Raw genomic sequence first — 115,343 nt, 5'->3', positions numbered from 1 at the left:
TCAATCTGGCCGTTCCCATCGCGCTTGCCACCATCGCGCAGATGCTGATCATGTCGGTCAACGATCTTGATCTCTCGATGGGAACATTCGTCAGCTTCTGCGCCTGCGTGACGGCGACGTTTCTGCAAACCTCACCGCTGATCGGCATCCTGATTTTCGCAGCGGCAATTGCTGTTTATGCAGCCATGGGCGCGATCATCCATATCCGTGCACTGCCTTCCATCGTCGTCACGCTTGGTATGAGCTTCGTCTGGGGCGGGCTTGCGGTTCTGCTGTTGCCATCGCCGGGCGGCGAAGCGCCTGCGTGGATACGCACGATCATGACGGCAAAGCCGCCCTTCGTCCCGATGGCCATCGTCGCCAGTATCGTGATCGCCGCTATCGCGCATTACATCGTCATGCGCTCATCCTTCGGTGTACTGATGCGTGGCGTCGGCGGTAACTTCCGGTCCGTCGAGCGTTCCGGCTGGTCGGTCATCGGCATCCGCGCCGCGACCTTTGCGCTGGCTGGTTTCTTCGCCGTACTGGCAGGCATCGCACTCGTTGGCTTGACGACTTCCGCCGATGCCAACATCGCATTGCGTTACACGCTGCTGTCGATTGCCGGTGTCATCTTGGGCGGTGGCGAATTCGTCGGCGGTCGCGTGTCTCCCATCGGTGCCGTCATCGGTGCGTTGACGCTGACACTGGCGGGCTCGTTCCTGTCCTTCATGCGCATTTCGCCGGATTGGCAGATCGGTGCGCAAGGCGCCATTCTCATCGTCGTGCTCGGCCTTCGCCTGCTGCTGAACCGCCTCGAAAAGCGGGAGAAAAACCAATGAGTGCCTTGCAGAGATTTTCGAAGAAGCCATGGATTTGGTCTTTCGCCGCCACCCTTGTGGTGTGGGTTATCACGGTGCTGTTCACCGGCGGTTCCAGCTCCTTTGGCCTGTCGCATGCAGCGCTGACCTTCGCCGCCTTCTCCGTTATCGTCGGCATTGGCCAGATGTTTGTCATCACTCTTGGACCCGGCAATATTGATCTATGCGTACCGGCCACCATGACGCTGTCAGGCACGATTGCGCTGAAGTTCATGGATGTCTCGGATCATCTCATCCTGCCCGGACTGCTGGTTGCCATCGGCATTGGCGTGGCGGTCGGCATTGGCAATTATGCACTCATCAAGCTCCTGCGCATTCCACCGATCATTGCCACCCTGTCGATGAGCTTCATCGTGCAATCCACGGCCATCTGGACCAATCGCGGCCTGCGCATCAAGCCGCCGCAGATGTTGGCTGATTTCGCCATCTCCAGCACCTTCGGCATCCCAAACGTCGCCCTTGTCGCCATCCTTCTGTCCGCCATCGCCTGGGTTCTTCTCGACCGCAGCTTCTACGGACGCTGGATATCCGCCATCGGCCAGAGCACCTTTGCCGCCAGAATGACGGGTATTCCTGTCGATGGTACGCGCTTCGTGACTTATGTGCTTTGCGCCGTCCTTGCTGCAATCGCAGGCTATCTGCTGGCCAGCTTTTCCGGCGGTGCTGCACTCAACATGGGCGCGGAGTACCTGCTGATGTCGATTGCCGTCGTGGTCATCGGTGGCACGGCTGTTGCGGGTGGGGATTCCAACGTTCCCGGCATATGGGGCGCGTCGCTGTTTATGTTCCTCGTCGTGTCCATGCTCAACACCTACGGTTTTGGTGCAGGTATACGCCTCATCCTAACCGGCCTCATCATCATCTCCGTCATTCTTCTGGCGAGCGGCCCTAAGAAGCTTCGCTGAACACGAACCTCAATTTTCGGATCAAGCCTATGCCGACAGACACACCTTCCGTCTATGAAATTCGCGACGAACGCTTCCGCCAGTTGATTGTCGGCAATGCCGAGCTTGAGGAGCTGTATTCCGGCTGCCGATGGGCAGAGGGGCCGGTCTGGTTTTCCGATCTGAACTGCCTGTTGTGGAGCGACATACCGAACCAGCGAATGCTTCGCTGGGTACCGGATGGTGGCGTCTCCGTCTTCCGCCAGCCTTCGAATTTCACCAATGGGAACACCCGCGACCGTCAAGGCAGACTGATTTGCTGCGAGCACGGCACACGTCGCGTCACCCGCACTGAGGTGGATGGCTCCATCACCGTGCTGGCGGACAGCTATCGCGGCAAGAGACTGAATTCTCCCAACGATGTCATCGTTCGCTCCGATGACAGTGTGTGGTTCACCGACCCGACCTATGGAATTCTGTCCGACTATGAAGGCTATAAGTCAGAGCCCGAGCAGCAAACCCGCAATGTCTATCGTCTCGATCCCGCGACGGGTGACATCGACATTATGGTGGATGATTTCGGTCAACCCAACGGACTGGCCTTCTCGCCGGACGAAACCAAGCTTTACGTTGCCGACAGCTCATCCAGTCACGACATAACTCGCCCACGCCATATCCGCGTCTTCGACGTCGTAGAAGACAAGCGTCTGACCGGCGGGCAGGAATTCTGCGCGCTGGACAACGGCCTGCCCGATGGCTTCCGTCTGGATGTCGCCGGAAATCTCTGGACGAGCGCCGGAGACGGCGTGCACTGCTTTTCACCCGATGGCGCGTTGCTGGGCAAGATAAAGATACCCCAGACAGTGGCGAACCTCACCTTCGGTGGACCGCGCAGAAACAGGCTGTTCATTACTGCCAGCAAATCGCTGTACTCGATCTATGTGGCGACGACAGGCGCGCAATATCCCTAATGCGAGAAGCGGCGTGGAGATCACCGCGCCATGGCGATGAGCCCACCATTCGACGGTTGGGGAATGATATCCATGGGAACATCGTAGATACGCTGAAGCTCGCTTGTGTTCATGATATCCGCAGGTTTTCCATGCGCGACCAGTTGGCCAGTGTGAAGTGCGATAATCTCATCGCAAAAACGAGCGGCCATATTAATATCGTGCAGCACCATGATGATGCTGATGCCTTTCTTGCGGCACAAATCGGCAGTCAGGGTCAAGACATCTAATTGATGGCGCACATCAAGTGCAGAAATCGGCTCGTCCAGCAGCAGGCAGCTCGCGTCCTGCGCCACCAGCATGGCCAGCCACACCCGCTGCCGCTCACCACCTGACAGGCTATCGACCATGCGATCCGCAAATTTGGCCGTTCCGGTCAGTTCCATCGCTTCTTCGACCTTGTGGCGGTCATCGTCACCAAAACGTCCGAGCGCGCCGTGCCATGGGTAACGGCCAAGTGCCACCAACTCCCGAACAAGCATGCCGGATGCCGCGGGGGTACGTTGTGGCATGTAGGCCAGCCTTCGCGCAAAGTCCCGGTTTCCCCAATCATTCAGCGCTTTACCCTCAAAGGCAATCTGGCCGCTGGTCGGCGCCTGCTGACGACCGATCAGTTTGAGAAGCGTCGACTTTCCTGAACCGTTGTGGCCGATCAGCGCAATCGAATGACCGGTACCAAGCTCCAGCGTTAGGGGATGAAGCAGAACGCGGCCATCGACAGCAAAGCTGACATTGGAAAGAGACAGAAGAGGACTGCCAACATCCGTTGACGTTTGTCGAGCGTTCAAGAGCATCTGGATTTCCGCATGTCCGCGTTGAAGAGAAGTTCTGGTTGTTTGGCCAATTTATGAAGAGCGGTCAACATGGCAAGGAACCGACATCGGTCATCCGAGCCTCGGCAAACAAACATCGCAGCCCGCTGCTTGAACCGCAATATAAAACTTGATAGTTATCCGAAACTTTAATTCTGACAGGGTTCAGATGAATGGCGTTTCAGCCGAGAATGCACAATCAGATCGAGGGATTTTCTGTTCTCGGCGGCCTTCGTCGTCGGTATTGGAACGGAATTACCGCCGATCTCTGGGATGTGGAGTGCGCAAATTACGCGGGCGGTCACTATGTCGCGCGCGACCCGCGTTTGTTCATCGTGCTGGAACATCAAGGCAGTGGCAGACCGACAGTCAAACGTGCGGCGGGCGATATCGGCATGCGGCAGGACAGCGAGCTCAGCCCCATCTCCTATATTCCCGCCGATGTGGACTTGTGGGTGGATATCAGGGACGTTCAATATGTCCGTCATCTCGACATCCATTTCGATGTAGACGCCATCAACAGACGTTTGGGTAGCGACGACCTTGATCCGCGAGCTCTGAGGGAGCCTAGATTATCTTTTGGTGATAGCCGGATCGTCGCGCTTTCCCAATTGATCGCCGCCGAAATCGCCAGCCCGCAGCCGCTGCATGATCTTTATGGAGACGGGCTGGCCCTTTCGCTTTTGATCGATGTATTGAAACTCTACAGGCCGGAGCCGCGCAAACGGGGTGCACTTGCGCCCTGGCAGCTCAAGCGCGCTAGAGACTTTATCGAAGAGCACTGCCTGCGAAACATACGGCTTGAGGAACTGGCAACCATCACCGGCCTCTCGCAATCGCATTTCAGCCATTCCTTCAAGGCCGCCACCGGCATGGCCCCGCACGAATGGCAAATGAGTGCACGGCTTGACCGCGCAAAGCAGTTGCTGAAATCGGGGCGCTACATGCTGACGACCGTTGCCGCAGAGACAGGCTTCGCGGACCATGCCCATTTCAGCCGCACATTCCGCAAATATGTCGGCGTCACCCCCTCCCAATGGAAAAAGTCACACATTGAATAAAATGTGTGAGCAGACAGCCGATCGCGTCAATTTTGCCCAAGATCATTCAAGTCTCGCAACCGCACGCAAGCGGATCAATTAAAATTGAGTTAACCACTCACCTTATCGGGCATTGGCGTGAGTGGGGCGTAACATGAAGAGATCGATCAGATTTTCCGTAATCAGAGCAGGTTTGTTGGCGGGTGCAGCGGCCGTCAGCCTGAATTCAGCTTGGGCGCAGGAACAGGCCATAAATCAAGGTGGCCGCACCGTACTCGACACCATTGTCGTTGACGGCAACGGCGAACAGGGCGGCACGGGTCCCGTGCGCGGCTATGCTGCGAAGGAAACCACAACCGGCTCCAAAACCGCCACTCCGGTGAAAGAAATCCCGCAGTCGGTTTCGGTGGTTGGACGTGAGGAACTGGACGACCGTGGGGTGGTCACGAAGGTGGATGAGGCCCTTGCCTATACACCTGGCGTAACGACGCAACCTTTTGGCTCGGATCCCGATACCGATTGGTTCTACATCCGAGGCTTCGAAGCCAGCCAGACGGGCCTTAGCCTCGACAACCTTCCATTCACGAGCACTGCTTACGGTAACTTCCAGCTCGATGCCTTCATGCTGGAAAGAGTTGAAGTTCTAAAAGGCCCGGCATCGGTGCTGGTTGGTGGAGCCAACGCCGGAGGGATCGTTAATCTGGTTCGTAAGCGCCCGACCGATAAGCCATATTTCTATACGGAAACAGGCGTAAATAGCGATGGCAACGGCTTCCTGGGCTTTGACATTTCAGACAAGATTTCAGAAGACGGCGTAGTAAGCTACCGCCTTACCGGCAAGGTCGCAGGTGGCGATAACTATGTCGATTACACCGACGATCTGCGTGGTTTCATCATGCCGCAGCTCACAATCGCGCCCAACGATACGACGAGTCTTAATATATATGCGTATATCAGCGGCCTAGACCAGACCCATACAACGAACGGACTTTTGCCCTATGAAGGCACGGTTACTGCCAATCCTTTTTTTGGCAAGATCGGTCGAGACACGTATCTGGGTGAAAAAGACTATGATATCGGCAGGGCCAATCAGACGTTGGTCGGGTATGACTTCGAACACGAATTTGAAGACGGCTTGAAATTTACGCAGACTGCGAGATACGCGAATTTATACAAGCGGGAACGGTATATCTACCCACTCGATGGCAATCAAACCGATCAATTTGTCGGGCGATATGCCGAGGATATTACCTCGAAGGCCAACAGCTTCAACATCGACAACCGTCTCGAAAAAGAACTCGATTTCGGTGGCGCGACACACAAGGTCATGGGAGGTGTAGACTATCGTTACTACCGACTGGATACGGATAAGTATGCCGGTTTGCCAACCTCCATTGACCCCGCCAATCCGACCTATGGTCTACCGGATCCGGTACTCTCGGCAGGCTCCAACCAAATCGTGATGATCAACCAGATCGGCGTTTATGCTCAAGATCAAATCAAGTTCGGCGACGGCTGGCTTTTGACACTGAACGGCAGATACGACCATTTGGAAAGCAAAGCCGACGATCTACGCAATGTCCTGCCAGATTACTCATTTACGGATAACGCGTGGAGCGGCCGTGCAGGCATCGCTTATGAATTCAAAAACGGCGTGACACCCTATGCCAGCATCGCGACATTCTTCAGCCCGCTTGTGGGTGCTGGTACGAACGGCCCGCTGAAACCAGAAGAAGGCGAACAGTATGAGGTCGGCGTCAAGTATGAGCCGTCCTGGTTGGATGGATTGCTAACTGCATCGGCGTTTCAGATAGACAAAGAAAATTACACTGTGAACGTTCCGGGCCAAGGAGACCTGCAACTAGGAAACGTCCGCTCCAGAGGTGTTGAGCTTGAAGGCAAATTCAACATCGACCAGAACTGGAAGGCCATTGCTTCTGCTTCCTACACGGATCTAGAATTTACAAAATATCCAGGCACACCATCCATGGTCGGTAACACGCCATACGTCGTGCCGAACGCGACTGCAGCGTTCTGGCTCGATTATACCTTAGTCGATGGCCCGCTCGAGGGCCTGGGTGGCGGTGCTGGCGTTCGTTACCGCGGCAAGTCCTGGGCGGACAACGAAAACACGTTGCGTGTACCAGACGCGACGGTATTCGATGCGGGCATTCACTACGAAAAAGACGACTGGAAGGCGTCGCTCAATGTAACAAATCTGTTCGACAAGGAGTACGTCGCAGGTTGCGGAACGCAATTCTTCTGCGGCTATGGCCAAGCGCGGACATTTACCGTCAAACTTAGCAAGGTCTGGTGAGCTGCTCTGCGTTGCAGCTTGATTAGCCATCTTGTTGAGTCATTGAGAAAGGTCCGAAAGGGCCTTTCTTGTGTTGATTGGAGGCAAACTTGAAGTCTCATCATCTGATTTGTCGCCGATCAATCCTTTTGGGTGCAGCATCGCTTGCGTTCGTCCCTACCATCAAGGCGAACTCACGCCCCAAAACCGCCACTCTGGACTGGTCACTCCTCGAAACTCTCCTCGCCCTCGGCGCAGACGTGATCGCCGCACCGGAATTGCGACAGTTTCGCGAGGTGGCGGTTGAGCCTGCTGTGCCTGAGGCAGTGGTCGATCTTGGGCTTCGCGGCCTGCCCAATCTGGAAACTCTGTCCTTTGCGAAGCCGGACATTATCTTCAACTCCAATTTTTACGCATGGGCTGATCCTCTGCTGGCTGGAATTGCGCCGACACATAACCTTGGCATCTATGTGTCGGGAGAAGACCCGTATCTGATGGCGGAGCGAGCGACACTGGAGATAGGCGGTTATCTACAAACCGCGTCGGAAGCGCAGGCCTATGTGGCCAGTACCGCGAGCAGACTGGATGAATTGAAGGTACAGCTGGCGACGGGCGATGGACGACCGGTTTTGCCGATCAACCTCGGTGACGCCAGACACTACCGCGTTTTCGGCAGCGACAGCATGTTCGGTTGCGCCCTGAAAAGGCTCGGAATCGAAAACGCATGGAAAGGCGCAACGGCCTATTCTGCCACGGCGCCGATGGGTATTGAAACGCTCGCCTCGATGCCGGATGCGTGGATCGTGATGATCCCGCCGCATCCTCTTGATGCCGTCACGGCACTTGACCGCAGTGCATTCTGGAACGCGTTGCCAGCCGTCAGAGGAAAGCGGGTGATCACGCTCGGCTCGATCAACCCTTATGGGGCGTTACCGGCGGCGCGTCGTTTCGCCGAGGAACTTTCGAAGGGACTGGCCAATGCCTGGCACGGTTAGTCCGTCTTTTCGAGGCTTCTACAGTAACCGCGCCAGCACTTCGGTCGTCACCGTTGCCGTTCTGTGCGCGGCCATGCTGGCTTTGCTCATCTGGACCCAACCGGTCGTGCCGGGGGATGCTGACACTGCGGCCAGACTTGGCGAGATCCTGCTGTGGAACAGCCTGCTTCCACGCTCGGTCATCGCTCTCATTGCAGGGGCGGCGCTGGGCCTGGCGGGGACATTGTTGCAGCAGGTGTTGCGAAACCCGATTGCCGACGCATCGACGCTGGGCATCGCCGCGGGTGCCGAACTTGCGCTTGTGGCAGGGCTTAGCCTGTCGCCGACACTTGCCGGATTTTCCCGTGAGGCCGTGGCCTTTGCAGGAGGGCTCGGGGCTGTTTCCCTCGTGCTGGCGCTATCCTGGCGGCAGGCATTCGATCCGGTGACGGTTGCGGTGTCAGGCCTGATCGTCAGCATGATCACGGCTTCGCTCACCATCACGCTTATTCTGGCACGGGGCGAATATGCCTTGTCGGTCAGCATATGGGGCGCCGGTTCTCTCAGTCAGCAGGACTGGCAGGGCGTCATATCGCTCGCACCGCGCTTTTGCCTCGGTGCGCTCGCCGCATTTTTTCTGATCCGCCCGCTGAACGTGCTGGCGCTTGATGATGCAAGCGCCAGAAGCCTGGGGCTGTCTCTGGTCTGGCTTCGCCTGGCGATCCTGCTGCTGGCCGTGTGGTTGGCAGCATCGGTCACAGCCACCGTCGGTGTCATCGGCTTCTTGGGATTGGCGGCGCCTGCGGTCGCGCGGCTGTGTGGAGCGCGGACAACGAGCCAAGTCTTCGTCGCCGCTCCCTTGACCGGTGCAGCACTGCTCTTTTTGACGGATGGCACAAGCCAACTTCTGGGTAGCGGCTTTTCCGATCTGGCACCGGCAGGCGCCGCAACCGCACTGATGGGCGGGCCCATTCTGCTGTTTCTGCTGCCACGGCTGCACGCGATTGCGCCGGTGGCGGCTATCACTGGTTCGATGGAATCCCGGCTAATACGGCCTTCGTTCTGCATCATTCTCACAGCGATCATCATCGCTGCACTCGGGTTTGCGGCCTTGACGTTTGGCCCGTCGCCCACGGGCATGCGCTTTGCGTTCGGAGAAAGCCTGTGGGAACTCCTGCCCTTCCGGTTGCCGCGCATTCTGGCTGCCGGTGGCGCTGGCGCTCTTCTGGGTGCTGCGGGTTTCATCATGCAACGTGTGACGGGCAACCCGATTGCAAGCCCGGAGGTGCTGGGAGTCTCGGCTGGCGGGGGCGCAGGCCTCGCAGCTACGCTCTACATCGTCGGCTCTCCCTCGCCCACCGTCATGCTGATCGGAATGTCGCTCGGTGCGCTCACCGTGTTTTCGATCATGATTGCGATAACCGCGAGCCGCGAACTCTCCGCCGAAAGACTGCTTCTCACCGGCATCGCCATGAGCGCGATCTCGATGGCCATCGTCACGATCGTGTTGGCGCAGGGCGATATGCGTTCCTTCATTTTGTTGATGTGGATGGCCGGATCGACAAACCGTGCAGGCAATTTCGAGGCTTTGGCTGCGCTGATTGCCATGGCCCTGTTTGCGGCCCCGCTTTTCTTCATGAGCAGATGGCTGACCATTCTGCCGCTCGGTACGGTCGTATCAAAAAGTGTCGGCCTTGGCCTGACATCATCACGGCTGGTGCTTTCCATCCTTGCGGCATTGATGACGGCAGTGGCATCGTTTCTCGTCGGCCCGCTCAGCCTCGCCGGACTGGTCGCACCTCATCTCGCCCGATTGATCGGGTTCAGCGGCGCGCGCCATCAACTCCTGGCATCGCTGATGATTGGCGCAGCCTTGCTCATCGGCGCTGACTGGCTGTCACGGGTTGTGATTTATCCGTACCAAGTGCCGGTTGGGGTGTTCACCGCTCTGATTGGCGGCCCTTACCTGCTCTGGCTGATCGCGCGTTTGGAAAAGCGAAGCTGATCAGCGTCAGCGTAAAGTTCAATCAGGAACGGATTGTCTCTCAACGGGTTAACCAAGGCATACACGGGTCTAAAGTGACCATGCTTTGATGACAAGATTGGGAGAAGACTATGGATATTCCACAAAACACTGTGATTGCGGTGGCTGATGGCGAGAAGCTGAGCCTGTTCAGAAACGAAGGCGATGCGCAGAATGTCAAGCTGAAGGCGCTTCCTGACGCTGACGTCGATAGCTCGAAAATCGCTTCCGGTGCGCGTCACTCCAGCAGCGCTGCCAATCCAAATGACAGCCAGCAGGAAGAGGACGGCTTCAGCGCAGGCATCGCCGATATGCTGAACAAGAAGGTTCTTGGCGGCAACATCAAAGGCCTGATCGTCATTGCTGCACCACGCACGCTGGGTGAGATGCGCAAGGGTTATCACAAGTCCCTGTCGGACGTCCTATTGGGCGAACTCGACAAGGATTTGACGGGCCATTCGATTCAAGACATCGAAAAAGCTCTCGCAGCAGCTTGATTCAATATATGACCGGGAGCGGCCAGCGCCGCTCCCGGTTCGCGACATTACAATGCCAGACCCGATGCGCGGTCAAAGACATGCACCCGCTCATGGCTAATGTCAGCCGCAAAGGGTGTGTTGGTGCGGACCAACTGTTCACCATCAACGACGGCGGTGACATGATGACCGGCAAGATCGAATATCACGTGCGTTTGCGCGCCAGTCGGCTCCACCTGAAGCGTATTTCCCGTTACTGAAACATCACCGCCACCGCTCATAGCGAAATGCTCAGGGCGCAAGCCGATCGTCACACTCTGCCCACGCTTCACTTTGCGATCAGGCGAAATACGGATCGCTGTACCGTCGTCCAGCCGAGCGGCGGGAACACCCTCCTCACCATCGACAATGCATTCGATGAGGTTCATGGCGGGGGAACCGATGAAGGCGGCGACGAAGAGATTGGCCGGTGTCTTGTAAAGTTCAAGCGGTGTTCCCTGCTGTTCGATGCGGCCCTGGTTGAGGACGACCACACGGTCGGCAAGCGTCATGGCTTCGATCTGGTCGTGGGTGACGTAGATCGATGTGGTGCCGACCTTCTGATGCAAGGTTTTGATCTCGCTGCGCATCTGCACACGCAGCTTGGCATCCAGATTGGACAATGGCTCATCGAACAGGAAGACGGCGGGATTACGCACAACGGCGCGGCCCATGGCCACGCGCTGGCGCTGGCCGCCAGAGAGTTGTGATGGTTTGCGTTCTAGTAAGCTGGCGAGATCGAGCATGCGGGCGGCTTCTGCAACCCGCTCCTCGATCACGGCTTTCGGCTCGCCCGCGATTTTCAGGTTGAAGCCCATGTTTTCGGCCACGGTCATATGCGGATAAAGCGCGTAGGACTGGAACACCATGGCGATGTTGCGTTCCCGCGGCGTCATCTCGTTGACGACATTGCCGCCGATCATGATGTCGCCGTCGGTAATTTCTTCCAGCCCCGCAATCATGCGCAGCAGCGTGGACTTGCCGCAGCCGGACGGGCCGACGAGCGCGATGAATTCGCCATCGGCGATATCGAGCGAAATGCCGCTGATAACACCAAGCGAGCCGTAGGACTTGCGGATATCTCTGAGTTCGACGGATGCCATATTCTGCTCCTGATCAGGACTTGACGGCGCCAGCCGTCAGACCTGCAATGATGTGTTTCTGTGCGAGGAAAAAGACGATGATGGTAGGCAGGATCGTCATGGTGATGAAGGCCAGAACCAGCTGCCATTCCGTGCCGAATTCGCCGCGATAGACCATGATACCGAGCGGCCAAGGATACTTCGATTCCGAATTGAGCATGATCAGAGGCAGGATATAGCTGTTCCAGCTTCCCACGAAGGACACGATACCCACCGTTGCGATGATGGGGCGCGAGAGCGGCATGGAAATGTACCAGAAGAATTTCAGGTAACCGCAACCATCCACGAAGGCCGCCTGAAACAGCTCATCCGGCAGGTTTCTGAAATAATTGCGAAACAGCAGGATGCTCATGCCCAGCCCGAATGCCACCTGCGGCAGCACCACGCCCCAATAGGTATCGAGAAGCCCAAGGTCGCGGATGCGGATGAACAGCGGCAGGATGGCCGTGGCAGCCGGGAACATCAGTCCTAGCAGGAAGTAATTCAGCAAGAAATTGGAGCCGAAGAATTTCACATGCGCGAAGGTAAAGGCCGCCATGGCCGAGACGACGAGCGTGAGAAAGACTGTCAAAACGGCAATGACCAGCGAATTGAAGATTTGCAGCCAATAGCGTTTGCCGAAGAGAATATCGCCGTAATTGGACCATTGCCATTCGGCAGGCAGGCCGAAGGGGTTCACGCGCAAATCGCCCAGCGTCTTGAAGCCGCCGAGCGCCGTCGTCAACAGCGGCACCAGCACGATGGCTGCGATGAGGCCGAGCGATACATAAAGATAGAGCTTCGTTTGCGTGCTCACGCGGATGGATGTGGATGTATCAGTCATGGCGCATGAAAATCCTTTTGTAACCAAAGGCGAGCGTGACGCAGATGACGAAGAGCACCACACCAACCGCACTGCCAAGACCGACCTGCATGCGCATGACGCCGTAGGTATAGAGGAAGGTCACCATGGTCTGCGTGGAGTTGGACGGACCGCCGCCAGTGAGCGGCATGATCATGTCGAAGAGTTGCAGCGACCCGATCACCGCGAAGAAGATAGAGAGACGCACGGTTGAGCCGAGCATCGGCAGCGTGACATAGCGGAACTTCTGCCAGCCGGTGGCGCCATCGATTTCGGCAGCTTCCAGCACGTTCTTGTCGACCGATTGCAGACCGGCAATGAACAGCATCATGTGGAAACCGAAATATTTCCAGACGATGACGGCCAGCACCGCATAGATCGCCACATCCCTGTCGGCCAGCACATAAGGGTTGGCAAAGCCGAAGAAGTTGGAAATCGCGGCGAACAGGCCGTAGTCGCCGTCATAAACGAAGCGCCAGATCAGGCCTGCTGCCACATCCGCCAGAACATAGGGCAGGAAGAACACGAGGCGGAAGGCGACAACGCCGGGAATCTTGTGCGCCAGCATCGTTGCCAGCCAGATGGCCAGCGGGATCTGGATGCAAATCGAAATCACGATGATCAGCGCGTTGTTGACAAGTGCCTGCGAGAAGGCAGCATTGCCGAACAGCACCTGAAAGTTCTTCAGACCGATAAAGTCGGTGGGCGTGCCATAACCGTTCCAGCGATAAAGGCTGTACCAGGCCGCTTCGCCCATCGGCAGGATGACGAAGAGGGTAAAGAGGAGAAGTGCGGGTGGCAGGAAGATCAGCAGCGTCAGGGCGCGGTCATGGGCGACCGAGCTTTGTTTGCGCTTCAGCTTCGTCAGTGGTTTGGCCAATGCAGGCGCTGCATTGATGAAAATATTCGTCATCATGTCCGCTTTCGGTTTCACGCGGGGCGAAGGACGCCGCAGTCAATCAGCGGCGTCCTGTCGTTCAGGCGGGATCAGCGAAGCTCGAAGGCATCCTGAATCTGCTGGGCGCCTTCTTCCGATGTCATCTGGCCCGAGACGATTTCGACGGAGACGTCATTGACGACGCGGCCGACGGCAGCACCCAGCGTCTGATCGAAAAAGTTCTGGTGCCATGTGGACTCCGAAAGCTGCTTCGCAGAACTGGCCAACAACGGGTTGTTCACGGCTTCGTTTGCATCAACGGCAACGGGCAGGATCATACCAGCCTTGGCCATCTTTTTTTCATTTTCCGTGTTGGTCATGAAGGTCGCGAATTCGATTGCCTCCTTGGACGCATTCTTCGTGACGGCCCAGCCGTTCAGGCCACCGAGCGTATCCGTTGCCTTGCCCGCACCGCCTTCGACAGCAGGGAATGCGAAGCGACCGATATTGTCCTGTGCAAGACCCTTGCCGTCACCGGCATTCTTGCGCTGGTTGGCTTCGGTGTTGTCGAAACCGAGGATCATCGCGGCCTTGCCATCACCAAAAACGCCAAGCGCCTGTGGCCATGTGGAGCCGAGATAGCCGGGCTGGAAAGGCTCAAGCTTGCCGAATTCCGCCAGTTGCTCGCCAGCCTTGATGATGGCCGGGTCCATGAAGCCTTCGCCCTCACCCTTGCGCGCTGCATCAAACACGGCCTGCCCGCCATTACGCATGACGAGATAGCTCCAGTAGAAATGGATCGGCCATTTTTCACCACCGCCACCGGCAATCGGCACGATGCCCGCAGCCTTTATGGTTTTGACGGCATTGCTGAGATCATCCCAAGACTTGATATCATCAGCCTCCACGCCAGCCTTGGCGAATAACTCTTTATTGTAGAAAAAGCTGACGAGGCTGACTTTGAAAGGTACGGCCCAGACCTTGCCATCGAAGGAGAAGCCATCAATGGCGGCAGGATTATAGGCATTGCGAATCTTGCCACCATCGGCATCGAAAACCTCGGACAGATCTTTCAATGCGCCGGTTTTGGACTGTTCTTCCAGCACGCCACCGCCCCAGCTATAGAAAAAGTCGGGAACGTCGTTGGATTGCAGCAGCGTCGGCAGCTTTGCCTTGAACGCCTCGTTCTCCAGGAATTGCAGCTGAACATCCACGTCAGGATGTTTTACTTCGAAATCCTTGGCAATCTCCTCCCAGACGGCCACGGCTTTCGGATCGAGCTCGACATGCATCCATTTGACGACTGTCGCGGCAGATGCCGCCGCTGTGCCGAGCATGAATGTGATGGCTGTGGTCGCGGCAAACGACATCCACTTGCCGCTCAGGCTTGCGCCTGCGTGCTTATCGGTCATGATGGTATTCCTCCCGGGGACGTTGCCTCACCAATTATTCCCCAATGCGGATTAATTCATATAAGGAACCGCTCAATGTCAAGGCATATTGCTGATATATTCAGCTTTGCGCTTGACACACCCCCATCCTGATCCGCTATTTATTCCGCAACCCGACGAAAATATTCGTTAGACCTCGGCTTGATCGCGACTGGAAATCATGAAGACCGCAGACCCGGAACTGATGCGTGCGATCAATCGCCTGAACGTCCTCGATACCGTCCGTCGCCATGGCCCGATCTCGCGCGTGGAGATCAGCGAAAGAACGCAGCTTTCCACGACAACCGTCTCCGCCATCACCGCATCGTTGCTGGATGATGGGCTGATTCTGTCACGCCATCTCGGTGACATCAGAACCGAAGGCGCACGTGGCCGTCCCCGAGTGATGCTGGAACTCAACCCGGATGCGGCGCGTGTCGTGGGTGCGAAGATCGCAGCCAGCCGTATGGTTTTCGTGGTCACGGATTTCTGCGGCAATGTGCTGTCCACGCTTGCGCTGCCCATCCGCATCGACCGCCAGCCCATCGGCGTCATCGCCGATCTGATCGAGGATGGTGTGCGGCGCTGCGTGGTGGATGCTGGGCTGTCGCTGGAAGATGTCGATATGATCTGCCTCGGTCTGCCAGGTGTTATCGAACATCGGACCGGCAAAATCCGCTCCAGCCCTGTGCTGCGGGAAGTGAATATCGATTTTGCCGATGAGATGACGGCGCGTTTCGGCACGCCAACCATCATCGAAAGCGATGCCCATGCCGTGACGCTCGGTCACCACTGGTTCGGCAAGGCGCGAGACCTGGAAGACATGGTGCTGATTTCGCTGGAGCAGACGCTGGGGCTTGGCGTGCTGCACCGGAACGATCTGTTTCGCGGTGCCGGTGGCCTGAGCCACAATCTCGGCGATCTCGTGCTGGTCGCAAGTCCGCAAGGGACGGTGCGGCTCGCCAGTCAGGCGGGCGAGAATGCCATTTTAGGATCGCGGCCTGCCGATGGGCGCTTTGCGGAGGCCATTCGCCTCGGACGGGGCATGCAGCATGCCCAGACGCTAGTGCTGGCGCAAGACAATGATCTTATTGCTGCAGCCGAGCGCGCCGGTGCGGCCATCGGGCTGACGCTGGCCAATATCGTGACGCTGTTTGCGCCGCCACGGGTCATCATCGTCGGGTCGAGCCTCGAACTCGGCGCACCCTTCATCAACAGCATCCGCGCAGCATACGAGGCCTCCGTGCCGCCGTCCCTGCAAGGCGTGGCGGAGCTGGTTTTTGACAAATCGAGCGACGAGCTGTGGGCGCAGGGTGCTGCGGCTGTTGCGCTCTACGAGCTTTACGAATCGCCGTGGAACACCACGGGTCCGGCTCTCTGAGGAGCGAACCGGTCCACATCATGACGGGAGAGAGAACATGAAGAAAGTCGGCATAGGCATCATCGGATGCGGCAATATTTCCGGTGCCTATCTGAAGGCAATGGCATCCTTTCCCATTCTCGACATTCGCGGCGTGGCCGACATGAATGCGGATATGGCCAAAGCAAAGGCCGAGGAATTCTACCTGACGGCGCGAACGGTGGATGAGCTGTTTGCAGACCCGGACATCGAGATCATCGTCAATCTGACGATCCCCAAGGCTCACGTCGAGGTGGCGTTGCGGGCGCTGGAAGCGGGAAAGCACACCTATTCCGAAAAGCCGCTCGGTATCAATTTTGCGGAAGGCAAGAAGTTGGCTGACGCCGCGAAGGCGAAGAACCTGCGGATCGGTGCGGCACCCGATACCTTCCTCGGCGGCGGTCATCAAACGGCGCGCACCCTCATCGACCAAGGCGTTCTCGGCACGCCCGTTGGCGGCACGGCCACCTTCATGTGCCCCGGCCATGAGCGCTGGCACCCCAACCCCGCCTTTTATTACGAGGTTGGCGGCGGACCGATGCTGGATATGGGGCCGTATTATATCACCGATCTCGTCAATCTGTTTGGTCCGGTGGCCAAGGTCGCAGGCTTTGCCTTTTCGCCACGGACGGAGCGACTGATTACCAGCGAACCACGCAATGGCGAAAAGATTCCGGTGCAGATTGCCACCCATGTTGCTGGCGCACTGGCGTTCAAAAACGGTGCTGTCGTGCAGGTTGGCATGAGCTTCGATGTGGCCGGCCACAAGCATGTGCCGCTGGAACTTTACGGCACTGAAGGCACGCTTATTGTCCCCGACCCCAACCATTTCGGCGGCGAAGTGCAATTGCTGAAAAAAGGTGGCCAGTTCGAGAATCAGGACCTGTCATCGCCCTATGCGGATGGCAATTACCGCTCCATCGGCGTGGCCGACATGGCCCACGCCATCCGCTCCAACCGGCAGCACCGCGCCAATGGCGACCTTGCCCTGCATGTGCTGGAGGTGATGGAAGCGTTCCAGACCGCATCCGACACCGGCACGACCATAACCATCACCACTGCCGTCGACCGTCCAGCACCGCTGGCGGAATCGCTGGTTGACGGCCAGATCGGCAAATAATTTCAAGGAGGAATGCAATGCGAGAAGCACTGATAGTCTGGGGCGGATGGAGCGGTCACGAACCGCAGGAATGCTCTGTCATCATTAAAGACCTTCTGGAGGAAGAAGGGTTCAAGGTCTATGTCGAGCACAGCACGGAAGCGTTTGCGGACCCATCCGTGCATGATCTAAGCCTCGTGGTGCCGATTGTCACCATGTCCAAGATCGAGAAAGAAGAGATCAAGAACCTTGCCGCTGCCGTCGAAAACGGTGTGGGCATTGCCGGTTATCACGGCGGCGCAGGCGACAGTTTCCGTGAATGTGTTGAATACCAGTTCATGATCGGCGGCCAATGGGTGGCCCACCCCGGCAACATCATCGATTACACGGTCAACATCACCAAGCCTGATGATCCGATCATGGAGGGGATCACCGACTTTCCCTATACGTCCGAACAGTATTATATGCACACCGATCCATCCAACGAAGTGCTGGCAACGACGACGTTTACCGGCGACCATGCGTGGTGGATCAATGGCGTGGTGATGCCAGTGGCGTGGAAGCGCAACTATGGCAAAGGCCGCGTATTCTATTCGGCACTTGGCCACGTCGCAAAAGAGTTCGAAGTGCCGCAAATGCGGGAAATCTTCCGTCGCGGCGCAAACTGGGCTGCACGGTAACAAAATCGGGACGGAAGATACCGTTCCATACTGGGAGGTATCATGACAGGTCGCAACATCGTGCTGGTTGATCCGCTGCCGCGGACCCTTGAACTCATCATGGAGCCCGATGTTCGCGCCCGACTGGAAAAGCTGGGTGAACTTGTCATTTCGGAAGATCGTCAGATGCCTGCTGAACAGGTGGATGCCCTTCTTCCCGATACCGTCCTGATCTTCGGTCAGACCGACATGCCGAAAGAGAGGCTGGATCGCGCGCCGAAGCTGAAGGCCATCATCAATGTGGAATCGAACTTCCTGCCGAATATCGACTATCAGGCTTGTGTCGAGCGCGGCATCTGGGTCATCACACCCGCCTCGGCCTTTTCATCGCCTGTCGCCGAAGCATCGCTCGGAATGGCGCTCGATCTGGCGCGCGGCATAACCGTGGCCGACCGCCAGTTCCGCGAGGGCACAGAAGAATATGGCCTTGCCGGAAACATCGATACGTTCCGCTATGCCGGTGCCCCCATCGGCATCATCGGCTTCGGTGATCTGGGGCGCGAACTGCGTGAGCTCACCCGCCCGTTCAAGAATGCGGTGCATGTTTACGATCCGTGGCTGCCGCAAGAGATCATCGAGCGTCAGGACTGCATTCCCAGCACGCTGGACGAGGTCTTTGCCAAATCGCGTGTGGTCTATGTCTTTGCGAGCGTTACCAGCGAAAACCAAGGCTTCATTGGGAAAACCCAGTTCGACGCCATGCAGCCGGGTTCAGCATTCCTGCTGATGAGCCGTGCTGCCGTGGTCGATTTCCCGGCCATGTTGGACGCCGTCAAATCCGGTCATATCCGTGCTGCAACCGACGTATTTCCCGACGAGCCGGTTGCAGCGGATGATCCCGTCCGCTCCATCCCTGGCCTGCTGCTATCGGCTCACCGCACAGGTGGCACGCGTGACGCGTTCTACAAGCTGGGCTCCATGGCGGTTGCAGATGCAGAACTGATTATGAAGGGTCTTCCTCCACAATTGTGCCGCCGCGCTGACCCCGCCACCGCCAGCAGACTGCGCTCGAAGCCCGTCAGCGTCTCCTGAACCAAATTTTACGGCACCGGTACTTCTTCCAATGTTTTCTTGGGAACTCTGGCTGATCCATCTGGTTAGACGGGTCCAGACAAACCAAACACTGGAGGAAATATCATGAAAAAGATTCTTATCGGAACGGTCTTTGCTTTGAGCTTCGCATCGCTCGCCATGGCGCAGAGCAATGGTGGCGGAGCAGCGGGTGGCAACAGCGGTGGATCGGCAGGCGGCGCTGGTGCGTCGGATGGATCCAACACCGGCGGCAGTGGCACAGGCACCGGAACGGGTGCTGGCGCAAACACGAACGGTTCCGGTTCCACCTCCGGCGGCGCGAACACGAATGGTAATACGAACAACAATTGCCCTGCAGGTGGCCAGTCTGCTCAGGGAACCACGACGAACAGTACCCCGAGCGCAAACTGCCCTGCCAACTGAGTTTCCATATTTCTAAAAAAAGCCGGGCATCGTCCCGGCTTTTTCTTTGCCTGATTTCGCTCAACCCAAGCACAATGCATAACTCACAAGTTATTGATCTCGGCATTTATTTCATTTTACATTGCCAACATGAATGCCAGAGTGGTTCAAGAGTCTGGCTGAAGCCGGGCCCGGCGCGGGAGCACGCCGATAAAGGGAGAGAGCAGGAATGAAGAAGCTATTTTCAGTCGCAGCCGCAGTAATACTGATGGCCACCGGTGCCTATGCCGACACCATCAAAGTCGGCGTCGTCGGGCCTTTTTCAGGGCCATTTGCGTTGCAGGGCAAGAATTTCAAGGCCGGCATCGAGGCCTATATGGCGACGAATGGCAGCAAGGTCGGCGACAACACTGTCGAGATCATTTATCGCGATCTGCCTGCCGCCGATCCCGCACAATCCAAGGCGCTGGCGCAGGAACTGGTCGTGAAGGAAAAGGTGCAATATCTGGCAGGCTTCTATTTCACACCAGATGCCATGGCCGTCACGCCCATTCTCAAGCAGGCGAACACTCCGCTCGTTGTCATGAACGCTGCGACCTCGGCAATCGTCACCAAAAGCCCGCTCGTGGTTCGCACGTCCTTCACGACGTGGCAGACGTCAACGCCGATGGCGCAGGTCGCGTTTGACAAGGGCGTCAAGAAAGTCATTTCCATCGTCAGTGATTATGGTCCAGGCGTTGATGCCGAAAATGCGTTCAAAGCGGGCTTTACAAAAGCAGGCGGTGAAGTCGTGGAAGCGATCCGTATGCCGCTCGCGACCAATGATTTCAGCCCGATCATGCAGCGCATCAAGGATTCCGGCGCACAGGGCGTCTTTGCCTTCTTGCCTTCAGGTCCGACGACGCTCGGCTTTGTGAAGGCCTATAACGAAAACGGTCTCAAAAATGCTGGTGTGCAGCTTTTCGCTCCCGGCGACCTGACGCAGGAGTCAGATCTTCCGGCACTTGGCGATGCAGCCTTGGGCATCCTCACCACTTTCCACTACGCCGTGTCGCATGATTCCCCTGAGAACAAGGCCTTCGTCGAAGCAGCGGACAAAGCCATCGGCAATCCGGCGGAACTGACGTTCCCTGCAGTTGGCGCCTATGATGGCATGCATGTCATCTACAAGATGATCGAGGCAACCGGCGGAAAGCAGGATGCGGAAAAGGCAGTTGACGCGGTGAAGGGACTATCGTGGGTCAGCCCGCGCGGCCCGGTCACCATCGATGCCGAAAGCCGCCATATCACGCAGAACATCTACCTGCGTGAAGTCGCCAAGAATGCGGATGGAAAATACATCAACAAGGAAATCCAGACTTTCGAGAAGCAGGGCGATCCCGGCCTCGCTGTTGCGAAATAAGTAGGCTTCTGGCCTGACCGAGCTGGTGGCATCGCCGCGTGCCACCAGCTCTTTCGGCGCAATGCGATTATAAAAACTGGAATAATCCGATGCAGACTGTCTTCAGCATTGCGGTGGACGCGCTGGCCTACGGCATGGTGCTGTTCGTGATTTCGATTGGGCTGTCGGTCACCATGGGCCTGATGCGGGTCGTCAATCTCGCCCATGGCGCCTTTGCCATGATTGGCGGTTACCTCGCATCTTATGCTGTCCGCGACCTTGGCCTCGGTTATGGCGTCGGCGTTCTGGCGGCAGTCATCGGCACCATCATCATCGCCATTCCCATCGAGCGCTTTCTTTACCGCCGCATCTATGGTGCGCCGGAACTCACGCAGGTCCTGATGACCATCGGCATCACCTTCTGCATCATCGGCATCGCCAATTACGTCATGGGCCCAACCCTCAAGACGATACCCTTGCCGCAAACGCTGCAAGGGTCTGCCGATCTTGGTTTCCGCACCATTCCTGTCCACCGTCTTTTCGCAATCGCCTGCGGGCTTGCGGTCGCGGCCCTCCTTTGGTTCACCATCGAAAGAACCAGCTTCGGCATCAAGCTGCGTGCATCGGTCGATAATGCAGCCATGGCAGCTGCCTTGGGCGTGCGCACTGAAATCATCTACGCGCTGAGCTTCGCGGTTGCGGTTGGGCTTGCCGCATTGGGTGGCGTCGTCGGTGCAGAATTATTGCCGGTCGAGCCCTATTACGCGCTTCGCTACATGGTCACGTTTCTGGTCGTCGTTTCCGTTGGCGGCGCTGGCTCCATTCCCGGCGCGCTGATCGCCTGCCTTGTTCTTGGCGGTATCGACACTGCCGGGCGCTATCTGATGCCAGAGTTCGGAGAGTTTTTCTTTTACCTCGCTGTCATCGCCATCATCTGTGTCTTCCCACGCGGTTTTGCCGGAAGGATGAAGTGAGATGACGCTAGCTACCAGTACCATCCCCACGTCTCGCCCCAATCGTTCCCTCGTTCGCGATTTGGCGGGGCTCGCAGCCATCACCGTGATGGCCGTGATCGGCTACCTCCTGTTCCCTGACAATCTAGCTTTGTTAACGCGCATCATCGGCATTGCCCTGCTCGTGTTGTCGCTTGATCTCGTGACCGGTTACTGCGGGGTGGCGACTCTTGGCCACGCGGCGCTTTTCGGCTCTGGCGCCTACGCCGCCGGTATCGTATCCGCCCATTTTGGCATTACCGATCCTCTGCTCATGCTGCTGGCTGGCATTTGCGGTGGTGCTGTCTCTGGTCTTGTCTGCGGTGTCGTCATCCTGCGCGCCCATGGCCTGCCGCAACTGGTTCTTTCGATCGCATTGATCCACCTCTTCCACGAATTCGCCAACAAGGCGTCATCCTGGACAGGCGGCAGCGACGGGCTTTCCGGTATCTCGGCAGACCCCATCTTCGGTTATTTCGAATTCGACCTCTACGGCCATACCGCCTACATTTTCGGTGTCGTGTTACTGCTCATCACCTTCATTATCTTACGCATATTGGTGCGGTCCCCTTTCGGCATGCTGTGCCGGGGCATCAAGGAAGACCCCGTTCGCATTGCCTCGATGGGCGCGTCTCCAAAGGTAACGCTGATGAAGATGTACGTGATATCAGGTGCAGTCGCGGGCGTCGGCGGCGCGCTCAACGCCATTTCAACGCAAGTGGTGGGTCTCGATAGCCTGTCGTTCACGCTATCCGCGGAAAGCCTCGTCATGCTGGTCCTCGGTGGAACGGGCTCGCTCTTCGGTGCGCTCTCGGGCACCATCATCTTCATGCTGTTCGAAGACTACGTCTCCGCCGCCAACCCCTTCCACTGGCTGACGATGGTTGGCGCCCTGCTGATTGCCGTCGTGCTCTTCGCGCCCAAAGGCTTGTATGGGACCGTGGCCAACATGCTGCGACGCCGACGGGAGGCTGTGAAATGAGTGCCGCCTTCGAAGTCATCAATCTCAAAAAATCCTTCGGCGGGCTTTCCGTCACCAGTGATATCTCCATATCCATGCAGCCCGGCGATCGCGTTGCACTCATCGGACCGAACGGTGCTGGCAAAACGACATTCGTCAATCTCGTAACCGGTAACCTCGCGCCGGATTCCGGCGATGTGCGAATTGGCGGCGAAACCGTCACACGGATCGATGCCGCGGGACGGGTCAAGCGGGGGCTGGTGCGATCCTTTCAGGTGACCCGGCTGTTTCAGGACATGACGCCTGCCGAACATGTCGCGCTTGCCATTTTGCAACGCGAAGGCAAAACGGGCCGCATGTTCGGCAATTTTCTGGCGATGCCCGACGTCATGGCAGAAGTGGAGGGGATGCTATCGAAGCTCGGCTTGATCACCTTGATGCACCGGCGCGTGAGCGAGATCGCCTATGGTCAGCAACGTCTTCTGGAAATCGCGGTTGCAATGGCTTTGAAACCGAAGGTCCTGCTGCTTGATGAACCGGCAGCGGGTGTGCCGCAAAGCGATACGGGTCGCATTGAGCAGGCACTGGCCGATCTGCCCGCTGATCTCGCCGTCTTGATGATCGAGCATGACATGGACCTCGTGTTCCGCTTCGCCAAGCGGGTGATCGTGCTTGCCGCGGGCGCTATCATATTCGATGGCCTGCCTGCCGATGTCACCAAAGATGCCCGCGTTCGTGAAGCCTATCTGGGGAGCTATGCCGATGCCAGCCGCGTCGCTTGAGGTTGACAATCTATGCGCAGGCTACGGCCCGACACGCATATTGGAGGACGTTTCCTTTCACGTTGCAGCGGGAGGCCGTCTCGCCATTCTCGGTCGCAACGGCATGGGAAAGACGACATTGCTTGCCACCCTCGCAGGCCAGACCCGACGTTATGATGGTAAGATCAACCTCGGCTCCGCAAACGTGAGCGCCATGCCAAGTGCGGCACGTGCGCACCAAGGGCTGGGTTACGTGCCACAGGCACGGTGCGTTTTTCCAACATTATCGGTCGAAGAAAACCTGTTCGTTGGCCTGAAAAGCAGACCACGGAGCGATATCGAGGAGGCCTACACGCTGTTTCCACGCCTTAAAGAAAGGAGGCGCAATCTCGGCAACCAGCTTTCTGGCGGAGAGCAGCAGATGCTGTCGACAGCGCGCAGCATCCTTGGGCGTCCGTCAGTTCTGTTGCTGGACGAACCGCTGGAAGGACTGGCACCTGTCATATGCGAAGAACTCATGGCCGCCTTTACAGACCTGGCAAAAAGCGGTGACATGACCATCCTGCTGGTTGAGCAGCGCATACAAAGCGCACTGGATTTCGCCGATCAGGTCATCGTTCTCGAGCGAGGCCGCGTCGCATGGAGCGGCACACCACAAGCGCTTTCCGCAGACCACAGCACCGTCGAACGGTTGCTCGGCGTCGGCGGATTGCATTGACAGTGCCAACATCACTCGGCGTCCGATTTTAAAGGAAATGACAATTGCACGGTGGTTCCTTCGCCCTGCCTTGAAAATATCTGCGCCTCTCCACCGCTCTGGCGAACGAACCCATAAACCATCGCCAGACCAAGTCCCGCCCCACCCTGATCGCCGCGCGTGGTGAAATAGGGCTCGAAAGCCTTGTCCACTGCCTCCGATGTCATGCCCGCTCCGTCGTCATCCACTTGCACCAGCAACAGATTGTCCGTTCGTCTGGCGCGGATGACGATCACCCCACCGTCTGGCATCGCGGCTGCGGAGTTGAGGCAAAGGTTGAGGATGGACTGTTCAAAAAGTGCGGGGTCCAGAGGGATTTTGGGCATGCCCTCCTCAAGGTCGAGCCGGACGTGGCATTTCGCCCCAACGGCGATTTCAAGAATATCCGCCATTGTTCGCAACAGGCTGGCAATATCAATCGAGCTGGGGTGGATAGGATGCTGACTGCCGACGGAGAGCATGCTGCTGGCAAGCGAGCGACCACGATCTGCTGCCTTGCGGATGCGCGCAAGGTGGCGTTTTTGACGGTGGTTGAAACCAGCTTCCCGCTCCAGCAGGCCAAGGCTACCGGTGATGATGCCGATCATATTTCCAACCTCATGACTGACCTGATGTGTCATGCGCATGATGCCATCGAGACGCTGGGCCTTGGACGCTTCAGCCTCCTGACGGTCCATCGCAGTGACATCACGCGCCAGAAGCACGATGCCTCTGTCTGGTTGGCGTGAAAGCGAAATTTCAATGACCTGCTGGTTCTCTGCGCGGTGGCGAACGACGGCACGCTCCTGCAAGGTCCCGGAATGTGTGTGGCAAGGTAACAGCTCTGGATCGATTTCAGGAATGGCATGCGCGAATTTTCGCAGCGGCGACTTTCTCGATGCGGCGGATTTTCCGATGAGATCGATCACGCGACGGTTCATCGTGATCGGGTTTCCTGCCGCGTCGAACAGTGCGATACCTTCGTTCATGTTGCGAAACGTAGACCGTATCGTCCGCGCCGCAGCTTCCGCCGTGCGACGCAAGCGTGTCACGCGCTCCACACTGTCGTTGAAAGCCTTGAATGCATCCAGAAGCCTGATGAGCTCGGTCTCGTTACCACTGTAGGAAGGCGGGCCGACATTCTTGTCGCCTGTCGCAAGGGCATTCATACCTTTCGACAGGGAGACGATGCCGCGTGACACACGCATGACGGAGTGAATGGAAAAAACAGCCAAGACGAGCACCAGCATAGAGGCTAGAGCAATGATGATCAACAGCTGATACAGTGCGTTCGATGTCGAGATCAGGTCGTCATTCAGCCCTTGCGCCACGGCATCGCTTTGGGATTCGGTGGCATGTGAAAGATCGCGCGACACATCATGGAGCTTCGATACGGAGGCGCGAATGGCAAACATCCCGAGAAGGTAGTTGGTCTGCGCTTCAAAAACGCGCTCATAGGGCAGAAGCCGCTCAGACGATACCCTAACATCCGGGGCTGACCTGTTCTGTCTTGCGTCCGTTTCGGAAACGTAGCGTCGGCGAAGTTCACCCAGTTGAAAAAGACTGTCGGACGTCGCCGCCGCCTGCACAATGCCGTTCAACTGACGCCTCAACGCCACGTCCTCGACACCTTCACCCGTGGCGATTTCGCCCAGCGCTGCCGCAGCCTTGGCTTTATGATCCTGCGCCGCATCCGCATCCCGTGCCAGTTCTCGGGTTTGGGTGTGGATAAGGTTGAGCAACTCCACAATCTGGCCGCTCGCAAAACCTCTGATAACGGGGTCCTCTCCGTCACGACCGATCATGCTCAAAAGGCCGTCAACCTGTGCGACGACGGCGCGGCTTTCGCTGGACATGCGGTAGGGGGACGCGGCGTTCATCAGAAACGGCGCACTCGATACCAGATCGGAAACCTGTCTTGAAATCAGCGATGCTTTCGCAAGGCTTGAAAAGGCTTGCAGTCCGTAAGCCGCCATCTCATTGCGCGCGCGCTGTAAGCCGTAGAGCGCCGTGGCAGACAGGCTGAACACAAGACAGCAAATGAAGACGATGGCGAATGGCAGGCGAAACGCAATCGATGAGAGAAATGAGCGACTGATCACGGCAAAAGCTCTGCCTCGTCTGTATGTAAAACATAGCCCTTCCCGCGCCGCGTCTTGATGTGCCGAGGTAAGTCGGGATTGAGCTCGATCTTTCTTCTCAGACGAAGCACCAGCACATCGACATTGCGATCAACATAGCGCTCACTCTCGGTGCCGAGCCGATCCAGAATCTGGGCCCTGCTGACAGGCTGGTTGGGTGTGCTGGCGAGGATTTCCAGCAGCGCGAACTCCGCTGTCGTCAGCGTGCGGCTGCGGTCCGTGAGACATGTCGCCTGTCGCCCATCAAGATCGATCGCCCAGTCTCCAAGTCGCAGCGATGACCGCGCATGATCCTTTTCGGTTTCCTTGTCATGCTTCAGAGCGGGAATGGTCCGACGCAGAACCGCCTTCATACGCGCCGTCAGTTCAATCGGTTCGAAGGGTTTGACGACGTAATCATCGGCGGCGGTTTCCAAGCCCAGAACACGGTCGGCAGCACTTCCGGCCGCGGTGACCATGACGATACCAATATCGGATTGCAGCCTCAGGCGTTGGGCAAATGTGCGGCCAGACGTGCCGGGCAAATTGTGGTCGACCAGCACGAGATGAACCTGTTCCCGCGCCAATATTGCCGAGGCTTCTTCCGCCGACCCAGCACATATCGGTATCCAGTCCTCTGCCTCCACGAGATCGGAGATCAGCTCCGCCATGTCCGGATCGTCTTCAACGATCAGAATTCGCGCCTTCTGATTTAGCAATGTGTTGTCCTCCTAGGGACACCATACGATTTTGCCTGTCGATGTTCAAAGACTAGCTGATGATGCACTCCGATATATATGTAATAAATGTAATATTCTTCGGCACTGCGGTGCAAAATTGGTAACCATTCTTCGATTGCGCCGACCCGCAAATCTGACATGCTGAGTTAGGAGATTGGAACGGGGAGGTTCCAAGAGGGAGGCTCTGTTGAAAGCACTGTTGGCTATAGCGACGGGAATGACGGCATGGCTTTGCGCTGTGGCTCCCGGCTTGGCTGATACCAGGCTGAACGTGCTGTGCGGCACGGACGAAGCTTGGTGCGTTCAGATGAAGCAGTCTTTCGAAGCCCACACCGGCATTGGCATTTCCATAACCCGAAAGAGCACCGGCGAAATCCTCGACCAGATCAGGTCGGAGAGGTCGGCACCATCAGTCGATGTCTGGTGGGGTGGCACCGGTGACACGCACCTTCAGGCAGCCTCGGAAGGATTGCTTGAAGTCTACGTCCCAAAACATCAGGCCGACATTCTGCCCTGGGCACAAAATTTCTTCAAAATGTCAGGACAGCACTCTTCCGGTATTTATGCCGGAGCCCTTGGCTTTGCTTACAACGCGCAGGTTCTTGCGCAAAAAGCTTTAGCCGCGCCCACCTGCTGGAAAGATCTATCCAACGATGCCTACCGGGGCCTCATTCAGGCGGGTAATCCTAATTCGTCTGGCACTGCCTTTACGATGCTCGCGACACTGGTTCAGCTTTTCGGAGAAGACGAGGCCTTCCGTTACATCGGCGCGCTGAACCGCAATGTCGTGGAATATACCAAATCCGGTTCGGCGCCGGTCAAGGCAGCAGCCAGAGGTGAAACGCTGGTTGGCATATCGTTCATGCACGATGCGGTGACCCAGAAGGAAGAAGGCTTTCCGCTTGTGATCGTCGCTCCGTGCGAGGGCACGGGCTACGAAATCGGTGCTGTCAGTATCGTCAAGGGCACCACAAAGATCGAGGCGGCGCAGAGCTTTGTGGAGTTTGCGTTGAGCCCGGAGGGCCAGGCGACGGGTGCCGCAGCAGGCCAGAACCAAGTTCCTTCGAATGCCAGGGCAGCGCTTCCACCGGCGGCCCCCGACATATCGCTGATCAAGATGGTCGATTACGACTTTGCCACCTTCGGCCAGCCGGGGGAGCGAAGTCGGCTTCTCAGGCGGTTCGATGCGGAAGTAACGGCCACGCAGTAATTGGCAGCACGACTTTCCACACAATCATTCGACAGGCGGCATGGAAGCATGCCGTGAGGGCAAACTCGTTCCTTTCATTCAAATCCATCGCAAGCAACAGGAGGACAACGCATGCGACTTTCAGCTCTTTCCATTCTACTTGTTGCCGGAACATCCCTTGGGGCGGTTTCTGCACAGGCAGCGGGTGAACTCAACCTCATCTGCTCGGCAGATGTCGTTATTTGTGAACAGATGAAGGGAGATTTTGAAAAGTCTCACGACATCAAGGTCAATATGGTGCGCCTGTCTTCCGGCGAGACCTATGCGAAAATTCGCGCCGAAGCCCGCAACCCCAAAACCGATCTATGGTGGGCTGGTACGGGCGACCCACACGTACAGGCAGCATCCGAAAACCTGACAATGGAATATAAGTCGCCCATGCTGGACCAGTTGCAGGACTGGGCCAAGAAGCAGGCGGAAAGCACGGGTTACCGCACAGTCGGTGTTTATGCTGGAGCGCTGGGCTGGGGCTATAATACGACGATCTTCAAGGACAAGGGCTACAAAGAGCCACTGTGCTGGGCCGATCTTCTCGCCCCGGAACTGAAGGGGGAAATCCAGATTGCCAACCCCAACTCATCCGGCACGGCCTACACCGCATTGGCGTCACTCGCGCAGATCATGGGCGAAGATCAGGCCATCGACTACCTCAAGAAGCTGAATGCCAATATTTCTCAATACACCAAATCAGGCTCGGCACCGGTAAAGGCAGCAGCCCGCGGCGAGACCGCGCTGGGCATCGTCTTCATGCATGACGCCGTGGCCCAGACTGCTGAAGGCTTTCCGATCAAGTCCATCGCGCCTTGCGAAGGTACGGGCTACGAAATCGGCTCCATGTCGATCATCAAGGGTGCCCGCAATCTGGAGAATGCCAAGGTCTGGTACGATTGGGCATTGAAGCCTGACGTGCAGTCCAGAATGAAGGATGCCAAGTCTTTCCAGCTGCCATCCAACAAGCAGGCCGAAGTGCCGAAGGAAGCGCCGAAGTTCGAAGACATCAAGCTGATCGACTACGACTTCAAGACCTACGGCGACCCTGTAAAGCGCAAGGCCTTGCTGGAGCGCTGGGACCGTGAAGTCGGCGCCGTCGCCAACTGATCCACAAGCGGCTGGACCGGTGGGACATCTGTACCGCCGGTCCATCTCTCCGGTGCCCGTTGCATCCTAATTCTTCTATCTTGAAACAAGCGAGGTAAGCCATGAGACGTGGCAATCGCAGGCTGGACATCGTCCTTGCACTCGGGGCAGCGGCCCTCATTCTTCTTCCCTGGTACAGAATTGAACGCGGCTTTTTCGGCTTTGGGTGGCTGTCAGATTTCCTGCCGTCTGAAACCTCGGCACCGGCTTTCTTGCAGATCGCCTCGCATGGCAAGCTCTGGCTGATCGGTGTCATCATAATATTTTTGGCGGCGTTTCTGGCAAGAACAATACAGGACCCGATGAGGCGCGGTCGGCTCATGTCCATTATCGGTGCGGTTGGGCTGCTCTTCCTGTCGCTTCAAGGCCTTGCCATCGGCTTTACCGGCTGGACCTGGACTGTCAGCGAAACGATCTTCGGACAACTTGCAAACGGCCAGCCCTCCATGGGCGCGGGTGCTGTCACAATGGCAGTCGTTTTCGTGCTGCTCTTCGCCTTCGGTCTTGCGGAACGTGGCGTCATGAAAGGCGATGCATTCATCGTGGCGTCTATATCGCTGCTGATCTTTCTCGTTGCGATCTTCGTCTTTTACCCGATTGGCAGTATGTTCACCGCCTCGGTGCAGGACTTCGACGGCTCCTTCAATCCCGATGGTTTTATTCGAAACCTGCAAGACCCCGGTATCTGGAGCCTCGGCTGTGTGTTGGGTGAAGAGCGTTGCGGCGTGGCGTGGCGCACCCTCGCCCTTGCGCTCATGACGGCGTCCGCCTCTACCCTGCTTGGCCTTGGCTTTGCACTTGTTGCAACACGCACGCGTTTTCCCTTCAAAAAGGGTCTGCGCCTCCTCACCGTTTTGCCGATCATCACCCCGCCATTCGTCATCGGCCTTGCGCTCACATTGCTATTTGGTCGCGCAGGCGTCGTAACCGAAGGACTATCGAACCTGTTTGGCATCGAGCCGGGACGCTGGCTCTACGGCTTAACCGGCATCTGGATCGCGCAGGTTCTGTCGTTCACGCCCATTTCGTTCCTTGTGCTCATCGGTGTCGTTGAAGGTGTCAGCCCGTCGATGGAAGAAGCATCGCAGACGTTGCGGGCCGATCGCTGGCGCACCTTCTGGCGCGTCTCGCTACCGCTGATGAAACCCGGCCTCGCCAATGCATTTCTGATCGGCTTCATCGAAAGCATGGCCGATTTCGGCAACCCTCTCGTCCTTGGCGGCAGTCATGGCGTGCTGTCGACTGAAATCTTCTTTGCAGTGGTCGGCTCCCAGAACGACCCGTCCCGTGCGGCAGTTCTTGCCATGGTTCTGCTTTGCTTCACTCTTTCCGCCTTTCTTGCACAACGCTTTTGGCTGTCGGGCAAGAATTTCGCGACGGTGACCGGCAAGGGTGACAGCGGCGCGCATATTGCCCTGCCCCGCGGCTTGTCCATCGGCGTACATGCCGTTGTCGTACCGTGGATGCTGTTTACAATCGTCGTCTATGGCATGATCCTGATCGGCGGCTTCGTCAAAACCTGGGGTCTCGACAACTCGCTGACGCTGGACCACTACATTCGAGCCTTCTCCGTCGGCTTCAACAATGGCAGCATTTCCTGGACGGGCGTCGCCTGGAATTCATTCTGGACGACGATGAAAATCGCGCTGATCTCGGCCCCTCTAACGGCTGCTGTCGGCCTGCTGACAGCCTACATCATCGTGCGTCAGAAATTTGCCGGCAAGAACGTCTTCGAGTTCGCGCTGATGATGAGCTTTGCCATTCCCGGCACGGTGATCGGCGTCAGCTACATCATGGCGTTCAACCTGCCGCCCATCGAGATGACAGGATCGGCCCTCATCCTGATCGCCTGCTTCGTTTTTCGCAACATGCCGGTCGGCGTGCGCGGCGGCATTGCGGCCATGAGCCAGCTCGACAAAAGTCTGGACGAGGCATCACTGACACTGCGGGCGGACAGTTTCCGCACCATTCGCAAAGTCATTCTACCGCTTTTGCGTCCGGCAATAACCGCCGCACTCGTCTACTCGTTCGTCAGAGCGATCACGTCGATCAGCGCCGTCATTTTCCTTGTCAGCGCGGAATACAACATGGCCACATCCTACATCGTCGGCCTTGTAGAAAACGGAGAATACGGTGTGGCGATCGCTTACTCGTCCATGCTCATTGTGGTGATGATCACCGTTATCACAGGCTTCCAGCTCATCGTCGGGGAACGGCGCCTGAGACGCGAAAACCGAGTCGCCGGTGTCACGACCACCCCTACCGTTCCTCTCGCTCAGGAGAAAGCCGCATGATCAAGGTAAAACCCGGCTCCGTCACCTTCAAAAACGTTCGCAAGACATTCGGCGCATTCACTGCCATCCCCGACCTCTCCCTCACCATCGAACCGGGGACACTCGTCACCTTGCTGGGGCCTTCCGGCTGCGGCAAGACAACGACCCTTCGCATGCTGGCCGGGCTTGAGCATCCAAGCTCTGGCCGCATTCTGATCGGCGATACCGACGTCACGATGCTACCAGCGAACGAGCGTGACGTGTCGATGGTCTTTCAGTCCTATGCTCTTTTTCCGCATATGACCGCCCTCGACAATGTTGCCTATGGCTTGCAATCATCAGGCCTTCGCAAAAGCGACGCCCGGGAAAAGGCAGAGGAAGGCTTGAAACTCGTCGGCCTTGCGGGCATGGGTCAACGTCTTCCGGCGGAACTTTCCGGCGGACAGCAGCAACGTGTCGCCGTTGCCCGCGCGCTGGTGCTTGAACCCCAGGTTCTTCTGCTGGACGAACCGCTGTCCAATCTCGACGCACGCCTGCGCCGCCGCGTCCGCACCGAAATCCGGGAACTGCAGCAACGGCTCGGCTTCACCGCAGTGTACGTCACGCATGATCAGGATGAAGCTCTGGCCGTCTCGGACCGCATCATCGTGATGAAGGATGGCGAGATCGCTCAATCAGGCGCGCCGCGTGAGCTTTATGAAGCCCCAGCATCGCCGTTCATCGCCGACTTCATGGGCGAAGCAAACGTCATTCCCTGCGAGGTCATCGGCGTCGAGGGCGAACAAGCCCTCATTCGCGTGGCGGGCGTTGATTATTCCGTCAAAGGGAGGGGCGCAAAGCCCGGCTCCGCGAAACTTGCCGTCAGACCCGGCTCGATCATCATCGGTTCGGCGGACGGCAATGGGCTAGCAGGACGTGTCCTGCACAGCGCCTATCTCGGCGGCCACATCGAATATGAAGTGGAGACCGATGTCGGCACGCTCTTCATCATAGACCACGCCATGGAAATGAACTTGCCTGCGGCGAGCGATGTCACGCTAGGGTTCAAAAGCCGTGGTATCGCACTGATCAACGGCTGAGACGCCGGACTTGCAATCAAAGGACATGACAATGACGACACATGAAAGCGCCATCGAACTGCGCTTTTCCCTGGCAAAGACACTCGCGGAAAAAGCTGGCGCAATGGCGCTGGATTATTTCAACCGACGCGAGACACTTGTGATAGAAACCAAGCGCGATCTTCACGATGTGGTTTCCATCGCAGACCGCAACGTCGAGACGCTTTTGCGCGAGCAGGTCGCCGAAGCGCTGCCGGAAGATGGGTTTCTGGGTGAAGAGTTCGGTTACACCGAAGGCCAATCCGGCTTTACCTGGGTCGTGGACCCCATCGATGGCACGGCACCTTTCGTCAACGGCATGCCGACATGGTGCGTGTCCATCGCAGTTATTTATAACGGCATTCCTGTCGTCGGCGTTATCAAGGTGCCGTGCGAGGACGAACTCTATGCGTCGGCAGAAGGATTTGGCGCGACCCTTAACGGCAAGCCGCTTCGGCTCGACCCCGCACGGACGATCCAGAATGCCCTGACGGGTATTGGCAGCAACAACTACGTCACGCCCGACCGGGTTGGTGCTATCATTTCCTCTCTGCTGTCCATCGGTGGAAACTTCATTCGCAACGGCTCCGGCGCGCTGATGCTGGCATACGTCGCTGCCGGGCGTCTGGTCGGCTATTACGAGCCCCATATGCGAGCCTGGGATTGCATGGCGGGGTTCTGCCTCGTGAAAGAAGCGGGTGGGCAGTACATGCCGTTTCCTTGCGACGGTGAAAACCTGATGCTTGGCAGCCCTGTCCTCGCCAGCAATTCAACCGCCTACGACGAGCTTTTCAATATTCACAAAGCTACGACAGCAAACAATCGGTCATAGTCCAGACCCGTTCCGCTTTGAAAAGACGCCACGGACCGAGCTTTCGTTCGGTCCGTGGCTGTCCTTTACTCTTCCGCCAGTTCGAAGCTGGTATTTACGGTTAATTGCGCATTAACCATGATCAAGTAGCTGTAGATGTCTGCCCGCGATGTAAGCGGGCGATCTCAGCATTGGTCACCGCATGACACACCAGCTGCTTCCGGCCATGTCCCGGCGTCTCAGCTTTTTTACAGCACTGGTTTCGCTCGCCCTCACCTCGCCGTCTCTGGCGCAATCGGTTTGGACAGGCAGCGCCAACAATATGTTCAGCGACGGGGCGAATTGGAGCCCGACGCTGCCCGGCGCTGCGGATGTGGCCGTTGTCGATACCGGGTCGCCACAGGTCGATGACACCGCGACAATCGACAAGCTGGATGTCGGCGGAGGCAATGTCACGATTACCAATACGGGCACCTTGACCGTTACCAATGGCAGCACCATCACCTCGGGAAGCATTGGCATCAACGCGGATGGCACGCTGAATTCAGATGTAAACCTCGATGGTGGGGCTCTTTTCATCGACGGGACACTCAACGGCAGGCTGACACTGAACAACGGCAATGTCGCGGTCAATGGAGCGCTGACGAGTGCCACGGTGGAGGCGGGAACGACGCTTTCCAACAATGGTGCGGTCAACGATGTCTCGGTGTCGTCGCAAGGCACCTTCACCAACAACAGCGCGGCAACGCTGGGCACACTGACCAATGCCGGAACCGCATCGAATGCCGGCACGATCGGCAATGTGACCAATACAGACGGAAGTTTCACCAACAATGTGGGTGGCACGGTCACCGGGAAAACCATCGTATCAGGCGGCACAGTTACGAACAATTTCGTGGTGACTGACGCTGACGTTGCCGCCGCCGCTGCATTCTATAACAACAACGGCGCAACTGCCGGGAACATCAGCAATTCCGGCACCGTCGTCAACGCAGGCACCGTTGCCTCGCTCCAGAACGATGCCGGGAGTTTCACGAACAATGCGGGCGGTTCGGTCACCGGGCTGACGACGGTGTCTGGTGGCACCGTGACCAACAATTTCATTGTCACCGATGCAGATGTTGCCGCTGCCGCCGCTTTCGTCAACAATGCGGGCGCGACGGCTGACAATTTAAAAAACGCTGGTACGGTCACCAACTCCGGCACCATTTCCTCGGTCGAAAACGACAGCGGGACGCTGACCAATACCACCGGTGCGTCGATTGGTTCTGTGATCAATGCAGGAAGTGGTTCCAACGCAGGAACGATCGGCTCCCTGGCCAATATGACGGGAGATTTCACCAACAATGCAGGCGGCGAAATCACGGGAAACACGACTGTGTCCGGCGGCAGGGTGACGAATAATTTCGTCGTCACAGCCGTGGATGTCGCCGCCGCTGCAGCCTTCGTCAACAATGGCGGGGCCACTGCTGGCGCTGTCAGAAACTCCGGCACCACGTCCAATGCAGGCACGATCGCCTCGCTTCAGAACGACGGTGGCCTTTTCACCAACAACGCTGGCGGAACAGTCACCGGCAATACGCGGATCACGGGCGGCACGGTGGTCAACAACGCAGCACTCGCGGATGTAGACATCGGCACAGAAGGACGCTTCACCAATAACAGTGGCGCGACCGCAGGTACTATTACCAACTCAGGTAATGCGTCCAACGACGGGACAATCGCTTCTCTCGTCAACAATGATGGCGTCTTTTCCAATACCGGCACCATTAGCGGCGCGGTCACCGTTACCGGTGGTGAACTCGCCAATCAAGGAACGGTCGTGGGCACCATCTCCATTTTCGACGGCGGTTTGTTGTCTGGTACCGGTGTCGCCGGTGGGCTCACCGTCGGCAATGGCGGCATCCTGTCGCCCGGGCCGGGCCTTCAAACGCTTGATGTCACCGGTAATGTCGTATTTGACGCTGGCGCGATCTACCGGGTCGATATCGATGAGGCGGGTCTTTCCGACCGGTTGGCAGCCACTGGCACCGTAGATCTTGGAAACAGCATTCTCGATATCCGTGCGGCCAGCACGAGCTATGGCCTGACGACCGACTACACAATCGTCACCGCAGGGGCCGTAAATGGTCAGTTCGGGAACGTCGTGAGCGATTTCGCCTTTCTGTCTCCGACGTTGACCTATGATCCGACGATCGTCTACCTGCATCTTGACCGGAATGCGGTGCGCTTTCAGGACGTTGCCCAGACCGTCAACGATCGGGTCACTGCGGCAGCGGTCGAAAATCTTGGATCGAACAGCACGCTCTATCGGGCCGTTCTGCCACTCGATGTCAGCACTGCCGCGAGCGCGTTCTCCCAGCTCAATGGTGAAGTTCACGCCTCACTGAAGAGCAACCTCCTCTGGGAAACCAAACTGACCCGCGAGGCGATCATCGACCAAATGAACGCCGCGCCGGGACGGGTCTCCGAACAAGCGGATGAGGCATCATTCTGGACGACGGGTGTGCTGGCACAAGACAACTTTGCAGGCGATGGCACCGCGCGGGGCACCCGCAGCAGCAGCGCCGGAACGCTGATTGGCGGGGATGCACCCGTGTCTGACACCTGGCGTGTCGGCGGCGTTATGGGATACAGCCACCTTTCGATGCAGCCGGACGCAAGTGCTGAATCCTACCATCTCGGCCTCTACGCGGCGGGTGATATTGGTCCACTGGACCTTATCGGCGGCACGATCGTCACGAAAAACAATATCTCGACACGGCGCAACATCGCTTTTGGCGCATTCACCGACAGACTGTCTGCCAACTACGCGGGCACGACGGCGCAGATATTCGGCGATATCGCTTGGACGTTCGAGATCGACGACCTCAGCATCCAGCCTTTCGCAAACCTCGCCTACATCAACCTCGACACCGCAGGCTTCACGGAAGATGGCGGGGCAGCGGCGCTGACCGTATCGGGTAATTCAAGCGACGTCTCCATCTCCACGCTTGGCATGCGCTGGACTGCCAATATTCGCGGTGGCGATCTGCCCGTTGTCGCATCGGGAATGCTGGGCTGGCGTCACGCCGCCGGTGATCTGGCGCCGATCTCCATTTCCAGCTTCGGTGGCAACGATCCGTTCATTCTGGAAGGCGTGACCATGCCAAGAGATGCCATGGTGATCAAAGCCGGTGTCACCGCGGAGCTCTCAAAGGCCGCCCGTTTCAGCCTGACGTATGCGGGCGAGTTTGGCAGCGGCTTCAGCTCGAACGCCGCCTATGCCAATCTTTCCGTGAATTTCTAAGGACAGTTCGAATTGTAAAATATTCGCACGTGTTCAGGAACTAATCCAAACGGCCTGCGTTAATGCGCGGATGAAATTGCCGATAGGATTTGGCCAGCATATATGACAGCACCAATCCTTCGCCCTCATGCACTCCCTCACGGTATTTGCAGCGTGTATATCCCACACGCGCCATGATTGCCGCTGTGCGTCTTCATCCTCTGAAATAATCTACCATTAAGAAACAACAGCATCGACCTGATGATTTTATTCGCAGGTCGTTCGCATCAGGTCCTCATCGGAAAGCAACATGGTTTCAGACAATGCAACTGTACCGGACGCTCAAAAACTAGATCCTACACTGACCGAAAAGGAAGTGGAGGAGGCCCGTCGCGCCTTTCTTCTCAGGCGCTTCTGGCAAAGCGCGCGCGGCTACTGGGGTGCCGGTGGTGACCGCTTTGCATGGATCGTCTGCATCGGCCTACTGGTTCTGATCGGTATCAACGTCGCGTTCCAGTACGGCATCAACGTCTGGAACCGCGGGCTGTTCGATGCCATCGAGCAGCGCCATGCATCCGATGTCTATTACCTCGCATCGCTCTTTCCACCATTGGTGGCGGGCAGTGTTGGTCTTGTCACCGTACAGGTCTATGTCCGAATGCTCATCCAGCGACGCTGGCGCTCGTGGTTGACCAAATCGCTGATCGGACGTTGGTTGGCGAACGGACGTTACTATCAGCTGAACCTGATCGACGGAGATCATAAAAATCCAGAAGCGCGCATCTCGGAAGACATGCGCATTGCCACGGAATCGCCCGTCGATTTTACCGCCGGTGTGATCTCTGCCTTCGTTTCGGCATCGACGTTTATCGTCGTGCTCTGGACAATCGGTGGCGCACTGACCCTGCCGATTGGTGACTCCGTCATCACCATTCCGGGCTTTCTCGTCATTGCCGCCGTCATCTATGCGGTGATCACTTCCAGCTCGATTGCAGTGATCGGGCGCAATTTCGTGCGTGTCTCCGAAGACAAAAACCAAGTCGAGGCGGAGTTTCGCTATACGCTGACCCGCGTGCGCGAGAACGGTGAAAGCATCGCGCTTCTGGGCGGCGAGGAAGAAGAGCGCAACGACCTCGACAAAACCTTCGCCAACGTGCGCCAGCAATGGCGGCTTCTGGCCAACCAGCATATGCGCACGACGCTGGTATCCCACAGCTCGATGCTGATCGCTCCGGTCGTTCCGGTCCTGCTGTGCGCCCCGAAGTTTCTGGCCGGCAGCATGTCTCTGGGCGAAGTGATGCAGGCGGCATCGGCCTTCACCATTGTTCAAGGTGCTTTTGGCTGGCTGGTGGATAATTATCCGCGACTTGCGGACTGGAACGCCTGCGCAAGACGCGTGGCTTCGCTAATGACATCACTGGATGATCTGGAACGCGCCGAGCAAAGCGACGACATAGGGCGGATTAAGCGTGGCGATACGCAAGGGACGACGATGCTCAGCCTCAGCGACCTATCCGTTTCGCTTGGTGATGGCACCGCGGTGGTCAAGGAAACGCAGGTCGAGATAGAGCCTGGCGAAAGGGTGCTGGTTGCCGGCGAGTCCGGTTCGGGCAAGAGCACACTGGTGCGCGCCATCTCCGGTCTGTGGCCGTGGGGTGAAGGCAGCGTCAACTTCCATCCCGACCACCGCCTGTTCATGCTGCCGCAACGCCCCTACATTCCGTCAGGCACATTGCAACGTGCCGTCGCCTATCCGCGTCCGGCGGATAGTTGGTCGGTCGAAGACATCAAGACCGCACTCGAAAAGGTTGGTCTGGGTCAGCTTAGCGAAAAGATTGAAGACGATGCGCCTTGGGACCACACCCTGTCGGGTGGCGAAAAGCAGCGTCTGGCCTTTGCGAGACTGTTATTGCATGACCCCAATATCATCGTCCTTGATGAAGCGACATCGGCGCTCGATGAGAAGACGCAGGATCAGATGATGCAGATGCTGATCGATGAGTTGCCCGACGCTACGATCGTCAGCGTTGCGCACCGTGTGGAGCTGGAAGTCTTCCACACACGCAAGATCACGTTGGAAAGACGCGAAGGCGGTGCGAAACTTGTGAGCGACGTTGGTCTGAAGCAGCATACACCGAAGCGCAAGAAGCTGCTGCGGCTGATCAAGAAACCACGCGCCAGGCCAACGTAAGGCGTGGGTTTCTACTGAAATGCAAAAGGGGTTCGCGGCATGGCCACGAACCCCTTTTCTTATTCTACCCGCCTCGAATGTCGAAAGCGGATTTGCGTATCAGAACTGGCGTCTAAAGCCTGCTGTCACAGCATGGCTGCTGAAATCCGTGCTGGAGCTTGTTCCATCTACTGCGGTGAAGTTGAAGTTATCAGCAGCAGTGTAACGGTAGCCAATGTCGAAGGTTGTGTTGCTGAACAGCGCGCTGTCTCTGAAGAACGAGATCGTATCGAGCTTGATGCCGACGCCCGCGTCGAGGTGGTATGCAAACTTGGTATCGTCGTCATCCATGGCAATGCCAGTAACGCCCTGACGGTGGAGTTCAAGGTTCATCGCGCCAACCCCACCACCGAGGTAAGGCGTGAAAGCCGTTGCCGTTTCGATATCGAGATAGCCGTTAACGTAGCCCTGGATTGCACGGGCTTCACCGAAGGATGCGTTTCCGGCGTTCACGCCATTGACAGTGTGTTCGTTCACGTCCGCTGTGCCGTAACCGACTTCCAGTTCCAGACGTGGCGACACAAAACCGTAGGAGCCGAAGCTGTAACCGGCGCGCAGCGCGCTGTAGAAACCGACGTCGTAATCTGTGCTGACGCCACCCGCAGTCGTGCCGAAGCCAGTGTCGTCCAGAAACGTAAGGCTGCTGAGCGTACCGAGATAAAAACCACCTGGATTGGATACGACCACTGGCTCAACTGGAGCAACGACATCGGCAGCATGAGCAGAAGATGCGAGCAGCCCCAAAAGGCCAGCAAGCTTAAGAGCGCGATTCATAAGAAAACCTTTCAAGATCAGCCCCCGCCGATGATTCTGATTTGGCCAGATTCAGGGCTTGCGGTCGAGAGATTTGGCGAGATCAGACCATGCCACGCATCAGGATATGTCCAAGCCGTTGCTGATAAGCAACTGAATGATAGGCGCTACATAAAGGAATACCACAGGCGCTCATGAGAGTTTTCTTAATTTCGTCAGGAACGCAATCGACTCCGAGGCCGTTTGATGAAGGATATCAAACTGAAGGAGGAAACGCAGAATGAGCATTTTCAGTAAAATCAAAGACGCAATTTTCGGTGGACCCGCGCAAGCCTCTCCCGCATCACCCAGTGCGGCAGAGCCGACACCTGCCCCATCGTCCGTACCTGAACCAGCGGCAACAACCGCCCCACCGGTCGGCGGCACTGGTCAAGCCGTGCCAAAAACCGCTGGCGCATCGGCACCTTCCACAAGTTCGGGGTCGCAGCAGGTAGACGTGGCAGCCCAACTGGATGCCGCCGTCAAGCGCAGCGGCCACAAGCTGGACTGGAAACACTCCATCGTCGATTTGATGAAGGCACTGGGAATGGATGCGAGCCTTGCAGAGCGCAAGGAACTTGCCGAGGAACTCGGCTATACGAAAGAACTCAACGGTTCTGCTGAAATGAACACTTGGCTGCATAAGGCTTTGTTGAAAAAGCTGTCAGAGAACGGTGGCAAGGTTCCAAGTGACTTGCTGGACTAAAGCCATCCGCTTCATGAAAAGGCGGCGATGTTGCCGCCTTTTTTTCGCGTTAGGCCCAGCGACGCATTGGCCCCATGTCGCTTGCCGGTGCGCACTCTGTAGCGCTTGCTCCCTTGGCCTGGTACAGGGCTTCATCTGCGCGCTTTAGCGCCTCGTCACACGTCACTTCGCCATGCCGCACGTCGCTGAGGCCGAAAGAAGCACCGATCATCACGCGCTTTTCCCTGACAAGATATGGATGCGACAACATTTCGGAAAGTTGTGTGCAACGTACGTCCGCATCAGTGGCTGACACGTCAGGCATAAACACGGCGAACTCATCTCCTCCGAGACGAAAAACGACATCATTTGGCCGACAGCCGGATTTCAGCCGCTCAGCCACTTGCTTCAGCAACTCGTCGCCGGTGGCATGACCGTGCCGATCATTGACGGCTTTGAAACCATCGAGGTCGAGGCAAGCCACCATCAAGTTGCCAGCCGTTGAAAGTCTGGCAAACTCCGTGGCGATCAAAGATCGGTTTGCCAGGCCCGTCAGGAAGTCGTGAGTTGCGGCATGCCGCATCAGCTTTTCGGCCTCCACCAACGTACCAATAGCTCGACGGGACGTGCGGGTAGCGAAGATACCGCCAGCGATGAAAATAATCGTCAGCGCGGAGGCCAATGGCAGGAATTGGCGCAGGAGATCATGGGCGGGCGTCAGCGGCTTCCAAGACAAGACCTGAGCTTGCCTATCGGGCCCAACGGCGATCTCGGCGCTGGCGCGGTCATCCGAAACCGTAGTCGCTGGTCCGACGGCTGCATCATCGAGCATGAAGCGATCGCCGAGAAAGGTCTGTAGGCTGCCAGCTATCGGGATAGCAGAAATCAGCACCGGCCCACGGGCGTTGCGCAGGGTTGCCATCTTGAAATCGGATTGGAACAGGCTGGCCGTCAAGAGAACGGCGTCGTTGCCGATAACCTCGATCTTGCTGAAGACGATAGGTTCGGGGATGCCGGGCTTTCGTCCGCCCGCTTCACTTACACGCACCTTATCGACCAGTGAGAGTGCGTCTTGCGCAATGACGTCAGCACCCTGTGCGAAGAACGGGCGATCTTGAACTTCATCGGCAGTTTTCGAATAGATCAATTTGTCATCGCTATCGAGAATGGCCACGAAACGGGTTCGGGAGGTTCCGATCAGCGAACTACCGATGTTTCGATCGGCCCATTCGAAGTCGAAAGCGTTGTCGAGTTTGGCAATCGATTCGTCCCAGATCGTCCATGCCGTCAGCGCGAACTCGATGTCGGTGATCCAGATTGATATGTTGCGTTTGACCAGAACTTCCTGCCGCTGCCGGTTCTCCGCATCCAGACGAGACACCCCGAAATAGGGGATGGCGGCAAGCGCGATCAACAATACCGCTACCAGCACCACGGCTGGCACCACCAGTCTGAACTGCGAAAAGCGCGTGCTCATATTTACGTCCCGATTGCTCCAAGACTTCGATATGAGCGAGAGACTATTTAAGGCTGGTTAGCGGTCATGGATTTCGGCGCAAGAGGTTAATGCTTCCCTTCCGTTACGGAAGGCAAACCCGCGCTGAGTCGCAGCGCGGGTCGTTGCCGATTTCTTTATTGCGCGTTTCTGGCTGCGCTCGGCATCTTCGCCAGATCGGCCACGATGGCGGCGGATTCGGTTTTCAGCACGTCTTTCGCATTTTTGCGCGCATTTTCGATGGCGATATTGGCGCTGATGCTGCGTTCATTCGCTTGCAGGCCGTCGTCATTTTCAGGAACGAAGCCGCTTCCATCTTCCGCACGCGCCTTCAGCCGTGCTTCCGTCGCCACCATTTCACTTCGGCGTTCGGCTTCGTTAAGAGAAATGGTTTTCTTCGCGCGCAAGGCTTTCAAATCTGCGACATCTTCAACGAAACGCTTGAAGTCGCGATCGTCCTTCACGCGCGCGTCATGCTCACTCTGTAACTGCGGCACGACCTTCGCCATGTCGCCCATCAACGCGTATTTGGCGGGCTTGATCTGGGTCCATGGCAAAGCATTGTCGTAGCTGGACTCGCCCAGCAGTTTCGGGTCGAGAATTCCAGGCAGGCTGATATCCGGCGTCACACCGCGCAACTGGGTGGTGCCGCCATCGACGCGGAAGAACTGCGCGATCGTCAGTTTCAATTGGCCAAGCTCAGGCTTGTTGTTGCGCGCAACTCGATCGAGATCGACCACCGTCTGCACAGTACCCTTGCCGAAGCTGGGTTCGCCAACGATGACACCCCGGTCATAATCCTGAATGGCAGCGGCGAAGATTTCAGAAGCCGATGCGGAGCCGCGATTGATGAGGACGCCGAGCGGACCTGTCCAGGCAGGCGCACTCATCTCGTCACTCTCGACCTTGACCTTGCCTTCGGCATCCTTCTGCTGGACGACAGGACCTTTGCCGATGAATAGGCCGGTGAGATCAATCGCTTCCGCAAGCGACCCACCACCATTGTCACGAAGGTCGATCAAAACGCCCGCGACCTTATCCTGTTTCAGTTCCGCAAGCAGCTTGGCGACGTCGCGGCTTGCGCTTCGGTAATCCTTGTCGCCTTTGCGCCGTCCTTCGAAATCTTCGTAGAAGGTGGGCAAAGTGATAACGCCGATGTTGACGGTGGCATCGCCGTTTTTGACAGGAACGATTGTCTTTTGTGCCGCCTGCTTTTCCAAACTGACCTTGTCTCGCACAAGACTGATGACGCGGTGGCCACCGCTGCTACCTGAATCGGCGGGCAGAATATCGAGGCGTACCACGGAACCCACAGCACCGCGGATCATCTGAACGACCTCATCCAACCGCGTGCCGACCACTTCCTTGATGGCTCCATCCTCGCCCTGACCAACACCGATGATGCGGTCTCCTACGGCAAGCTTGGTTGACAGTTGCGCCGGGCCTCCGGGCACCAGTTCGCGGATCGTCGTATAGCCGTCGCGCTCCTGAAGAACTGCGCCGATCCCGACCAGCGACAGCTTCATTGATATGTCGAACTCTGCGGAGGCCTTCGCGCTGAAATAATCCGTATGCGGATCGACCGCCGTCGTATAGGCGGCCATGAAGGTTTGGAAAACGTCGTCACTCTTGTAGGGATAGACGCGGTCCATGATGTTCTTGTAGCGTTTATCCAGCGTTTCGCGAATGGCCGCATCCGCTTGACCGGCAAGCTTCAGGCGAAGCCAGTCGCTTTTGACGCGTTTGCGCCAGAGTTCATCACTCTGCTTTTCAGATTGCGCCCAGGGCGCGTCATCGCGGGAGATCGGGTAGTCTTCGCGAACCGTGAAGTCGAAGTCCTGCTTGAGTTCGCTTCGCGCGAACGTCATACGGTCAACGACGCGGCGCGTATAGCTGTTGAAGATCGAAAACGGGATTTCAAGGTCTTCGTTCAGGATCGCATCATCGATCTTGGTGCTATCGGCCATGAAGCGATCGATATCGCTCTGCATGAACAGCATACGGTCAGGATCGAGGGACTTGATGAACTTGGTCATGATGTGGCCAGACAAAACATCGTCCAGCGGCACCGTCTTATAGGCGTAGCGGCCCAGGAACTGCGCGCTCAAATTGGCGGCTTGCGCCTGAATTTGCGACGGCTCAAGTGTCGGCGGCGATGCCGGTTGCTGCGCATAGGCAGAAGACGCAATCGACAGAACCAACCCAAAGAGACCGTGCTTTATGCGCATGCGATATCATTCCTCATCATTGTGCAGATCAGTCTTACTGCACCGCGGCGGCAATTACGATAAGAACATCGTCGGCAAAACGTTCTTTTCAGGCAATTGCTCGTGAACGACAGCGCTAAATATCCACTCGCTAAAATGGTGGATATTCTTCACCTCCTCATCTAGAAACATGGCGGCCCTACGGCCATCCTGCGCTCCTCAGGCGAAAAGTGCCTGAAACAAGGTTTAATCGACAAGGGCTCAGGACGACTGGTTGACCAAAAAATCGACCACACATTGAAATGAGGGAAATATCATGAAATCCAACGTCTTTTCCAATCGCCGCGCGATGTTCTTGGGCGCAATCGCCGCCGTCGTCATTTTTGCTGTCATTCAGGCGTTCTACAGTCTGCGTGGCCCGCAATATGCCGAAAGCCGCGACGGTGCAGTGATGGTTCGTCCGATTGTGAAGGATGACGGCGTGAAAAATACGACGATGGCGGTCGTGATCGGTTTGATCGGCGGTCTCTATGTTGCCCGCATCGTCAACAGACGCTCCACGAAAGCGTGATATGAGGATGGCGAGCCCGCGCCGTCTTTAGCGCGGGCATGCCACGGAATGATCAAGCTTCGCCAACGCTCCAAAGAACCGACCAGGGGTCAAAACTGGAACCGTCTATCTTACCGACCGTATAGAGCTCTTCTCCTTCACGCGCCCAGTTTTCGAGATTAACTAGATCAGGCGAAAGGTTTGCCAGCAATTGCAGTCGCGCGCCTCCAGCAAGCTGCCACACGACATTGACGGCTTTTCCCTGCGCTTGAAAACTGCCCGATTTCAAGAATATATCTCGCAAAAGTGGGACGATACGCTGATGACGCAGCGCGATAAGGTCTTTGTAAAATCCCATCATACCTACGCCGTCCTCCTCTTCAGCCACCGACCAGTCGATTTTTGCTGAAAGAAAGGTTTCATAGGCCGTAGGGTCTGCCACGTCGTCGCCTTCGAAACCGGGCAGCCGAGACAACTCCTCCCGCCGCCCTACGCGGATTTTTTCGTTCAGGTCTTCATCGAACTCACAGAAAAAGGGGAATGGCTCCTTAGCCCCCCACTCCTCGCCCATGAACATCATCGGTATCTGCGGTGCCAGCAGATAAATCGCAGCGATGGCTTTGATGGGTTCCAGCGGAATATGTGACGACATGCGATCGCCGATGGCGCGGTTACCGATCTGGTCGTGGTTTTGAATGAAGGAGATGAATGCCGTGGGCGGCAGATCCTGGCTTGGCTTGCCACGTTCCCCACCGCGATAGGGCATATGCTCTCCCTGAAACACGAAACCTTCGGCAAGACCCCGACCCAGATTGTCGTCGTTACCGATGTACTCTTCGTAATAACCGAACGTCTCGTCTGTCGCGGCGATATGAAGGACGTGGTGGACATCGTCGTTCCACTGCGCGGTAAACAGTGTGGGGTGTCCATCATCATCACGCCCCAGAACGTCACTGTCGTTGTCTTCGTTTTCTACGATCAGATGAACGTGCCTGCCATCCGCCGCCTGTCTGACCCGGCGTGCAAGCTCCTGCAGAACATGCTCGTCGCTATCGTCCTTGATTTCGTGGATGGCATCGAGCCGCAGACCATCGAGCCGGAACTCGGTGACCCAGTAGAGAGCGTTTTGAATGATGAATTCACGCACATGCTTTGAGCCGTCATCATCATAATTGATTCCGTCGCCCCAGGGCGAAGCGTGGTGCGCCGAAAAAAGCGGTGCAAAGACAGGCATGTAGTTCCCGTCGGGCCCGAAGTGATTGTAGACCACATCGAGGAACAAACAGATACCTCTGGCATGTGCCTCATCGACGAATTTCATCAAATCTTCCGGGCGGCCATAGCTGCTTTCGGGCGCATAGGGCATAACGCCATCATAGCCCCATCCGTAGCTGCCGGGGAAATCGGAGATCGGCATAAGCTGTATCGCGGTGATGCCCAGTCGCTGCAAATGATTGAGCTTGTCGATTGCTGCCAGAAAGCCCCCCTCGGCGGTGAACGCTCCGGCGTGGAGTTCGTAGATGACCATCTCTTCCCAAGGGCGTCCGTTCCAGCCTTCGGTTTTCCAGTCATAGGCGTGGAGATCCACCACTTCGCTCGGGCCATGCACGTCTTCGGGCTGAAAACGGGATGCCGGGTCTGGGACTTCAAGTCCATCAGGCAGTTGAAACCGGTAACGGGTGCCTGCGCCAGCGCCTGAAACCTCGCAATGAAACCAGCCCTCGCCTGCGTCCAGCATATCGTGCTGCTCGCCGCTCTCCAGTTTCAACACCATGGATTTTTGCAAAGGAGCCCAGATACGAAACAGGGTGGACCCTGCCAAAAGCCGGGGACCGAAATCAAACATGTGAGACAATGAAAATACCTTCTGATGACAATATGTTGGTGTAGAACACCTCAGTAACCTCATCGCAGCATGATGGTTTCACACATTTTTTCTGAGTAAGCGGCTCGTACGGTAACGAACGGCCCTGCGGCCCTGCCAGTGCGTATTGAACATTCCCGTACCAAGCGCCATCTCATGGGACAGCATAGAGATAACAGAGGGCTGTTCATGGGTTTATTCGACGCGCTTTTGGGGCATGGATCAACAGTCGATCCGGCAGACCTCCGTAAACGCCTTGATGGCGTATTGATCGACGGAGAAGAGCCGCAACTGGCTTTCAAAGTCATCAGGGACTTTTTCGTGTTCACGCAACACCGCGTCATCCTCGTTGATATTCAAGGCATGACAGGCAGCAAAGTCGATTACACATCGATCCCCTACCGTGCGATCACCCGCTTTTCCGTAGAAACGGCAGGCACGTTCGATCTGGATTCGGAGCTGAAAATATGGGTGTCGGGGTCAAGCACGCCCATCGGCAAAACCCTCAAGAAAGGGACGGATGTGCGCGGCATTCAGCGCGCCTTGGCAACCGGCGTCTTGCGGTAGACTACCGCGAGGCCGGTGCCGGCGTGCGCTTGGCCTGCCTGTAAGTTCGCGGTGGGTTTGCTGCGGAGATGGATTTGTAGATTTCCGCAGTTCTCAAGCCGATGGTCCGCCAGTCGTATTTCGACATTATTCTGGCCCCTTGCTGAAGGGATGGTCGAGCTGACGTCTCGCCCTCCATCTCTGCTTGCAAACGCTCCGAGAGTGCCTCGATATTGCCGAGCGGGAAGTAGGACGACTTGTCCAACGACAGGCCGAGATTTGCCTCGATATCGCTCGCCAGCACAGGCAGTCCGTGTGCCATCGCCTCCAGAAGCGCAATCGGCATGCCTTCATGGCTGGATGGAAGCACAAACAGGCCTGCATTCGAAAAAAGACTGGCAAGTTTGCGGCCGGACTGCACACCGGTCAGCACCACACCCGGCATCGCTTTCGCGCGCGCCTGAACCGAGGTGGCATACTCGCTATCCGCGTCTCCGCCGCCAACAAGAACCAGTTTCGTGTCCCCAAGACTGGTCTTGGCGAAGGCTTCGATGAGGTCAAGCTGGCGCTTTTCCGCAACAAGGCGGGCCACCAGCAGAATATAGCGTCCCTTCTTCAGGCCAAATTCGGACAGAACGCTGTCCTCAAGATTTGTCGTATCGACCTTTACACCATTTGGAATGAAGTGGACCGGCGCCTTGAAATCCTTCTGCATCCGATCCGCAATGTGCTTGGCAATTGCGATGCGCGCATGGGAAAACCGCATCCCGGCCCATTCGCCGAGCTGCAATATCCGCTTTTCCAAAGAATTCCATTTTTCCCGATCATAGTCGTAACCGTGATGCGTAAAGACGACCCGCAAGCCCAGTATGCGCGCCAACGGCGCAACCAGCGAAGGCCCAACAGCGTGAATATGAACGATATCAGGGTGGAGAAACCGTGCTTTGACGAGCGCTAGCGCGGTGTGAAAAATTGCCTCCAGCCGGGTGCTGCGCGGTGCCCAGAGCGGGTGAACGGTAATGCCACGCCAGACATAGGGCTTGCTATCGGCAACGTAGTTTTTGCGGGCAAAGACGTGAACATCGGCTCCCAATTCCACGAGATTGGAAACGAGTTGCTCGACATGCGTTTCGACGCCGCCTTGCACATTGGGAATGCCGCGAAGACCAATCATGCAGATGCGCATGGAGTCCAGCATGCGCGCGTTGTCCCGCTTGGAGCGCGCGCTTTCGGAAGCTTCCTGTTTTGGTAGATCGATACCCATCTGGACATAATTCATCGCGTGCTCCTAATTTACATTAGAACATTAGGATATGATAAACTAAATCGAGACCGAGGCTAGTGCTTTTACGCTTTTTCTCTAATCATCTCGAAGCGTGGTAAACGGCGCAGTTGTAACAATCGAAGACCTTAGACAAGCACCTTCGAATCTGCTGCAGATTTACGTTTTATAAACCTATACCCAAGGTTGATCATTGGCTTCTCCAAATATTCGTAGGTAAGCAATGAGAGACCGAGTGTGAGGACAAGGCTGGCAAGCCCTATGGGCAGGTCCGTCCATGTGCCACTGAGTGGAAGCCACGCGAAAACGATGAGCGCGGCCACGCCATGAAACAGATAGATCGAGTAGCTGAGAGCGCCGAGCCATGACAGCACCGCGTTATCGGGCATCCTTGTTTTGACGGAAAACACGAAGACGCACAGCGCCACAAGGTAGCTGGTCAGGATCGGCACGGTTCCGACGAGAAAAAATCCGTCCCGGCGCCCCAGAGAAAATTCGCCGATACTCAACAACACGACGGCCTGAACCAACAGAACCAAAACTGATGCAGCAAACGCACCCTCGCGCCGATCAACCAGCACCATGCGCAACAGCAGGCCTAGATAAAGGAAGGAAAGATGGAGGCTGATATATTGCACAGGCACGGCCAAGCCGAAGGACCGCATCAGGATGGGCAATGCAGTGGCGGCAGCCAGCGCGATGGCGAAAAACGCAACGGCGCCGGGGCGATAAAGACGACCGACCAGGAAAAGCCCCGCAGACAGTACATAAAACAGAATTTCGATTGTCAGGGTCCAATAGGCGCCGGACATCCATTGCTGCCCGAAGGCGGCTGGCAGCATGGTCATATTGGCGAAAAACTGCGGGACTGACGGTATGTGTCCGTGGAAAGAGCCAGCGATGCCAAGGCATAAAAGCGCCAGCCAGAGTGCAGGGAACAGCCTGAAAAAGCGAGAGATGGCAAAGCGGTGGATCGGATCAGCACCTTTGATGCTGAAGGGGACGACGAAGCCGCTGATCAGAAAAAACAACACCACGCCAAATCGTCCGGCATCGAAAACGGACACCGCGGATACGGCCAAATGGTAGACCTGCCCATCCCGATCCGTCGCCTCGCGGATAACGTCACCAAAGAAATGCTGCACGACAACGGCAAGTGCTGCAATGGCACGCAAGGCATCGATATTCTCGTAACGGTGGGGTTTAACCGCATCAGCGGCTTTATTTGCAACTGTTGCCATGGACTGTTGGTGATCCAGCTTGTGCATGGGAATGCCTTTGTGCGCTCAACCGATACATGCAAATATTATTCATTAAAGTAAATTCTAAAATAACTAATTCTAATTTAATGTTGCAACCGAATGCGGGGCTCTTCTCATAGCCTTGATGAGATCAAGTTAGAGCTATATGGGTTAGAAATGCGGGTTTTCATCAGGAATATTGTCTTCAAATTCATCGGTGCAATTGTGCTGTCGGGCGTCTGGGCCAAGCACAGGCTGATGGGTTATCGAAAGCCCAATACGGTCTCCGCCGAAGACCGGAACGCGCGCATCGATTACGTCCATGACGTCGTTCAATCGTGGCTACGCTTCATGCCTGCGGACATTTCTGTGCGAGGCCGTTCGGTTCTGGAACTCGGTCCGGGCTCATCGCTCGCGACAGGTGCGCTGTTGCTGGCTCACGGCGCGAAATCCTACACCGCAGTCGATGCATTCGGGCTGGCACTGCATGAGACAAACGACTTCAGGCGAAATGCAATCGGCAGCTACAAGGGAGCCCTTTTGAGGCAAGACATCGATGCGGCTCATGCCGTGCTCGACGGGCAGACCAGCGACTTTCGATATCATGTGGATGCAGGCTTCGATGTTCCAGCGATGTGCAACGGGCAGTCGTTCGACATAATTGTCAGCTGTGCAGCCTTCGAGCATTTCGACGCTATCGAGAACACGATTGCGGACCTGACCAAGGTCGCTAAAAGCGGCTGCATCAGCCTGCACATCGTTGATCTCCAGACCCACAGCAATCTCATTCGCGGTCGGGACCCGAACAACATCTATCGCTTCTCCGACTGGTTTTACGACCTGCTGTCGTTTCCCGGCCAGCCCAATCGCAAACGCCCTATCGATTACGTCAGGGCATTCGAGGCGAATGGTTGGGTGGATGTCGAGGTGATCGCGGCCAAAACCATTGCGGAGGACAAGCGCGGGGACCTGACGTCAGGGCTTGCCAAGCGGTTTCGAAGCAGCGCAATGGACATGCAGATGCTCGACGCCGTCATCATTAGCCGCTTTCCCTGAACGCTTGCCGATCAGAACTGCGCGCCGAGTTCCCGGTAGAGTTTGGTCGTGCGTTCCAGATACGCGGTCTGCGAAAAGTCCCTTTGGACCCATTCTCGACCTGCCAGTCCCATCTCCCGACGCATATCTGGTGACAGCGTGCTCATGGCGGTCAGCGCCCGCGCCAGATCATGTTGGTCTGAGGGGCGGGCAATGAGGCCAGTGATATTTTGCTGGATGAGTTCTGGAATGCCGCCGATATCGGCCCCGATGACAGGGCGACCGAGCGCATAGGCTTCGAGCAGGCTGACGGGCGCGTTTTCGTACCACTCGGACGGCAGAACCAGCGCTTTCGCTCCGGCAATGGCCAGATGCAGAGCATCGCCAGAAAGGTAGCCTAGAAACTCTACATCCGCGCCTATTTGCTGAACAAGCGCGCGCAAGGCCGGTTCTTCCGGCCCTGTACCAGCGATGCGGAGACGCTGCCCGGAGAGACTTGCCGCCTTGATCAAGGTTGCGATGCCTTTCTCAGGTGCGAGACGCCCGGCGAACAGGAAGTAGTCACCCTCTTCGGCAGTCACGGGATGATCGGATATGGCTTGATCCACGAAATTCGGAATATACGCCAGTTTTTCAGACGGCCATCCCCATTCGATCAGCTTGTTGCGGTAGAACTGGCTTGGCACGACGATCCTGTCGATATACCGGCTGTAGAGGCCGAGCATCCGGTGAACAGCGCTTTCCACCATCACCAACCCGCTCAGCGCCACGGATTGCTTCATGCAACGATGGGCGAGGACGTTGTAGATGCGCCCACCCTTGCACCGCTCACAAATGCCATCCGGCGCAAGCATTTTATAGGCAGGACAGGCCAGTTTCAGATCATGCGCGGTCATGACAGTCGGAATTCCGCGCTGTTTCAAAAGCGGGAATATGGAGGGCGAGATGTGGTGATAGACATTGTGGGCGTGCGCAATGTCAGGCCGCACCTTATCAAGGAGAGCACCAAGCTGCGCGCGCGCCTCTCTGGAGTAGATGACCTCCAGACTGTGCGCGATCTTGGTCTTCAACCCACTTTGTCGACCGAACTCGATTTCAGGAACGAAATAGGAAGACCAGTCTGAAGGAAGATTGCCGGGATGCTGCATGGAAAATGGTATGGCATTCCAGCCCGCACGCTCGAACATGTCCATCTGATCGAGGAAAATCGCTTCGGCGCCGCCTCTGCGATAGAAGTAATTGTTGATTGCCAGCAGCGTTCCACCCATCTCGCCGCGCCCTCTTACGTTTCGATGTGGCGCAGCGCATCGCGCACCGGCAGGACGAGACAGTTTTGAGAGACGGCATAGCGAACAAGCGTAGCGAAGGTTTCCGGCTGACACCCGTAAGGCGTTGGAGTGTCTCTGATGTCATGCGTGAAGAAAATCAGCCAGCCCGGATTGGCCACCACGGCATCGATTTCTTTCGTCAAAGCCAAAGCATCGCTTTCCGGTTGCCTGATTTCCATTCCCCAGAGATAGGAGCGATTGACAGGGCCGCGATTGATCCTGTCCCCGCCCGCCCGCGCCGTGGCGTAGCGCGAGGCGAACGTCCGCCTGTGGCCAAGGGAGCCGCGATTATAGGGAAATGCGAAATTGCGCATTTCGCGCGCCGGATCGACTTCATCGAGCAGTTTGCCGTTCCGATCTAGGTCTGCTTCCAGCTCCCGCCCACTCATCGCGTTTACGGCGTGATGCGAGAACGTGTGACAGCCGATTTCATGCCCGTATTCAGCGAGGTGCTTGCAACCCGACGCAGTAATAAGGTTCCGGTCGGGCTCCCTTTTGCCAAGCAATCCGCCCGCAATGTAGAATGTCCCTCTGACCCCGTTTTCTTCAAGAATTCTGGCCCCAGCCGAATGCGCCGTGTCGGGCACGTCATCGAAGGTGAAGGAAACGACGGGGCGAGTTGGTGCTACGTTCAGCGTGGACACGGGCAGCGCTCGAACTGCTCTTTCAATAACGCGCTCGCGGATGTGTTGGACTTTGGATGTGATGCTATGCGGGAACGGCACGTTGTTTCTCCCACCCGGTTTCACGGTCAGCGACAAGCGACATTCGCGACTGCATCTCTAGCCCGAATATGGAAACGAGCATGAAAAAGCAGATCGGACTGCCGCTTTGGAAAAAGATGACCTCCAGACAACCTGCATAGATGACATAGAGCCAGACGCGCATGAACAGTCGCGACAGTTCAGGACTGTTGGGCGTAGGACCCAGCCTTCCGACGGCCCGCAGCGGCACGAAGATCACCAGAGCGATCGTGAGCAGAAAGCCGGGAATGCCTGTCGTCAAAAGCGCATCGACATAGGCATTGTGCCCGTTGAACGCCTTGACCGCCCAAGTTTCCAGCCCAGCCGAGCTTTGCGTGATATCCGCCGTCTGCCAAAAGCCCTGAAAGCCGTAACCAAGGATCGGCGATTGCGCGATGGCATCGAAGGCGATCTTCCATATGTCGGTTCTGTTGGTGAAGGTCGGATCGACGCCAAGGCTCGCGATGAACCCGCGAAACCCTTCCGATGTCGCTGCGCCGAGCGCCAACAGGTTGAAGGCCGCAATGCCGCCCACGGCGATGGGCCATCTGCTCCAGCGAAATTTCTCAAATATCCATTGCAGAATGAGGATCAAAGGCAGCATGGCCGTCGATGACTTTCCGCCGGTGTGAATGAGAAAGACAACCGACAGAATGACGATCGCCACGCCGCTTTTCTTCCACCCGACACTGCGCAGATAAAGCCCGAAGAACGCAGCCACCAACATTACGGCAGCGGCGAGATTCTTGTGCGAGTATTGCCCTCGCCAGAAACCGGCATTCATCGGCTCGATCAATTCTGTCGGCTGGTGAATGGACAGCGTCGGTAAAAACATCACCCCGAAATAGGCTATGCCCAGCGTGATGGCGGTGCCGAAAAGCAGCAGGCGCGAAAACTGTTGCTCGGAGCGGGGCAACAGCAGAAACATGCCCGCATTGGCACAGGTCAATATCGCAAGAATTGTTCGTTTAATGCCGTCCATCGGATAATTAGACACCGCTGAGGAGATTAAAAACCACAGAAACATCGCGATGACGAGAAGCTGTGGCTGGCAGATTTGCGAGCGCAGGGGGTGCGTCAATGCGGCGTAGAGCGTTAGCAGCGTCAGCGCCAGAAAGATGAGCTGGTTGAGAGCATTGGACCCGCCGGTGGCATTCGTGCCGCTAGCCTCGACGCGAACCAGGTCCACGAAAGGATTGGTAGTGATCCAGAAAAACAGAAATATCGCCATGAATACGAAAGGTCTGACCCTGTCGTGAAACGACACCCCACTCTGTCTCTGCGCCCCGACGATATGCATCAGCTTGCCCGCTCGAAGCGCCAGTTATTGTCGCGCAAAGCGCCATAAAGACGCATTCCGATAACGCAGATGACGCCCAAAATCATACCCGCCAATAGACCGCCGATTGCCAGGAGAATGGTCGGTGGCGGCCAGCTGCGTTTTTCCGGCGGAAACGGTGCGGTGACGATGCGCAGGTTGGAGACGCTGATCTGCTGTTGCTCGCTGGTCTCGCCAACGCGCTTTAGGAATGTGTCGTACAGCGCAGATTTGGCATCGCTGTTGCGTTGCAGTTCCTGCAACTGGACCTGCGCCGTATCATCCGTCGAGACGCGTTTTTGTGCGTCGTCCAGCTGTGTACGCAGTGTCGAGACAGAATTTTCGGCCTGATCCATATCTTGCTGAATAGCCTGTAGCGACCGCTCGGTTTCCCGCGCCATCTCCACGCGAAGCGTGCCGAGTTGAGCGCGCGTGCTGACCAGTTTCGGGTAGCGCGCGCCATAGGTCAGCGCCAGCTCCTCATATTGCTGCTTGAGTACGCTGTATTGCGACCGCAGACCAATCAGGGTGGGAGAATCCAGAGTATCGGCAGGCGCCACACCGTCTGTCGCCGGCTGGCTGAGTTTGCGGTAGCGGGCCTGTACATCGGACAGGCGCGACTGCGCCGCATTCAGCAACGTATTCAATTGCGAGACGGTTTGAATGTTGACGGAGCCGGTTCCGCCAAGATTTTGCAGGTTGTTGTCCTGCCGGAACTGCACGACGGCACCTGCGGCTTCCGTCGCCGCCTGCCGCAATTCTTCCAGCCGGTTGGAAAGAGCAGCGCTGGCGTTTTTCGCAAGATCCGTCTGCGTTGCCTCAAGCTCTTCCCTGAACGAATCGGCAAGTGTGGAAAGCACAGCAACGGAACGCTCAGCCTCACGGGTCCAAAGGCTGACGGAAACGAGGTAGGTGCCGCCCTGTCGCGCCACTTTGATGCGTTTGGCAAGGTTTCGCATGGCAATCATCACGCCATCGCCCGGTGGCGCAGGCTGCTGGGGCTTCAACCAATCCAGCCAGCTTTCCTGAGTGTCTGCTGCCGCATTGAACTCTGCCAAATCCTGCAAGTTCTGTCGCTCGACTGTCCTGCGCAACACATTGCCGGAGGTGATGAGAAGCAGCTTGCTGGAGATGTCCAATATCTGCGCATCGCTTTGAATATTGGGTGTGGTCAGCTCATTCGGCACCACCTGCCCCGTGGGTGGCGGCAACAAAATGTCCATGCTGGACATGAAACGCGGCTTGACCACAAGGCCGAAAGTCACCGCAGCGACACCACCAAGAAGTGCAAATATCGCGATGTAGAGCACGCCTCGCCGTAGCCATTCCAGCAGTTTTGCAGGCGAAATCAGGCGCGCGGCAGATGTTGAACCACGTGGATGAGCGGTCGCGCGGGGCGGCGCTTCATCAAAAACAGGCTTGGCCCGCTTCTCGGCTGGGTACTCATACATGCGTGACGGACGCCTCTATATCAATCAAAACGAAACACATTCATTATATACGATCTTACTAAATCACATAGTCCGCTGACAAATGGTTTACAGCAGGTCCATTTTTGCGGCATGGAGATATCAGGATGGACAAGAGCGACAAAAAGGACAAGCCACGGTTGACGGGAATGTTGCTGTCCTACGGCGCATCCTCGGCGAGCCTGTTGATAGCAAACGCCGCACAGCTTGTGACATTCGCAATTCTTGCCCGTTCATTCGGTGCCGAAGAGTTCGGTCGCTATGTGTCGTTTATCGCCATTACCAGCATTGCCGTGCACCTGTGCGGGCTGGGTGCATCCGAATGTCTGGTGCGCCGCGTGCCCCAGGACCCCAAATGTTTTCCCAGTATCTTCGGCCACAACATCATCCTGACCATGATCAGTGGATCGGTCCTCGTGGCGCTCGGAACAGCGATCCTGCCGCAGTTGTTCAGCTTTGGCGACACGCCTGCACAAAGTGTGTGGACGACATTCCAGCTTTTGCTGACCAATGTCGTTCTCGTACGGCTGATCATGCTGGGCGAAAGCATTTTTCTCGCCCATTCCAGATACAACGCGGCTAACGCTTCTGTCGTGGGTTTCGCCATCGTACGCACCGTCACAGCCACGCTGGCATGTGTCGTCTTTGAGGTCTCCAGTGTAGAAAGCTGGGCGACATGGCAGCTTGCAGCACACCTCATCACGCTCATCCTCTACGCCTGCTTTGCCCTGCGTATCGCCCGCCCCAAATACGTTGTCGACCGTGAAGAAGTTCGGCTCGGGCTTCTGTTTGCGACCCCCTTCATCTTTCGCGCAGTTCGCCAGAACGTCGACCTTCTGGTTTTGGGCTTTGTCGCTGGCCCTGAAGTCGTAGGAAGTTACGGCGTTGCCCGCAGAATTACCGATAGCAGCTATATGGCTATCGATGCTCTCAACAGGCTTGTCTATCCACGGCTGGCCATCGCCAGCAAACAGGGCATCCACCACGCATTCCGGCTGACGATCCGTATCCTCGGCCTTGCCATCAGCCTCGGCCTTGTTGCGGCAATTACGATTTATCTGGCAGCGTCCTACATGCCGCTGATCTTCGGGCCGGAATATGTATCGCTGCCACATTTTCTGAAAATCATGGCGTGGCTGATCGTCTTCATTGCGATCTGGTCCATCGCCGTGGATTTGCTGGGTGCCGCCGGTCGCCATTCGTCGCGTGCCTGGGTGCTCAATCTTTCCAATGGCATAGGCGCCGTGTTGATCGGGCTCGCAGCTTGGGTTTGGCCGCCTTATGGCATTTTCATTGCGGCCTACATGATTGAATTCACCATCGTTCTTGCGGCGTGGCTGGTCGTGAAGACCCATGTCACCCGATCGCTCGCAAGCAGCCGGGAGGTACAGCAATGACGGCAGATCACGCCCCACGATCAAGGCCTGCGGAACCCGGCGATGTCGCGCAGATCGCGCAACTTTTCACCTCCGTTTTCAGGTCACATTCCAGACCTAATAGAGCCGATCTTGAAACCTGCCTGTCGGAACTGCTATTCACGCACCCCAACTATACCGGCGAGAACGGAAGCATGGTGGCTGCCGATGCCAATGGCGTCGTCAAAAGCGCGCTGACGATCCTGCCCATGACGTACAGAATTGGCGAAGAGCCGGTAGAAGCCCGCCTTGCCTGCACCTTCATGGCAGCTGAGGATGCGAATGCCCGCAGCATTGCTGCTCTCATTTTTCAGCTGCGACCGCGTGCAAAACAGATCAGCTTTTCCGATAGCGCAGCGCCGATCAGTATCTCGCACCTAAAGGCCATCGGCGGCATCGAGCTGCCGGTTCAGGGCCTGCGCTGGTACAAGATGTTCCGTCCCCTGCCCGCAACGGCAAGCTTTATCCGGCGCAGGCTTTCGACCCGGCTGCCGCGAGTGTTGGGCCAAGGTGCGCTTCCACGTTATACCTTGCAAGCAGGCACGAAGATAGCGTCCGGGCACAGTGTGTTCGAGGCTGCGACCACCTTGTATGCCGAATATGCCAACCGCTTCCTGTCTCGCTACGTCGTCGCACCGGTCTACACAGAAAAGGAACTGGACTGGACCATTGCAGCCTCCAGCAGCGCAGATGGTCGCGGAAGGCTCATTCTCGCGCAGGTCCTCGACGAGAACGGCGATGTTTGCGGGGTCTTTTCCTTTGTCGGCGTCATCGGTGGGGAAGCGCAAATTCTTGATCTTCTCCCGGCAGATGGCGCCGAAGATGTGGTTCTCGCTGCCGCACTGGAAGCTCTTGAGGCGGCAGGCTTCGCCTTTGCCTCTGCCCAATTGCGACCGGAAATGATCCCTGCTCTATCCCGCTACAATCGCATCTGGTACCGCCACGTCACCGGAGTGGCGGCAACATCTCGCTCCGCCGAATTCAAAACGGCGATGAAAAACGGTCAAGCCTATATTGGCGGCATTGCCGGGGAAAGCTGGAGCCGACTGGTGCGCGACTTCTACTGATGGTCGGCGAACCTTAGTCTCGCTCAAGAAGAAAATAGGTCGTCGGACCGCTTGGCACGTCGTTGGTAAGTGTGACAGTGTCATCTCCTGTCGCCACGACGAAAGGCGGATAAACACGACCGTCCAGCCCTACCGGAGAAATCCGAAACGCGCTTTTACCACGGAATTTCAGGCCAAGCTCCAAACGCCGGAGCATGACGGGCAGACGTCCGAAGTCTTCAATGACCCTCTGCTCACCGTCGCGAAACTTCATGTCCGAGTTACGCGCATCCGATGCCATGATGAGCAACTGCCGCTTGCTTTGAGACAACGGCGCTCCATCAAGAGACGATATGGCGAACAATCCCCGCGTACTTGCTGTAATTACACGGACGGAGCCCAAGTCAACCACTTCGTCTATATTCTCAAAGGCCAGCGCTTCTGTCAGCGGCGTGCGGAGGGCGAGCATTTTGGCAGGTGCATCAAGTTCCAGTTCCCCCGTCGTGCTCACCACCTCGCCGCGGTCCAGATCATAGGGCTTGGACGGATCGACCTTGCCCTGTTGCAAGAGTTTCGCGACGATGGCCATGGGCGTCTGGCCGTCTCGCTCGGGTGGCACTGCGATCAGCCTGTTATCTGCCTTTGCCATCTGCTGAAGCCCGATGCTCCCGAGCAAACCGAGGCGAGTCAGGATTTCCGGTTCCATGTCATTGATGCACTGCGTCGGCATTTCCTGATCCTTGACCAGAAACGGAATAGTCAGGGATGACGCCTTGGCATCTCCGCGACGAAATACCAACGCCGCAAGCGTCTCTCCGGCGCGCGCGACCGGATCAAGCGCTATGGCATAGGGCAGCATCTGCTTTTTGTGCGGAAAATCCTCACCGTAGGAGAGAATAATGGGGCCGTGTGCATGTCTGCACAGCACATCCCAATCTTGCAAGGCAGCGAAGGCAGGTGCTGCCAGACCGGCCTCATACCGGTATGGGCTCCAGAAAAGATGATCGTACTCCGTCACGAAAAACGGTCGCCCAAGCCAGCGCGCCGCACCGATGGTGCGCAGGTAAAGAAGACCGTCCTCAAGTGAGCTTTTGCCCTGAATACTGGTGCCCGGCGCGTAGGAGTCCACCCAGTCCTGATAGGTGTTCATCGCAACCGCATTCTGGATGCTTCGGCTCATACCGGTCTGGATCGTGGGCCAGTTATTGTAAGGCAGCACGATACCGCGAAAACCGAGTTCTCTCAGAGCGCCGGTCATCTTCCGCGTGGCGGACTGCTCCAAGTCGGTAAAGAAGGATTGCACATCGCGCATGCGCTCGCTGCGCTCATACCGGTTTGTCGGCAGCGCGATGGAGCGATCCGAAAGCTGCCCTTGCTTCACCCAGTTACCCCAACGCTCCGAAAGAGCAGCGTCGGTGCCGTATTTCTTGACGAGCCAATCGTTCAACAGGGGCTTGAGGCGCGGCGAAAAAACGCTGCCACGCACGCTCTCCTGCATCATGGAATCGAATTCGAGGCCGTTTTCATTAAATGGGACAATGGCCACCAGCGCAGGATCACGGATCGGTGCCACCCCCGTATAGGGGTTCACCCTTGCCAGAAACAGTTGCTGGAATTTCAGCCAATGGGCAAAATCGTTCTCATCGATTTGCGTGCCGAGCTTCAAATCACCCTTGACCTCCCAGCGGTCGTCAAACCCGCCAAGAGCACCACGCGATGAACTCAGGCCATCCATCATCCAGTAGATGCCGTTGCGTTTCAGAGCCGCCATCAAATAGTGGATGCGGTCCAGAACCTCCGGGTTGAAGTCGAAATCCTCCGAGCGCCCCGCCATCAGTGCCGCATCGACGTAATGAAACCGGGCGATGTTATAGCCGTGCCGTTTCAATTGCAGGGCATAGCGGTCTGCAGCGGCATGATCAGGAAAGCCACCGGACGCCGGGCTCCACGCAAGCGAAGCGCAGAGGAAGCGGTGCGGATTGTCGGCGTCACCCGTCTTCGCAAGTTTGCCGGATGGCGTGATGGCAATTCGTCGTGCTTCATCGATCGGCGCGCCCGGAAACATGCCGGAGAAGTCCAGCGGACTACCAGCCTCGACCTCCAGTGACTGCTCTCTGACCGCAAGCCACTCTTCTGCCGCCCCCGCATTGCCGGGGATCAGTTGGAGGAGCAAAAGGATGATCAGCGCGCGTTTCATGGAGATTTCAAAAGTTTGCTTTCAATCCAGTCACCCGGCCGCCTTCGCGGCGAAAAAAAGCCGAGCGGCAGTGCTGCGGCGTGGAAACACCAGGCAACGACAGCATAAAAACCCAGTGACAGGCTTTTTTGCTTGATGCTCATGACGAGCACCGGCAACAAAAGCACGACGAGGCCGATGAGAAGAACTAGGGGATTGAACATTCCATATACTACGCAAACCAGCAGCACCGCCCACCAGAGGTAGACGCCGCACCAGAGCCGCACCTCTGATAACTCGGCGGTCAGCGCACCGAGACGCTGCTGCTCCCTTCCGGCCCTCAACAACTCCCCCACGCCACGCAGATATTTCGAAGACCAACGCCGTGTCAGCAGCACGTAGGAATTGATGCTGTGCCCGAAGTGATCGACAAACCGCCGGTCCAGTCGGTACAGCGTCCAGCCGCGCATTCGTAGGCGCTGACCGAGATCGAATTCTTCATATCCGTGCAGATTGCGATCGGAAAAATAGCCCGCTTCCTCAATGGCAGAACGGCGATACACACCACCGCCATTCAAACGATCCAAAACACCGCTTCGGTTCTCGGGCGCATTGCGTTGAACGCGCCGTGTGAATTCGAGGTTGTCGAGATTGACCTCATTGACATGGCCGCTGACACCGGCAACGCTTGGATTTGCATCGAGATAGGTGAGCGCGGCGGGCAGAAAGTCCGCATCCAGCAACATGTCTCCATCCATTAGACAGATGAATTCGCCCTTGCTGTATTGATAGCCGAGCTGCGGACCGAGCCCACAACTGGCCTTCGCGGGTGCCTCGATCTGGGCGACGGTAACGGGATAACGTGCAGCGATTTCCACAGTGCAATCGCGCGAGCCGCTGTCGGCAACGATGATTTCGCCGTCGATATCTGAGAGAGCCTTGATCACGCTTTCGATTGCGGCACCGATCCGCTTTTCTTCGTTCAGCGTTTTAAGAATGACCGATATCTTCAAAGCTGCATCCGAACTGATTGTCATCAACGGCAGAATACACGCTCCCGCAGAAACGTGTATACCATTTTTCTAAAATGCTTAACGCAGGGCGCGTCCATTCTTCACGGACGCGCCCTTGGCGTGCAATACCTAATTAAAGGTCTTTCAGGCTACCCCCGCTTCCAAGGCTTTCGATCAGCGTTGCGCTGGCTTCGTTGACGCCGACCACAGTGACGGGGATATCGTGCTTTTCGTAACGGTCCACGACCATTTCCAGAGCGGCAACGGCGGTGATATCCCAGAAATGTGCGTGGGAGATATCGATAAGGACAGACATGCCTGTTGCATCCTCGATATCAAAAGCATCGACGAAGACATCGGCTGACGCAAAGAAAACCTGACCGGACACCTGATAGGTCAAGCGATTGGAGGCCTCGTCTCTTTCGGTTTTGACCTGCAACAGCCTTGCCACCTTGAAGGTGAAAAAGACGCCACTGAGGAGGACCCCGACCGTCACGCCCAACGCAAGGTTTGAGCTGAAAACGGTGACAACGACGGTCACCAGCATGACGACGCTCGACATTTTGGGGTGAACAACGAGCGTCTTGACCGATGACCAGTCGAAGGTGTCGATGGACACCATGACCATGATGGCCACGAGGGCTGCCACCGGCACCTGTGACACCCAGGGCTTCAGCAGAACCGTCAGCACCAGCAGGAACGCGCCTGCAAACAGCGTCGATAGCCTGCCACGCCCGCCATATTTCACGTTGCTGACGGTCTGACCGATCATGCCGCACCCGGCAATGCCGCCAAAAAGGCTGGCGGCAGTGTTTGCGATGCCAAGGCCAGTGCATTCCCGGTTTTTAGAACTGGGCGTGCCGGTCAGATCGTCAACGACACTCGCCGTCATCATGGATTCGAGCAGTCCGACCATGGCAATGGCAAGGGCTGGACCGGCTATGATCTTGAGCGTGTCAAGCGTCAACGGAACGGCGGGCCAGCTAAAGATGGGAAGGGCGTCTGGCAACTTTCCGAGGTCGGCAATGGTCATGACCGGAAGCTGCAACGATATGGAAACGGCACTCAAAACAAGAATACAGATCAAAGGCGATGGCACCGTTTTCGTCACGCGCGGTGCCAGATAGATGATGGCGAGACCCGCGGCAAGCATGCCATAGGCCAGGACGTCACCATGAAGAATATGCGGAAGCTGCGCCGCAAAGATGAGGATCGCCAGTGCGTTGACGAAACCGGTGCGAACCGACTTCGACACGAACCGCATCAGAACGCCGAGACGCAGCAGGCCGAAGGTGATTTGCAGCAGACCGGCCAGCAGACCGGCGGCGAACAGGTAAGGAAGCCCATGGGCATGGACCAGCGGCGCGGCGACCAGAGCCACAGAGCCCGCCGCCGCCGAAATCATGGCAGGACGACCACCGGTGAAAGCAATGACGATGCCGATGACGAAGGATGCGAACAGGCCCACCTGTGGATCGACGCCCGCGACGAATGAAAAGGCGATGACTTCCGGTATCAGCGCGAAGGTCGCGACTGCTCCGGCAAGCATTTCACGTATGGGATTGGCGGACCAATCCCGACGAATAAATGTAAGTTGCATGATGTGATGTCTCGCAAAGCATACCGGAACGCACTGTCGCGGTCTTAAAAAGGCATGCAGTTTTTGCGTTGTCTGGCGGATCGGCGGCCAGAAGAGCCACCCGGAATCTCACCGGGTCCGTGGTGAATAGGTGTTCAATATCGCATAAACGCGTCAATGCAAGTCAAAACTGAATGACCGGTAACGGACAGTTCTCCCATCCGCCATTGGAATAGTATCACCAGCCACTATACTGACGTTGAGTATCAACGTCGTAGACGTTTCCCTGATAAGGCAGTGTAGGCGTGGTTCGGACCCACGTTTTTGAACATGGGTATCAGCCCCCGGAGGAAATGCTTTGCTAGAGGTGGACAATATTGCCGATCAGATGGAAGCGGGAATTTACACATGGTCCGTTGCAGAAGACAGGCTCTATGCCGACACCGCAATCGCAGCCCTCTTCGGCCTTGATCCATCCCAAACAATTGGCGGGCTGCCCCTTTCCAGCTACATCGAGCGCGTCCACCTCGAAGACCAGGGCCAGCTAGCCGCGCTGATCGCCAAAGCCGTCGAGGATGGTCAGCCCTACAACGCCGAATACCGCGTTAAAAATGCTCTGAATGAATACGAGCTGGTCATGGCCGTTGGTCGGTGCTTCCGCGATTCAACAGGCACTCCAACGCTTTATTCCGGCATCGTTTATCCCGTTCAATCGCTTGACTGACAAACGCCGCTATCAGCCAACATTTGCCAGCAGCATCGGCTCGCTGGGGCTTTCGAATGAACGGTCGAACCACGCCCAACTCCGCGCATCGCTTCGCTTCATGCGGTAGAGCGCCTGATCTGCGGCGTGGAGCAGCGTTCCCAGATCGCCGCCATGGTGCGGATAGAGACTTGCGCCAAGAGTTGCACCGACGGTGACTTTTTGGCCTTGGACCACGAAGGGTTCTGCGAAGGCATCGGCTATTCTCTGACATATTTTCTCAGCCGCGGATTGATCGTCCAGATCGGTCAACAGAATGACGAACTCGTCGCCGCCCATTCTGACCAAGGTGTCATCATAGCGAACGGATTGACGAAGGCGCGTGGCGACCATCCTCAAAATTTCATCGCCCGCAGCATGACCGAAATAGTCGTTGATCGGCTTGAAATCATCGAGGTCGATCATCAGCATCGCGATAGAGCTGTGTTGCGGAGATGCGGCGCGCATTTCCATTTCCGCATTCCAGCGTTCCTGTAGCATGCGTCTGTTGCCAAGCCCGGTCAGCGCATCCTCATAGGCGATACGACGCAACGCGTTTTCGGCCATCTTCCGGTCGGACATATCCTCGAATGTCACTATACCCAGACCGAATTCGTGCATGACGATCCCACGATGCAGCGCTGGTACGAGTTTACCGTTCGCATGCTTAACCTGAACCTCGAAGGGTTCGATCTCGGTCACACCGGTTTCTCCAACCCGGCGCCCCTCCCATCGCTCACGCGCATTCAGCCGCCCTGCTTCATCGATATATGTCTCGTCGATCCACTGGTCTACGGTGTCAAAATGGCCGTTCTGATAGCCAAACGTCCTCGTGAACGCCCGGTTGACGAAGCGCACCTTCCCCTCCGCCATGGTGGACCAGAAGAGTGGAACCGGCAGCGCATCCAGAATGATGAGAAGCTCGTTATCCGTATGGCTGCCACTGACCATTCGCTCTAAGACGTGTTTCATCTCATCGCCCTTTTGTTAGGTGCAATCCGAAAGAATTCGCGAAAATGCGGATGTGTCGGGGGGAATTTACCCGGCCAGCAGAACAGCCGGGTGACTGCGCTCGACCAGCCAGTCCAGCAGCGCACCGCTTCGGACCGGGCGCGACAGCCAGTAACCCTGGATTTCATCGCAGCCCATGGCTTCCAGTAGGTCTGCAACCTCCTGTGTCTCCACCCCTTCCGCGACAACGCGGTAGCCGAGGCTATGGGAGAGATCGATCATGGAGCGGACAAGCACCCGCTCGCGGTTGCCGTTTTCCATGTCGGAAACGAAGGAGCGGTCAATCTTGACGACATCTGCCGGAAGCTTCTGGAGGTAGGCAAGGCTGCTGTAGCCTGTCCCGAAATCATCGATCGCAAGCTTTACGCCAACCGCCTTGAGCTGATTGAGAAGGTCGAAAACACCGTCCGTCTCCTTCATCATAACGGTTTCGGTCAACTCCAGCTCGATCTGGTCCGGCGCGATACCGAATGTCGCGAATTTTACCATCAGGCGCTCGAAGAAATCATGTTCTTCGAGGTCCAACGCCGAAAGGTTGAGAGACAGTTTGAAGGCAATCCCTTCGCTGCCCCAAGCGGCCAGATTGGAGAGCGCTTCGTCCAGCACCCATTCCGTCAGTTCCCGTCCCAGAGACGAGGCTTCCACGACGGGAATGAACTCGACCGGCGAAAGCGGCCCAAGGACTGGGTGGTCCCACCGCAACAGGGCTTCTGCGCTGCAAATTTCACCCGTTGTGACATCCAGACGCGGCTGGAAGACGAGAGACAGTTGGTCTGGAGCGGTCAACGCTGCGCGGAAATCCTGGAGAATTCTATAGTTACGTCTATGGCGCAAATCGGTTGCGGCGGAGAACATGCCGATCTTGTTCGGGCTCTGTCGCGCATCCTGCACAGCACTTTGCAACGATCTAATGATGTCTTCCGGTGTCATGCCCTGCGGGTCAAAGGCAACCATGCCGACAGACGGCGTCATCGAAATATGGGTTTCGTTATTGCCTTCGATCTCACTCAGCATTGCCGCAAGCACCGGCGCGTAATCTTCGGCAGCTATACGTTCTGGCGCAAAGAAAGCAAATTGCGTTGGCCCGACGTGATAGGCAGCACCGTTGGAACCGACGTGCTCGTTAAGCTTGGCGGACACAGTCTGGATGACCGTATCGAGGTAGGATGGGCCGAGCACGCGAGACAGGCGCTCGAATTGCTCGGTTTGGGCCAGATCGAGCAGGCTGATGATACGCTCACCCGTCTCCCCGCGCACGACGGCATCGGAAAGGTCGTTCATCAGCTGAAAGCGATTGGGCAGCCCGCTAGACGGCTCGATGCGGCCCAGCGCGTGCGTGAGTTCGATCTGGGCCATCACCATAGCGGCCAGATCGCAAAGCGTCGTCATTTCGGCTTCGGTCACGTCGCGCGGCTCGGTTCCGAGAACACAAAGCGCACCCAGGCCAAAACCATCGGCGGTCAGCAATGGCGCACCGGCGTAAAACCGGATTCCCGCGCAACCAAGCGTGCTGTCGACGTAGCATTCATCCTCTTGGAAATCACGGATAACGAATGGCACCCTGCTTTCGGCCACATTGGCGCAAGGCGCCCTGTCGCGCGGTATTTCGTGGTGATCGACACCGACCTTTGATTTGAACCACTGCCTGTTCGTATCGGTCAGCGAAACGGCTGCGATGGGGAGCCCGAAAATACTGGCGGCGAGCCGGGTAATACGGTCAAAATTTTCACTGGGTAAAGTGTCGAGCAAACGCAGACTTCTAAGAGTTGAAAGACGTGCAATTTCGTTCTGCATTATAAAAATCCGTGGCAACGCGCGCGCATGTTCATGCGCGGTCGCGGAACCCAAATAGGGGTTTGATTCATTTTCAATGCATCGTTGTCAACGGCTCGGCACCAGTCGAAGCTGGGGTGGGACGGACAATGGTGGGGGCTTCATGCCCGCTCTGTCTCAGGTTGTTTGTATGAAGTTCTATGCCATAATAATTGAATTATGGATGAATCGTTCCTTGGCACCCGAAGACATGGTTAGGAAACGGTAATGGAATTTATGAAAATCTTGATGCCCCTAATGGCCTGCTCCGTCAGGTGACGGAGCAGGCGTTTTGAAACTTCATCAGGCAACGTCGGGCAAGGCGCCAATCAGCTTATCCAGTGTCATCGGGTAGTGGCGAAGACGAACGCCTGTTGCGTTGTATATCGCATTGGCGATGGCCGCCGATACGCCGCAAAGACCGAGCTCACCGACGCCCTTGGCCTTCATGGGCGAAGACATTGGATCGGTTTCGTCAAGGAAGATCACCTCTTGTCGCGGAATGTCGGCGTGCACCGGTACTTCGTAACCCGCGAGATCATGGTTGACGAAGAAGCCACGGCGCGTGTCCACGGCTAGTTCCTCCGTCAACGCCCCACCGGCGCCCATCGTCATGGCGCCGATGACCTGACTGCGCGCCGTGACGGGATTGAGGATGCGCCCAGCGGCACAGACTGCCAACATACGGCGAATGCGTGTCTCACCGGTTGCGACATCGACGCCGACTTCCACAAAATGCGCGCCGAATGTTGACTGCTGATGGGTTTTCGTGAGGTCACCCCACTCCATCTTGTCCTCACCGACCAGACCTTCCGCACCCGCCGCCTCAGCAAGAGGAACGGAGCGATTGCCGGATTTCACCACGCCGTCTTCGAACACAGCATCGTCAGAGTTGAAGCCGAGTTTCTGAGCGATGGCTTCGCGAAGTTTGACGCAGGCGGCATAAACGCCTGATGTCGAGGAGTTGGCACCAAACTGCCCGCCAGAGCCTGCCGAGATAGGAAAGCGGGAGTCGCCGAGTTGTACGGCAACCCGGTCCACGGTCACACCCATCATTTCCGCAGCGGTCTGCGCAATGATGGTGTAGCTGCCGGTGCCGATGTCCGTCATATCGGTTTCAACCGTGATGATACCATCTTTGCCGAGTTTGACGCGCGCGGCAGATGGCAGAACGAGATTGTCACGGAAAGCCGCCGCCACGCCCACGCCGATCATCCAGTTTCCCTGTCGCTTGGCCGCGATCTTCGGACGATCTGCCCAGCCAAAACGTTCTGCACCGAGTTTCAGACAGCCTATCAAATCTCGATGGGAGAACGGACGTTCGGGGTTTTCAGGATCGACCTGCGTATCGTTGGAAATACGAAACTCGATCGGGTCCATGCCCAGCTTTTCAGCCATTTCATCGACCGCAATTTCCAGTGCCATAAGGCCGGGTGCTTCGCCGGGAGCACGCATGGCATTGCCTTCGGGCAGGTCGAGCGTCGCGAGTCGCATTGCCGTCATACGGTTGGCGCCAGCATAAAGCAGCCGCGTCTGGTTGACTGCCGTTTCCGGCGCGCCATCCGGCAGGTTGCCCGACCAGCTTTCGTGGCCGATGGCGGTGATCTTGCCATCACGCCCAGCACCGATGCGAATGCGCTGGATGGTTGCCGGCCGGTGGGTGGTGTTGTTGTTGATCAGCGGACGCGGCAGCGCCACCTTGACCGGACGTCCTGCCTCCTTGGCTGCAAAGGCTGCGAGGACAGCGTCGGCACGCAAGAACAATTTGCCGCCGAAGCCGCCACCGATAAACGGCGACATCAAATGGATCTTATCCTTTTCGATGCCCAGCGTCGTTGCAAGGTCGGAACGCCACCAGTCGATCATTTGACTGGATGTCCAGACCGTCAGCTCATCGCCATTCCACGCCGCAATGGACGCATGCGGCTCCATCATCGCGTGGGACTGGTCGGGGGTGGTATAGGTTTCATCTAGCGTAATTTCGGCAGCGCTGAACGCCGCGTCAAAATCGCCGAATGCCGTATCGGGTTTTTGAGATTCATCCGGTTTCTCGGCATTGCCTTTTTCGGCAGCCAGATCGAACACGCCTTTTTCTTCAGTATAGTCTACCTTGACCAGCGAAGCCGCGGCGCGTGCCTGTTCGAATGTCTCCGCTACGACCACCGCAACGGCTTGATGATAATGTTCGATGACATCACCACCAAACAGATGAGCAGTGTTATACTCGCCTTTCTCTCGCTTACCGACATCAAGTGCCGTAACGACGGTCAAAACACCCGGCGCTTTTTTGGCAGCAGACGCATCGATTGACTTGATGCGTCCCTTGGCGATGGCTGAACCAACGGGATAGCCATAGGCATAGGCAATATCCGCGTCATGCCACTCATAGGCATATTTCGCGCCGCCCGTGGTCTTCAATTCGCCGTCGATGCGGCGGATGGGCTGACCGACGACTTTCAGACGGTCAATGGGGTTGGTCGTTGCTGGCTTATCGAACTTCATGGATCAACCCCTCGCTTCGGCAAGGACTGCGCCGAGCGTACGCTCAACGAGATCGACCTTAAACCGGTTCTGTTCGGTTGGACGCGCATCTGCAAACAAAGCTTGCGCGGCCTTTTGTGCACCATTGGTGAGGTCAGCATCTGCCGCTTCCACCCGCCAAGGCTTATGAGCGACGCCACCCACGGCCACCTGCCCCGAACCATCTGGCTGGATCACGGCACCGACGGATATCAGCGCGAAGGCATAGGACGCTCTGTCACGCACCTTGCGATAGATATGCTTGCCACCAACTGACGGCGGCAGAACGACGGATGTGATGAACTCGCCTTTCTCAAGCGTCGTTTCGATGTGCGGCGTATCGCCGGGCAGCGTGTGAAAGTCTGCGATATCGATGGATCGGCGAGAGCCGTCTGATTTCACTGTTTCGACACTCGCATCCAGCACCCGCATGGCGATGGCCATGTCGCTCGGGTGCGTTGCAATGCAGGCGTCACTGACACCGACCACCGCATGCTGGCGGCTATAACCGCCGATGGCGGCGCAACCGCTGCCGGGTTGACGCTTGTTGCAAGGCTGGTTCGTGTCGTAAAAATAAGGACAGCGCGTCCGCTGCAAAAGATTGCCAGCGGTCGTCGCCTTGTTGCGTAACTGCCCGGACGCACCCGCCACCAAAGCTCTGGAAAGCAGCCCATAGTCTTTTCGCACCGTAGCGTCGGCAGCAAGATCAGTGTTCCTAACGAGTGCGCCGATGCGCAAGCCGCCGTTGGACGTCATCTCGATCTTGTCGAGGCCAAGACCATTAACATCGATCAGATGGGTCGGTGTTTCGATTTCAAGTTTCATCAAATCAAGGAGGTTGGTACCACCGGCGATGAATTTGGCGCTCGGATTGGCTGCAACTGCACTGGCTGCCGCTTCGACAGACGATGCACGCTCATAGGTAAAGGCCTTCATGCGTTGATCCCCCCGACTTCTGAAATGGCATCAAGAATGTTCGAGTAGGCTCCGCATCGACAGATGTTTCCGCTCATCCGTTCGCGCACTTCGTTTGCGGTCAACTGTGATGGTTCATTGAGATTTTCGGTCACGTGACTCGGGATATTTGATTTGATTTCTTCGAGCACCGCGACCGACGAACAGATTTGTCCGGGTGTACAATAACCGCACTGAAATCCGTCGTGCTTGACGAAAGCGGCCTGCATGGGATGCAGGTTGCCGGGTTGGCCCAACCCTTCGATAGTGGTGACCTCGTCGCCTTCGTGCATAACAGCGAGCGTCAGACAGGAATTGATCCGTTTCCCATCTACTAGCACCGTGCACGCGCCGCACTGGCCGTGGTCGCATCCTTTTTTGGTACCTGTCAGGTGAAGATGCTCGCGCAGCGCATCGAGCAGCGTCGTCCTGTTATCGAGGTCGAGAGTTCTGTGCTCACCGTTTACGGTGAGTGCGACTTTAGACGTGTAATCCATATGGCTCCCCGAAGATTGCGCCACCGCGCTCCCGGCGACGCCCGTGGCCGCGACGGTCGCAGCCGATGAGATAAGTAAGTTTCTTCTGGAAAGTTCCAGCCGTACGCCATCGTACATGCGCAGTTCCTTTTTGAACGCTTTCGGTAATGCGCTAACGACCGATGACCCGAAACGTGCCATCGACTGACGAAAACTTGAAGAAACAGAGGTATTGCTGATCGTGCGAGTACCCGGTTACCTTGTGCTTACGGCGAAGGTGAGTAAACTCAGGGTTTGCACGAATGGCCCTTTGGATCACATGCTCGTTGTCGCGGTAATTTCCCTCATTCTTCTAAGCGGCGACATGGCGCGAAGTGCTGTGATGAAGAATCCGCAAGGCGACCCAACACTCCACCAAATCCAGTCGACACCCAGTGCCAGCACTACACCGCCCTTTACCGCTGCCCAGTGTCACGGCATTGCCGATCTCTCGACGACGAGCAGACCTGTTTTCACCCAAAGGGACAATGGAGAATGGGAATGCAGCTACATGATCGAATACAAAGAGACGGGCCATACCCCGTCGCTCTTCCTGCAAATACGGGGAACGGAATCGGGCATATGGAGCAACTTCAGACTAAAGCTAAATTTCGGCTCGCTGCTGTCGCGTCAGGTTCTTGGGGCACGCGCAGCCAACCTCGTCTACCTGCTGGTAGGAACGAACACACCGCTCAAGGATTTGGACGCAGTACTGGCATCAGGCCGTGACCTGGAGATGAGTTTCGATGGCGTAACGCTGAAATACAAACAGGAACGCCTCGATACAAACCGGTTCAATCTCTTCGGTAGTCGCACTCCGGTGGTGGAACGAAAACTGCCGGAGTGAGTGGGCCGAAGCACGCAGAACAAACGCCTCAAGTGGCGATCACAGGACCACGAATGAACGCCGTTGATAACAAATCCCATGCGACCACAGATCCGCTGACGCAGGCTCAAGATTGGAAGAATGACGGACGCGCTGTGGCACTGGCAACTGTCATTGAAACCTGGGGCTCTGCCCCGCGCCCTGTTGGCAGCCACCTTGTTATTGATTCCGATGGCAATTTCGAAGGCTCCGTTTCCGGCGGCTGCGTCGAAGGCGCAGTCATTTCCGCAGCGCTCGACGTGATCAAGAACGGCAAAGCCCAGATGCTCGAATTCGGCGTGGCGGACGAAACCGCATGGTCGGTCGGCCTTTCCTGCGGCGGTCGTATTCGCGTCTATGTCGAAAGGCTGCATTGATGGATTTCGCGACGCTTGAAAAACTGAACACGCATCGTCGTAACCGGGTGGCGGTAGCCGTGATCACGGATCTAACGGGTGGCGAAAGCCAAATCATAACGTCTGAAACGGTGCCATCGGGCCAACTGGGAGAAGCCGTTGCCGCTGCGTTTCAGTCCGGCAAATCGGCAAGCGTGACGTCGGAAAATCGCCCGTACTTCATCAATGTCTATCTTCCAGCACCACGTATCGTCATTATCGGTGCCGTCCACATCGCTCAAGCACTGGTGCAGATGGCAAAGCTTTCAGGGTTTGACATCCTCGTGATCGACCCGCGAACGGCCTTCGCGACACCAGACCGTTTCGGTTCGGCGGAGCTGATTGCCGACTGGCCAGAAGACATTTTGCCGACGAGACCGCTGGATCGTCACACAGCCGTGGTCGCACTGAGCCACGATCCCAAGATCGATGATTTTGCACTGGCTGAAGCCTTGCGCACCGGCTGCTTTTACGTCGGCGCGCTCGGCAGTCGAAAGACGCAGAAATCGAGACTGGATCGGCTACAAAGCCAGGGGTTTGGGGATGCCGATCTTGCTCGCATCCATGGGCCGATAGGGCTGAATATCGGCGCAGCCAGCCCGGCGGAAATCGCGGTGTCCATTCTGGCCGAAATCATCGCCACGATGCGCGGTGGTGAAAAACCGCTGTCATAGCGTGGTGTTTGACCGGATCAGAATCCCACCCGCTGCCGTGACCTCTTCGAGCGTATCTACGTCCCCGAGTGCAGCGTCACCAATGTCGATGTCGATGACGGGTAGGCCAGATGCCTTGATCAGATGCCGCGCGCCCACGTCTCCTTCTAAACCGTCAACGTCTCCAGCCATCGAGCGCGGCAAGATCACCGGGTTGCCCGGATGTCCGCCAGCCGAAGCGCGGATGATTGCAACGCCGCCGGAGGTTTCAAACGCATCGATCATCCGGTCGAGATCACCACCGGTGATACCCGGCATATCCGCGAGCATGACCATGATGCCCTCAAACCCTCGATCAACCGCGGTCGAAAATCCAAGGTCAAGCGAGCGTGACATGCCTGACGCATAGTCGGAATTGATCACAGTCTCGACATCAAGACCGGAAAGGACATTTTCCATGTCCGAATGGCGATAACCTAAAACAGCAATCACCGAGGATGCCCGGCTGGCCACGGCTTGCATCGCCACCTTGCGTAGAAGCGGCACGCCATCGAAAAGCGCGAGAAGCTTATGGGTACCGTTCTTGCTGGTTCTGCTGGACATCCCCGCGGCCAGCAGCACGATTGCAACAGCCATCAGCCTCTCCTCCATATGTCTCTCACATAGCACGAGCTCTCGACTCACATCAAACAACAGTCACGCCCGTGCGATACTGTCTTTTCATAAACCTGCACTGCGAACGGTTGTGCTGCGGTCCCGGGCTTCCTATTGTCCGGGATGGCCGTAAATTCGCATGCGTCCAATTCGGGAGGTAACGCGTTACCGTTTACTAAGATGGTAATGCTGCTGGCAGAGGAGAGATGGATGTCCGGTGAAAAGACGGTAAGGGATTGGCAGGAGCTTGCCGAGAAGGAACTGAAAACATCGCCTGAAAGCCTTGTCTGGCACACGCCCGAGGGAATCGATGTCAAGCCGCTCTACACCGCCGAAGACGTCAAAGACATAACCCATCTCGATAGTCTGCCAGGTTTTGCGCCTTTCGTGCGCGGACCACGCGCCACCATGTATGCCGGGCGCCCCTGGACCATCCGCCAATATGCGGGTTTTTCCACGGCGGAAGAATCCAACGCTTTCTACAAGCGTAATCTGGCTGCCGGTCAGAAAGGTCTCTCCGTCGCCTTCGATCTTGCCACCCATCGCGGTTACGACAGCGACCACGAACGCGTCGTGGGCGATGTCGGCAAAGCCGGTGTTGCCATCGACAGCGTTGAAGACATGAAGATTCTGTTCGATGGTATTCCGCTGAAGGACATGTCGGTTTCCATGACCATGAATGGCGCGGTCATTCCCATTCTTGCCAACTTCATCGTCGCCGGCGAGGAGCAGGGTTGTTCGGTTAGAGAGCTGTCCGGCACCATCCAGAACGATATTCTCAAAGAATTCATGGTGCGCAACACCTACATCTATCCGCCAGAACCCTCGATGCGCATCATTGCAGATATCATCGAGTACACGGCAAAAGAGATGCCTCGCTTCAACTCCATCTCCATTTCCGGCTATCACATGCAAGAGGCTGGCGCGACACTGGTGCAGGAGCTGGCCTTCACGCTCGCAGATGGCCGGGAGTATGTCAGGGCCGCACTAAAAAAGGGCTTGAACGTCGACGACTTCGCCGGACGTCTTTCCTTCTTCTTCGCTATCGGCATGAACTTTTTCATGGAAGCCGCCAAGCTGCGGGCCGCGCGTTTGCTGTGGTCGCGCATCATGGACGAGTTCGAACCACAAAAGCCATCGTCGCGCATGCTGCGAACCCACTGCCAGACCTCGGGCGTGTCCTTGCAGGAGCAGGATCCCTACAACAACGTCATTCGTACAGCCTATGAGGCATTGTCGGCAGCGCTGGGCGGTACGCAATCGCTCCACACCAACGCGCTGGACGAAGCGATGGCCTTGCCGACCGACTTTTCGGCGCGGATCGCCCGCAATACCCAGTTGATACTTCAGCATGAAACAGGCGTCACGAAAGTCGTGGACCCCCTGGCGGGCTCCTATTATGTCGAAAGCCTGACCCATGAACTTGCAGAAAAAGCCTGGGCGCTGATCGAGGAAGTCGAAGCTCTGGGCGGCATGACAAAAGCTGTCGATGATGGACTACCAAAACGGCTGATCGAGGAGGCTGCGACGAAGCGACAGGCAGCGGTGGATCGCGGCGCCGAGATCATCGTCGGGGTCAATAAGTTCCGGCTGGAGAATGAAGACCCCATCGATATTCTCGACATCGATAACAGCGCCGTGCGGTCATCGCAGATCCGGCGGCTGGAAACCGTGCGGCGCCAGCGAGACCAGAAAGCCGTGGAGGCAACCCTCACAGCTTTGACCGAGGTTGCGCGGAGCGGCAATGGCAACATGCTTGAAGCGGCCATCAATGCGGCAAGGGCGCGCGCGACAGTCGGCGAAATATCCGATGCGATGCGCAGCGTGTTCGGTGATCACGCCGCCGTGCCGGAGGTCGTGCACGATGTCTATGGCGCGGCCTATGAAGATGACCCCGAATACGCAACACTGTGCACCCGACTGGGTGAACTGACGGCAGTTGTGGGCGGAAAGCCCAAAATGCTGATCGCAAAACTCGGACAGGATGGCCACGACCGAGGTGCAAAAATCATCGCATCGGCCTTTGGCGACATCGGTTTCGACGTCATTGCGGGGCCACTGTTCCAGACGCCAGCAGAGGCTGCGGAGCTGGCGGTCAGCAACAAGGTCCATGTCGTGGGCATGTCCTCGCTTGCCGCTGGCCATAAAACGCTTGCACCGCAACTGGTCGAAGCGTTGAAAGCGAATGGCGCAGAAAATGTAATCGTCATCGTCGGCGGCGTCGTGCCGCGACAGGACTATCAGTATCTTCTGGATCACGGCGTCGCCGCCGTTTTCGGTCCCGGCACCAATGTGCTGGAAGCCGCGCGCGCCGTCATCGACCTCATGCAGGGTCGCCTCAGAAACGCTTAAGGTGCTTTCGGCTACCTGTCGCAACATCTCAGAAATCCCTCTTCCGACGCAGGGATTTCTTGCTATAAGACGGTCCACTTTATGTAATGTTCTAACACTACAGGTCGCCCCATGGCACTCGAACGCATACCGGTCTCCATCATCACGGGTTTTCTCGGCGCGGGAAAATCGACGCTGCTCAATCAGCTTCTGAAAGACCCTGCCATGCAGGAAGCCGCCATCATCATCAACGAGTTCGGTGATGTCAGCATCGATCACCTGCTGGTGGAACGGTCCGGTGACGGGATTATTGAGCTTGCTGAGGGCTGCCTCTGCTGCACCGTGCGGGGTGAGCTGGTGGATACGCTGGCCGAACTCATGGACGGCATCCAGACCGGCAAGCTGAAAAAGGTCAACCGCGTCGTCATCGAAACGACCGGCCTTGCCGATCCAGCACCCGTCATGCAGTCCATCATCGGCAACCCTGTTATCGCTCAGAATTTCTCGCTGAACGGCGTGGTGACGGTCATAGATGCTGTCAATGGTCTTGCCACGCTCGACAATCATCCCGAAGCCGAAAAACAGGTTGCCGTCGCGGACAGGCTGGTTCTGACCAAGCAGGCCCTTGCCGAGGCGTCACAGGTTTCAGAATTGACCGCGAGGCTGAACACGCTCAACCCGCGAGCGACCGTTGAGAATGGCGACAATGAGAACTGGTCTGCGGTCTCTCTTCTGGAAAACGGCCTTTACGATGCCGCCGACAAAATTGGTGATGTCAGCCAATGGCTTGGCGAAGAAGCCGCACATGATCATGACCACCATGACCATGATCATCACCACGGGCACCACCATCATCATGACGTGAACCGTCACAATGCCTCCATCCGCTCGTTTTCAATCGTGCATGATGCACCCATCCAACCGATGGCGCTGGAAATGTTCGTTGATCTCTTGCGGTCCGCGCATGGCGAAAAGCTGCTACGAATGAAGGCGATCGTCCAGCTTTCAGACCGGCCCGACCGGCCACTTGTGCTACACGGGGTTCAATCCATCTTTCACCCTCCACAGCGTCTCGCCGCATGGCCAGACCCCACCGACCAGCGCACGCGCATGGTGCTCATCACCAAGGATTTGCCGGAGGCTTTCGTCAAAGACCTCTTTGGTGCTTTCACGGGTGCGGTGCATATCGACAGGCCGGACCAGCAAGCGGTCATGGATAATCCGCTCGCGGTGCCTGGACTGCGTTTCTAATTCAGCTAGAAATTTGCTGATCGAGACGGTTGCCCAGTTCGGTTGCCTGGCGGAGAAAATCGAAGCCCAGAACAGCAGCCCCAACCAGACCGGGCTCCACCGTACACTGCGCGCGTACCACAAGCGGGCGTGAGAACCGTCGCAGGATGCGAGATCGCACCGCCTCATCAAGCGCGGTCAGCAGCGCTGCGGAATTCGAAAGGCCACCGCCTACGGGCACGATGGTCGCCCCTGTGACATTGATCAGCAGTGCCAATGGGCCTGCCAGCATATCGACAAAGATATCGATGGTGCGAGCGGCGTCTGCATCATTGCACTGCCATTTGTCCAGAATATCCTCGGCGGCGACGGTCTCGCCCGTCAAATGACGGTGGAGCTTTTCCATTCCGCGCGCACTGCAAATGGCATCCAAACACCCCTCAAGCCCACAGCCGCAGGAAAAGCGCGGTAGATCGACGGGTGGATTTCCCGCGCGTGTCGCAGCCACAGGCGCATGTCCCCATTCTCCCGCGAAGCCACCAGCGCTGTTGATGAGCTTGCCGTCGATGACGAGCGCGCCGCCGACGCCGGTGCCGAGGATGGCGCTGAAAATAACGCGATGCCCCTGCCCCGCGCCGACGCCATATTCAGCCAGAGCGCAGCAATCCGCATCGTTTGCGATGAGGACCGGAAGGCCAAGCGCAGTTTCCAGATCGGCTTTCAGCGACCTGTCGTGGGCGCAGGGAATATTGGCAATGAATGATTTGTCGGTATCGGGATCGATGATCCCTGTAATCGAAAGCGCCACGCAATCCGGCGTGCCACCGATTTCGGTGATGACGTCCTTCAACACGCCCACGAAAGCGTCGAAATCATGGATAGGCGTTTGCCGCCGTGCCACTGGCCGTACATCATCCACAGCCCAAGCGGCAGCACCCTTTATGGCGGTGCCACCAATATCGAAACAGACGATCAAACGAAAACTCCCGGCATCAAACGCTGATTTGCGCCTTATGCCAGATATCGTTCCGTAAGTCTCGACCACATAGCCGCACCGACGGTCAGGCTGGCATCGGCGAAATCATATTTCGGACTGTGCAAAATGGCTGAGTCCACACCATTTCCAAGGCGTAGAAAACTGCCTGGCTTGTGCTCCAGAAAATAGGAAAAATCTTCGCTGCCGGGAATGAGATGGCAGGTCGAGACATTCCCAGAGCCGATCAGTTCTTCCGCCACTGTTCGGGCAAAGGCAGTCTCTTCGTCGGAATTGACGACGACCGGATAGCCATGCTCGTAGTTCAGCTCAACCGAAGCGCCAAAACCATCAACGACGGAGTGCGTCAGCTTGGTGATCCGTTCTTCCAGCAAAACGCGAATCCGAGGCTCGAAGCAGCGTACGCTGAGCGCAAGCTTCGCATATTCGGGAATGACGTTAACCGCTTCGCCCGCGTGAATGGTACCCACGGTGACGACCGCGGTCTGGGTCGGATCGATATTGCGCGACACCACGGTCTGCAAGGCAACCACCAGATTGCAGGCGACCACGATGGGGTCGATGGTGAGGTGCGGACGCGAGGCGTGGCCGCCCTTGCCCTTGATGGTGATGTTCACCGTATCCGACGACGCCATCAACGGGCCGGAACGGACCAGAATAGCCCCTTCCGGTGCACCGGGATGGTTGTGCAGGCCGAAAATCGCATCGAACGGAAACCGCTCAAACAGCCCATCGGCGATCATCTTCTGCGCACCGCTTGGCTTGCCGGACTCTTCGGCAGGCTGGAAGATCAGCGTAACGGTGCCGTTGAAACGGCGGGTTTTGGCGAGATGTTGGGCAGCACCCAGAAGTACGGTCGTGTGACCATCATGACCGCAGGCATGCATTTTGCCGGGTGTCTTGCTGGCGTAGGGCTTGCCGGTTTCTTCCAGAATGGGAAGCGCGTCCATATCAGCACGGATGGCGATGCCCTTCCTGCTCTCGCCCACGCTCAACCGTGCGACGACGCCGTGACCGCCGACGTTGCGCGTGACCTCATAGCCCCAGTTCTCGAGCTTCTCTGCCACAAAACGCGCGGTTTCCGCTTCTTCGAATGAGAGTTCGGGATTGGCGTGAAGATGCTGCCGCGTCTCCACGAGTTCCTGTTCCATGTCCTTGAAATCGGACACACGGGCAAAAGCATTGTCGAGCACGGTCATGGGAATTCCAATCGAGAAGGTAGTGCAGCACACTGGAAAAACTGGAATATGCCCCGCATTTGAAGCGGGGCATAGCGCAAATGGGCTCAAAGGAAGCGTGACAGGAAGGCCTGGGTACGCGGATGCTTCGGATTGCCGATCACCTCTTCCGGTGTTCCCATCTCCACGATATGGCCGCCATCCATGAAAACGACCCTGTCAGCAGCTTCTTTAGCAAAGCCGATTTCGTGCGTGACGACAATCATCGTCAGACCCTGGCGGGCCAGATCACGCATGGTAGACAGAACCTCACCCACCAGTTCCGGGTCAAGCGCAGATGTCGGCTCATCGAACAACATCAGCTTCGGCTTAATGGCCAGCGCACGGGCAATTGCCACGCGCTGCTGCTGACCGCCGGAAAGCTGGCGCGGATAGTTATCCGCTTTGTCGGAAAGCCCAACTTTTTGCAACAACTCCCGCGCATAGGCCGTCGCCTGCGCCTTGCTTTCACCATGCACGCCAACCGGCGCCTCGATGACATTTTGTAACGCCGTCATGTGCGGGTAGAGATTGAACTGCTGGAACACCATGCCGATATTGCGCCGTTGCGCCGCAATGGCGTTGCCGGACAGTTTTTCCAGCTTGTTGTTCCTGAAGCGATATCCGATCTGCTCCCCATCCACTTCTATGGAGCCACGATTGATGGACTCCAGATGGTTGATGCAACGCAGGAACGTCGATTTTCCCGAGCCGGAGGGACCGAGCACGACGACGACCTCGCCTGGATAGACGTCTAGGTCGATGCCCTTAAGGACTTCCAGTTGATCGAAGGCCTTGTGGACATTGCGGGCCCGCACCAGCGGCTGCTTGATCGTGGATGCAGTGGTCATGGGGTTGCCTCCTGCTGGACGGCGGGGGCCTGAGCCATCGCGGTGCGGCGGTCGCCTCTGCCGTAATAGCGCTCGATGTAACCCTGACCAATGTTGAGTAAGGAGGTGATCAGCAGATACCAGATGACGGCAACCATCAACATCGGGACGATTTCAAAGGTGCGGTTATAGATCGACTGAACCGAATAAAGCAGATCGGCCATGGCGATAACGCTGACGAGCGATGTCGCCTTGATCATGCTGATAAGCTGGTTACCGGTTGGCGGTACGATGGAGCGCATGGCCTGCGGAATGATGATCCGCCACAGTGCGCGCGCCTTGGTCATCCCGAAAGCTTCTGCCGTTTCGGCCTGCCCTCTATCCACGGACAAAAGACCACCGCGAATGATTTCCGCCATATAGGCCGCTTCGTTGAGCGCAAGCCCCACGATAGCAGCGGTCATCGGCGTGATGACGGAATTGGTCTCCCAGCTTACAAGCGTCGGCCCGAATGGAATGGCGATGGATATTTCTGGAAACAGGGTCGACAGATTGTACCAGAAAATGAGCTGCACAAGCAGGGGCGTACCGCGGAAGAACCAGACGAACAGGCCAGATAGCGAGCTTGCCAGAACGTCTTGCGACATGCGCGCCACGGCCAGTAGCAAGCCAAGCACGACGCCGATCAGCATGGCCACAACAGTCAGCCCCAGGCTGACGGACAGGCCCTGCATGACGGTCGGGTCAAAGAAATATTGCGCGACGACCGGCCAGCCGAAGTTCTCATTATTGGCAACGATCCACGCGAAATTCGCGGCGATCAGGAGCGTGATGAGCCATAGGGTGACCCGCCCGGTCTGAAAGGGGCGATGGGCATTTGCCACATCGCGTGGATCCGCGCCGTCAGCAGATGGCGCGATATAGGCAGGCGCCGCACTCATTTCTTTTCAACTCCCACCAGATTGATGCCGGGTGTTTTGATCGTGTTGTTCTCAAGGCCCCACTTCTTCATGATGGCGCCGTAAGTGCCGTTATCGATGAGGATTTTAACACCGTCGCGGAGGATTTCGCCGAGTGGCGATCCCTTGGGCACGACAGCACCTTGGAACAGATCGTCGAAACCGTTCTTCTCACCAACGCCGGTCAGTTCAAGCTGTCCGTTCGCCTGGGAAACGAAGTAGGTCAGCGGAGCTTGCGAGGAGAAGAAAGCGTCGGCGCGCTTGGAGCGTACCGCCAGAATGGAGCTTGGCTGGTCGGTGTAGGACTGAACTTCAACCGGCTTCTTGCCGTCAGCGGCGCACTTTTCCACCTGCGCCTTGATGACCTTTTCAGCCGAACCGCCCGCCATCACAGCGATGCGGTTGCCGCAGGCCGTATCCAGCGAGACGATGCCCTTGGGATTGCCCTTCTGGACTGCGAAGACGACGAATTCCTGCACCCAGTCCACGAAATCATTGGCGTCCTGGCGGGTTTTGAAATCTCCTACCGGGCCGAATGCGAACTGGTAGCGCCCGGAATTGACGCCGGATAGCAGAGCCGGAAGCCCTCCTACAGTCGCATGCTCGATTTTCACGCCCAGCAATTGGCCGAGCGCTTCGGTGAGATCGGCGCTAGCGCCTGTCAGTTCTGTGCCAGTGACGATTTCATAGGGAGGAAAGGAGCCGTTATTGACGGAAATCATCTTGCCATCGGTGCGGATTTTCTCCGGCAGGCGGGCGCTCAGCTCCTTGTTGACGGTCTGTTGCGGAATGGCGGCGTCCTGAGCCGTTGCCGGCACGGCCAGCAAAACGGCAAGGGCAGCAACGGAAGCGGTGAGTTTCGAGTGCATGGTATTCCCCTTTTTATGGTTTAACTCGGAAAGTTTCGAATGGGTCAGCGACCCGAAGCGTGGTTTGGAAATAAATCTGCAGGCGACAGAAGACGCGGCAAAATTTTCTGCTCGTAGAGTTCCAGCGCAAAATCGGCGATCATCTTCTCGTTCGCCTCAAAGCCATTAACCTTCCACGAAGGAGAAAGATCGGCGGCGCAACGGCGTAGCTCATCGATCATCCACGGGGTGGTATCGGCATATTTCTCACGCTTTTCCAGCCACATGCGCTGGGATGCATCCAGAAGCTCGCTCAACTCATCCATAATCCACGGATGTTCTCGCACGATCTCGGCTTTAAAGCCGATCAGATGCATGCCCGGCACGTAACCGACATCGTTGAAGTAATCGACCTCGGCGGAGCGATAATCGGTGAGAACCTGTCTCAATGCCGAATCCTGATCGAAGAAGCCTTTCGGCATGAATGGTGTGAACACGGCATCCAGACCGCCATCCAGAAGTAGATCGACCATTGGACGCTCACCGGGGGCGGCCTCGATGCGACCGGGGCGACCGAAACCATCAAGGCGATCGGTAATCGGATGTGCTTCGGTAAGACGCCCAGCATACCACATCGCGTCTTCCACACCGACGCCTTCACGGCGAATGGCAGCGCGGGTCCACGTATTGCCGGAATCCCGCCAGCCCGTCACGCCGATCTTCTTTCCGGCCAGATCGGAAAGCTGGCGAATGGAACTTGCCTTGCTGGTGATGATGCAGCGGTGACGGAAGCCGCGCATGATAAAGTTGGGCATGCCGATAACGCTCTCGTCACCATCATGGCGCATCTGGGCATAGCGACTGAACGATGTTTCCGCTGCATCGTAAGCGGCCTCGGTAGCGACGCTTGAGACGAGCGTGCCGACACGGTCGACTTTCACATCAAGGCGTGGCGAGGACACATCTCCGAGGATCAACGGGGTTATGTAGTCCCAGTCACGGAGGGCGAGGCGAAGCGTTACAGTCATGCTTGATGCTCACAAAAAATCTCGATAACGAAAAGTTAAATGTTCAAATTACAAACATCAAATGTTATTACGTTATTGAACATTTAAAGGCAAAAATTATGAGCACCCCCTATTCCGCCCGCTGGCTTGCTGAAAAAATAGCCGATCGCACGATCCGGGGTATTGCGTTGGAGACGAGCGCGCTGATCCGCGCAGGTGTGTTGCCGGTGGGAACGCGTATGCCGTCCATCCGCGATCTGGCGTTCGAGCTTGGGATAAGCCCCGCGACATTATCCGAAGCATGGGCAGACCTGCGACGTCACAAGATCATCACCGGGCGTGGGCGAAACGGCACATGGGTCAGCGGCGACAGCTTCATCGCCAAACCGGAGCGCTTTGCCAGCGCAGGTAATTACGGACTCGACGCACTCGATCTGACGTTGGCCGTGCCGGACACCGCACTTCTGCCGCCACTTGCGGAGGCTCTCGCCCACGCAGCGACCGTGGACAAGCTGAATGACTACGAGCGCTCACGCATCATTCCTGAACTCCACGATGCAGCCTCGGAACGCTGGCCCTATGTACCAGAGGCGTTTCTGGTCACCAACGGTGGCTACAATGCCGTCTACACTGCCATTCGCGCCCTTGTCCCGCCCGGCTCTGCGGTTGCCATCGAAAACCCCACGGCAATGCGGCTTCTGGATATTCTGGAGGACTTCGGCGTCAAAATCATTCCGGTGCTGTGCGATGAACAGGGCCCGACACCTGCTTCGCTTGACGCCGCCCTCAAGGCGCGTCCAGCGGCATTCCTGTTTCAACCCCGGCTTCATTCCGTTACCGGCCAAACCGTCAGCCCGGAGCGCATTTCCGAGCTGGGTGATGTGCTTTCCGGCAGCGCGACCTTGATCATAGAGGACGATGGCCTGGGCGACATATCGGAAGCAAAGCCGCATTCCCTGGGCGAGCGTTTTCCCGAGCGGACCATCCATATCCTGTCTTACTCCAAAACGCTGGGACCCGATCTGCGCCTGGCCATTCTTTCCAGCTCGGCACTCATTGTAGAGCAAATCCAGTCCTATCGCGCCTTCAGCGCCGGATGGACAAGCCGTGTGCTGCAGGGAGCAACCGCATGGCTTCTGCGCAATCCAGATAGCTGGAAAACGATGGCCAAGGCGCGCGCCACCTATCAACAGCGCCGCGATGGGTTGGCAGATGCGCTGCGGGCACGGGGTGTGGAGACGCGTCCCGGCAGCGGCCTCTGTCTCTGGTTGCCGGTTGCGTCAGAACCCTTTGCCACCGTTACGCTTGCCGCACGGAACATTGCCATCAATCCAGGCCGAAAGTTTACGCTTCTGCCCGGCGACCATATTCGCATCGCCACCTCTACCCTCTTGCAGGATAAATGGGACAGTGTGGCCGATGCTGTCGCGCTCGCCAATCAGGTTTGACCGGGTGCGCACGGCCGCACTTCTCATCCTCTTAAATTAGCAATTATGCACAACGGCGTTCCGACGCGATTGACAGCCCGTCTCATTTAGATATTCTGTTATAAAGTCTTATATAACATAATAATGGAACATCTAAAAACCGGGAGCTTCGCATGAGACTCAAGCTAGCATTTTTGATCGCCACCGCGTTGATATCCGCCCCCACTCTTCTTTCGGCACAGGAAAAGGGTGGCGTCATCAACGTTGCAACGATTGGCGAGCCGCCGACACTCGACCCTATGGCGTCGACAGCTGACCTTGTCGGCATCGTTACGCAGCATATTTTCGAGACACTCTACACCTTCGACAAGGACTGGAAGCCGACACCGCTTCTGGCGGAAAGCCTGCCGGAGATCAGCGCAGACGGTAAAATCTACACCATCAAACTTAGGTCCGGCATCAAGTTCCATGACGGCTCCGACATGGCCTCTGACGACGTCGTCGCCTCCCTGAACCGCTGGGTGAAAGTCGCCTCGCGCGGCAAGCAGGCGGCATCCTTCTTCGACAAGATTGAAGCGACCGATCCGATGACGGTCACCATCACGCTGAAGCAGCCTTATGCGCCGCTCGTCTCGTTGCTGGCCTTCAACAATTCGGCAGCCATTGTCCTGCCTGCGGAAAAGCAGGACGAGCCGATGAAGGAGTTCATCGGTACCGGTCCTTACATGCTGAAAGAGCGCAAGGCCGACCAGTATATCCAGCTCGTGCGGTTTGATGGCTACAAATCCCGCGAAGGCGACAGCAACGGTTACGGCGGGGCACGTCACCAGTATCTCGATGAAATCCGCTTTGTGCCGGTGCCCGATGCGAACACCCGCGTAGAGGCTGCGGTTTCCGGGCAGTACGACTATGTCGATAGCCTGCCGGTCGAATCCTTCGACAAGGTCAAGTCGTCGTCCGTCACCGAGCCTGTCGTCCTGAAGCCGTTCGGCTATCCGGTCTTCGTATTCAACACGGCGGAAGGTGTGGCCAAGGATGTGGCTATGCGCAAGGCCATCCGTCAGGCGCTGAACATGGAAGACATGTTGGCCGCCGCTTTCGGCAGCACGGATTTCTACACCGTCGATGGCGATATTTATCCTAAGAACTACGTCTGGAACACCGATGCCGGTGTCGAGGGCGCATACAATCTTGCAGACCCGGAAGGTGCCGCCGAAGCTGCCAAGGCCGCGGGCTATGACGGGCAAAAGCCCATCCGCATTCTCACCAGCCGCCAGTATGAATTCCATTACAAGATGGCGCAGGTCGCTGCGGAATATCTTAAACTCGCCGGCTTCAAAGTTGATCTTCAGGTCGTGGACTGGGCAACATTGACCCAGCGCCGTGCCGACAAGGCTCTGTGGGACATCTATATCACCCACAGCCCTTTCCTGCCTGAACCGGCACTGATCGGTTCGCTCGCGCCAACCTCTCCCGGCTGGTGGGACACGCCTTTGCGCAAGCAGACGGTTGAGGCATTCTCAGCGGAAGCCGACCCTGAAAAGCGGGTCGCGCTCTGGGCCGATGTTCAGAAAGCCATGTATGAGGAAATTCCCTACATGAAGATCGGCGACTTCAACGGACTGACGGCCAAGGCAAAGAAGGTCGAGGGTGTCGATCCGGCTCCATGGCCGTATTTCTGGAATGCATCCATCACGAAGTAACCATTTTCGATCGTGCACGGATGCCGCTTAGCGGCGGCATCCGGCTTCGAAAGCGTTCCTTTCTGGAGCATGGAAGAGAAACAGATGATCCGTTACATTCTTCAGCGCCTGTTCGGCATGATTGTCGTGATGTTCCTCGTCGTGACCATCGTCTTCGTCATCGTGCGCGTAACCCCGGGCGACCCTGCCGCCGTGATGCTCGGCCCGGATGCGTCCGCTCAGGACATTGCCGATCTGCGCATACGGCTGGGGCTCGATCAATCACTTGTCGTGCAATATCTGCTCTACCTCGGCCAGATGCTGAAGGGTGATCTCGGACAATCCATTTTTCTCAATATGCCCGTCACCTCGGCGCTGCTGGATCGTGCCGAGCCCACCTTTTTCCTGACGATCTTCTCGCTCGCCATCGCCACCATCATCGCGCTGCCCATTGGCATTTATGCCGCCTATCGGCGTGGCTCCTTCGTCGATCAGGCCGCGACAACCATCGCCATGCTGGCCGCCAGCATCCCAAGTTTCTGGCTTGGCCTCATTCTCATGCAGTTTTTCGCCGTGCGGCTGAACATCTTCCCCGTTTCGGGCTATGGCGGTCCGGGCGCGAGCTTCGCGGAGCGAATGTATCACCTGACGCTGCCCGCCTTTGCGCTCGGTATTGTGTCCTCAGCGCTGATATTGCGCTTCACCCGCGCCTCCATGCTTGACGTGTTGGGTGACGATTACATCCGCACGGCGCGCGCAAAAGGTCTGGTCGAACGCCGCGTCATTCTCAAACATGCGCTGAAGAACGCGCTGATCCCGATCCTCACGGTGATAGGCCTGACCGCCGCGGTGCTGATTTCCGGGGCCGTCGTGACCGAAACCGTGTTCGGTCTGCCGGGTGTGGGCAGTCTGGTGGTGTCAGCCGTGCTGCGACGGGATTATCCGGTCATCCAGGGAGCCCTGCTGGTGATTGCCGCGCTCTACGTCCTCATCAATTTCGCAATCGATATGCTGTATCTGGCGATCGACCCGCGTGTTCGTTATTAAGGGGGCGCGACAGATGGTCGATATTGCAGCAACACCCCCACAGCCCGACGCCAGCGAAGGCTCGAAGTTCGTTCGCCGGTTCCTGAAGCGCAAGACTGTGGCCGTCGGCCTCGTCATTCTGGTCGTCTTCGTTCTGCTGGCCGCGCTCGCCCCATGGATCGCACCCTACTCTCCATCCAAACTATCCATCGTCAACAGGCTGAAACCGCCAAGCGAAATGTTCTGGTTCGGAACCGATGAGTTCGGTCGTGACGTCTTCTCGCGCACGATCTATTCAGCGCGCCTGTCGCTGCTGATCGGCGCATCCGTCGTTGTCTTGTCGGCGGCAATTGGCGTCACGCTTGGGTTGCTGGCTGGTTTCTTCCAGCGGCTCGATACGCCGATTGCCCGGCTGATCGATGCGATGATGGCCTTTCCCGATATTCTGCTGGCCATCGCGCTAGTGGCGGCCCTCGGACCTTCCTTGACGACCGTCATCATCGCGCTATCGATCGTCTATGCGCCGCGTCTGGCCCGTATCGTGCGCGCTTCAACATTGGTGATCCGTGAATTGCCCTATGTGGAGGCGGCGCAGGCTCTTGGCATCTCCACATTCCACATCATGACGCGGCATGTGCTGCGCAATCTGCTGTCGCCCATTCTTGTGCAGGCAACATTCCTGTTCGCCAGCGCCATGCTGGCAGAGGCGGGACTTTCGTTTTTGGGACTGGGCGTCAGCCCTGAAATTCCAACTTGGGGAACCATGATCGCCGCTGGCCGCCAATATATCGGGCAGGCCGACTGGATGACCTATTTCCCCGGCTTTGCCATCATTCTTTCCGTGCTGTCGCTGCAAATGGTAGGCGATGGACTGCGGGACATGCTCGATCCAAGACTGCGAAGGGATTTGTAATATGACCGGCGAAAACGCAAAGCCGCTCCTCCTCACCAACGTCAAGCCGATGGCATTCGGTGAAACCACACACTCAGGCGCGACGGATATCCTGGTCGGTGCAGACGGCAAGATCGCCGCCATCGGCCCGTCTATCGACGCACCTGCAGATGCCACCCGCATCGACGGCAAGGGGGCCTGGGTTTCTCCGGGCTGGGTCGATCTGCACGTTCACATCTGGCACGGCGGTACTGACATCTCGATCCGCCCGTCCGAGTGCGGCGCGGAACGTGGCGTAACCACGCTGGTTGATGCAGGTTCTGCCGGCGAAGCCAATTTTCATGGCTTCCGCGAATACATCATCGAGCCCTCCAAGGAACGTATCAAGGCCTTCCTCAACCTCGGCTCAATCGGTCTCGTCGCCTGCAATCGCGTGGCGGAACTGCGCGACATCAGGGACATCGATCTTGATCGCATCCTTGAATGCTACGCCGAAAACAGCGAGCACATCGTTGGCCTGAAGGTCCGCGCCAGCCACGTCATCACCGGCTCCTGGGGCGTTACGCCCGTCAAGCTCGGCAAGAAGATCGCCAAGATACTGAAGATTCCGATGATGGTGCATGTCGGCGAACCGCCAGCGCTCTATGACGAGGTGCTGGAAATCCTCGGTCCCGGCGATGTCGTCACGCACTGCTTCAACGGCAAGGCAGGGTCATCAATCATGGAAGATGAGGACCTGTTCAATCTGGCCGAACGCTGTGCGTCCGAAGGTGTGCGGCTCGATATCGGCCACGGTGGAGCCTCCTTCTCGTTCAAGGTTGCGGAAGCGGCCATTGCCCGTGGTCTGCTGCCCCATTCGATCTCGACCGATTTGCACGGCCATTCCATGAATTTCCCGGTGTGGGATCTGGCAACGACGATGTCGAAGCTGATGTCGGTCGGCATGCCCTTCGACAAGGTCGTCAATGCCGTGACCCACGCCCCGGCAGAGGTCATCAAGCTCGACATGCAAAACCGCTTGTCGGTCGGTGCGCGCGCCGATTTCACGATCTTCGATGTCATCGATTCCGATCTCGAAGCGACCGATTCCAACGGCGATGTCTCGCAGCTGAAGCAACTGTTCGAGCCGCGCTATGCGGTGATCGGCGCGGAAGCGACCGTCGCCAGCCGCTACATTCCCCGCGCCCGCAAACTGGTTCGCCACAGCCACGGTTATTCCTACCGCTGAGCGCTGCCAGACACGAAGATTATTTCGCATGACACAGGAGTTTGCGTGACCCAGTCCCCGATCAAGTCAGAAGCGAAGGCGCAAACGCCTTATGACCGGCTTGCCGCGCTCGGCATCGAACTGCCGCCACCAGCGCCACCGATTGCCAACTTTGTGACGCATGTCATCGAAGGCAATATACTCTACCTGTCGGGACAAGGCCCTCGTGAGGCTGACGGTTTCCTGCACACCGGAAAGGTCGGCACGGATGTTTCACCGGACAAGGCCTATTCCGATGCACGGTTGACTGGCATCAACCTGCTGTCTGTCATGCATGATGCGTTGGGTGATTTGTCCCGCGTCAGGCGGGTGGTGAAACTGCTCGGCATGGTCAATGCTGCGCCTGATTTTCTGGACCATCCGCTGGTGATCAACGGCTGCTCGGATCTTTTCAACGCTGTCTTCGGCGAGGCGGGCCAGCATGCCCGCTCCGCCGTTGGCTTCGGTTCGCTTCCCGGCAATATCACGGTCGAGATCGAAGCGATCGTCGCGTTGCACGCGTAGGGAGACGGTCAGTGGTTGCGCCAACCCATCAGTTTTTCGATACGAGCAGCAGACGCCTTGACGCGGTCGGCGTAGCCGGACTTGTCGGCAACGATCTTCTGTTCGGGAAGCACGATGGAAATCGTCGCCACGCAGTCTCCCCGGCTGTCCACGATCGGCGATGCAATGCAGGCAACGGAATAGTCGGACTCCCCCGCCTGGATCGACAGCCGCTCCTCGAACGCCTTGCGAGCCGCATCCGACAGGGACGCCGCATCGATTGTCGCGCGACCAGTGGGAGAAATGCGGGCGCCGCGTTTGAACAGGTCGATCCGCTCTGCCTCGGGCATATGGCCGACAAGCAGGCGACCGGATGCTGTCCAGTTCAGCGGCACGCGGGTACCGACACGGGACGCGACCTGAAAATGGCTCGGGCCCTCGGCCATGGCCAGCACCAACATATGCTCGGCATCACGGCCGCAAACCTGAACGGTCTCACCGGCTTCTCGGCAAAGATCGTGCATCTCATGGGTGGCCACACTCATGAAATCGAGCGAGCGGGCGTAGGCGAGGCCATAATGATAGAGACGCGATCCAAGCCAGATCATGCCATCGGCATTGCGGGCCAGCATGTTCTTTTCCACGAGGTCATCGATGATGACGTAGACGGTGGACAGCGGCGCCTTGACTGCCTTGGCAATCGCATAGGCCCCGGCGGGCGCGCCTGTCTCGTAGAGATAATCGATGACCTGCAAGGCTCTGTCGATGCCGCTGACGCGAGACCGACGCGCTTTGCCCTCGGTTTCGACCGCAGGAAGATCGTCGGAGGCAACGTCCAATGATGTGTTCAAACCCAAGAAAACGCTCCCGCATGTTAAAGAACCTATTGCATTACTATGGCATAGGCCTGTGCAGGGCAACCCAAATCAGAACCGGAAGCACCGGTTCCCAGACTGGAGAATGATAATGTCCGACGACCTCAGAACAAAGCTCGGCCTTCGCCCGGTGATCAACGTCTCAGGCACCATGACCAGCCTCGGGGCCTCCATCGTCGTGCCGGAAGCGGTTGCCGCCATGGCAGCGATCCTGCCGCAATTCGTCGAGATCAACGATCTTCAGCGCAAGGCAAGCGCCATCATCGCGCGGCTGACGGGTGCCGAAGCAGGATTTGTGACGGCTTCGTGCTCCTCCGGCATCAGCCTTGCCGTTGCGGGTACTATCACCGGTCCAGACCTTTTGGCTATCGAGAGGCTTCCCGAAACCACGACGCCGAAGAACGAGGTTCTCATTCAGATGGGCCATGTGGTGAGCTACGGCGCCCCGGTCGATCAGTCCATTCGCCTCGCCGGTGGCAAGGTGGTCATGATCGGGCAGGCAACATCCACGCACCGCTATCACATGGAAAACGCCATTACCGAAAACACGGCAGCCGCCGTTTACGTCGTCTCCCACCATGTCGTGAATTACGGCCTGCTCCACCTCAAGGAATTCGTGGAAATCGCCCACGCCAAGGGCGTGCCGGTCATCGTTGATGCGGCTTCCGAATATGATCTCAAGCTCTTCATCGAGCAGGGCGCAGATATCGCGCTTTATTCCGGCCACAAGTTTCTGGGCGGGCCGACATCGGGCATCGTTGCAGGTAAAAAGGAGCTTGTTCGCAATGCCTTCCTGCAAAACATGGGCATCGGTCGCGGCATGAAGGTCGGCAAGGAAAGCATTTACGGCGTTATGGCCGCATTGGAGGCTTGGGAAAAGCGCGACCACGCGGGCATTCGCGAACGCGAAACCGGCTATCTGAACCTGTGGGCACAGACGCTGGCGAACCGCCCCGGCGTGACAGCCTTGATCGAGCCCGATCCGACCAACAACCCGCTGGACCGCATGCGCGTGATCATCTCGGCGCAGGAAGCCCACATCACCGCTTGGGATCTGGCCGCAGCACTGCGCTCCGGCCCGCAGCCGATCATCGTGCGCGACCATGAGGTCGAGCATAACTACTTCTACCTCGACCCCTGCAACCTGCATCCCGGTCAGGAAACCATTGTGGCCTCACGGCTGGCCGAGGAACTGGACAAGGCCCGCGCCTCCAACGAAATCATCGCGACCCCCTTCGAGGATCTGAGCCGTCACCGCTTTAACGGCGCGTTGAAGTGGCCGGACTGAGTTTAAGAAAAGTCCCCCTCTGGCCTGTCGGCCATCTCCCCCACAAGGGGGGAGAAAACGAGCGGCATCGACCTTGTCTCAATTGAGTCTCGTAGGTGAGGCCAGGTTAAGCCCTCCCCCTTGTGGGGAGGGTTGGGAGGGGTCTTCTGTCATAGTCAACTGCCGCACTCTGGCGGAAAAAGAGCCAGAGTGAAGACACCTAAATAACAAGGGAACGCCGATGAACACCGCAGCCAAGATCATTCCGGCCAACGATCCGGTCCTGTCGGTTGAAAAGCTGCGGACGTCGTTCATGGTCGACGGCAAGTGGAAGCCGGTCGTTCGCGATATCTCCTTTACGGTTGGACCCGGTGAAACGGTGGCAATCGTCGGGGAGAGCGGCTCGGGCAAATCGGTCACCTCCTTGTCGATCATGCGGCTGTTGCAGCCAGACACCAGCCGCATCGAAGGCAAGGTCATGCTGGAAGGGCGCGATCTTCTGTCGTTGCCTGAACACGAAATGCGCAAGGTGCGCGGCAATGATGTCGCGATGATTTTTCAGGAGCCGATGACGAGCCTCAATCCGCTCTTCACCATCGGCGACCAGATTTCCGAGGCTTTGTTGTGCCATTCGCCGATGAGCAAACGCGATGCCAGAGCTGAAACCATCCGCATTCTCGAAAAGGTGCGGATACCCTCCGCCGCCTCGCGTTTCGATGAGTACCCGCACCGCTTTTCCGGCGGCATGCGCCAGCGCGTGATGATTGCCATGGCACTGGCGACAAAGCCGAAGCTGCTGATCGCCGATGAACCGACGACTGCTCTCGACGTGACCATCCAGGGCCAAATCCTTGATCTTATCAAGACGTTGCAGGAGGAGGAAGGCACCTCCGTTCTGTTCATCACCCACGACATGGGCGTGGTCGCAGAAATCGCGGACAGAACCGTCGTGATGTATCAGGGCGAGCAGGTGGAAACCGGCGCGACGACGGACATCTTCCACCGCGGCCAGCATCCCTATACGCGCGCGCTGCTATCAGCGGTGCCGGTGCTGGGCTCGATGCAGGATTATCAGCGCCCCCGGCGCTTTCCGGTCGTCAATGTGTTGACGGGCGAATCCGATGTTCCCGTGGAGGTTGGTGATACGGTGGCCAAGGGGCAACCGGTGTTGCAGGTCAAAAACCTGACCAAGCGCTTCGATATCCATTCCGGCCTATTCGGCACAGTCACGGGCCGCGTCCATGCGGTGGAGAATGTTTCATTCGATCTCTACGCTGGTGAAACACTGTCTCTCGTCGGTGAATCCGGCTGCGGCAAGTCCACCACCGGTCGCGCCATCATGCGGCTGATTGAGCCCGGCAGCGGCTCGGTTCTCGTTGAAGGCCGGGACGTGCTCAAGCTGGACAAGAAGGACATGCGTGAGATGCGCAAGTCCGTGCAGATGATCTTTCAGGACCCGTTTGCCTCTTTGAACCCGCGCATGACCGTGGGTGCCGCCATCGCCGAACCTTTCCTCGAACATAAGATGGGCGACAAAAAGCAGGCGAAGGACGTCGTTGCCGACATGCTGAAAAAGGTTGGCCTGACGCCGGACATGGCAAAACGCTACCCGCATGAATTTTCCGGCGGCCAGCGCCAGCGGGTTTGCATTGCCCGTGCACTGGCGCTGAAACCGAAGGTCATTGTCGCGGACGAAAGCGTGTCAGCACTGGATGTCTCGATCAAGGCGCAGGTCATCAATCTGATGCTCGATTTGCAGCAAAGCCTGGATTTGGCATTCCTATTTATCAGCCACGACATCGCCGTGGTCGAACGGGTCAGTCACCGGGTGGCGGTTATGTATCTGGGAGAAATCGTGGAAATCGGACCCCGTGCGGCGGTATTCGGCAATCCGCAACATGCCTACACAAAACGTCTCATGTCAGCGGTGCCCGTGCCAGACCCGGATCGCCGCAGGCTCAAAAGTGCCGCCGCCATCGAGGAATTGAAAAGCCCGATCCGCCCGGTCGATTACAGCGTTACGCCACCTGTGTTTCGTGAAGTATCACCCGGCCATCTCGTGGCCGAGAACTGACGCTGGTCGCATCCAGCCAATGGAACCAGCCGCCCTCAGCTCAGTTCCCTATTTGCGAAACGGGCAAAGAGATCGGAACAGCATTGACACAATTGGGGACGGTCGAAGAAATCTGGCGCTATCCAGTCAGCTCGCTTGGTGGGGAACAACTGACATCCGTCGAAATCGGTACAGATGGTATAGAAGGCGACCGAAACTGGTGCGTCGTTGACCGGATAACCAGCCAGGTCGCCGCACCTGAGAGAGAAGAACGGTGGCGACCAGCGCTGTTTCTTCACGCCCGTCTGAACGGGCGCGCGACGGAGATCGGCTTTCCCGATGGGCAATGGCTTCCCGTCACAATGGCCGAGATTGGCGAGAGACTGTCAGACCATTTCGGTTTTGACGCGGCCGTCATGCCATACGCGAAGGCCAAGGCGGCAAACTCGTCTGCGATAGCGGTCAATCGCTACGAACCAAGTCCGCTTCACCTGATTACGACAAGTTCCATGGAACATCTCGCCGGTTTTGTCGGCATCGACACCATAGAGAGCAAGCGGTTCCGCCCGACGATTGTTCTGCGCACGTCTGGAACAAAAGAATTTCGCGAAAAGACCTGGCTCGGGCGTTCTTTGTTGCTTGGCCATGAGTTCATCACACGCGCCAGTGAAGAAACGAAACGATGCGGACTGACGCTTATTTCCCAGCCGGGCGTTGCCGAAAATGCCGATATCTTAAGGGCCATTCTCCGTCAAAACAGGCGGAACTTCGGCATCTATGGCACAGTCGAACAGGCGGGCACCGTCACGGTAGGTGACAGCGCCTATCTGCTGGACAGATGATCAGGCTGCCGACAGTGCGGGCGCTTCCGTCGTTTCAAGAATGGCCTGCGAAACGGTATAGCCGATGTCGCGAGCGCTGGTGATGCCCTGCACGAAGGGCAACTTGTGCAACAGAAACGCAATCGACCCGCAATAGAGTTTGTTGGTCAGGTTATCCTGGAAGATAGGTCTGAATTTATCATCCAGATCGACGCCGCCCGTTCGAACCAATTGATCCTCGAAACCAATCAGCGTCGTGGTCGCACTGGTCGTCGCCTTGCGCATGACGCCCTGTTTCTTCAGCGTCTCGAAGGGAATATCCCGCGCCGACAATGTGTGCTGACCGGTCGCGTCGATGAAATCATCGAACTGATATTCCTGCCCCTTGCTGCGAACGATCGCACCGCGCTCGACCGCATCGTTATCGATGTCGTTATCGTTGCCCAGTGCGAGAATATCCAGCTTCCCGGCGCGATGAAGGGCCAGAAGACGGCGGATGGACGCGTGCGGCACCGTTGCGTAATCATCTACGAAGACGGTCTTGAAGTGACTGTGAAACCGCTTCAGGTCCCGTTCGTTGAGATGCGGTATCGCCAACGCGATCACCTCATGCATTCGCAGGATCGCATAACGCCATTCGACCGTATATTGATTAGCCTTATTGGCGTCCGCTTCAGCGAGATTGAGCGCTGCCCAGACGAAAGGCTGCGTGGTCTCGCGGTCCTGAAAATAGGCTTTGGAAACTGTTTCAACGCTCAGCTGTGAGAGGCCGATCCGGGCTGCGTAATCGGGATCGCAGAAAATGAGTTCGGCCTTGAAGAGATCAAACACCGCATCCAAGAGATCATTGCGCCGGGTCGCGATCGCATTCTGGATCGCCGCCTCCGTGCAGAACTGAAGCGGGCGATAGGGAATTTCGCAATAGAAATCGGCTTCGGGCAGGATACCCTTGCGCGACATCATCGTGACGTGCAACGCTTCGGTATCGGGTGAGGGATGATATTGAAGATCGCCCTGCTCATCGAGAAGAAAGGTGCCGTGTGCCGTAGCGACGGTGATCAGTGCATCGATACCGCTCAACGACGTTCCGAGAATGCCGACCTTCCCGGGCTTGATGGATTTCAACACAGGCGCTGGCCATGGCGAGACGTAATATCCCGGCTTGATCTCGGTTGTTTCTGGAAAGTCGTGTCCGGTCGCCATCACCACGTGATCGAACGCAAATTCGAGCGCTTCGCCTTCCGGTGCGGTCACGGTCAAACGGATATCAGTGGGTCTCAATTCGATGTCGGCAACCCGGTGCGACGCCTTCACCTCAATAGTGTGTCCATTGGCAGTGCCGATTTCCAGCAACTGCGAGAACTGCGAAAAGAAGAATTCACCTAGTACGACGCGTGGGTAGAATTCGCGCTCATTGATCTGGCCTCGTTCCACACCGAGCTGCTGCAACTCTTCATCCGTCTGGCGAAGGAGCCACTGCATCAGGCTCTCGCAGACCGGCGGCAATTCTATGCTGGCGATGTTGGACAGCATGGCCCGGTCGTTCAAGGCAGGGTGGTATGGCGTACCCTTGCCGGGATCGGTTTCGCTTTCGAAAATCGTGATGGAAAGAGGCTCGGATTTGCCGACCAAGCCCTTCAACGTGTAGATGCCCGTTGGGCCGGATCCAATGATGGCGATTTTAGGTGTCATATGCGCGATAAATCCCGTGACGCAACGCGAACTGGTGCCCTCCTCAAACAGAATTGCGTCATCGAAGTTCCCTTCCGTCATGTTCCAGACATTAGATAATCTTTATATGTGGCCGAAAGCGACTTTCCGCTTGAACATCGACCGCATGAAAGCGTTCATGGAACCATGAACACAAAAGCAGATGCCCTCCTCGCCTCCCTCCCCTCAGGCTTCGGTGCCGTCGTCGTTGGCGCCAGCGGCGGCATCGGCTCGGCACTGTGCGACAGGCTGCGCGCAGAGCCACATTTCGGTTCGCTGTATCCCCTATCCCGAACCGCAACGGCACTCGATCTAACGGACGAAACCTCGGTGCAGGCAGCGGCGGAAGCGCTACGAGGCAAGCCGTTTCAGCTATTGATCTGCGCAACTGGCGTACTCGGTGTCGATGGTCACCCGCCGGAGAAGTCATTGCGGCAGCTCGATCCTGACGTGATGATGCGGCAGTTCAGCATAAACGCCGTTGGCCCGGCGCTGGTCGCCAAACACTTTCTTCCGCTGATGGATCGCAAGACGCGGTCGGTCGCCGCGTTTCTCTCTGCCCGCGTCGGCTCCATCGGTGATAACAGGTTGGGCGGGTGGATATCCTACAGGGCATCGAAAGCCGCTCTCAACCAGATCGTCAGAACCGCCTCGATAGAATATGCGCGGACGCATCCCGAGATGGTTCTCACCGCCATTCATCCTGGAACCGTTCGCACGCCGCTGTCAAATCCCTACGCCAGCGGTCATCCGACGGTGAGCGCGCAGGAAGCAGCGGCATCTATTCTTTCGGCACTCGATGCGCTGACCCCCGATAAGTCAGGCTCCTTCATCGCCTATGACGGCACGACCATTCCGTGGTAGATTGAGTTGGCATTTTTCCAGCACGGGCGCGCAACAATCAGCATGAATATCAAACATATAGCCCTTGTCTCTGCCATCAGTATGGCAGTCGGCGTACCGAGCATGTCCGCTGACCGTGCCATCGCCGCCGAGGACAGCGACGCAGCTTGTCTCTATGAGCGAAACCGTGGGCCGCACCCCATCTGCATACGCAAGGCAAGCTTCAATGCCGATCTTTGCAGCACCATCGAGCACTTTGCTCGGGAGCACGATGTGCCCGCAGCCTATTTTGCGCGGCTGATCTGGCGTGAAAGCCTTTTCCGCCCGGAGGCTGTCAGCCACAAGGGCGCCGAAGGCATCGCACAGTTCATACCGTCTACCGCCCGAAGCCGGGGACTGACGAACAGCTTCGACGTGATCGACGCACTCGATACGTCGGCGGCATACCTGAAAGAGCTCAAAACACGCTTCGGCAATTTTGGCTTCGCTGCTGCCGCCTATAATGCCGGTGAAAACGGGCTCTCGCGTTTCCTGTCAAACGCGCGGCTTCCGATAGAGACACGCGACTACGTGTTTGCGATCACCGGTCAGCCCGTGGAAACATGGCGTGACGCTCCGCCAAAAGTGGCCGCGCCAGAGCTTGATGACGCCATGCCGTTTCAGGCCGCCTGCGTCGTGCTTGCGGAAACCAGACGCATGCAGGAGCCAGTTTTCGCCGGATCAGCTGATTGGGCGCCATGGGGCGTCCAGCTTTCAGCGCACTACCGCCCCACGGTCGTTGACCGGCTGTTCACGCAGGCGGTTGCCCGTTTGCCCTCACCCTTGAACGAGGAGCGAGCGCTGATCGTGCGCCAGCGCGGCGGCAATTTTGGAAACAGGCCACGCTATGCCGCAAGAATTGGACGTGAAACCCGCGCGGAAGCCAACAGTCTCTGCGCACAGATCAAAGCGGCGGCGATCCCCTGCACCGTTCTGCGGAACCGGTAAGAGGAAAGTCCCACTAAGCCTTGCTTCGCATGCTGGCACGGTACTGCTTTGGCCGCATGGCAAACCGTTGCGAAAATGCCTGGTAGAACCGGGAGACTGAGCCGAAGCCGGATTCGAAGGCAACATCGGTAATGGGTATGTCGGTGGCGATCAGCAGCGATTGGGCCGTATCGAGCCGGTGGCGGATAATCGCCTGATTGATGGTCATGCCCACCGCACGCTTAAAGACTGACATCGCATAATTGGGATGGAGGCCGGAATCCTTGCCGACATCTTCAGCGGAGATATCGTTGAGCGCGTTCTCGGCGATATAGCGTAGCATCCGCTCTACATGTTCAACGCGTTCACTGTCGTTGACGCCAAGACTGGCGATGGCAGAGCCTTCTTCGCGCAAGTCCCGCCATCCGTCGCGCTCGATCCGCAGCACCCGCGCACCCAGTTCGTTGCGTACGATTTCGATCAGCCCCTCATCGCCGGACCGAAGTTCGTCTCTCCAGCGCTGGAATATTTCATTGTCGTAGGAGCGCAACTCCAGCGCCTCGATCATCGCACCGCGAAATACGGCATCTCTGAAACGGGTCAGGCTCGCAAGGCCAAGGAAGAACGACATCGGCACATAGAGGCAGACGAAACGCGTGTCTTCCGCGCAGGCAATAACCTGATGCGGGATCATGCCCCAGAACAGACACAGCCGCCCGGCATCGATGGTGAGCTCACGACCGTCGAACCAGTAGGTCATCTGCCCCTCCAGCACGAAATTGAGCTCGACCTGGCTGTGCATGTGTGGGCCGGTCATGACCTGCACGAACGATGCTTCCCCGCTGCAAAAGCGGTGATCACCGAAGACAACCAGCGGATGTCGCGGATCGTGTTCCGGATGCACCGGTACGGATTCATCACGCTGAGTAAGCTGTATGGACACCATAATCTTAGAATCCTAGAGAAACTATCCTGAATTTCGGTAGCTTATTGCGGGTTTCGGTCAGATGTTCAAGCCGAACTTGGATTTGGCTTGGGAGGGCGTGCGTATGGTTCACAGTCTCCACGGCGACGTGTCACGGTCATAGGGAGGAAAACATGACCCTTTTTAAAAGCCTCAGCGGAGTTGCCCTGTCGGCAGCGCTGTTTTCATCCGCCTTTGCGGGCGAGATCACCATCAATTCCGACCACTCGGACCCCGTACCGAAGAAGGCCATGGAAGAGCTGATCGCCGACTTCCAGAAGGCCAACCCGGATGTGAAGGTGAAGTGGAACAACTTCGACCACGAGGGCTACAAGTCCGCCATCCGAAACTTCCTGACCGCCGATGCGCCCGATGTCGTCGCCTGGTATGCGGGCAACCGCATGGAGCCTTTCGTCAAGGCTGGTCTCTTCGAAGACGTGACAGATGTGTGGACGGCAAACGGTCTGGAAGACCAGTTGAAGTCCGCCTCCCCGTCCATGACCATCGACGGCAAGAAATGGGGCGTTCCCTACACCTACTATCAGTGGGGCATTTACTATCGCAAAGACATCTTCCAGAGCCAAAGCATCACGCCGCCCAAGACCTGGGCTGAGCTGGTTGCGGCCTCCAAGAAGCTGAAAGACGCTGGCATCACGCCATTCACCATCGGCACCAAGGCGCTGTGGCCAACGGCTGGCTGGTTCGATTATCTCGATCTGCGCGTCAACGGTTACGATTTCCACATGCAGCTGACATCCGGCAAGGTGCCTTACACCGACCCGCGCGTGAAAGCCGTGTTCGAGAAGTGGGCCGAACTGGTCAAGCCGGGTTACTTCATCGAAAACCATGCCGCCATCGACTGGCAGGATGCCGTTCCTCAGCTGGTGCAGGGCAAGGCTGCCATGTATCTGATGGGCAACTTCGCTGTTGCCACCTTCAAGAATGGCGGACTGAAAGAAGAGCAGATCGGCTTCCTGCCCTTCCCGGAAATCACTGCCGGCATTCCTGTTGCTGAAGAAGCGCCAACCGATACGTTCCACATTCCGAAGGGTGCCAAGAACAAGGATGATGCGAAGAAATTCCTCGCCTACATCGCATCACCTGAAGCGCAGACGAAAATGAACGCGACGATGGGACAGCTGCCGGTCAACAACAAGGCGGACAAGCCGACGGACCCGTTCCTCGAAGCTGGCTTCGACATGCTGTCCAAGGCAACTGCCATCGCACAGTTCTATGACCGCGATGCGCAGGCGGAAATGGCCAAGGCCGGTATGGAAGGCTTCCAGGAGTTCATGGTCAAGCCTGACAAGATCGACGCAATCCTCGCGCGCCTCGAAAAGATCCGCGCGCGCGTTTACAAATAAGACCCGTTCCTCCCAGCGCCGGGTGCCTTAAGCGGCATAGCTGAAGCACCCGGCTGCTATTTTATATATATTTTCAAAAGGTGCCGCCGTGAGCAACGCCGTTTCACCATCGCCCAGTTTCTGGAAGCGCAATCAGCAAAAACTAGCGCCCTGGCTGTTTCTGGCCCCGGGTCTGCTGATGTTCGTCATCTATGTTCTGGTGCCCATCTTCGAGTCGATCTGGATCAGTTTTCACGACTGGGACGGAATGGGCGAGATGAGCTGGATCGGTTTTGGCAATTATGCCGAACTGCTTCAGGACGATACCTTCTACGTCTCGTTGAAAAACAACATCATCTGGCTGGTGCTGTATCTCCTGTCCATTCCGGCGGGCTTGGCGGTGGCTCTGTTTCTTAACCAGAATGTGCGCGGCATCCGGCTTTACAAATCGCTCTTCTTCTTCCCCTTCGTCATCAGCCAGGTCGTCGTTGGCCTGATGTTCACATGGTTCTACGCGCCGGATTTCGGGCTGTTTTCCAAACTGCTGGAATGGCTGACCGGCCAGCAGATCGCCATTCTGGCAGACGAAAACTACGTGACCTATGGCATCATCGTCGCAGGTCTCTGGCCACAGACGGCCTATTGCATGATCCTCTATTTGACCGGCCTCAACAACATCAATCCGGAACAGGTTGAAGCCGCGCGCATGGATGGCGCCAAGGGTTTCAAGCTGTTGTGGAACATCATTCTGCCCCAACTGGCACCGGCAACGTTCATCGCTATGGTGGTCACCGTCATCGGCTCGCTGCGCTCCTTCGACCTCGTGTCGGTCATGACCGCTGGTGGCCCATACGGATCGAGCTCCGTCCTATCCTACTTCATGTATGAGCAGGCGCTTTCGGAATATGGTTTCCGCATGGGTTATGGCGCAGCCATCGCCGTCGTTCTCTTCCTCATCATGATGATCTTCATCACGCTCTTCATCGTGCGCATGCTTAGCCAGGAAAGGAATTCCTGATGTTCCCCGCACCCATTCAGACAGCCTCACCTTTCATTCGTTGGGGCTATAAGATCGTGCTGCCGATTGCGCTCATTCTCTGGCTGCTGCCATTGATCGGCGTGGCGATCACCTCCGTCAGACCGGCCGGTGACTTCGCCGCTGGCAACTACTTCGGCATTCCCTCCGGTTTTGCAGGCGTTGAGAACTACACGGCAGTCTTCAGGGATTCGCCTATTGGCCTTTATATCCTGAACTCGTTCAAGGTGACGATCCCGACCGTGATCGGCGCGGTCGCGCTCTCCTGCCTCACCGGCTTTGCGCTGGCGGTCTACAAGTTCAAGGCCAACCTGTTGCTGTTCTTCATGTTCGTGGCCGGCAACTTCATTCCATTCCAGATCCTGATGGTGCCGGTGCGCGACATGACACTGCGGGCCGGTCTTTACGACACGACCATGGGCCTTGTGCTGTTCCACGTCGCCTTCCAGACCGGGTTCTGCACGCTGTTCATGCGCAATTTCATCAAGGGCCTGCCCTTCGCGCTGATCGAATCCGCGCGCGTCGAAGGCGTCTCTGAGTGGAAGATTTTCCGCCACATCGTGCTGCCGCTGATGCGTCCGGCGATTGCTGCACTCTCCGTACTAGTCTTCACCTTCGTCTGGAATGACTACTTCTGGGCCACGGTTCTGGTGCAGGGACAGCACGCCATGCCGGTGACCGCCGGTCTCTATTCGCTGAACGGACAATGGGTTGCCGCCTGGCATCTGGTCTCGGCGGGATCACTTGTCGCCGCGCTGCCACCTGTCGCCATGTTCTTCATCATGCAAAAGCACTTCATTGCCGGACTGACACTGGGAGCGACAAAAGGATGAGCCAGATCATCACAATCGGTAAAGGCAGCTTTACGCTCAACCTGCGCCTACCAAAACTCGGAATGCCGGAAATCCTGTCTTTCGGATCAGCCGCAACGGCACCCGACGCCTTGTTCGATATCGAACGCTCCAGCCGCATTAACGGCATGGACGTCGCCGTCCCCTCATCGGTTCTGCTGCCGACCGGAGGCATGGGCTTCTTCGGTTGGCCAGCCATCACCGGCCATCGTCAAGGCCGTGACTTCACATTGCAGTTCGGTTCGTGGACGGTGGAAAGCAATGCGAACACAACGATCCTGCGCGGCTTCGATACCGTTACAAAGATCGATATCGCTGTCACGCTGACCGAACATGCGTCCGGCCTAATCTCCATGTCCACGGCGCTGACCAACCGTGGAGAGGCAGGCTACCAGCTGGACCGCTGCATGGCAGCAACATTCGCGATACCAGCGGGCGAAACGGAACTAACCAGCCTCACCGGCATGTGGGGACGCGAGTTCCAGACCCGCAAAGAAGTTCTCGGCAACGGCGTCTGGTCTCAGGAAAGCCGCCGTGGGCGCACATCGCATGACCGTTTTCCATTGATATCAGTTGAGAATGCCGGACAGCGTTTCGGCGTGACGCTTGGATGGAGCGGCAACCACCATATTGTCATAGACCGCACCGATGATGGCCAGCGGCTGATCCATATGGGTGAGCTGTTCGAGCCGGGTGAGGTTATTCTCGGCACCGGCGAAACATACCAGAGCCCTGTTGCCTATGCTGGGCCTGATACGGAGGCATTTCATGCTTTCGTCCGCAGCGAACTTCTGGACTGGCCAGGCGGCGAAATGTCTTTCCGCCCGGTGACGCTGAACACCTGGGAAGGCAACTACTTCGACCACAAGATGGACTCTCTGAAGGCGCAGGCAACGGCTGCGGCGGAGATCGGCATCGAACGCTTCGTGCTGGATGATGGCTGGTTCGGCAAGCGTGACGACGACACCACAAGCCTTGGCGACTGGGACATCGATGCCCGCAAATATCCCGACGGTTTGAAGCCACTTGTGGACCACGTCACCGGGCTTGGCATGCAGTTCGGCATCTGGTTCGAGCCTGAGATGATCAACCCCGTTTCCGAGCTTTATCAGAAGCACCCGGACTGGGCCTTGCAGATCGATGGTCGCCCGCTGCTGCAATCACGCACCCAGCTTGTGCTCGACCTGACACGGCAGGAAGTTTCCGACTATCTGTTTGCCAAGATCGACGCCGTGCTGGCCAACCATGCCATTTCCTATGTGAAGTGGGATATGAACCGAGACCTGACCCATGCGGGCGGGCTTGATGGCAAAGCAAAAATTTCGGCTCAAACCCGTGCCGTTTATGCGTTGATGGACCGAGTGCGCGCCGCGCATCCGACTGTCGAAATCGAAAGCTGCGCCTCAGGTGGCGGGCGCATCGATTTCGGCGCTCTGGCCCGCACCCACCGTGTCTGGACATCGGACTGCACAGATGCGTTGGAGCGGCTGGAAATTCAACGCGGCGCGTCTCTCTTCGTGCCACCGGAAATTCTCGGTAGCCATATCTCCGCCTCCCCCAACCACCAGACGGGACGCCGCCACACTCTGGCCTTCCGGGCGCTGGCGGCGATGGCCTATCATCTCGGCGTCGAACTCAACCCGCTGGAGCTGACGGCGGGTGAGAGCGACGAGCTCAAGCTCTACATCGAGACCTACAAGCGTCTGCGTGGCGTTCTGCATGCGCCGGGCGCCAATTTCCGCATGGAGCCTGTCGATGGCCGCTATGCCTGGGGCGCAGCCACGGCGGAAAAGCTCGTCGTGATCGTGGCGCAAGGGCCGCAGATGGTGGGCGAGCAACCTGCACCTTTGAAACTGCCGGAAAGCGTCACACAGCTGGGCGGCACATGGACCATCACCAACACGCTCCCGGCCAAGCCGGAATTCATTCGCATCTCCGAGGGTCAGAAAAAGCTGCTCTCCGGCGATATCAGCTTCGAGCTTTCCAGCGCTGGCCTTGCAGGCCTGCCATTGCCGATGCTGAAACCGGAAAGCGCGCTGCTCCTCGAACTGGAACCTGCAAAGGGAGGCAAGACCAATGGCTGACGTAAGCCTGCGCAACGTCAAGAAAGAGTTTGGCGCACTCAGCGTCATCAAAGGCGTCGATCTCGACGTGAAAGACGGCGAGTTCTGCGTCTTCGTCGGCCCTTCCGGCTGCGGAAAATCCACCCTGTTGCGAATGATTGCCGGTCTTGAGGAAATAACCTCCGGTGCCCTCTCCATCGGCGGCAAGGACATGACAAAGATCGGCCCCTCGGAACGGGGCGTCGCCATGGTGTTCCAGTCCTATGCGCTCTATCCGCATATGACCGTGGCTGAGAACATCGGCTTCGGGCTGCGCATGACCGGCCATTCCAAGGATATGATCGCCGAGCGCACAGCCCACGCCGCCAAATTGTTGCAGCTTGAACCGTTGCTGCAACGTAAGCCGGGCCAGCTTTCCGGTGGTCAGCGCCAGCGCGTCGCCATTGGCCGCGCGATCGTTCGCAACCCGGAAGTCTTCCTGTTCGATGAGCCACTATCCAACCTCGATGCCGCCTTGCGCGTCCAGATGCGTGGCGAACTTTCCAAGCTGCATCAGGACCTGAAGGCGACGATGATCTACGTGACCCATGATCAGGTGGAAGCCATGACCATGGCCGACAAGATCGTGGTTCTCTCTGCTGGAAAGATCGAGCAAGTTGGCACGCCGCTGGAACTCTATCACCGCCCAGCCAACCTCTTCGTGGCAGGCTTCATCGGCTCGCCGAAAATGAATGTGCTGAAAGTCCCGGCAAAGAGTGAGAACGGCAAAATCATTGTGACGCTGCCCGGACACGTGACGCTTGCTCTCGACGGTTCTGACACAGCATCACTGACGGACGCATCCATCGGCATTCGCCCGGAGCACATCAGCGCGACTGGTGAGGGTGACGTTATTCTCGAAGGCACCGTGAAGCTCGCGGAGTATCTCGGCTCCGAAACGCTGTTCTTTGTCGAGTTGGCCGATGGTTCGGAAATCTCCGTCAAGGCTGATGGTCTGGCCAGTGCCAAACCGGGCGACACACTGAAACTCGGGATCAATGCTAGGGCATGCCACGTATTCGACGGGCAAGGCCGTGCCATCATCAATGGGGATTTGACGCGATAATGCTGGGTGTATGTTACTATCCCGAACACTGGGACGAAAGCCGCTGGACTGAAGATGCACGCCGCATGCGTGAACTCGGCATCTCCTTCGTCCGCATCGGCGAATTCGCCTGGTCGCGGCTTGAGCCTTCCCGCGGGGAATTCGATTTCGGCTGGCTTGATAGAGCGATGGATGTGCTCCATGCCGCTGGCCTCAAGGTGGTCCTGGGAACGCCGACCGCCACGCCGCCGAAATGGCTGGTGGATGAGCATCCCGATATCTTGCCTTATGACGAAGACGGCAAGGTGCGCGGTTTCGGCTCGCGCCGCCACTATACGTTTTCCTCGCAGACATGGTGGCGCGAAAGCGCGCGCATCGTCGAGATCATTGCCAAGCGTTATGGCGAGCATCCCGGCCTTGCTGGCTGGCAGACGGACAACGAATATGGCTGCCACGACACAACTGCCTCCTGGGGTCCAGAAGACCTGAAGCAGTTCAAGCAATGGCTGCGGCTGCGCTACCAGTCGCCGGATCAGCTAAACGAAGCCTGGGGCTCGGTCTTCTGGTCTATGGAGCTGAAGAGTTTCGATGATGTTTCGCTGCCGAACTTAACGGTGACGGAACCCAATCCGGCGACCCGCCTCGATTTCTGGCGCTTCCAGTCCGATCAGGTCGCCGCTTACGACAAGATGCAGTGCGAAATCATCCGCAAGCATTCGCCGGGACGCTGGATCACCCATAATTTCATGGGCTTCGTTTCGGATTTCGATCACTTCAAGGTCGGCGATAATCTCGATCTCGCATCCTGGGACAGCTACCCGATCGGCTTTGTCGAGAAATTTCCGTTCACCGAAGAAGAGCGCAATCGCTGGGCCGAAACCTCGCATCCCGATATCGCGCCATACCACCACGACCTCTATCGCGGTGTCGGACGCGGTCGTTTCTGGGTCATGGAGCAGCAGCCCGGCCCGGTCAACTGGGCACCGTGGAACCCGGTGCCGAAGCCCGGCATGGTACGTTTGTGGACATGGGAGGCGCTGGCCCACGGCGCAGAAGTCGTCAGCTACTTCCGCTGGCGGCAAGCGCCCTTTGCACAGGAACAGATGCACGCCGGTCTCAACATGTCCGGCTTGGACGAGCTTTCACCGGGCGGGCTGGAAGCGAAACAGGTCGGTGCAGAACTGGAAGCACTTGCTGCCTTGCCAGACAGCGGAAAAGCCCCTGTTGCATTGGTCTTCGATTACCAGAGCTACTGGACGACGGTGATCCAGCCACAGGGCAAGGATTTCCGCTATGAGGAACTCTGCTTCCGCTGGTACGAAAGCCTGCGCCGCCTCGGTCTGGATATCGACTTTGTACGGCCAGGAGATTCCCTTGAAGGGTACCCGCTGGTCGTCGTACCATGCATGACGGAAGTCGATGTCGCGACCGAACTGGCGCTGAACGAAGCAACCGAGCAAATCCTTATCGGCGCACGCACCGGCTCGCGTGACCGCAACTTCGTCATTCCCAAAAACCTGCCACCCGGACCGCTCGGCGGGCGTACCGGCAACCGCGTCATACAGGTCTCCACCCTGCGACCAGGTCTTTCCGACGCGGTATCTGGCGAGGTCACCGGCTCTGCCATCCGCTGGCGTGAAACGGTAGAGACGTCATCCAACGTTCTTGCTCGCTTCTCAAACGGCGATCCTGCACTGACGGCAAACGGCAACATGCTCTATCTCGCCTGCTGGGCCGACGAGACCCTGCTGACCAACGTGATCGCGTTGGCCGCTCAAAAAGCCGGTCTGGAAACCACGCCTCTCCCCGCCCACATCCGCATCCGCCGCCGTGGCAATCTGACTTTCGCCTTCAATTACGGCTCGGAAGCGTGGCCGGTGCCCGAGGGGGCGACAATGGTGCTGGGCGAAAAAACGCTGGAGCCACAGGCGGTTTCGGTGTGGACATTTTAGACGATTAGAAAGGCCATATTTTCCGTATTGACGGCCCAATATGGCCTCTCCGCTGGCTAAGGTGTTGTTGGTTGAACAGATATGCCTTGCATTCGCGCTGCCATGCCCGCCATGATCATCGCAGCCATTTCATTGTCAATTTCGCGAACAAAACGCAGGGCAGCCCCATATTCGCCTTTCGTTGCCAACCTGTCCGCAGCATGCATGAGCACCAGCTCACGACCATTGCTGATCCCTGTCGCCAGTTCGTAAGCTTGGTCTACACGTCCCAATACCGCAAGCTCAGCAGGAATTGACATCATGGCAGCGCTGAACCCCATGTTGTAGGGCTGATCTTTTTCGAGTGTTAAAATCTCATCGATCAATGCGAGTGCGTCTTCACTGGCATCGATGCCCGAAAACCCCTTCGCGACCGCAAATAGCGCGGATTTCTTCTCTTCGATGCCGCTGAGCGCAGCCGCCTCAGTTCGACCTTCCTGCAACGACGTGAGCGCTTGATCACGCTGCCCTGACGTTTTCAAAGCAGCAGCAAACATCGGTAAAATTCCCATTACTGCGGTACGTTCCGGTGCTGATTTGAACGCTGATTGCGCGTACTCACGAAACTGAGGCTGACCCGATGCCCCCAAACTTGACACCAAGCCGGTCCATATCGCGAATTCAAAGGCCGAAGCCCCGTCCTTTTTCACGACAGCGACCAGTTCCTCTGCCGCTTTTGTTGCAGAGGTCGCATCTATCGACGCCCATATCTGGAACAGCCGAAGGGCTAGATCAGGCGTCATCTCGATCTCCTGATCGAGCGCACGCTCATAGCTGTCTTTGATCGTGATCGCAGCGTCTTCAGAAAATCCTATTTCATTCTGGGTCTGGCCCACTTGGAACATCAGTCCCAGCAACATTGGATTAGGACGGATTTTCTTACGAAAGTCTGCGATCCCGATGAGAAGAGCGCGGGCTTCGTCTTTCAGACCCGCTTCTGCAAGGGTTTCTGCCAGCCTCTGATTGAGTCCGGTCACGCTCAAACGATCGAACTCAATCTGACCCTTATTCAACACGTCATTGGCTTCGCCGAGACGTGTCTTCGCCGCTTCGACATTCCCGTCCTTGAGCAGTTTTTTGGACAAGGTAATCAGGAATTGCGCTTTGTTGGTCCTTTGGCCAAGTTCCTCGTATAGTAACAATGCCTGATCGACATTTCCTGCTGCCAACTTGGCTTGTGCAAGCGGTAGCACGATACGCTCACGTTTAAAGGGATCCGTTTCGGGAGTGAGATGGGCTTCGATCTCGGCAACCAGACATTGGACTGTTACGTCACGGTCACACAGGGTCGTTTCGACCACTGGAGATGCGTTTTTCGGCGGGGACTCGGGCGAAGCTGCCACTGCATTTACCGCTACAAAATATGTTAAAATCAATACCGAATATTTTGAGATCAAAAGCACGCCAGCTCCTATTCACAACCCAAAACACAGCAATAAAGACTAATTACGATAAATTACAATCTCAGTTTGAATTTGCATCTTCTTTTTACACAGTGAAAGCAAATGAGCCTGACTCGAACCCGTCAGGCTCATCTACCCCTTACCTTCTCAGTCCGCCCTGACCCGCAACAGCCTCAACGCATTCAACGTCACCAAGACTGTCGCACCTGTATCGGCCAGAATGGCGGGCCAGAGGCCGGTGATACCGAGGATTGTGGTGATGAGGAATACGACCTTGAGGCCGAGCGACATGGCGATGTTCTGATAGATGTTGCGCATGGTTCGCTTGGAGAGATCGATCATTCTGGCGATGTCGCCAACGCGACCGTGCAGGATGGCGGCATCTGCGGTTTCCAGCGCCACATCCGTCCCGCCACCCATGGCGATGCCGATATCGGCGGCTGCCAGTGCCGGGGCGTCGTTGATGCCGTCTCCCACTTTGCCGACCACGAAGCCCTGGCCTTTCAGCTCTCCGACGATTCGCTGCTTATCTTCCGGCATCAGTTCGGCACGGACCTCTATCCCAAGCGTCTGGCCGATTGCGTCTGCCGTTCGCTTGTTGTCGCCTGTCAGCATGATGATCTTCAGGCCGCTTTCTTTCAGCCGTTCAAGACCCGTGATGGCATCGGCACGCGGTTCGTCACGCATGGCAATGGCACCTGCAAGTTTGTCACCGACCAGAAGGACGGAAACGGTTTTACCCTCGTCGTTCAGCGCAGAAATCGTTCTGAGATGCTGTTCGGGAATATCGCCTTTTTCAGCGGCGGCTTTCGGCGAGCCCAGAAATATCTGCTGCCCTTCAACGACAGCGGTGACGCCCTTGCCACCCAGTGCTTTGGCATCGCTTGCTGCGGGAATGATGACAGCGTTTTCCTCAGCCTTGGCGAGAATGGCGAGTGCCAAGGGGTGGCTGGAGCCTGTCTCCAGTGCGGCGGCGAGCCGCAGAATTTCAGCCTCGTGGAATTCGAAGGAGATGATATCGGTGACCTTGGGCTTGCCTTCGGTCAGGGTTCCGGTCTTGTCCAGCGCAATGGCGTTAAGTTTTCCAAGACCCTCGAGTACGGCACCACCCTTCATCAACAGACCACGACGGGCACCGGCGGAAAGCGAAGCTGCAATGGCCGCGGGCGTGGAAATGACCAGCGCGCAGGGGCAGCCGATCAACAGAATGGCCAATCCCTTGTAAATCCATTCATTCCAATCCGCGCCGACGAAGACCGGCGGCACAATGGCGACCAGCGCGGCCACTGCAACCACGGCTGGCGTGTAATATTTGCTGAAACGGTCGATGAAGCGTTCGGTCGGCGCTTTCTTTTCCTGCGCCTCTTCCACCAGTTTCACCACGCGCGCAATCGTGTTGTCCTGCGAGGACGCGGTCACCCGCACGCGCAGGGCGGCGTTACCGTTGACCGTACCGGCAAAAACAGTGTTATCTGGCCCCTTGTTGACGGGAACGCTTTCACCTGTCACCGGCGCTTCATCTATTGCACTTTCACCCGCAATGATGATGCCATCTGCCGAGATACGGTCGCCAGGGCGTACGAGGATGATGGAACCGATGGCGAGCGTTTCGGCAGGGACTTCGCGGGTCTTGCCGTTGTCTTCCACGAGTGCCGTTTTCGGAACGAGTGCAGCCAGCGACTGAATGCTATCGCGCGCCTTGCCCGCCGCCACGCCTTCCAGCAATTCTCCTACCAAAAACAGAAAGACGACGGCTGCCGCCTCCTCCGTTGCGTTAATGACAAGCGCGCCGATCGCGGCAATCGTCATCAACATTTCAATGGAGAACGGCGTTCCTGCGCGTGCAGCCATGAAGGCGCGGCGCGCAATGGGAAGAAGACCGACGAGCATGGCCAGCGCAAACGCATAGAACTGAATCGCGGGAAAAACATGCCCCGCCGCATAAGCGATGACAAGCCCTGCACCCGCTAGGATGGTGGTGCGCCCCTTCTTGCTTCTCCACCATGGCCCGCTGCTGGGACCGTGATCATGGCCATGCAACCCTTCGACAGCAGGTGCCGCGTGGGATGGTTCAGCCTCAGAGTGAGCGTGGTCGTATCCCGCATGCGTATGCTGATGATCGTGACCACAGCAACTCCCATGCTCGTTGTGTTCTTCGACGTGCCGTCCCGTCGCCGCAGGCAACTGAGAGACATCGTAGCCCAAACCGGATACCCGTTTACCGATCGCAGCCAGATCGCTACGCTCATCATGGCTGACCGTCATGGTTCCGGCGGTAACGGAAACAGAGACATCATCCACCCCCGGCATACGCCGCACGGCGGTGTCGATCTTGGCCGCGCAAGAGGCGCAATCCATGCCCTCAACGCGAAATCTTGTCTGTAACGGCATGCTCATCCGGTCTTCCTTTCGATACTTAAGAAGACCCTACGACCTCTAGTCACTAGAGCTGCAAGAGGAAAATGAGGAAGACGGGCATGTTTCTGCCTGTTTGCTTCAAAAGCCTCCGCTCACAGAGCAAATTCATTTCCCAAATCGACATTTGGCAGCAAGGTTTGCCTCTTGCATACCGGGCATTTCATGTCCTATGTTGGCTCTGTTCTCAGGGCGGGGTGCAATTCCCCACCGGCGGTATCGGGTTTTCCCGGAGCCCGCGAGCGCTTGTGGCGCAAGCCGCAAGGTCAGCAGATCCGGTGAGAGGCCGGAGCCGACGGTATAGTCCGGATGGAAGAGAACAAGGTGGCAAACCCCGCAGACAGCGGGTTGTTGTTGCGTTGTTCGCCCAAGGGAAATTTGGCGTTTTGAAAAAACGCGAAAGTGCTGGAAACGGCATAACCCTTGAAAGGCAAGACATGACGATTTCGAAAATTGAAGAGGCGGTTGACGCCATTGCACGCGGTGAGATGGTCATCGTGGTGGATGACGAGGACCGCGAGAACGAAGGCGACATCATCGTCGCTTCCGATAGCATTACCGATGAACACGTAACCTTCATGATGAACCATGCACGTGGTCTCATCTGCGTTGCCATGCCCGGCGAACGTCTGGATGAACTCGACATTCCGATGATGGTGCCGCGCAACACGGAATATCACAAGACTGCTTTTACTGTGTCTGTGGACTATATTCCGGGAACGACGACGGGCATTTCTGCAAGCGACCGGGCAAAGACGGTTCGTGCGCTGGTATCTTCAGACGCCAAGCCGGACGATTTTGCGCGGCCCGGCCACATCTTCCCGCTGCGCGCCAACCCGCTGGGCGTTCTCGGTCGTACCGGCCATACCGAAGCTGCGGTAGACCTGTGCAGGCTGGCCGGAAAATTCCCCAGCGGCACGATCTGCGAAGTGGCCAATGATGACGGCACCATGGCGCGTCTGCCACAGCTCGAAGTTTTCGCTGAGAGACACAAGCTGCTTGTCGTGACGATCAAGGATTTGGTCGATTACCTCACGGTTCGCGAACATGGTGCTATCGTGGAAAAGCAGGTCGCCTGACCACGCAAACCTGAAAACAAAAATGCGCCCTCAACGGGCGCATTTTTGTTTTGGGGAATATTTGCAGCAGATCAATTCGGATAGCGCGACGCGTACCAGACTTTGAAAAGATCATACTGTTTTTCCAACTGGCGACGCTGCGAGGCGCTCAGCTCATCGCTCTCGTTGAAATGCAGCGCGTATTCCGTATCGCCGTTCAGCACCATCAGATATTTGTAGTGCAGAACAAGGTCTGGGCCCTCGTCATAGGTGGACAGCATGGTCAGCGCTTCCTCAAGCTCCAGCGCGTCACGACGGGCCGTCGCGTCTCCCTTGGCTGCCTTCTCACACAAGGAAACGAGGTGAAGGACCGGCTTTGGAAGCGCATTACCGATGCCTGTGATCGCACCGCCTGCGCCGCAATTGACGAAGCCATGGTACACACCGGTATCCACACCCACCATCAATGTCAGATCATCGTCGCCGGACGTTATGTTCTCGGCAGCATAGGTCATGTCCTGCTTGCCACCGAATTCCTTGAAACCGATCAAGTTGGAATAGCGTGAGCGAAGTTCGAAGAAGAGATCGGCGCGGGTTGCAAAGCCGTAATAGGGGCTGTTGTAAATGACCGCTGGCAAACCATCTGCTGCTTCCAGAATGGCCGAGAAATGCGCCTTTTGTGCCGAGACAGACGATCCGCGCGACAGAACACGTGGGATGACCATCAGGCCCTTGGCACCGACCTTGGCCGCATTCGCTGCATGGCTGACAGCGGACTTGGTGTTGATGGCACCGGTTCCGACGATGACTGGAATGCCAGCTTCTGCTAGACGACGTACGCCCTCCTGGCGCTGCTCATCCGTCAAAAGCGGCCAGTCGCCCATAGAGCCGCAATAGACCACCGCAGACATGCCAGCCGCGATCAGTTCCTTGCCCTTTTTCACCAGACCGTCAAAATCGGGTGTGCGATCCGGATTGCATGGCGTCATAAGAGCGGGAATGCAGCCGGTGAAAATCGTATCAGCCATGTGTCTATGCCTCGTTTTAAACCACGGCGCGAGCGCCGGAACCTGTCATGTCACATCGTCTAACACGGCATTCAAATTTTGTCGACAAATAAAATACAATGATTTTACGCGTGGTTTTTCCTTTTGGGGCTCCGTTGAAATTTAAAGGTTGAGGTCGACGCTCTGGCGGGTATCGGCTGCGATGTAGGACCGTATTTGCTGGACGATCTGGTCGGCATGGGCAACTGCGATACGGTCGGCTTTCTCGACATCCCGCTCCATGATAGCCTTAATCATGTCCTCATGCTCCGTCACGTAATGGCGTGGCAGCACATCGTTGAAAGACGAGTAATAGAGCCGCAAGATACGGCGACCCTCGTCCAGCAGGCGGGTAAAAAGCTCAGTGTAATGGCGATTTCGGCCAGCAACGGCAATTGCCAGATGGAAATCGCGATTTGTCGCAATCATCGCAAGAACGTCGCGCTCATTCACCGCAGTCTCGAATGATTTCTGGAGCGCCAGAATGCTCTCGATGTCATCCGCCTCATGCCGGGCTGCCGCAAGTCGCGTGGTCACACGATACATGAGTGTCAGCGCATCGAAAAATTCCGGTAGACCCAGAAAATCGATCTGGGAGACAATCGTCGCACGGTTGGTCAGCGTCGTAATCAGGCCTTCGGCAGAGAGTTTGACGAGCGCCTCACGCACGGGCGTACGGGAAAGCTCGAAACGGTCCGACAGTTGCACCTCATCGATGGGGCTGCCGGGGGCGATTTTCAGTTCGATGATTTCGTTGCGCAGCGTTTCGTATACCGTGGAAACGCCAAATCCCCTGCGATGGGTCTGCTTTTCCTTCTCGTCCAGTTTATCGCTCGCAGCCATTCGCCCGGTACTCCGCAACCCTATCGATATGTCGGTTTACGATATTCACAGGGATAACGAAATCCTTTTGAAGCAAGCGATTATGCCGCGCAGTGGCTTATGCGCAGGCAATTTGCCCCGCACAGCATCCGCAGCCTGTGAATTGTGACAAAAAATGAGTTGCGGCCACCGGCGTAAGTGATCATGAAGGATAAGGTGATTCTAATTCACCTGATATTCAGGTTCATGGTAGGGAGGAAATTCCATGAAAGCCGTTCTCACGTCGGTGACTGCTGCCGCAACTGCACTGCTGATGGCTTCGAGTGCCATGGCCGCCACGGAAATTCAGTGGTGGCATGCCATGACGGGTGCCAACAACGAGGTTGTCGAACAGCTTTCGAAGGAATTCAACGAAAGCCAGAAGGATTACAAAATCCTGCCCGTCTTCAAGGGTACCTACCCGGAAACGCTGAACGCCGGCATCGCCGCCTTCCGCGCCAAGCAGCCACCGGCCATCATTCAGGTGTTCGATGCAGGCAGCGGCGTGATGATGGGTGCGCAGGGCGCCATCGTGCCCGTAGCGGATGTTCTGGAAAAAGCGGGACTGAAATTCAACAAGGCGGATTATCTGCCCGGCATCGTTTCCTATTATTCCAAGCCTGACGGCACGATGCTGTCCTTCCCCTACAATTCCTCGTCGCCGATCCTTTACTACAACAAGGACATCTTCACGAAGGCCGGTCTGGATGCTGAAAATCCGCCGAAGACATGGCCTGAGGTGTTTGAAGCGGCCAAGAAGATCAAGTCCAGCGGCGCTGCCCCTTGCGGCTTTACCTCGACATGGCTGACATGGATTCAGACCGAGAATTTCGCCGCGTGGAACAACCTGTCCTATGGCAGCAACGAGAACGGCCTTGCTGGAACGGACGTGAAACTGGCGTTCAATTCCGAGCCTTTCGTCGAACATTTCCAGGCCATCGCCGATCTGGCAAAGGACGGCACCTTCCGCTATGGCGGACGCACCTCCGAGGCAAAGCAACTTTTCACCTCCAGCGAATGCGGCATTCTCACGGAATCATCCGGCGGACTGGGCGACATCGTCAAGAGCGGCATGAATTACGGCATCGGGCAACTGCCTTACTATGAAGGCGAAGGACGTCCGCAGAATACCATTCCCGGCGGCGCCAGCCTTTGGGTCTTCGGCGGCAAGTCGGATGCAGAATACAAGGGCACGGCCGCGTTCTTCCAGTTCCTGTCGCAGACCAAAATCCAGTCCCGCCTGCATCAGGTTTCGGGCTACATGCCGGTCACGCTCGCAGCCTATGAGGACACCAAGAAGTCCGGCTTCTACGAAAAGAACCCGGCCCGCGAGACGCCATTGCTGCAGATGATGGGCAAGCCACCGACGGAAAACTCCAAGGGCGTGCGTCTGGTCAACCTGCCGCAGGTGCGTGACATCATGAACGAAGAGTTCGAGACGATGCTGGCGGGCAAGCAGGATGCGAAGGCTGCGCTGGACAAGG

The 115,343-nt window shown here is 57.2% G+C and carries 95 protein-coding genes, 1 riboswitch and 1 other annotated feature (2 of these 97 cut by a window edge); of the genes, 56 read left to right on the top strand and 39 right to left on the bottom strand.

The window, feature by feature from the left end:
- The 3 genes in view from QRN55_RS01805 to QRN55_RS01795 are tightly spaced (at most 29 nt apart) and all read left to right on the top strand, a layout consistent with a single transcriptional unit that may run on beyond the window.
- Nucleotides 1-821, top strand: partial view of an ABC transporter permease gene (locus QRN55_RS01805; protein WP_284774301.1) — the 3' portion only. 121 nt of this gene lie to the left of the window's left edge; only the last 821 of its 942 coding nucleotides appear in the window; its start codon lies beyond the left edge, outside the window; its stop codon occupies nt 819-821.
- Nucleotides 818-1,765, top strand: coding sequence for an ABC transporter permease (locus tag QRN55_RS01800; RefSeq protein ID WP_284774299.1), 948 nt, complete (start codon nt 818-820; stop codon nt 1,763-1,765). The genes QRN55_RS01805 and QRN55_RS01800 overlap by 4 nt, the downstream gene beginning before the upstream one ends.
- 29 nt (nt 1,766-1,794) lie before the next feature.
- Nucleotides 1,795-2,715 carry an SMP-30/gluconolactonase/LRE family protein gene (locus tag QRN55_RS01795; protein WP_284774297.1) on the top strand — a complete coding sequence of 307 codons (921 nt, stop codon included), beginning with the start codon at nt 1,795-1,797 and terminating at the stop codon, nt 2,713-2,715.
- A 20-nt stretch (nt 2,716-2,735) separates the two neighbouring features.
- Here the strand turns inward: QRN55_RS01795 and QRN55_RS01790 are convergent, their stop codons facing one another.
- On the bottom strand, nt 2,736-3,548 hold the full coding sequence (locus QRN55_RS01790; RefSeq protein WP_284774295.1) for an ATP-binding cassette domain-containing protein: 813 nt from the start codon (nt 3,546-3,548) through the stop codon (nt 2,736-2,738).
- Between the two features lie 191 nt (nt 3,549-3,739).
- Between QRN55_RS01790 and QRN55_RS01785 the strand changes: the two genes are divergently transcribed.
- The 5 genes from QRN55_RS01785 to QRN55_RS01765 all read left to right on the top strand — a co-directional run bounded on the left by QRN55_RS01785 (nt 3,740) and on the right by QRN55_RS01765 (nt 10,396).
- Nucleotides 3,740-4,627 carry a helix-turn-helix domain-containing protein gene (locus tag QRN55_RS01785; protein WP_284774293.1) on the top strand — a complete coding sequence of 296 codons (888 nt, stop codon included), beginning with the start codon at nt 3,740-3,742 and terminating at the stop codon, nt 4,625-4,627.
- Nucleotides 4,628-4,760: 133 nt separating this feature from the next.
- Nucleotides 4,761-6,923 (top strand): TonB-dependent siderophore receptor, encoded by a 2,163-nt coding sequence (locus QRN55_RS01780; RefSeq protein ID WP_284774291.1) that lies wholly within the window; start codon nt 4,761-4,763, stop codon nt 6,921-6,923.
- A gap of 89 nt (nt 6,924-7,012) precedes the next feature.
- Nucleotides 7,013-7,897, top strand: a complete 885-nt coding sequence (locus QRN55_RS01775) for an ABC transporter substrate-binding protein (RefSeq protein WP_284774289.1) — start codon at nt 7,013-7,015, stop codon at nt 7,895-7,897.
- Nucleotides 7,881-9,881 carry a Fe(3+)-hydroxamate ABC transporter permease FhuB gene (fhuB, locus tag QRN55_RS01770; RefSeq protein WP_284774287.1) on the top strand — a complete coding sequence of 667 codons (2,001 nt, stop codon included), beginning with the start codon at nt 7,881-7,883 and terminating at the stop codon, nt 9,879-9,881. Before QRN55_RS01775 ends, fhuB begins: the two co-directional genes overlap by 17 nt.
- A gap of 110 nt (nt 9,882-9,991) precedes the next feature.
- Nucleotides 9,992-10,396: a host attachment family protein gene (locus QRN55_RS01765; protein ID WP_112501335.1), complete on the top strand. Its 405-nt coding sequence runs from the start codon at nt 9,992-9,994 to the stop codon at nt 10,394-10,396.
- A gap of 47 nt (nt 10,397-10,443) precedes the next feature.
- Here QRN55_RS01765 and QRN55_RS01760 read toward each other — a convergent pair whose 3' ends face one another.
- The 4 genes from QRN55_RS01760 to QRN55_RS01745 form a co-directional block, all read right to left on the bottom strand.
- On the bottom strand, nt 10,444-11,517 hold the full coding sequence (locus QRN55_RS01760) for an ABC transporter ATP-binding protein (protein WP_284774285.1): 1,074 nt from the start codon (nt 11,515-11,517) through the stop codon (nt 10,444-10,446).
- A gap of 13 nt (nt 11,518-11,530) precedes the next feature.
- A complete protein-coding gene (locus QRN55_RS01755; RefSeq protein WP_062451129.1) occupies nt 11,531-12,379 on the bottom strand; it encodes a carbohydrate ABC transporter permease in 849 nt (282 codons plus the stop codon).
- Complete coding sequence (locus QRN55_RS01750; RefSeq protein WP_284774745.1) at nt 12,372-13,310, bottom strand: carbohydrate ABC transporter permease; 939 nt, start codon at nt 13,308-13,310, stop codon at nt 12,372-12,374. Before QRN55_RS01750 ends, QRN55_RS01755 begins: the two co-directional genes overlap by 8 nt.
- Nucleotides 13,311-13,384: 74 nt before the next feature.
- Complete coding sequence (locus tag QRN55_RS01745; protein ID WP_284774743.1) at nt 13,385-14,644, bottom strand: ABC transporter substrate-binding protein; 1,260 nt, start codon at nt 14,642-14,644, stop codon at nt 13,385-13,387.
- 241 nt (nt 14,645-14,885) lie between these two features.
- Here QRN55_RS01745 and QRN55_RS01740 point away from each other — a divergent pair, with 241 nt between their 5' ends.
- The 10 genes from QRN55_RS01740 to QRN55_RS01695 all read left to right on the top strand — a co-directional run bounded on the left by QRN55_RS01740 (nt 14,886) and on the right by QRN55_RS01695 (nt 24,168).
- Nucleotides 14,886-16,085 (top strand): ROK family transcriptional regulator, encoded by a 1,200-nt coding sequence (locus QRN55_RS01740; protein ID WP_284774281.1) that lies wholly within the window; start codon nt 14,886-14,888, stop codon nt 16,083-16,085.
- 37 nt (nt 16,086-16,122) lie between these two features.
- Nucleotides 16,123-17,223, top strand: coding sequence for a Gfo/Idh/MocA family protein (locus QRN55_RS01735; RefSeq protein ID WP_284774279.1), 1,101 nt, complete (start codon nt 16,123-16,125; stop codon nt 17,221-17,223).
- A 17-nt stretch (nt 17,224-17,240) separates the two neighbouring features.
- On the top strand, nt 17,241-17,882 hold the full coding sequence (locus tag QRN55_RS01730; protein WP_112501329.1) for a ThuA domain-containing protein: 642 nt from the start codon (nt 17,241-17,243) through the stop codon (nt 17,880-17,882).
- A 42-nt stretch (nt 17,883-17,924) separates the two neighbouring features.
- Complete coding sequence (locus tag QRN55_RS01725) at nt 17,925-18,953, top strand: hydroxyacid dehydrogenase (RefSeq protein ID WP_284774276.1); 1,029 nt, start codon at nt 17,925-17,927, stop codon at nt 18,951-18,953.
- 105 nt (nt 18,954-19,058) lie between these two features.
- Complete coding sequence (locus QRN55_RS01720; protein WP_284774274.1) at nt 19,059-19,376, top strand: hypothetical protein; 318 nt, start codon at nt 19,059-19,061, stop codon at nt 19,374-19,376.
- Between the two features lie 208 nt (nt 19,377-19,584).
- Entirely contained in the window at nt 19,585-20,757 is a 1,173-nt protein-coding gene (locus QRN55_RS01715) for an ABC transporter substrate-binding protein (RefSeq protein WP_284774273.1), read from the top strand.
- Nucleotides 20,758-20,846: 89 nt separating this feature from the next.
- Nucleotides 20,847-21,710 (top strand): branched-chain amino acid ABC transporter permease, encoded by an 864-nt coding sequence (locus QRN55_RS01710; RefSeq protein WP_284774271.1) that lies wholly within the window; start codon nt 20,847-20,849, stop codon nt 21,708-21,710.
- Nucleotide 21,711: 1 nt separating this feature from the next.
- Nucleotides 21,712-22,710, top strand: coding sequence for a branched-chain amino acid ABC transporter permease (locus QRN55_RS01705; RefSeq protein ID WP_284774269.1), 999 nt, complete (start codon nt 21,712-21,714; stop codon nt 22,708-22,710).
- On the top strand, nt 22,707-23,471 hold the full coding sequence (locus QRN55_RS01700) for an ABC transporter ATP-binding protein (RefSeq protein ID WP_284774268.1): 765 nt from the start codon (nt 22,707-22,709) through the stop codon (nt 23,469-23,471). Before QRN55_RS01705 ends, QRN55_RS01700 begins: the two co-directional genes overlap by 4 nt.
- Nucleotides 23,452-24,168 carry an ABC transporter ATP-binding protein gene (locus QRN55_RS01695; RefSeq protein WP_284774266.1) on the top strand — a complete coding sequence of 239 codons (717 nt, stop codon included), beginning with the start codon at nt 23,452-23,454 and terminating at the stop codon, nt 24,166-24,168. Before QRN55_RS01700 ends, QRN55_RS01695 begins: the two co-directional genes overlap by 20 nt.
- A gap of 11 nt (nt 24,169-24,179) precedes the next feature.
- Here the strand turns inward: QRN55_RS01695 and QRN55_RS01690 are convergent, their stop codons facing one another.
- Nucleotides 24,180-26,288, bottom strand: coding sequence for a sensor histidine kinase (locus QRN55_RS01690; protein ID WP_284774264.1), 2,109 nt, complete (start codon nt 26,286-26,288; stop codon nt 24,180-24,182).
- Nucleotides 26,285-27,025 (bottom strand): response regulator, encoded by a 741-nt coding sequence (locus QRN55_RS01685; RefSeq protein ID WP_284774262.1) that lies wholly within the window; start codon nt 27,023-27,025, stop codon nt 26,285-26,287. Before QRN55_RS01685 ends, QRN55_RS01690 begins: the two co-directional genes overlap by 4 nt.
- A 238-nt stretch (nt 27,026-27,263) precedes the next feature.
- Here QRN55_RS01685 and QRN55_RS01680 point away from each other — a divergent pair, with 238 nt between their 5' ends.
- The 7 genes from QRN55_RS01680 (at nt 27,264) to QRN55_RS01650 (ending at nt 39,072) form a co-directional block, all read left to right on the top strand.
- Nucleotides 27,264-28,256, top strand: coding sequence for an ABC transporter substrate-binding protein (locus QRN55_RS01680; RefSeq protein WP_284774740.1), 993 nt, complete (start codon nt 27,264-27,266; stop codon nt 28,254-28,256).
- 111 nt (nt 28,257-28,367) lie between these two features.
- A complete protein-coding gene (locus QRN55_RS01675) occupies nt 28,368-29,393 on the top strand; it encodes an ABC transporter substrate-binding protein (RefSeq protein ID WP_284774260.1) in 1,026 nt (341 codons plus the stop codon).
- Between the two features lie 101 nt (nt 29,394-29,494).
- Nucleotides 29,495-31,726 (top strand): ABC transporter permease, encoded by a 2,232-nt coding sequence (locus QRN55_RS01670; RefSeq protein WP_284774259.1) that lies wholly within the window; start codon nt 29,495-29,497, stop codon nt 31,724-31,726.
- Nucleotides 31,723-32,784 (top strand): ABC transporter ATP-binding protein, encoded by a 1,062-nt coding sequence (locus QRN55_RS01665; protein WP_284774257.1) that lies wholly within the window; start codon nt 31,723-31,725, stop codon nt 32,782-32,784. Before QRN55_RS01670 ends, QRN55_RS01665 begins: the two co-directional genes overlap by 4 nt.
- 31 nt (nt 32,785-32,815) lie before the next feature.
- On the top strand, nt 32,816-33,634 hold the full coding sequence (locus tag QRN55_RS01660) for an inositol monophosphatase family protein (RefSeq protein WP_284774254.1): 819 nt from the start codon (nt 32,816-32,818) through the stop codon (nt 33,632-33,634).
- A 181-nt stretch (nt 33,635-33,815) separates the two neighbouring features.
- Nucleotides 33,816-36,902: an autotransporter outer membrane beta-barrel domain-containing protein gene (locus QRN55_RS01655; RefSeq protein WP_284774252.1), complete on the top strand. Its 3,087-nt coding sequence runs from the start codon at nt 33,816-33,818 to the stop codon at nt 36,900-36,902.
- A gap of 289 nt (nt 36,903-37,191) precedes the next feature.
- Nucleotides 37,192-39,072 (top strand): ABC transporter ATP-binding protein/permease, encoded by a 1,881-nt coding sequence (locus QRN55_RS01650; RefSeq protein ID WP_111839503.1) that lies wholly within the window; start codon nt 37,192-37,194, stop codon nt 39,070-39,072.
- Nucleotides 39,073-39,171: 99 nt separating this feature from the next.
- Here the strand turns inward: QRN55_RS01650 and QRN55_RS01645 are convergent, their stop codons facing one another.
- Nucleotides 39,172-39,885: an outer membrane protein gene (locus QRN55_RS01645; protein ID WP_112501313.1), complete on the bottom strand. Its 714-nt coding sequence runs from the start codon at nt 39,883-39,885 to the stop codon at nt 39,172-39,174.
- A gap of 259 nt (nt 39,886-40,144) precedes the next feature.
- On the opposite strand from QRN55_RS01645, the gene QRN55_RS01640 reads away from it, so the two are divergent.
- Nucleotides 40,145-40,609 carry a DUF3597 domain-containing protein gene (locus QRN55_RS01640; RefSeq protein WP_284774248.1) on the top strand — a complete coding sequence of 155 codons (465 nt, stop codon included), beginning with the start codon at nt 40,145-40,147 and terminating at the stop codon, nt 40,607-40,609.
- Between the two features lie 49 nt (nt 40,610-40,658).
- Here QRN55_RS01640 and QRN55_RS01635 read toward each other — a convergent pair whose 3' ends face one another.
- A complete protein-coding gene (locus QRN55_RS01635; protein ID WP_284774246.1) occupies nt 40,659-42,065 on the bottom strand; it encodes a sensor domain-containing diguanylate cyclase in 1,407 nt (468 codons plus the stop codon).
- A 155-nt stretch (nt 42,066-42,220) separates the two neighbouring features.
- The gene (locus tag QRN55_RS01630; protein WP_284774244.1) at nt 42,221-44,311 is read right to left on the bottom strand and encodes a carboxy terminal-processing peptidase; all 2,091 of its coding nucleotides are present in this window, start codon (nt 44,309-44,311) and stop codon (nt 42,221-42,223) included.
- A 295-nt stretch (nt 44,312-44,606) separates the two neighbouring features.
- Between QRN55_RS01630 and QRN55_RS01625 the strand changes: the two genes are divergently transcribed.
- Nucleotides 44,607-44,861, top strand: a complete 255-nt coding sequence (locus QRN55_RS01625) for a hypothetical protein (RefSeq protein ID WP_233136942.1) — start codon at nt 44,607-44,609, stop codon at nt 44,859-44,861.
- A gap of 52 nt (nt 44,862-44,913) precedes the next feature.
- Here QRN55_RS01625 and treZ read toward each other — a convergent pair whose 3' ends face one another.
- Complete coding sequence (gene treZ / locus QRN55_RS01620) at nt 44,914-46,686, bottom strand: malto-oligosyltrehalose trehalohydrolase (RefSeq protein ID WP_284774241.1); 1,773 nt, start codon at nt 46,684-46,686, stop codon at nt 44,914-44,916.
- 207 nt (nt 46,687-46,893) lie between these two features.
- Here treZ and QRN55_RS01615 point away from each other — a divergent pair, with 207 nt between their 5' ends.
- On the top strand, nt 46,894-47,271 hold the full coding sequence (locus QRN55_RS01615; protein ID WP_111839510.1) for a PH domain-containing protein: 378 nt from the start codon (nt 46,894-46,896) through the stop codon (nt 47,269-47,271).
- A 1-nt stretch (nt 47,272) separates the two neighbouring features.
- Here QRN55_RS01615 and QRN55_RS01610 read toward each other — a convergent pair whose 3' ends face one another.
- Complete coding sequence (locus QRN55_RS01610) at nt 47,273-48,529, bottom strand: glycosyltransferase family 4 protein (protein ID WP_284774238.1); 1,257 nt, start codon at nt 48,527-48,529, stop codon at nt 47,273-47,275.
- A 131-nt stretch (nt 48,530-48,660) separates the two neighbouring features.
- On the bottom strand, nt 48,661-49,773 hold the full coding sequence (locus QRN55_RS01605; RefSeq protein ID WP_284774236.1) for an acyltransferase family protein: 1,113 nt from the start codon (nt 49,771-49,773) through the stop codon (nt 48,661-48,663).
- Nucleotides 49,774-49,950: 177 nt separating this feature from the next.
- Between QRN55_RS01605 and QRN55_RS01600 the strand changes: the two genes are divergently transcribed.
- Nucleotides 49,951-50,829: a class I SAM-dependent methyltransferase gene (locus tag QRN55_RS01600; RefSeq protein WP_284774235.1), complete on the top strand. Its 879-nt coding sequence runs from the start codon at nt 49,951-49,953 to the stop codon at nt 50,827-50,829.
- Nucleotides 50,830-50,840: 11 nt separating this feature from the next.
- Here QRN55_RS01600 and QRN55_RS01595 read toward each other — a convergent pair whose 3' ends face one another.
- The 4 genes from QRN55_RS01595 to QRN55_RS01580 are packed head-to-tail and all read right to left on the bottom strand — an operon-like array spanning nt 50,841 to nt 55,648.
- Nucleotides 50,841-52,076 (bottom strand): glycosyltransferase family 4 protein, encoded by a 1,236-nt coding sequence (locus QRN55_RS01595; protein ID WP_284774234.1) that lies wholly within the window; start codon nt 52,074-52,076, stop codon nt 50,841-50,843.
- A gap of 14 nt (nt 52,077-52,090) precedes the next feature.
- Nucleotides 52,091-52,786 carry a polysaccharide deacetylase family protein gene (locus QRN55_RS01590; protein ID WP_502871279.1) on the bottom strand — a complete coding sequence of 232 codons (696 nt, stop codon included), beginning with the start codon at nt 52,784-52,786 and terminating at the stop codon, nt 52,091-52,093.
- 58 nt (nt 52,787-52,844) lie between these two features.
- Nucleotides 52,845-54,179 (bottom strand): O-antigen ligase family protein, encoded by a 1,335-nt coding sequence (locus QRN55_RS01585; RefSeq protein ID WP_284774232.1) that lies wholly within the window; start codon nt 54,177-54,179, stop codon nt 52,845-52,847.
- Nucleotides 54,179-55,648, bottom strand: coding sequence for a GumC family protein (locus tag QRN55_RS01580; RefSeq protein ID WP_284774231.1), 1,470 nt, complete (start codon nt 55,646-55,648; stop codon nt 54,179-54,181). Before QRN55_RS01580 ends, QRN55_RS01585 begins: the two co-directional genes overlap by 1 nt.
- Nucleotides 55,649-55,773: 125 nt before the next feature.
- Between QRN55_RS01580 and QRN55_RS01575 the strand changes: the two genes are divergently transcribed.
- Both QRN55_RS01575 and QRN55_RS01570 read left to right on the top strand, forming a co-directional pair.
- On the top strand, nt 55,774-57,063 hold the full coding sequence (locus QRN55_RS01575) for a lipopolysaccharide biosynthesis protein (protein ID WP_284774230.1): 1,290 nt from the start codon (nt 55,774-55,776) through the stop codon (nt 57,061-57,063).
- On the top strand, nt 57,060-58,148 hold the full coding sequence (locus tag QRN55_RS01570) for a hypothetical protein (protein WP_284774229.1): 1,089 nt from the start codon (nt 57,060-57,062) through the stop codon (nt 58,146-58,148). The genes QRN55_RS01575 and QRN55_RS01570 overlap by 4 nt, the downstream gene beginning before the upstream one ends.
- Before the next feature lie 13 nt (nt 58,149-58,161).
- Here the strand turns inward: QRN55_RS01570 and QRN55_RS01565 are convergent, their stop codons facing one another.
- From QRN55_RS01565 to QRN55_RS01555, 3 genes are all read right to left on the bottom strand, one after another.
- Nucleotides 58,162-60,324, bottom strand: a complete 2,163-nt coding sequence (locus QRN55_RS01565) for a glycoside hydrolase (RefSeq protein ID WP_284774228.1) — start codon at nt 60,322-60,324, stop codon at nt 58,162-58,164.
- Nucleotides 60,321-61,316, bottom strand: coding sequence for a glycosyltransferase family 2 protein (locus QRN55_RS01560; protein ID WP_284774739.1), 996 nt, complete (start codon nt 61,314-61,316; stop codon nt 60,321-60,323). Before QRN55_RS01560 ends, QRN55_RS01565 begins: the two co-directional genes overlap by 4 nt.
- 133 nt (nt 61,317-61,449) lie before the next feature.
- Nucleotides 61,450-62,916, bottom strand: a complete 1,467-nt coding sequence (locus tag QRN55_RS01555) for a SulP family inorganic anion transporter (protein ID WP_284774227.1) — start codon at nt 62,914-62,916, stop codon at nt 61,450-61,452.
- Between the two features lie 66 nt (nt 62,917-62,982).
- Nucleotides 62,983-63,038: a sequence feature (sul1 is cis-regulatory element that is thought to sense ions involved in sulfur or methionine metabolism; They are found in Alphaproteobacteria), on the bottom strand.
- Nucleotides 63,039-63,262: 224 nt separating this feature from the next.
- On the opposite strand from QRN55_RS01555, the gene QRN55_RS01550 reads away from it, so the two are divergent.
- Nucleotides 63,263-63,619, top strand: coding sequence for a PAS domain-containing protein (locus tag QRN55_RS01550; RefSeq protein ID WP_284774737.1), 357 nt, complete (start codon nt 63,263-63,265; stop codon nt 63,617-63,619).
- A gap of 12 nt (nt 63,620-63,631) precedes the next feature.
- Here the strand turns inward: QRN55_RS01550 and QRN55_RS01545 are convergent, their stop codons facing one another.
- From QRN55_RS01545 to paoA, 5 genes are all read right to left on the bottom strand, one after another.
- Entirely contained in the window at nt 63,632-64,609 is a 978-nt protein-coding gene (locus QRN55_RS01545) for a sensor domain-containing diguanylate cyclase (protein WP_284774226.1), read from the bottom strand.
- Nucleotides 64,610-64,675: 66 nt separating this feature from the next.
- Nucleotides 64,676-66,442 (bottom strand): sensor domain-containing phosphodiesterase, encoded by a 1,767-nt coding sequence (locus QRN55_RS01540; RefSeq protein ID WP_284774225.1) that lies wholly within the window; start codon nt 66,440-66,442, stop codon nt 64,676-64,678.
- Nucleotides 66,443-66,763: 321 nt separating this feature from the next.
- A complete protein-coding gene (gene paoC, locus QRN55_RS01535; RefSeq protein WP_284774224.1) occupies nt 66,764-68,962 on the bottom strand; it encodes an aldehyde oxidoreductase molybdenum-binding subunit PaoC in 2,199 nt (732 codons plus the stop codon).
- Between the two features lie 3 nt (nt 68,963-68,965).
- Nucleotides 68,966-69,916 carry an FAD binding domain-containing protein gene (locus tag QRN55_RS01530; RefSeq protein WP_284774223.1) on the bottom strand — a complete coding sequence of 317 codons (951 nt, stop codon included), beginning with the start codon at nt 69,914-69,916 and terminating at the stop codon, nt 68,966-68,968.
- Nucleotides 69,913-70,548, bottom strand: coding sequence for an aldehyde dehydrogenase iron-sulfur subunit PaoA (paoA, locus tag QRN55_RS01525; protein ID WP_284774222.1), 636 nt, complete (start codon nt 70,546-70,548; stop codon nt 69,913-69,915). The genes QRN55_RS01530 and paoA overlap by 4 nt, the downstream gene beginning before the upstream one ends.
- Nucleotides 70,549-70,792: 244 nt before the next feature.
- Between paoA and QRN55_RS01520 the strand changes: the two genes are divergently transcribed.
- The 3 genes from QRN55_RS01520 to QRN55_RS01510 are packed head-to-tail and all read left to right on the top strand — an operon-like array spanning nt 70,793 to nt 72,383.
- Nucleotides 70,793-71,296 (top strand): DUF6030 family protein, encoded by a 504-nt coding sequence (locus tag QRN55_RS01520; RefSeq protein WP_284774221.1) that lies wholly within the window; start codon nt 70,793-70,795, stop codon nt 71,294-71,296.
- 53 nt (nt 71,297-71,349) lie between these two features.
- Entirely contained in the window at nt 71,350-71,691 is a 342-nt protein-coding gene (locus QRN55_RS01515) for an XdhC family protein (protein WP_284774220.1), read from the top strand.
- Nucleotides 71,691-72,383: an XdhC family protein gene (locus tag QRN55_RS01510; protein WP_284774219.1), complete on the top strand. Its 693-nt coding sequence runs from the start codon at nt 71,691-71,693 to the stop codon at nt 72,381-72,383. The genes QRN55_RS01515 and QRN55_RS01510 overlap by 1 nt, the downstream gene beginning before the upstream one ends.
- On the opposite strand, the gene QRN55_RS01505 is transcribed toward QRN55_RS01510, so the two are convergent.
- Nucleotides 72,378-72,998 (bottom strand): nucleotidyltransferase family protein, encoded by a 621-nt coding sequence (locus QRN55_RS01505; RefSeq protein WP_284774218.1) that lies wholly within the window; start codon nt 72,996-72,998, stop codon nt 72,378-72,380. The genes QRN55_RS01510 and QRN55_RS01505 overlap by 6 nt on opposite strands.
- A gap of 228 nt (nt 72,999-73,226) precedes the next feature.
- Between QRN55_RS01505 and scpA the strand changes: the two genes are divergently transcribed.
- Together scpA and QRN55_RS01495 are read left to right on the top strand one after the other, a co-directional pair.
- On the top strand, nt 73,227-75,368 hold the full coding sequence (gene scpA / locus QRN55_RS01500) for a methylmalonyl-CoA mutase (RefSeq protein WP_284774217.1): 2,142 nt from the start codon (nt 73,227-73,229) through the stop codon (nt 75,366-75,368).
- A gap of 111 nt (nt 75,369-75,479) precedes the next feature.
- Entirely contained in the window at nt 75,480-76,598 is a 1,119-nt protein-coding gene (locus QRN55_RS01495) for a CobW family GTP-binding protein (protein WP_284774216.1), read from the top strand.
- 1 nt (nt 76,599) lies between these two features.
- On the opposite strand, the gene QRN55_RS01490 is transcribed toward QRN55_RS01495, so the two are convergent.
- The 6 genes from QRN55_RS01490 to QRN55_RS01465 form a co-directional block, all read right to left on the bottom strand.
- Nucleotides 76,600-77,553 carry an ROK family protein gene (locus QRN55_RS01490; RefSeq protein WP_284774215.1) on the bottom strand — a complete coding sequence of 318 codons (954 nt, stop codon included), beginning with the start codon at nt 77,551-77,553 and terminating at the stop codon, nt 76,600-76,602.
- 35 nt (nt 77,554-77,588) lie between these two features.
- On the bottom strand, nt 77,589-78,770 hold the full coding sequence (locus QRN55_RS01485) for a M20 aminoacylase family protein (RefSeq protein ID WP_284774214.1): 1,182 nt from the start codon (nt 78,768-78,770) through the stop codon (nt 77,589-77,591).
- An 86-nt stretch (nt 78,771-78,856) separates the two neighbouring features.
- The gene (locus tag QRN55_RS01480; RefSeq protein WP_233123865.1) at nt 78,857-79,639 is read right to left on the bottom strand and encodes an amino acid ABC transporter ATP-binding protein; all 783 of its coding nucleotides are present in this window, start codon (nt 79,637-79,639) and stop codon (nt 78,857-78,859) included.
- Entirely contained in the window at nt 79,636-80,559 is a 924-nt protein-coding gene (locus QRN55_RS01475) for an amino acid ABC transporter permease (RefSeq protein WP_233136966.1), read from the bottom strand. Before QRN55_RS01475 ends, QRN55_RS01480 begins: the two co-directional genes overlap by 4 nt.
- The gene (locus tag QRN55_RS01470) at nt 80,556-81,446 is read right to left on the bottom strand and encodes an ABC transporter substrate-binding protein (protein ID WP_233136967.1); all 891 of its coding nucleotides are present in this window, start codon (nt 81,444-81,446) and stop codon (nt 80,556-80,558) included. Before QRN55_RS01470 ends, QRN55_RS01475 begins: the two co-directional genes overlap by 4 nt.
- 44 nt (nt 81,447-81,490) lie before the next feature.
- Nucleotides 81,491-82,453, bottom strand: a complete 963-nt coding sequence (locus tag QRN55_RS01465; RefSeq protein WP_284774213.1) for a substrate-binding domain-containing protein — start codon at nt 82,451-82,453, stop codon at nt 81,491-81,493.
- 98 nt (nt 82,454-82,551) lie between these two features.
- On the opposite strand from QRN55_RS01465, the gene QRN55_RS01460 reads away from it, so the two are divergent.
- The 6 genes from QRN55_RS01460 (at nt 82,552) to QRN55_RS01435 (ending at nt 89,230) form a co-directional block, all read left to right on the top strand.
- Nucleotides 82,552-83,880 carry an aminotransferase-like domain-containing protein gene (locus QRN55_RS01460; protein WP_284774212.1) on the top strand — a complete coding sequence of 443 codons (1,329 nt, stop codon included), beginning with the start codon at nt 82,552-82,554 and terminating at the stop codon, nt 83,878-83,880.
- A 152-nt stretch (nt 83,881-84,032) separates the two neighbouring features.
- Complete coding sequence (locus QRN55_RS01455) at nt 84,033-85,562, top strand: ABC transporter substrate-binding protein (protein ID WP_284774211.1); 1,530 nt, start codon at nt 84,033-84,035, stop codon at nt 85,560-85,562.
- 84 nt (nt 85,563-85,646) lie between these two features.
- Nucleotides 85,647-86,588 (top strand): ABC transporter permease, encoded by a 942-nt coding sequence (locus QRN55_RS01450; RefSeq protein WP_284774210.1) that lies wholly within the window; start codon nt 85,647-85,649, stop codon nt 86,586-86,588.
- Nucleotides 86,589-86,601: 13 nt separating this feature from the next.
- A complete protein-coding gene (locus QRN55_RS01445) occupies nt 86,602-87,480 on the top strand; it encodes an ABC transporter permease (RefSeq protein ID WP_284774209.1) in 879 nt (292 codons plus the stop codon).
- Between the two features lies 1 nt (nt 87,481).
- Nucleotides 87,482-88,687: an amidohydrolase/deacetylase family metallohydrolase gene (locus tag QRN55_RS01440; protein ID WP_284774208.1), complete on the top strand. Its 1,206-nt coding sequence runs from the start codon at nt 87,482-87,484 to the stop codon at nt 88,685-88,687.
- 45 nt (nt 88,688-88,732) lie between these two features.
- Nucleotides 88,733-89,230, top strand: a complete 498-nt coding sequence (locus QRN55_RS01435; protein ID WP_284774206.1) for a RidA family protein — start codon at nt 88,733-88,735, stop codon at nt 89,228-89,230.
- Between the two features lie 8 nt (nt 89,231-89,238).
- On the opposite strand, the gene QRN55_RS01430 is transcribed toward QRN55_RS01435, so the two are convergent.
- A complete protein-coding gene (locus tag QRN55_RS01430) occupies nt 89,239-90,048 on the bottom strand; it encodes an IclR family transcriptional regulator (RefSeq protein WP_284774735.1) in 810 nt (269 codons plus the stop codon).
- Nucleotides 90,049-90,175: 127 nt separating this feature from the next.
- On the opposite strand from QRN55_RS01430, the gene QRN55_RS01425 reads away from it, so the two are divergent.
- The 3 genes from QRN55_RS01425 (at nt 90,176) to QRN55_RS01415 (ending at nt 94,246) form a co-directional block, all read left to right on the top strand.
- Nucleotides 90,176-91,372, top strand: a complete 1,197-nt coding sequence (locus QRN55_RS01425) for an aminotransferase class V-fold PLP-dependent enzyme (protein WP_284774203.1) — start codon at nt 90,176-90,178, stop codon at nt 91,370-91,372.
- Between the two features lie 220 nt (nt 91,373-91,592).
- Nucleotides 91,593-93,425, top strand: a complete 1,833-nt coding sequence (locus QRN55_RS01420) for an ABC transporter ATP-binding protein (RefSeq protein ID WP_284774201.1) — start codon at nt 91,593-91,595, stop codon at nt 93,423-93,425.
- A gap of 83 nt (nt 93,426-93,508) precedes the next feature.
- Nucleotides 93,509-94,246 (top strand): MOSC domain-containing protein, encoded by a 738-nt coding sequence (locus QRN55_RS01415; RefSeq protein ID WP_284774200.1) that lies wholly within the window; start codon nt 93,509-93,511, stop codon nt 94,244-94,246.
- Here QRN55_RS01415 and QRN55_RS01410 read toward each other — a convergent pair whose 3' ends face one another.
- Nucleotides 94,247-95,917, bottom strand: a complete 1,671-nt coding sequence (locus QRN55_RS01410; protein ID WP_284774198.1) for an FAD/NAD(P)-binding protein — start codon at nt 95,915-95,917, stop codon at nt 94,247-94,249. It lies immediately after the preceding gene.
- 165 nt (nt 95,918-96,082) lie between these two features.
- Between QRN55_RS01410 and QRN55_RS01405 the strand changes: the two genes are divergently transcribed.
- Both QRN55_RS01405 and QRN55_RS01400 read left to right on the top strand, forming a co-directional pair.
- A complete protein-coding gene (locus QRN55_RS01405; protein WP_284774196.1) occupies nt 96,083-96,799 on the top strand; it encodes an SDR family NAD(P)-dependent oxidoreductase in 717 nt (238 codons plus the stop codon).
- 81 nt (nt 96,800-96,880) lie between these two features.
- The gene (locus QRN55_RS01400; protein WP_502871278.1) at nt 96,881-97,765 is read left to right on the top strand and encodes a transglycosylase SLT domain-containing protein; all 885 of its coding nucleotides are present in this window, start codon (nt 96,881-96,883) and stop codon (nt 97,763-97,765) included.
- A 13-nt stretch (nt 97,766-97,778) separates the two neighbouring features.
- Here QRN55_RS01400 and QRN55_RS01395 read toward each other — a convergent pair whose 3' ends face one another.
- Nucleotides 97,779-98,690: a helix-turn-helix domain-containing protein gene (locus tag QRN55_RS01395; RefSeq protein ID WP_284774192.1), complete on the bottom strand. Its 912-nt coding sequence runs from the start codon at nt 98,688-98,690 to the stop codon at nt 97,779-97,781.
- A gap of 152 nt (nt 98,691-98,842) precedes the next feature.
- On the opposite strand from QRN55_RS01395, the gene QRN55_RS01390 reads away from it, so the two are divergent.
- The 6 genes from QRN55_RS01390 to QRN55_RS01365 all read left to right on the top strand — a co-directional run bounded on the left by QRN55_RS01390 (nt 98,843) and on the right by QRN55_RS01365 (nt 107,037).
- On the top strand, nt 98,843-100,072 hold the full coding sequence (locus QRN55_RS01390; RefSeq protein WP_284774190.1) for an ABC transporter substrate-binding protein: 1,230 nt from the start codon (nt 98,843-98,845) through the stop codon (nt 100,070-100,072).
- Between the two features lie 88 nt (nt 100,073-100,160).
- Nucleotides 100,161-101,069, top strand: a complete 909-nt coding sequence (locus QRN55_RS01385) for a carbohydrate ABC transporter permease (RefSeq protein ID WP_111839551.1) — start codon at nt 100,161-100,163, stop codon at nt 101,067-101,069.
- Complete coding sequence (locus QRN55_RS01380; RefSeq protein WP_284774188.1) at nt 101,069-101,920, top strand: carbohydrate ABC transporter permease; 852 nt, start codon at nt 101,069-101,071, stop codon at nt 101,918-101,920. Before QRN55_RS01385 ends, QRN55_RS01380 begins: the two co-directional genes overlap by 1 nt.
- Nucleotides 101,917-104,022 carry an alpha-galactosidase gene (locus QRN55_RS01375; RefSeq protein ID WP_284774186.1) on the top strand — a complete coding sequence of 702 codons (2,106 nt, stop codon included), beginning with the start codon at nt 101,917-101,919 and terminating at the stop codon, nt 104,020-104,022. The genes QRN55_RS01380 and QRN55_RS01375 overlap by 4 nt, the downstream gene beginning before the upstream one ends.
- Nucleotides 104,015-105,106 (top strand): ABC transporter ATP-binding protein, encoded by a 1,092-nt coding sequence (locus tag QRN55_RS01370; protein ID WP_284774184.1) that lies wholly within the window; start codon nt 104,015-104,017, stop codon nt 105,104-105,106. The genes QRN55_RS01375 and QRN55_RS01370 overlap by 8 nt, the downstream gene beginning before the upstream one ends.
- Nucleotides 105,106-107,037, top strand: coding sequence for a beta-galactosidase (locus QRN55_RS01365; RefSeq protein ID WP_284774183.1), 1,932 nt, complete (start codon nt 105,106-105,108; stop codon nt 107,035-107,037). The genes QRN55_RS01370 and QRN55_RS01365 overlap by 1 nt, the downstream gene beginning before the upstream one ends.
- A 56-nt stretch (nt 107,038-107,093) precedes the next feature.
- Here the strand turns inward: QRN55_RS01365 and QRN55_RS01360 are convergent, their stop codons facing one another.
- Nucleotides 107,094-108,479 carry a tetratricopeptide repeat protein gene (locus QRN55_RS01360; RefSeq protein WP_284774181.1) on the bottom strand — a complete coding sequence of 462 codons (1,386 nt, stop codon included), beginning with the start codon at nt 108,477-108,479 and terminating at the stop codon, nt 107,094-107,096.
- Nucleotides 108,480-108,626: 147 nt separating this feature from the next.
- A complete protein-coding gene (locus QRN55_RS01355; protein ID WP_284774179.1) occupies nt 108,627-110,876 on the bottom strand; it encodes a heavy metal translocating P-type ATPase in 2,250 nt (749 codons plus the stop codon).
- Nucleotides 110,877-111,073: 197 nt separating this feature from the next.
- Nucleotides 111,074-111,219: riboswitch (FMN riboswitch) on the top strand.
- A 112-nt stretch (nt 111,220-111,331) separates the two neighbouring features.
- On the opposite strand from QRN55_RS01355, the gene ribB reads away from it, so the two are divergent.
- Complete coding sequence (ribB, locus tag QRN55_RS01350; protein WP_284774177.1) at nt 111,332-111,973, top strand: 3,4-dihydroxy-2-butanone-4-phosphate synthase; 642 nt, start codon at nt 111,332-111,334, stop codon at nt 111,971-111,973.
- A 71-nt stretch (nt 111,974-112,044) separates the two neighbouring features.
- On the opposite strand, the gene QRN55_RS01345 is transcribed toward ribB, so the two are convergent.
- Nucleotides 112,045-112,980, bottom strand: coding sequence for a dihydrodipicolinate synthase family protein (locus QRN55_RS01345; protein WP_284774175.1), 936 nt, complete (start codon nt 112,978-112,980; stop codon nt 112,045-112,047).
- A gap of 141 nt (nt 112,981-113,121) precedes the next feature.
- Nucleotides 113,122-113,841, bottom strand: a complete 720-nt coding sequence (locus QRN55_RS01340; protein WP_233136988.1) for a GntR family transcriptional regulator — start codon at nt 113,839-113,841, stop codon at nt 113,122-113,124.
- 244 nt (nt 113,842-114,085) lie between these two features.
- Here QRN55_RS01340 and ugpB point away from each other — a divergent pair, with 244 nt between their 5' ends.
- Nucleotides 114,086-115,343, top strand: the 5' portion of a protein-coding gene (gene ugpB, locus QRN55_RS01335; RefSeq protein ID WP_284774172.1) for a sn-glycerol-3-phosphate ABC transporter substrate-binding protein UgpB. It continues 47 nt past the right edge of the window; the window shows 1,258 of its 1,305 coding nt (coding positions 1-1,258); the start codon lies at nt 114,086-114,088; its stop codon lies off the right edge, out of view.

It is taken from the genome of Agrobacterium sp. lyk4-40-TYG-31, from assembly GCF_030209855.1.
GTDB lineage: Bacteria > Pseudomonadota > Alphaproteobacteria > Rhizobiales > Rhizobiaceae > Agrobacterium > Agrobacterium vaccinii.
The sequence above is the reverse complement of the archived record's forward strand: the minus strand, read 5'-3'. Positions and strand labels throughout refer to the sequence as shown.

Coding starts and splice junctions, on each gene's coding strand:
- QRN55_RS01800 (WP_284774299.1), top strand. CDS start 818: ATGAGTGCCTTGCAGAGATTTTCGAAGAAGCCATGGATTTGGTCTTTC.
- QRN55_RS01795 (WP_284774297.1), top strand. CDS start 1,795: ATGCCGACAGACACACCTTCCGTCTATGAAATTCGCGACGAACGCTTC.
- QRN55_RS01790 (WP_284774295.1), bottom strand. CDS start 3,548: ATGCTCTTGAACGCTCGACAAACGTCAACGGATGTTGGCAGTCCTCTT.
- QRN55_RS01785 (WP_284774293.1), top strand. CDS start 3,740: ATGGCGTTTCAGCCGAGAATGCACAATCAGATCGAGGGATTTTCTGTT.
- QRN55_RS01780 (WP_284774291.1), top strand. CDS start 4,761: ATGAAGAGATCGATCAGATTTTCCGTAATCAGAGCAGGTTTGTTGGCG.
- fhuB (WP_284774287.1), top strand. CDS start 7,881: ATGCCTGGCACGGTTAGTCCGTCTTTTCGAGGCTTCTACAGTAACCGC.
- QRN55_RS01765 (WP_112501335.1), top strand. CDS start 9,992: ATGGATATTCCACAAAACACTGTGATTGCGGTGGCTGATGGCGAGAAG.
- QRN55_RS01760 (WP_284774285.1), bottom strand. CDS start 11,517: ATGGCATCCGTCGAACTCAGAGATATCCGCAAGTCCTACGGCTCGCTT.
- QRN55_RS01755 (WP_062451129.1), bottom strand. CDS start 12,379: ATGACTGATACATCCACATCCATCCGCGTGAGCACGCAAACGAAGCTC.
- QRN55_RS01750 (WP_284774745.1), bottom strand. CDS start 13,310: ATGACGAATATTTTCATCAATGCAGCGCCTGCATTGGCCAAACCACTG.
- QRN55_RS01745 (WP_284774743.1), bottom strand. CDS start 14,644: ATGTCGTTTGCCGCGACCACAGCCATCACATTCATGCTCGGCACAGCG.
- QRN55_RS01740 (WP_284774281.1), top strand. CDS start 14,886: ATGAAGACCGCAGACCCGGAACTGATGCGTGCGATCAATCGCCTGAAC.
- QRN55_RS01735 (WP_284774279.1), top strand. CDS start 16,123: ATGAAGAAAGTCGGCATAGGCATCATCGGATGCGGCAATATTTCCGGT.
- QRN55_RS01730 (WP_112501329.1), top strand. CDS start 17,241: ATGCGAGAAGCACTGATAGTCTGGGGCGGATGGAGCGGTCACGAACCG.
- QRN55_RS01725 (WP_284774276.1), top strand. CDS start 17,925: ATGACAGGTCGCAACATCGTGCTGGTTGATCCGCTGCCGCGGACCCTT.
- QRN55_RS01720 (WP_284774274.1), top strand. CDS start 19,059: ATGAAAAAGATTCTTATCGGAACGGTCTTTGCTTTGAGCTTCGCATCG.
- QRN55_RS01715 (WP_284774273.1), top strand. CDS start 19,585: ATGAAGAAGCTATTTTCAGTCGCAGCCGCAGTAATACTGATGGCCACC.
- QRN55_RS01710 (WP_284774271.1), top strand. CDS start 20,847: ATGCAGACTGTCTTCAGCATTGCGGTGGACGCGCTGGCCTACGGCATG.
- QRN55_RS01705 (WP_284774269.1), top strand. CDS start 21,712: ATGACGCTAGCTACCAGTACCATCCCCACGTCTCGCCCCAATCGTTCC.
- QRN55_RS01700 (WP_284774268.1), top strand. CDS start 22,707: ATGAGTGCCGCCTTCGAAGTCATCAATCTCAAAAAATCCTTCGGCGGG.
- QRN55_RS01695 (WP_284774266.1), top strand. CDS start 23,452: ATGCCAGCCGCGTCGCTTGAGGTTGACAATCTATGCGCAGGCTACGGC.
- QRN55_RS01680 (WP_284774740.1), top strand. CDS start 27,264: ATGACGGCATGGCTTTGCGCTGTGGCTCCCGGCTTGGCTGATACCAGG.
- QRN55_RS01675 (WP_284774260.1), top strand. CDS start 28,368: ATGCGACTTTCAGCTCTTTCCATTCTACTTGTTGCCGGAACATCCCTT.
- QRN55_RS01670 (WP_284774259.1), top strand. CDS start 29,495: ATGAGACGTGGCAATCGCAGGCTGGACATCGTCCTTGCACTCGGGGCA.
- QRN55_RS01665 (WP_284774257.1), top strand. CDS start 31,723: ATGATCAAGGTAAAACCCGGCTCCGTCACCTTCAAAAACGTTCGCAAG.
- QRN55_RS01660 (WP_284774254.1), top strand. CDS start 32,816: ATGACGACACATGAAAGCGCCATCGAACTGCGCTTTTCCCTGGCAAAG.
- QRN55_RS01655 (WP_284774252.1), top strand. CDS start 33,816: ATGACACACCAGCTGCTTCCGGCCATGTCCCGGCGTCTCAGCTTTTTT.
- QRN55_RS01650 (WP_111839503.1), top strand. CDS start 37,192: ATGGTTTCAGACAATGCAACTGTACCGGACGCTCAAAAACTAGATCCT.
- QRN55_RS01645 (WP_112501313.1), bottom strand. CDS start 39,885: ATGAATCGCGCTCTTAAGCTTGCTGGCCTTTTGGGGCTGCTCGCATCT.
- QRN55_RS01640 (WP_284774248.1), top strand. CDS start 40,145: ATGAGCATTTTCAGTAAAATCAAAGACGCAATTTTCGGTGGACCCGCG.
- QRN55_RS01635 (WP_284774246.1), bottom strand. CDS start 42,065: ATGAGCACGCGCTTTTCGCAGTTCAGACTGGTGGTGCCAGCCGTGGTG.
- QRN55_RS01630 (WP_284774244.1), bottom strand. CDS start 44,311: ATGCGCATAAAGCACGGTCTCTTTGGGTTGGTTCTGTCGATTGCGTCT.
- QRN55_RS01625 (WP_233136942.1), top strand. CDS start 44,607: ATGAAATCCAACGTCTTTTCCAATCGCCGCGCGATGTTCTTGGGCGCA.
- treZ (WP_284774241.1), bottom strand. CDS start 46,686: ATGTTTGATTTCGGTCCCCGGCTTTTGGCAGGGTCCACCCTGTTTCGT.
- QRN55_RS01615 (WP_111839510.1), top strand. CDS start 46,894: ATGGGTTTATTCGACGCGCTTTTGGGGCATGGATCAACAGTCGATCCG.
- QRN55_RS01610 (WP_284774238.1), bottom strand. CDS start 48,529: ATGAATTATGTCCAGATGGGTATCGATCTACCAAAACAGGAAGCTTCC.
- QRN55_RS01605 (WP_284774236.1), bottom strand. CDS start 49,773: ATGGCAACAGTTGCAAATAAAGCCGCTGATGCGGTTAAACCCCACCGT.
- QRN55_RS01600 (WP_284774235.1), top strand. CDS start 49,951: ATGCGGGTTTTCATCAGGAATATTGTCTTCAAATTCATCGGTGCAATT.
- QRN55_RS01595 (WP_284774234.1), bottom strand. CDS start 52,076: ATGGGTGGAACGCTGCTGGCAATCAACAATTACTTCTATCGCAGAGGC.
- QRN55_RS01585 (WP_284774232.1), bottom strand. CDS start 54,179: ATGCATATCGTCGGGGCGCAGAGACAGAGTGGGGTGTCGTTTCACGAC.
- QRN55_RS01580 (WP_284774231.1), bottom strand. CDS start 55,648: ATGTATGAGTACCCAGCCGAGAAGCGGGCCAAGCCTGTTTTTGATGAA.
- QRN55_RS01575 (WP_284774230.1), top strand. CDS start 55,774: ATGGACAAGAGCGACAAAAAGGACAAGCCACGGTTGACGGGAATGTTG.
- QRN55_RS01570 (WP_284774229.1), top strand. CDS start 57,060: ATGACGGCAGATCACGCCCCACGATCAAGGCCTGCGGAACCCGGCGAT.
- QRN55_RS01565 (WP_284774228.1), bottom strand. CDS start 60,324: ATGAAACGCGCGCTGATCATCCTTTTGCTCCTCCAACTGATCCCCGGC.
- QRN55_RS01555 (WP_284774227.1), bottom strand. CDS start 62,916: ATGCAACTTACATTTATTCGTCGGGATTGGTCCGCCAATCCCATACGT.
- QRN55_RS01545 (WP_284774226.1), bottom strand. CDS start 64,609: ATGAAACACGTCTTAGAGCGAATGGTCAGTGGCAGCCATACGGATAAC.
- QRN55_RS01540 (WP_284774225.1), bottom strand. CDS start 66,442: ATGCAGAACGAAATTGCACGTCTTTCAACTCTTAGAAGTCTGCGTTTG.
- paoC (WP_284774224.1), bottom strand. CDS start 68,962: ATGAAGTTCGATAAGCCAGCAACGACCAACCCCATTGACCGTCTGAAA.
- QRN55_RS01530 (WP_284774223.1), bottom strand. CDS start 69,916: ATGAAGGCCTTTACCTATGAGCGTGCATCGTCTGTCGAAGCGGCAGCC.
- paoA (WP_284774222.1), bottom strand. CDS start 70,548: ATGTACGATGGCGTACGGCTGGAACTTTCCAGAAGAAACTTACTTATC.
- QRN55_RS01520 (WP_284774221.1), top strand. CDS start 70,793: ATGAAGAATCCGCAAGGCGACCCAACACTCCACCAAATCCAGTCGACA.
- QRN55_RS01515 (WP_284774220.1), top strand. CDS start 71,350: ATGAACGCCGTTGATAACAAATCCCATGCGACCACAGATCCGCTGACG.
- QRN55_RS01510 (WP_284774219.1), top strand. CDS start 71,691: ATGGATTTCGCGACGCTTGAAAAACTGAACACGCATCGTCGTAACCGG.
- QRN55_RS01505 (WP_284774218.1), bottom strand. CDS start 72,998: ATGGCTGTTGCAATCGTGCTGCTGGCCGCGGGGATGTCCAGCAGAACC.
- scpA (WP_284774217.1), top strand. CDS start 73,227: ATGTCCGGTGAAAAGACGGTAAGGGATTGGCAGGAGCTTGCCGAGAAG.
- QRN55_RS01495 (WP_284774216.1), top strand. CDS start 75,480: ATGGCACTCGAACGCATACCGGTCTCCATCATCACGGGTTTTCTCGGC.
- QRN55_RS01485 (WP_284774214.1), bottom strand. CDS start 78,770: ATGACCGTGCTCGACAATGCTTTTGCCCGTGTGTCCGATTTCAAGGAC.
- QRN55_RS01480 (WP_233123865.1), bottom strand. CDS start 79,639: ATGACCACTGCATCCACGATCAAGCAGCCGCTGGTGCGGGCCCGCAAT.
- QRN55_RS01475 (WP_233136966.1), bottom strand. CDS start 80,559: ATGAGTGCGGCGCCTGCCTATATCGCGCCATCTGCTGACGGCGCGGAT.
- QRN55_RS01470 (WP_233136967.1), bottom strand. CDS start 81,446: ATGCACTCGAAACTCACCGCTTCCGTTGCTGCCCTTGCCGTTTTGCTG.
- QRN55_RS01465 (WP_284774213.1), bottom strand. CDS start 82,453: ATGACTGTAACGCTTCGCCTCGCCCTCCGTGACTGGGACTACATAACC.
- QRN55_RS01460 (WP_284774212.1), top strand. CDS start 82,552: ATGAGCACCCCCTATTCCGCCCGCTGGCTTGCTGAAAAAATAGCCGAT.
- QRN55_RS01455 (WP_284774211.1), top strand. CDS start 84,033: ATGAGACTCAAGCTAGCATTTTTGATCGCCACCGCGTTGATATCCGCC.
- QRN55_RS01450 (WP_284774210.1), top strand. CDS start 85,647: ATGATCCGTTACATTCTTCAGCGCCTGTTCGGCATGATTGTCGTGATG.
- QRN55_RS01445 (WP_284774209.1), top strand. CDS start 86,602: ATGGTCGATATTGCAGCAACACCCCCACAGCCCGACGCCAGCGAAGGC.
- QRN55_RS01440 (WP_284774208.1), top strand. CDS start 87,482: ATGACCGGCGAAAACGCAAAGCCGCTCCTCCTCACCAACGTCAAGCCG.
- QRN55_RS01425 (WP_284774203.1), top strand. CDS start 90,176: ATGTCCGACGACCTCAGAACAAAGCTCGGCCTTCGCCCGGTGATCAAC.
- QRN55_RS01420 (WP_284774201.1), top strand. CDS start 91,593: ATGAACACCGCAGCCAAGATCATTCCGGCCAACGATCCGGTCCTGTCG.
- QRN55_RS01410 (WP_284774198.1), bottom strand. CDS start 95,917: ATGACACCTAAAATCGCCATCATTGGATCCGGCCCAACGGGCATCTAC.
- QRN55_RS01405 (WP_284774196.1), top strand. CDS start 96,083: ATGAACACAAAAGCAGATGCCCTCCTCGCCTCCCTCCCCTCAGGCTTC.
- QRN55_RS01400 (WP_502871278.1), top strand. CDS start 96,881: ATGGCAGTCGGCGTACCGAGCATGTCCGCTGACCGTGCCATCGCCGCC.
- QRN55_RS01395 (WP_284774192.1), bottom strand. CDS start 98,690: ATGGTGTCCATACAGCTTACTCAGCGTGATGAATCCGTACCGGTGCAT.
- QRN55_RS01390 (WP_284774190.1), top strand. CDS start 98,843: ATGACCCTTTTTAAAAGCCTCAGCGGAGTTGCCCTGTCGGCAGCGCTG.
- QRN55_RS01380 (WP_284774188.1), top strand. CDS start 101,069: ATGTTCCCCGCACCCATTCAGACAGCCTCACCTTTCATTCGTTGGGGC.
- QRN55_RS01375 (WP_284774186.1), top strand. CDS start 101,917: ATGAGCCAGATCATCACAATCGGTAAAGGCAGCTTTACGCTCAACCTG.
- QRN55_RS01370 (WP_284774184.1), top strand. CDS start 104,015: ATGGCTGACGTAAGCCTGCGCAACGTCAAGAAAGAGTTTGGCGCACTC.
- QRN55_RS01365 (WP_284774183.1), top strand. CDS start 105,106: ATGCTGGGTGTATGTTACTATCCCGAACACTGGGACGAAAGCCGCTGG.
- QRN55_RS01355 (WP_284774179.1), bottom strand. CDS start 110,876: ATGAGCATGCCGTTACAGACAAGATTTCGCGTTGAGGGCATGGATTGC.
- ribB (WP_284774177.1), top strand. CDS start 111,332: ATGACGATTTCGAAAATTGAAGAGGCGGTTGACGCCATTGCACGCGGT.
- QRN55_RS01345 (WP_284774175.1), bottom strand. CDS start 112,980: ATGGCTGATACGATTTTCACCGGCTGCATTCCCGCTCTTATGACGCCA.
- QRN55_RS01340 (WP_233136988.1), bottom strand. CDS start 113,841: ATGGCTGCGAGCGATAAACTGGACGAGAAGGAAAAGCAGACCCATCGC.